Below are 110,343 nucleotides of genomic sequence, written 5' to 3' on the forward strand. Positions count from 1 at the left end.
CGAGCGGAGCCGGCGGGTCGAGCGGAGCCGGCGGGTCGAGCGGAGCCGGCGGGTCGAGCGGAGCCGGCGGGTCGAGCGGAGCCGGCGGGAACATCAGCCGGTGCGTGATCGGCCCCCGCATCCGCCGGGCCACCCCGGACGCCGCGGTGAGCAGCGCCGGTGCCGCGCGATAGTTGGTATGCAGGGTGATCGTCTCGGCCGGGCCGCCGGACACCGTGCGGAACCGCTCCGGGAAGGTGGCGATGCCGCCGGGATCGGCGCCGCGGAAGCCGAAGATCGACGAGTCCGGGTCGGCGAAGGCGACCAGCGGTTTGCCGCCGCCGGCGACCTGGGCGAGCAGGTCCAGCTGGGCCGGATCGGTCTCGGCGAGCTCGTCGACGTAGACGAACGCGAGGCGGCGACGCTCGGCGGCCAGCAGGCCCGGCTCGTCGGCGAGCAGTCCCGAGGCGGCCCGGACCAGCTCGGCCGGGTCGTAGGCGACCGAGCCCCGGGTGGTGGCGTCGCGCAGGGCGAGAACCTCCACATACTCCCGGAGGAAGCGGGCGGCCGCCGACCAGTCCCGACGGCCCAGCCGGTCGGCGTATCCGGCCAGCTCGATCGGGCCGACCCCGCGCTCGGCGGCACGCTGCATCAGGTCCCGCAACTGCTGGGCGAAGGCCCGGGTGGGCAGCGCCGGACGCAGCTCCTCCGGCCAGCCGATGGTGTCGGCGGACTCCGGATCCTCCACCACGGCCAGCAGCTCACGGATGATCAGATCCTGCTCGGGACCGGTGAGCAGCCGCGGGGCCGGCTCACCGCGATCGGCGGCGGCCCGGCGGAGCAGGCCGAACGCATAGGCGTGGAAGGTGCGGACCAGCGGCTCGTGCACGATCCGCCCGGGGTCGCCGGCGATCCGCGCCTCGATCCGGTCGCGGAGCGCGGCCGCACCCCGGCGGCCGAACGTGAGCACCAGGATCCGTTCCGGGTCGACGCCCTCGGCGATCCGGGCGGCGACCGCCTCGACCAGCACTGTCGTCTTGCCGGTGCCGGGGCCGCCGACGACCAGCAGCGGGCCGCGGGTGTGCGCGGTCACCCGGGCCTGCACCGGGTCGGCGCGCAGCTCGGGCGCGGCCGGGCGGGGACGCCGGACCAGGCGGTAGGCCGGCCGGCGCACCGGGGCGGAGGGGGCCGGCGTGCTCACGGCATCTATGAGAGCACGCCGGTACGACGATTCCGGAACGTCACCCGGCCGGTGAGCGGCCCCGGGCCGGGAAAGAGGCGGGCGTCACGCCCCGAGCGCCGCCTCGACGGCGTCCAACGCGTCCGGCACCGAGCGCGCCACCAGCACGGTGTCCATCGCCGAGGCCCGGACGAACTTCGTCTCGACCAGGCCGTTCAGCCAGGTCACCAGCCCGTCGTAGAAACCGTCCGGATCGAGCAGCACGATCGGCTTGTGGTGCACGTCCAGCGTCGCGGTGGTCCACACCTCGAACAGCTCGTCCAGCGTGCCGAGGCCGCCGGGCAGCGTGAGGAACGCGTCCGACCGCTCGATCATCACGTTCTTCCGCCCACCCATGTCGGCGGTGACGACCAGTTCGTCCGAGGCGGTGTCGGCGACCTCCAGGTCGACCAGGCACTGCGGGATGATCCCCAGGGTGTGCGCCCCGCCGGCCCGGGCCCCGGCCGCGACCGTGCCCATCATGCCGACGGAGCCGCCCCCGGAGACCAGGGTGTGCCCGCGCTGGCCGAGCGCCCGGCCGGTCTCCGCGGCCAGGTCCAGCCAGCGCTGCTCGACGGTGTTCGAGGAGGCGCAGAAAACGCAGATCGCCGCCATCAGGACGGCTCCTGCGCCGGGCTGGCCTCGACGATGATCCGGACCGCCTCGGCGACGTCGTCGGTGACCCGGATCAGGTCCAGGTCGGCCTCGCTGATCTTGCCGTCGTCGAGCATCCGCTGCTTGATCCAGTCGAGCAGGCCGCTCCAGTAGTCGACGCCCATCAGGATCACCGGGAACCGGGTCACCTTCCGCGTCTGCACCAGCGTGATGGCCTCGAACAGCTCGTCGAGCGTGCCGAAGCCGCCGGGCAGGACCACGAACGCCTGCGCGTACTTGACGAACATGGTCTTGCGGACGAAGAAATACCGGAAGTCGATGCCGACGTCGACCCAGTCGTTGAGTCCCTGCTCGAACGGGAGCTCGATGCCGAGCCCGACGGACATCCCGCCGGCCTCGGTGGCGCCCCGGTTCGCCGCCTCCATCACGCCCGGCCCGCCGCCGGTGATCACGGCGTAGCCCGCCTCGGCGAGCGCGGCGCCCAGCCGGGTGGCCAGCTCGCACTCGGCGCTCTCCGGTCTGCTGCGGGCGGAGCCGAAGACGCTGACCGCGGGCGGCAGGTCGGCCAGGGTGTCGAAGCCCTCGACGAACTCGGAAAGGATCCGCAGGGCGCGCCAGGCGTCCTTGGTCTTCCACTCGCCGCGATGGTGGGAATCGAGCAACTTCTCGTCTGCGGTACTCGGTGGAACGGCTTCCCGACGCAGGGTTACCGCGCCGCGATGACGCTCCGGTGCGGCAGGAGGTCGCCCGTTGGTGCTCTCCGTCATGCGTCCAAGGTAGTGCGGACGGCCAGTACCCGGTGAATAACCGGCTGCGTTTTGGTAAGAGGATTGCGACTCGGGAACCTTTTTGCCAGATTGAAGCAACGGACGGTAGCTCTGAGGCGTCTATACAGTTACCGGACCGCGTCCACACGGCAGGCACGGCGCCCGGGATCCGGGTGTCCCGGTGAAAGGGCGGCCACCGTGACGAACCGATACGAGCGCATCAGGATGCACCGCCGCATGCAGCGGCGGATCCAGCTGGTGGTGGAGGAACGCCGGGTCGCCTTCGCGGCGCGGCAGCCGGAGCCGGCCTTCGACCCGGAGACCACCATGGAGATCCCGCCACCGGACCTGCCGGTGGTGGTGCCGCAGCGTGCGATCGGCCGGGTCGTGATCCCGCAGGTCTGAGGAGCCGGCCCGGCCTAGGCGGCCAGCCAGCGGTGCAGCGTCGCCGCCCCGTCCCGGATCTGCCCGATCTCCACGTGCTCGTCCGGCGCGTGCGCCAGCGACGGATCGCCCGGCCCGTAGTTGAGCGCCGGGATGCCCAGCGCCGCGAACCGCGCCACGTCGGTCCAGCCCAGCTTGGCGGCCGGCTCGACGCCGACCGCGGTGAGGAACTCCCGGGCGGCCGGCGCGTCCAGGCCGGGCAGGGCGCCCGGCGCGGAGTCCAGCACCTCCAGGTCGAAGCCCTCGAAGATCTCGCGCAGGTGCTCCAGCGCCTGCTGCTCCGAGCGGTCCGGGGCGAACCGCAGGTTCACCTCGACAGCGCACTCGTCCGGGACGACGTTGCCGGCGACGCCACCGGTGACGCGTACGGCGTTCAGCCCCTCCCGGTACGTACACCCGTCGATCGTCACGGTTCGCGGGTGGTAGTCCTCCAGCCGGCGCAGCACCTCGCCCGCGGCGTGGATCGCGTTCACCCCGCGCCAGGCCCGCGCCGTGTGCGCGCGGCGCCCGTGGGTCCGGACCACGGCGGCCATCGTCCCCTGGCAGCCGGCCTCGACCACCCCGTACGTCGGTTCGAGGAGCACCGCGAAGTCGGCCCGCAGCCACTCCGGCCGGCTCCCGGCCACCAGGTTGAGCCCGTTGAACTCGGACTCGATCTCCTCCGCCTCGTAGAACAGGTAGGTCACGTCGTACGCCGGGGCGGGCAGCGTGGCCGCCAGATGCAGCGCGATCGCCACCCCGGACTTCATGTCCGAGGTCCCGCAGCCGTAGATCAGGTCGTCGACGACAGTGGACGGCCAGTTGTCGTTGATCGGCACGGTGTCCAGGTGCCCGGCCAGCACCACCCGCGACGCGCGCCCCAGATCAGTGCGCGCCATCACCGTGTTGCCCACGCGCTCCACGGTGAGGTGCCCGGCGCTCCTCAGGACGTCCTCGACGCAGTCGGCGATCACCTTCTCGTCGCGGGACACGGATTCGATGTCGACCAGGGAGCGGGTGAGCTCGACCGGATCGACGAGCACGTCCGGGGTCAGCGGGTTGGCCATGTCCGCACCCTACAAGGCCGTCCCGCGCAGCGGACGTACCCGATGGGGGGCCCACCACCGACGGTAGTGTTCACCCCGTGGATACCGCGATCTCGACTTCGCCCGCCTGGGGCATCGGCCTCGCCACCGTCACCGCCGAGGGGCAGGTGCTGGACACCTGGTACCCGTCGGGCCTGCTGGGCCTCGGCGACGAGCCCGCCGACCCGCCGCTCCTCCCGGCCGGCCTGACCGGTCCGAAGCTGCTGCACGGCCTCTCGACGGTCGAGGTCCGCACCTCGATCAAGTCGCTCGCCCAGCCGATCGCGGACACCGCCGACGCGTACCTGCGGCTGCACCTGCTCTCGCACCGCCTGGTCCGGCCGAACGAGCTGAACCTGGACGGCATCTTCGGCCTGCTGGCGAACGTGGCCTGGACCTCGGCCGGCCCGTGCCCGCCGGAGCGGGTGGACGAACTGCGTTTCCTGGAGCGCGCCGCCGGCCGGCACCTCTCCGTCCACGGCATCGACAAGTTCCCGCGGATGACCGACTACGTCGCCCCGTCCGGTGTCCGGATCGCCGACGCGGACCGGGTCCGGCTCGGCGCCCACCTGGCCCCGGGGACGACGATCATGCACGAGGGATTCGTCAACTTCAACGCCGGCACGCTGGGCGCCTCGATGGTCGAGGGCCGGATCGTGCAGGGCGTGGTGGTCGGCGACGGGTCGGACATCGGCGGGGGCTCGTCGATCATGGGCACGCTCTCCGGCGGCGGCAAGGAGAAGATTCGGATCGGCGAGCGCAGCCTGCTCGGGGCGAACGCCGGCGTGGGCATCTCGCTCGGCGACGACTGCGTGGTCGAGGCCGGGACGTACATCACCGCGTCCTCGAAGATCGCGCTGCCGGACGGCCGTGTGGTGAAGGCCATCGAGCTGTCCGGTGTGAACAATCTCCTGTTCTGGCGCAACTCGGTGAGCGGCGCCCTGGAGGCTCGTCCACGCAAGGGCACCGGCATCGAGTTGAACACCGAGTTGCACACGAACTGAGCTGCCCTTGATCGCCTCGCTCCGCTCGGCGGCATCGCGGCCTTCGGGCCGATGGCGAGGGCACCGGAAATGACCACGGCTTCGGCTCGCCGTTTTCGGTGTTCTCGCCATCGGCGGGCGCACCGCGCGTGGGTGGGGCGAGGGATCAACGCAGGGCGTGGGCGGCGGCTGTTCGTACGGCGGTGGTGAGGTCGTTGAGCAGGGTGGACTCGATGCGCCAGTACTGCCAGTGGAGTGGGACGTCGAGGTGCCGCCCCGGGAACAGCTCGACATATCCGCCCGACTCCAGCAGCGGCCGCGCGTTCTGCTCCGGCACCGTGCCCCAGCCGAGCCCGAGCCGGATCGCCTCGTTGAAGGCCGCTGCCGCCGGCACGTAGTGCGCCGCCCGCGACACCGGCATCCCGATGCTCGCGAGGAAGCGGTGCTGCAACCGGTCCTTGCGGTTGTAGACGATCATCGGCGACGACGCGAAGTCCACCCCCGGGGCGGCGACCGCGACGTACCGCATCAGCCCCAGCCGCTCCACCCGGCAGCCCTGGACGGCCACGTTCTCCGCGGTCACCGCCGCCATCGCGGTCCCCGACCGCAACAGATCGGCCGTGTAGTCCTGATCGTCGGTGTGGATCTCGAACGTCGCGCCCGGCACCCGGGTCAGCACCGGCAGGAACCAGGTGTTCAGGGAGTCCGCGTTCACCACGATCGAGATCCGGGTGCCGCCCCGGGCCTGCGCCAGCGCCTCCCGCTCCAGCAGCGCCACCTGCCCGGCGAACCGCACCAGCGCCTCCCCCGCCGTGGTCGCCGTGCACGGCTTGGAGCGGCGCACCAGCACCTGCCCGACCGCCCGTTCGAGCGCCTTGATCCGCTGGCTGACCGCCGACGGGGTGATGTGCAGCGCCCGCGCCGCCGCCTCGAAACTGCCCTGCTCCACGACGGCCTGGAAGGTCGCCAGCTGCACCTGGTCCACGATTAAGTATCGCTAATCCATCCTGAAAATCTTTAGCTGGAGTCACAGCGGGACCGGCCCTACCGTCGAATCCGTGTTCACCTCCGCCCTTGCCGGTTTCGCCGCCTCCGCCGTACTGATCATCGCCATCGGCGCCCAGAACGCCTTCGTCCTGCGCCAGGGACTGCGCCGCGAACACGTTCTCGCCGTCATCCTCACCTGCGCGCTCTCCGACCTGGCGCTGATCTCGGCAGGCATCGCCGGCCTCGGTGCGATCATCAACGCGCAGCCCGGCCTGATCACGGTGATCCGCTGGGCCGGGGCCGCCTTCCTGATCGGGTACGCGGCGCTCGCCGCCCGCCGCGCGCTGCGCCCGGCGGGCAGCCTGGACGCGACCGGCAAGGCCCCCGCCACGCTGCCGGCCACCCTGCTCACCTGCCTGGCGCTGACCTACCTCAACCCGCACGTCTACCTGGACACCGTGCTGCTGCTCGGCTCGGTCGCGCAGCAGCACGCGCACCGCTGGCTGTTCGGGTTCGGCGCGGCGGCGGCCAGCCTCACCTGGTTCGCCGCGCTCGGGTTCGGAGCGCGACGACTCGGCCCGATCTTCGCCCGGCCCGGCGCGTGGCGCGTTCTCGACGGCCTGATCGCACTGGTCATGGCGGGCCTCGCGGTGACCTTGCTGCTGGGAGACTGACCACGGCTTGACCCTCGACCAGGTCGAGACGGCAGGGTCGTCGGCTGTGAGGAGCGAGATGCGAAGCATCGGCGAGGCGGCCCGGGCCAGCGGGCTGACGGTCAGTGCGCTGCGCTGGTACGACGGCGCCGGCGTGCTGGTCCCGGCGGCGGTCGACCCGGTCAACGGTTACCGCCGGTACACCGCCGAGCAGATCCGGGCGGCCCGGTTGATCGCCGGGCTGCGCCGGGTGGGCATGCCGGTCCCCGAGATCGCGGAAACGGTGCGGGAGATCGAGCACCCGGACCGCGTACGAGCCCGGCTCGATGCCCATCTGGCCCGGCTGGAAGCCGGCCTGGCCGACGCCCGCCGCGAGCTCCTCCGCCTGCACACCATGATCGATCTGGAGGAGAACCTGATGACCCGCATCACCCTGTCCGCGACTGATCTGCTGGCGGCACTGGCCGCGGTCCGCTTCGCGGCCACCGACCCGCTCCCCGGCGCGCCGTTCCCGGGCGGCGTGCTGCTCGAGGCCTCCGACAGCACGCTGACCCTGGTCGCGACGGATCGCTACCGGCTCGCGGTGGCCTCGGCGCCGGCCACGGTCGAGGGGCCGCCGGCCCGGCGGTACCTGCCGCTGGCCTTCGCCGACGAGCTCGCACGAATCGGCGCCGGCTCGGTGACCCTCGATGTCAATTCCGATTTCGTACGTACCGAGCACGCCGGCCACGAGCTGCGGGCGGAGCCGCTGGACGTCGACTTCCCGGACTACCGCCGCCTGATCACGGCGGCCGGCGACGCCACCCGGAAGATCACTGTCGACCAGGCGGAGCTGCGCGAGCTGGTGTCCGCGGCGCCCGAGGTACGGCGCGAGCACGACGGCGCCACGTACCCGGTGGCGATCCTGGCCCTGGACCCGGACGGCGGTCTGCGGGTGGCGCAGGAGTCCGAGTGGAGCTCCGGCGACGACGCGCAGATCGCGGTGAACCGGGAGTTCCTGCTGCAGGCGGTGGACGCCGGCGGGCCCGGCCAGCTGCTGCTCGAACTGGACGGTCCGGTTCAGCCGCTGACCATCCGGATCGCCGGTGACGACTCCCGTTTCTCCCTGCTCATGCCGATCCGGGCTTGACCGTCACGACGCGCTTAGTCGCGGATTGAACACGGTTCAGCCACGACTTCCGTGAACGGTGAGACCATCGCGACTTTGGGCGCACCGGCTGGTTACCGTCGGCGTGTGCGCAGCAGTCCGCCGGATGACGACCTCAACACCGCGGCGGCCGGCGCGTCCATGACCGGGTGGGAGTTCGCCTGGCTGGACGGGCTGGCCGTCGCGTCCGAGCCGTCCTGGTCGTACCCGGAGATCGCCCGGCCGCTGGTGCGCCCGGCCGGCAGCCTGCTGGATCTGGACACCGGCGGCGGGGAGCTGCTCGCCGAGCTGGCGCCCCTCCCGCCGTACACGGTGGCGGTGGAGACCTGGTCGCGGAACACTCCGATCGCCCGGGAGCGGCTCGCCCCGTTCGGCGTCGAGGTGATCACCGAGTTGCCGGCCGGCGAGGACGAGTTCGACCTGGTGCTCAGCCGGCACGGCCGCCTGCCCGCCGCCGACGTCGCCCGGCTGCTCAAGCCGGGCGGCGTGCTGCTCACGCAGCAGGTCGGCAGCGACGACCTGGCCGAGCTGAACGACGCGCTCGGCGCCCCGCCTCCGTCGCCGCGCCGCTGGGACGCCGAGGTCGCGGCGAACGCGCTGATCGCGGCCGGCCTGCGGGTGACCGACCTCCGCGAGGAGCACCCGGCGCTCGCCTTCCGCGACATCCGGGCGGTGGTGCACCACCTGCGGACGGTTCCGTGGCAGGTGCGGGACTTCACCCCGCAGCGGTACGAGCGCGAACTGGCCCGCCTCGCCGCCATCATCCGCGCCCGCGGCGAGTTCACCGTGCGGGCGCACCGGTTCCTGCTCCAGGCCGAGCGGCCGACAGAGGCGTAATCCGGAAGCCTCTTTCAGGGGAACAGGCGGTACCCCGTTCGGGGCCGCCGGCCCGGTTTTCCCGGCGGAAACTTCACCTCTCCACCCTCGCCCGCCCGTCGCGGAGCGACGTTTCCGCCGTGTGAGACGAACTCGGGCTTGTCCCGCACGCCGATCTCTGCCCACGTGTATCGACGCAGGCCACCCCGGTTCAGGGCGAGGCCGGGGTGATCGGTCCGCCGGCCGGTTCACACCCGCGGGGTAACCGCAACGGCCCCGCGCGCCGGCCGGATCATCCGCAAGGGGTGGGCTGTAAGCCCTATCGCCCGGCCTGGGCGGGTCAGCCATCTTTGTCGCAGCGCCGGGACGCCGAACGGGCTCCGGCCACACCCGACCAACGAGGCGCTCCCGTCTCCGTCGCTCCGCAACCGCCGGAGGCGTGCGCTCACCACAGTTCCAGGAGGAACTCCCCCCATGCGCAAGATGACCAAGCGTTCCGCCGTTGTCGCCTCCGCCGTCGCCGCCGCGGTGGCCGGAGCCGGAGCGGCCTTCGCCGCTTGGACCCTCTCCGGCACCGGTTCGGCGTCCGCGAGCGCCGGCAGCGTACAGACCCTGACCGTCGGCTCGGTGTCGTCGACGGCCCTGGTGCCGAACAACAAGGCGGACGTCACCATCCACGTGGCGAACCCGAACAAGTTCCCGGTCCAGATCACCGGCATCGAGTTCAGCGACATCAGCACGACCGCCACCGGATGCGACGCCGGCAGCGTCACCTTCGTCGCCGGCGCGCCGCTGCCCGCGCCCACCACGCTCGTGCTCGGCGCCGACGGCACCGCCACCGACGAGAAGGACATCCTCTACCCCGCCTCGCTGCAGATGGACAACACGGCTACCGACGAGTGCAAGAACGCGACGTTCACCTTCCACGTCGACCTGGACGCCCTCAGCGCGGCGGCCTGACCTCCTGAGAACGGGGGGATGCCCGCCGGGCGTCCCCCCGACCGCGTTCCGGGGCATCCTTCACGAGACGGGAACGGCACCTTGCTCGGATCATCGCTGCGGGCCAGGCCCGCGATCGTCGTGGCGGCAGTCGCCGGCCTGGCCGTCAGCGGCGGCATCGCCTGGGCACAGTGGCGTCTCACCGGCTCAGGCCAGGCCACGGGCACCGCCGGCACGGTGCTCGGCCTGCGGCTCTCCGGACAGCCGTCACCTCAGGAACCGCTCTATCCCGGGAAGCTGACCGCCCTCTCGGTCACGGTCCACAACGACAACCGCTTCCCCGTCCTGGTGACGACGATCCGCGCCGGCGCCGGGGCGGTCACCGCGGACGCCGCACACCGGGCCGCCGGCTGCGTCACCACAGGCGTGTCGTTCGCCAAACCGGCCACCGCTGTGGCCTGGCCGGTTCCGTCGCGTTCCAGCGCCACCTTCCGGGTCTCCAACGCCGTCAAGATGACCAACGCCTCGGACTCCGCGTGCCGCGGCGCCACCTTCACCGTGCCCCTCGCCGCTTCCGGGCGCAGCGATGCGCGCTGACCGCCTCCCGAGCGGGCAACTGCCGGGGGAGGGCCCGCGCCGCGGCGCTGTTCGTCCGCGCCGGCGCGGCGGTGGCGGTGCAGGGACCCGCATCGGAGCCCGCGTCGCGGGGCACGGCGGTCCTCGGAGTCCGGGCGACAGCGGTGAGCGGGCTCTGCCGGCGTGCGATATCCCGGCCCGCGGTCAACGGCAGCGCACGAAAGGTGGGCGGATGAGGCGTAGGACCGCGATCGCCCTGGTGGCGGCAACGGTGGGCGGGGCGGTGGCGGCCGGTAGCCGGCTGGACGCCTGGGCCGGCTGGACGGTCCCGGCCGCGCCGGCCCAGGGCACCGTCCGGGCCGGGCAGATGCCGGCCGTGCGGAACCTGGCGGTGACGCCCGACGGCGCGGACCTGACGTTCACCTGGGACGAGGCGCGGTTCGCATCCGGGGCGGCGGTCGGCGGATATCTGGTGCTGTCCGCCGCGGGGCCCGTCTGCCAGACCGAGTCCGAGCGCTTGACCTGCAGCTACTCCGGCGGCGGGGCGGCCGGCGGGACGTTCGTGGTGCGGGCCCGCGCCGGCGCCGGGTGGATGGGGCCGGTCAGTGCCGCGGTCACGTACGTACCGGAAGATCGAAAAGACCCGGGGGTCGCCACGGCGCCTGCGGCGAGCGGCCCGAAAGCCGGCGCATCGGCGCCGCGGGCGACGCCGCCCCCGGCCGCGACCGGCGACACCCCGGCTGAGAACGCGCCGATGGCGACCACGCCCGCGCCGGAGGCCACCACAGCGACAACCACCGGGACGCCGTCCGCCCCGGCCGTCACGCCGGACGGGACCGCCTACCCCACGGAGACCTCGGCCGCCGGTCGGAGCCGTTCCGCGTCTCGACGACAGCGGATTTGAGCCGCCGCAACCAGCCCGCTAGGGGCGCTTCCGGGCAGCTCCCGCGCGTGTCACCGGGCAACGTGGACGGCACGGCAGCGAACCCGGGAGGTGTCCGGTCCCTCGGCTGGGGTAAACCGGTTGGGTAGATCGTTCCGATTTATGCGCCTACAACGGCGGACGGAAAACCGATCACATCGGACATCTCCATCAGGAAACGTTGTATGGACCCCAGCCCGGCCATGTCCACAGGCGTCCGAGGAGGAACGAGCCGCATGCCACAGTCGAGCGATCCGCCCGCGGCCGTCGCCTCGCCCGGCCGGCTCGTGATGCGGCGCGACGTGCTGACCGGCGCCGGTGCGGGAGCCACCACGCCGGGCCGGATCGAGCTGACCGAGGCGGATCACGAGGAGCCCACCTGGGAGGTGCGCGGGCCGCGGCGGCGCCGCTTCGACAGGCGATCCCGGACCATCCTCGGCGTGGCGGCCCTCACCGCGATCCTGGCCAACGCCGGGGCGGCCTGGGCGTACTGGAAGATCACCCAGCCCGGCCCCGCTGCCGGGCCGGCGCCCGTCCCGGTCGACCTGATGCTGCCCGGGCGGAACGACCCGACGCAGACGCTGCGGCCCGGCGACACCGGGAACCTGCAGGTCACCGTCACCAATGACAAGGACGTGCCGATCCGGATCACCGCGATCCGGGTCGGGCCGGGCAACGTGGTGGCCGACCCCGAGCACCGGGACGCCGGGTGCGCCGATCCGGGGGTGCGGCTCCGCCGGCCCGTGTTCCAGGTCTCCTGGGAGGTGGCGCGGAACACGGTCGGCGCCTTCACCGCCGAGAACGCGCTGACCGTGCCGCCCACCATGGCGAAGGCGTGCGACGGGGCGACCTTCACCGTGCCGCTGCGGGCCGAAGGAGTGCAGCGCTGAGGTTTCTCCGCTCCGGATCCCGGTCAATCACCACCCATGACCAGGATTTCGGTAGTGACCGGCGCGAGTGGCGGCATCGGGCGGGCGGTGGCCCGGCGGCTGGCGGCCCGGGGTGACACCGTGGCCCTGCTGGCCCGGGGCGAGGAGGGGCTGGAGGGTGCGGCTGAGGACGTCCGCAAGGCGGGCGGCACGGCGCTGCCGATCGAGGTGGACGTGGCCGACCACCAGGCGGTGGAGGCGGCCGCCGACCGGGTGGAGAAGGAGCTCGGGCCGATCGGGCTCTGGGTCAACAACGCGTTCTCCAGCGTGTTCGCCCCGTTCATGGAGATCGAAATGCCGGAGTTCGTCCGGACCACGGAGGTCACCTACCTGGGGTACGTCTACGGCACCCGGGCCGCGCTGTCCCGGATGCGCACCCGGGACCGGGGCGTGATCGTGCAGGTGGGATCGGCGCTGGCGTACCGCGGGATCCCGCTGCAGAGCGCGTACTGCGGAGCCAAGCACGCCGTCCAGGGTTTCACCGAGTCACTGCGGGTGGAGCTGCTGCACGACAAGAGCAACGTGCACGTGACGATGGTGCAGATGCCAGCGGTGAACACCCCGCAGTTCGGCTGGGTGCTGTCCCGGCTGCCGAAGAAGGCGCAGCCGGTGGCGCCGATCTACCAGCCGGAGATCGCGGCCCGGGCGGTGGAGTACGCCGCGGACCACCCGAAGCGCCGGGAGTACTGGGTGGGCGGGTCCACCGCGCTCACGCTGGCCGCCAACGCCGTGGCGCCCGGGATCCTGGACCGCTACCTGGCGAAGACCGGGTTCAAGGGGCAGCAGACCGACGAGCCCCGGCCGGCGGATCAGCCGGCGAACCTGTGGAAGCCGGCGGACGGGCCGCGCGGACAGGACGAGGGCGCGCACGGGGACTTCGACGACCAGGCCAAGACGCGCAGCCTGCAGCTCTGGGCGTCGCAGCACCACGGGTTCCTGGCCGCTGTCGGCGGGGGGCTGCTCGCGGCGGGGGCCGCGTGGGCTTACGGCCGCCGGTGACGCGCCTCCGACAGATCAAGATCTTGCGTTGGTACGCCCCGGACGCCGCCACCCTCGCGTCCCGGTGACGGGCGCCCCGCGCATGACGGCCGAGCGGCGCGCCCCCGCTCCCGGTCGGGGCTCAGGGGTGACCCGCGCAGGATGCCGACGTGGCCGCCGCCTTCGCCGGAGGCTCAGATCGGCAGGGTGGGCTCGCTGATCGTGACGGTGACCCGGACCGCGGCGTGCACGGTCTGCATCTCCGGCTCCAGCTCCAGGGACTGCGCGTCCGCGGGAGCGGCCACCGAGCGCATCATGGCACCGCCGGCGGCGAACCCGCCGTCGGACAGCGCATCGGTGATCTCGACCAGCCGGTCGACCCGTGCGCCGACGGCCGCCGCGTACTCCGCGGCCTTCTCCAAGGCGTCGGCGACAGCGGCCCGACGGACGTCGGAGCCGGCCCGGCTGCCCGGCCGCATCCGCCACCACGGGCCGGAGACGCTGGTCAGCTCCTCGGCGCCGAGCTTCAGCAGCAGATCGCCCAGTGCGGCGAAGTCGGTGACGATCACCTCGGTGCTGATGCTGCCGTGGTAGGCCAGCACCTCCTCGCCGCGGCGCTTCGTCTGCGGGCGGATCCACAGGCCCGCGGACTCCCGTCGCTCGATGGCGGCGGCGAACCGGTCGAGCACCGCCCCGATCGCGGCCGACCGCTGGGTGAGGCGTTCCAGCACCGACTCCCGGCTGCGGCCCTTCGACTCCGACCGCACGGAGACGACGGCCAGCTCGGGCAGCACCTCCCGGACAGCCTCGCCGGTGGCGACGACGACCGGGAGGCGCTCCACCTCAGAGGCCTTCCGCGAGACGGCCGGCGGCCGCGGCGACCCGCCCGCCGGTGGCGACGACGGGGAGGCGCTCCATCTCAGAGTCCTTCCGCGAGACGATCGGCGGCCGCGGCGACCCGCTCGTCGGTCGCGGTCATCGCGATCCGCACGTGCTGGGCGGCGGCCGGGCCGTAGAACGCGCCGGGCGCGGCCAGGATGCCGCGCCGGGCCAGCCGGTCCACGGTCTGCCAGCAGTCCTCGCCGCGGGTCGCCCAGAGGTAGAGCCCGGCTTCCGAGTGGCTGATCTCGAAACCGGCCTTGCTCAGGGCGGCGCGCAGGGTGTCCCGGCGAGCCGAGTAGCGGGCGCGCTGCTGTGCGACGTGCTCCTCGTCCTCCAACGCCGCGACCATGGCCGCCTGCACCGGGGCCGGGACGATCATGCCGGCGTGCTTGCGGACCGCGAGCAGCTCGGCGACCAGCGCCGGGTCGCCGCCGACCAGGCCGGCGCGGTAGCCGGCCAGGTTGGACCGCTTGGACAGCGAGTGCACGGCGAGCACGCCTGTGTAGTCGCCGCCGGTCACCTCGTCGGCGAGCACCGACACCGGCTCGGCCTCCCAGCCCAGCGTGAGGTAGCACTCGTCGCTGACCACGATCGCGCCGCGCTCCCGGGCCCAGGCGACCACCTTGCGCAGGTGCTCGGCGGGCAGGACACGGCCGGTCGGGTTGGACGGCGAGTTGATCCAGATCAGCTTCACCCGTTCGGGGCCGACAGCGGTCAGCGAGTCGGAGCGGATCACCTCGGCGCCGGCCAGGCGGACGCCCACCTCGTACGTCGGGTAGCAGACCTGGGGGATGACCACCTTGTCGCCGGGGCCCACGCCGAGCAGCGTGGGCAGCCAGGCGACCAGCTCCTTGGAGCCGATGGTGGGCAGCACCCCCAGGTCACCGGAGGCGTGACAGGACCGGGCCAGCCAGCCCGCGATCGCGGCGCGCAGTTTCGCGGTGCCCGCGGTCAGCGGATAGCCCGGCGCGTCGGCGCCGTCGATCAGGGCCTGCCGGACGACCTGGGGCACCGGGTCGACAGGCGTGCCGACCGAGAGGTCGACGATGCCGTCCGGGTGCGACGCGGCGAGGGTCTTCGCCGGCTCCAGCAGGTCCCAGGGGAAATCCGGCAGGGCCGACGACAGAGCGCTCAGTGCGCGTCCCCGCGCGGCGCCTGGGCGGCGACGAACGTGGCGTCCTTCTCCACCTTGCCGACCTTGGAGGCGCCACCGGGCGAACCGAGATCCTCGAAGAACTCGTAATTCGCGTTGGTGTAGTCCTTCCACTGCTCCGGCACGTCGTCCTCGTAGAAGATCGCCTCTACCGGGCAGACCGGCTCGCAGGCCCCGCAGTCCACGCACTCATCGGGGTGGATGTAGAGCATCCGGTTGCCTTCGTAGATGCAGTCGACCGGGCATTCCTCGATGCATGCCTTGTCGAGAACATCGACGCAGGGCTCAGCGATGATGTAGGTCACGGATCTTCCCTTCAAAGCCACGCCGCGTGGACCGCCGACGACGAATGCAGAGCCTAGTATTCCCGCCGAAGGAGGTAATACGTGCTCCGACAGCAGGATGTGGGACACCGGGTGGTGGTACGGCGAATTGTAGGCGTATCCGATGATCGCCCGCTGTACACGGATGCGCTCGGGGAGCTCGTGGACCTCTCCGAGACCGAACTCACACTCGCCACCGACAAGGGCACGCTCCGGGTGCCGCTGCGCGAGGTGCACCGGGCCAAGCGGGTTCCGCCGGCCCGCCGCCCGCACGCCGCCGCGGTGATCGCCCTCGAGCTCGCCGCGGATCAGGCCTGGCCGGCGCCGGTCCACGCCAAGCTCGGCAACTGGCTGCTGCGCGCCGCGGACAACTGGACCGGCCGGGCGAACTCGGCGCTCGCGGTCGGCGATCCGGACCGCCCGCTGGAGGCGGCTATCGACGCCGTCGAGCGGTGGTACCGGGAGCACGGCCAGCGTCCACTGATCAACGCGCCGATGCCGCTGGCCGCCCCGGTCAACGCGACGCTGGACGAGCGCGGCTGGTCGGCGCGGCCGCTCACGCTGGTGCAGACCGCGGCGCTCGCGCCGATCCTGGCCGCGCCGGCGCGCGCCGGCCTGCCGCCGGTGGACCTGGCCGACTCCCCCGGCGACGACTGGTACGCGATGGTCGCCGAGCACAAGGGGACGCTGCCGGCGGCCGCGCGCCGCATCCTCACCGGCGTGCCGGAGAAGGTCTTCGCCCACGTCCATGACGCGGACGGCGCCCTGGTGGCGATCGCCCGCGGCGCGATCACCGGACCGGAGCGGTGGCTCGGCGTGTCGCTGGTGCAGACCGCCCCGTCCGCGCGCCGCCAGGGCCTGGGCCGGCACGTCGTCCGCGGGCTCGCCCAGTGGGCCGCGCAGCGCGGCGCGACCCGGGCGTATCTGCAGGTGGAGGAACGGAACACGAGTGCGGTGGCGCTCTACGGCCAGCTGGGCTTCAGCACCCACCACACCTATCTGACGCGCGAGGCGCCGTAGAGGCCTGTCCCGCGGACCGCGCGGGGCTCCCGGCGTGCCCGGGGCCGGGGCTGGACCTCGCCTCGCGCTCGCGTGGACCGCGAGGCGGGCCCCTAGCGCCGGACGATCTTGCGAGGTTTGACCGTCCGGCGTTCGCTGAACGCCTTCAGCGAACGGGAGCGGTAGTCCTTGGCCAGCGTCACGGCGGCCCAGTAGCCGATCAGCGTGCCGGCGATGGCGCAGCCGGCGTAGAGCCAGATCTGCGCGAAGAAGTCGCCGCTCCCGTTCGCGAACGGCTCGCTGCCGCTCAGGAACGGCCCCACCAGGACGGTCGCCAGCATCCCGGCGAGGGCGCCGAAGCCCACGTCGGGCAGCCAGTCGCTGGGCCGCCGACGCTGGCACCAGACGAACGTGAGCGCGCCCAGGACGAGCGCGACCAGCGTGAACATCACGACCGAGCCACGGCTCTGTGCGGTGTCCGAGCCGTCGAATCCGAAGCGGACGACCAGCCTGGTCACCGCGTTGATCGCGAACAGGGCGACCGCCAGCACCGTGATCCGGAACCAGCGTTGCTGCCTCATCAGTCCTCCCGGGGAACGTTTCGTGGCCGGGATCGTAGCGCCGCGGCAACCCGCGGTGCTCGATCCCCGGCCATCTTCGCGGATGGCGCGCGCCAGTTCCTAGAGGCAGCCTGTGAGTCGCCTGAAAGTCAGCTGCGCTTCAGCGGTTTCATGATCATCCGGTACGCGTACACGGCGAACGCCAGGCTGCCCACCAGGATCATCACCAGAGCCACCCAGTTGTCGCCGCCGAGCAGATAGTCGCCCTCGGAGGTGCGGGTGCCGGCCGCGCCCAGGACGATCACGGTCCAGAGCGCCCACGGGACGCCGATCGCCCAGTTGCGGCCGATCGTGGTGACGGCGAACCAGGCCAGCGCCAGGTTCGCGCCCAGGGTGAGCGGGATGGCGAGGCCGACCAGCGCGCCACCGCCCTCCCAGATCGCCAGGTCACCGTGGAACAACCCGGTGACGCCGCCGGCCCGCAGGACGCTGAGCTCCAGCTCGATCAGGGAGACGACAAGGGTGGCGACCACGCTGATCAGGACGCCGGCGACGCGCAGCACGGTGTTCCCGCGGTCCTTCCCGGCCGGCGCCGCTTCGGACAGCGTCACGCGCCGCACGGTGTCCCCGCTCTCCTTCCCGGCCGGCGCCGGTTCGGACACCGTCATCGGCCCTCGACGTCCAGGCCGGCGAACAGGTCGCTCTCCCACTTGTACGGCCCCTCGCCCGGCCCGCGCTCGCCCTTGACGAGCGTGTAGTACTCCACGCCCATGAACTCGCCGCCGAAGTCGCCGGCCATCCCGTACAGCCAGGAGTTGTCCGGGATCTGGGTGGCGTGGGCACGCATCGCGGCGGTCTTCTTCGCGTAGTGCTCGGTGCCGTCGATCCGGGCGGCGATCTCCTCGTCCGGCGTGCCAAACGGCAGGTCCTCGACGGTGTCGACGTCGGCGAACGGGTTGCTCTCCGACTCCTTGAACGCCTCCATGCCGTCGCGGAGCACGCTCAGCGGCTGGGCCGTCCAGTAGATCTTCCGCGGGCCGTCCGAGCCGGCCAGCTCGGCGGCGCGCATCGCGACCCGGTGCGCCATGATGTGGTCGGGATGGCCGTAGAAGCCGTTCTCGTCATACGTGATCATGACCTGCGGGCGGATCTCCCGCATGATCTCGACCAGGTGCGCGGCGGCCTCGTCCAGGTCGGCGCCCCAGAACGCGCGCGGGTGCTTGTTGCTCTCCAGGCCCATCATGCCCGAGTCCCGGTACCGCCCGGGGCCGCCCAGCATGCGGTGATCGGTCACGCCCAGCGCGGCGCACGCCCGCTCCCACTCCACCAGACGCCAGCCGCCCAGCTGGTCGGCCTGACCGGCGGCCAGCTGCGACAGCGCGGGGACGTGGATCTCGCCCTCCTCGCCCAGCGTGCAGGTCACCAGCGTCACGTGGGCGCCGGTGGAGACGTAGTGCGCCATGGTCGCGCCGGTGCCGATGACCTCGTCGTCGGGGTGGGCGTGGACCAGCAGCAGGCGGCGGGCGGGCAGCGAATCGGGTGCGGTCACGGCCGATACTGTACGCGCGACCACCGACAGGTTCGCTCGACGAGCCCGACGGTTTACCCGGCGGGAGCACACCCCGATCGGGGATGCTGTGGGCGTGGACTACCCCGGACTCGCCGCGTGCACCGGCGGCTTCAGCCACGGCTCCCCGCACGCGGTGACGGTCGGCGCCGACGGGGCGCGGGCCACCTTCCTGCGATCCTCCGGCCCGGCCGACGGGGACGCCGCGCTCTGGGCGCTCGACCTGGACTCCTTCGACGAGCATCTGATCGCGCCGGGGCCGATCGACTCGTACGCGGTGGACCGCGACGCCCGGGTGGCCGCGTTCGCCCGCGGCGGCCGGCTGTTCCGCGCCGACCTGGCGGCCGGCGCCGTGACCGCGATCCCCACCGCCGACCCCGTGCACGATCCGCGCCCCGACCCGCCGGGAGTGCGGATCGGCTACGTCACCGACCCGGGCGGGTCCGCGTCGCTGCGGGTCACCGGGCCGGACGGGGACCGGCTGCTGGCCGGCGAGCCGGGCAACGCGTGGCGCGAGCACGGCGGCAACATCGCCTGGGGGGTGGCCGGCGCCGGCGCTGCCGAGTTCGGCCGGACCCGGGGCTGGTGGTGGTCGCCGGACGGGACCCAGGTGCTCGCGGTACGCACCGCCGGGTCGATCAGCCTGCACCTGCTCGACCTGGACGACGGCTGGGTCGACGTGCACTGGGACCGGGAGACGTACCCGCATCTGGCGCAGGTGAGCTGGTCCGGCGGCGGGCCGCTGATCACCGTGCTGCGCCGGGCGCAGCAGCACGGGCTGGTGCTCTCGGTGGATCCGCGGACCGGCGAGACGCAGGTGCACGCGGAGCTGGCCGACGCCCGCTGGGTGGAGCCGATCCCGGGCACGCCGCGGCACCTGCCGGACGGGCGGGTGCTGGTCGGCGGGGAGCTGGCGCACGACGGGTTCGACGCGCGCTGCCTGTTCGCCGACGGCAGCCTGGTCACCCCGCCCGGCCTCTACGTGCGGCGGGTGGCCGGCACGCTGCCCCGCCCGGACGGGCCACCCGGCGCGCCGGACCTGATCGTCGAGGGCAGCCTGGCAGACCCGGCGATACGCGAGGTGTTCCGGGTACGGACATCGCTGGGCGGGGGCGGCCCCGAGGTGATCCGGCTGGCCGACGCCTCGCCCGAACTGGTCACCGGCGGGGACGTGCTGATCGTGGGCGGGCGGGTGTGGCGCGGTGACCGGTGGGCGGGCACGTTGCGGTCGCTGGCGGCGCCGTTGCCGTACCGCCCGGAACCGGTGCTGGAGCGGGTCACCGACCGCCGCCTGCCGGCGGCCGTGCTCTATCCGGCCGGTTTCGTCGGCGGCGGCCTCCCGGTCCTGGTGGCCCTCGGCGACGGCCCGGGTGCCCAGCAGGTGCGGGCGGAGCCGGCGGCCTGGCAGGAGCGGCAGTGGTGGGCCGACGCCGGCTTCGCCGTGGTCAGCGTCGACTGCCGGGGTACGCCCGGAGTCGCGCCCAGCTTCGAGAAGGCGGTCCACCGCAGACTTGCCGACCTGGTCCTGGCCGACCTGGTGGATGCGCTGCGGGCGCTCCCCGGCAAGCACCCCGACCTGGACCTGACCCGGGTGGCGGCGTACGGCCGGGGGCTGGGCGGCTGGCTCGCCGCGCTGGCCGCGCTGCGCGGTCCGGAGGTGTTCCACTGCGCGGTGGCCCGGAACCCGGTGCTGAACTGGGGTGATCTTCCCCGGCCGGTCGCCGAGCGGTACCTGGGCGACCCGGCCGACTCGGCGCACGTCTACCGCAGCCACGACCTGACCGGGGAACTGGCCGAGGCGGGCCCGGACGGCCCGGTCCTGCTGACCGGCGCGGAGCCCGGCCTGCCCGGCGAGCTGGCGTGGATCAAGCAACGGTTGGCCGCCTGAGAAGGTTTTGTCGCACCGGGCCCCTAGGGTCGGGGGCATGAGCCACTTCGATGAGGCGGGCGCGGCGGTCCAGGCCGCGCTCGACGCCGGCGCCCGCTATGCGGACGCCCGTGTCATGGTCTGCCGCACCGAGTCGATGACGGCCCGCAACGGCGCCGTCGAGGACCTCGGCTCCGACGAGAGTGCCGGTCTGGGCGTGCGCGCCCTGGTCGGCTCCAGTTGGGGCTTCTACGCCGTTCCCGATCTCTCCGAGCCGGCCGCCCGCGCTGCCGGGCGCCGGGCCGCGCAGATCGCCGCGGCCAGCGCCCAGGTGGCCGGCCCGCCGGTCGAGCTGACCCGGTCCGAGCCGGTGACCGCGAGCTGGGCCAGCGACTGCGTGGTCGACCCGCTGTCGGTGCCGCTCTCCGACAAGGGCGACCTGCTGGTCCGGGCCACCACCGCGGCCAAGGAGGCGGGCGCCGACCTGGCCCAGGCCGGTTACGCGATCTGGGACACCCGCAAGTGGTTCGTCTCCAGCGAGGGCCACCGCATCGACCAGCACGTCCGGGAGTGCGGCGGCGGGGTGACCGCGAACGCGATAGGCGAAGGTGAGGTGCAGCGCCGTTCCCTCCCCGGGCAGTACGGCACCCGTGGCTGGGAGCTGGTCGAGGAGCTCGATCTGGTGGGCAACGCGCCCCGGCTCGCCGAGGAGGCGCGCGAGCTGCTCACCGCGCCGCTCTGCCCGGCCGGCGAGACCACGCTGATCCTCGGCGGCTCGCAGCTCGCCCTGCAGATCCACGAGTCCGTCGGGCACGCCATCGAGCTGGACCGGATCCTCGGCTGGGAGGCCGCGTTCGCCGGCACCAGCTGGCTGGACCTGAGCCGGCTGGGCCGGTTGCGCTACGGGTCCGAGCTGATGAACATCACCATCGACCCCACCTTCCCCGGCGCCCTGGGCAGCTTCGGCTACGACGACGAGGGCACCCCCGCGACGAAACGGCACGCGGTCCGCGACGGCGTCTGGGTCGGGGTGCTGGCCGGGCGCGACTCGGCAGCGGTAGCCGGCCTGGACTACGCGGGCAGCGTGCGCTCCGACGGCTGGTCCCGGCTGCCCATGGTGCGGATGACAAACGTCGGCCTGGAGCCCGGGCCGCACACCCTGGACGAGATCATCGCCGCCACCGACGACGGCGTGTTCATGGAGACGAACCGGTCCTGGTCGATCGACGACCGCCGGCTGAACTTCCAGTTCGGCTGCGAGATCGGCTACGAGATCAAGAACGGGAGACGAGGCCGGATGCTGCGCAACCCGACCTACACCGGGATCGGCCCGAAGTTCTGGCAGTCGATGGACATGCTCTCCTCCGAGACGATCGCCTGGGGCACGCCGAACTGCGGGAAGGGCCAGCCCGGCCAGGTCGGGCACACCGGGCACCCGGCGGCGCCGGCCCGGTTCACCAACGTCCGGGTGGGGGTGCGCGGATGAGCGGGCTCGCGAGCGAATCGACCGGCGCGGTCATCAGCTCGTCGCGGCGCCGGAGCGCAGCGGAGGTGACGCGCATGAACGAGCTCGCGAGCGAATCGACCGGCGCGGTCATCAGCTCGTCGCGGCGCCGGAGCGCAGCGGAGGTGACGCGATGAGCGCGGAGCTGCAACTCGCGGCGAAGGTCGTGGAGCTGGTCCGGGAGCTGGCCGGCCGCTCCGCCGAGGCCGAGGTGAACGTCCGGCACCACGCCCTCGCGCTGACCCGGTTCGCCAACTCGGCGATCCACCAGAACGTGGCCGAGGCGACCACCGGCGTGCGGCTGCGGCTGCACCTGGACGGGCGGACCGCCACCGGCTCCACCACGCTGACCGGGGCGGACGGGCTGCGCTCACTGGTCGGGCGGACCATCGCGGCGGCCCGGGTCACCCCGCCCGACCCGGGCTGGGCCGGCCTGACGCGGCCCGCCGCGCTGCACGTCTCGGCCGGTCACCCGGGCTCCGGCGAGCACTCCGGGCTGGCCTTCGGGTTCGACGAGGCGACCGCCCGGGCCACCCCGGCGGAACGGGCCGAGCGGGTCCGCGCGTTCGTCGCCGCGGCCGGCGGCCTGGAGACGGCCGGCTTCTGCCGCACGGAGTACGTGTCGGCCGCCTTCGCCAACACCGCGGGCCAGGCCGTCGACGGTCGCACCGCGGAGGCCGCGATGGACGGCATCGCCCGCCATGACGGCGCCGACGGCGTGGCCCGGCTGGCCGCGTCCCGGCTCGCCGACCTGGACGGGGCGGTGCTGGGCGCCCGCGCGGCGGCCAAGGCGCGGGCCGCCGCCGGCCCGATCGAGCTGCCCCCGGGGCAGTACGAGGTGGTGCTCGAGCCGACCGCGGTCGCCGACCTGCTGCAGAACTTCTCGGTCTTCGGCTTCAACGGCAAGTCGTGGACGCAGAAGCAGTCCTTCGCCGAGCTGGGCGCGGAGCAGTTCGACCCGTCGGTGACCATCGTGGACGACCCGCTGGGCAGCCGCGGCGAGCCTGCGCCCGGCCTGCCGTTCGACGACGAGGGCACTCCCGCGCGGTCGCTGGTGCTGGTCCGGGAGGGGGTCACCCGGGCGGTGGCGCACGACCGGACGTCGGCGGCCGAGGCCGGCGCCGAGTCGACCGGGCACGCCTCGCCGGCGTCGCGCTCGTGGGGCCCGTTCCCCGGGCATCCGCGCCTGGAGGCCGGCCCGCCGCCGGCCGGGGGCGCCGTGGACGGTCCGCCAGCGATCGCCGAGTCGGCCCGCCCGTTCGTCGCCCGGATGCGCCGCGGCCTGCTGGTCACCGACCTGTGGTACACGCGGGTGCTGGACCCCAAGACACTGGTGGTGACCGGTCTGACCCGCAACGGCGTGTGGCTGGTGGAGGACGGGGAGGTCACCCGTGCGGTGGGAAACCTGCGTTTCACCCAGTCCTACCCGCGGGCGCTGGGGCCGGGCCGGGTGATCGGGATCGGCGCCGAGTCGGTGCTGCTGCCGGATTCCTGGGGCGGTTCCCGGTACGCGGCGCCGGCCCTGCACCTGGCGTCCTGGAACATCACCGGCAACGCGTCCGGGTGATCCTCTAGCCCATCGGTAACCGTCTTTGCGGGCCGGGATGATGTTTTTGTGACGTACTTGGCATCCCCGGTCCGCAAAGAATCCGACCTTCGGCGTAACGTGTGCGACACATCACCGTCGCGAGGACGGCTGAGGGCGGCTACCCGTGTGTCCGCTTCCGGCCGGCCCCGCGCACCTGGCGCGGCACCGGCAGGGGGATGACATGACGACGACGGCAACAAGGCCGGGTCGCGCACGCGCGGCCATCTCGGCACGGACACTCCGGACCGACCGATGGTGGCTGGCGCCACTGATCACGGTCCTCGGGCTGAGCGCCTGGGTGATCTATGCGACCGTCCGGGTGTTCCTGCACCGGGACTTCTACGTCGCGGACTACCACTATCTGACGCCGTTCTACTCGCCGTGTCTCACCGACCGGTGCGGCGACGCCGCCGAGTTCGGCACTCCCCTGCCGAACTCCTGGCTCATTCCGGAGGCGGCCTTCACGCTGCCGTTCCTGCTGCTCTTCCGGCTCACCTGCTACTACTACCGGAAGGCGTACTACCGGGCGTTCTGGCTCTCCCCGCCGGCCTGCGCGGTGCCCGACGGCCACCGGCGGTACTCCGGCGAGACCCGGTTCCCGCTGGTGTTCCAGAACGCCCACCGGTACGCGTTCTACGCCGCCTTCCTGATCTCGATCATCAACACCTGGGACGCGGTCCGCGCGCAGACCACCGGTCTCGGGCTGGGCAACGTGATCCTCTGGGGCAACGTGATCATGCTCTGGGCGTACACCTTGTCCTGCCACTCCTGCCGGCACATCGCCGGCGGCCGGCTCAAGCACTTCTCCCGGCACCCGGTGCGCTATCGCCTCTGGACGTTCGTGTCCAAGCTCAACACCCGGCACATGCAGCTGGCCTGGATCACCCTCGGGACGCTCGCGCTGACCGATTTCTACATCATGGCGGTCTCCGCCGAGTGGTTCTCCGACCTGCGGTTGATCGGCTAGGAGGCGGACGACGATGACCACCACAACCGAACGCCATCTGTACGACGTCGTGGTGATCGGCGCGGGCGGGGCGGGCCTGCGCGCGGCGATCGAGGCCCGGCTGGCCGGCAAGCGCACCGCGATCATCTCCAAGTCGCTGTTCGGCAAGGCGCACACGGTGATGGCCGAGGGCGGCGCCGCGGCGGCCATGGGGAACGTGAACAGCCGGGACAACTGGATGGTGCACTTCCGGGACACCATGCGCGGCGGCAAGTTCCTGAACAACTTCCGGATGGCCGAGCTGCACGCCAAGGAGGCCCCGGAGCGGATCTGGGAGCTGGAGACGTACGGGGCGCTGTTCGACCGGACGAAGGACGGCAAGATCTCCCAGCGGAACTTCGGCGGCCACGAGTACCCGCGGCTCGCCCACGTCGGCGACCGCACCGGCCTGGAGCTGATCCGTACCCTGCAGCAGAAGATCGTCTCGCTGCAGCAGGAGGACTTCGCCGAGACCGGCAGCTACGAGTCGCGGATCCGGGTGTTCCAGGAGACCACGATCACCGAGCTGCTGCTCGACGGCGACCGGGTGGCCGGCGCCTTCGGGTACTACCGCGAATCCGGCGACTTCCTGCTCTTCGAGGCGCCCGCGGTGGTGCTCGCCACCGGCGGCGTCGGCCGCAGCTACAAGGTCACCTCGAACTCCTGGGAGTACACCGGCGACGGCCACGCGCTGGCCCTGCGCGCCGGCGCCACCCTGATCAACATGGAGTTCCTGCAGTTCCACCCGACCGGCATGGTGTGGCCGCCCAGCGTCAAGGGCATCCTGGTCACCGAGTCGGTCCGGGGCGACGGCGGGGTGCTGCGCAACTCCGAGGGCAAGCGGTTCATGTTCGACTACGTCCCGGACGTCTTCCGCAAGCAGTACGCGGAGACCGAGGAGGAGGCCGACCGCTGGTACACCGACCCGGACAACAACCGCCGGCCGCCCGAGCTGCTCCCCCGCGACGAGGTGGCCCGGGCGATCAACAGCGAGGTCAAGGCGGGGCGCGGCAGCCCGGCCGGTGGGGTCTTCCTGGACGTCTCCACCCGGATGCCGGCCGAGACGATCATCCGGCGGCTCCCGTCGATGCACCACCAGTTCAAGGAGCTGGCCGACGTCGACATCACCAAGGAGCCGATGGAGGTCGGGCCGACCTGTCATTACGTGATGGGCGGCGTCGAGGTGGACCCGGACACCGGCGCGGCGGCCGGCTCGGTGCGGGGGCTGTTCGCGGCCGGCGAGGTGTCCGGCGGCATGCACGGCTCCAACCGGCTGGGCGGGAACTCCCTCTCCGACCTGCTGGTCTTCGGAAAACGGGCCGGTGAGCACGCCGCGGCGTACGTGGACTCGCTGCCCAGGCGCCCCAAGCCGGACCGGGTGGACGTGGCAGCGGCCGCCGAGGTGGCGCTCGCGCCGCTGGCGCGCGAGCAGGGCGAGAACCCGTACACCCTGCAGCAGGACCTGCAGGCGGTGATGGGCGACCTGGTCGGCATCATTCGCCGGGAGGGCGAGCTCGGCGAGGCCCTCAAGCGGCTGCACGAGCTGCGGCTGCGGGTGGCGGACGTCGCGGCCGTCGGCGGCCGGCGCTACAACCCGGGCTGGCACCTAGCCCTCGACCTGCGCAACATGCTGATCGTCTCGGAGTGCACGGCGAAGGCGGCGCTGGAGCGCGAGGAGTCGCGCGGCGGGCACACCCGGGAGGACTTCCCGAAGATGAGCCCGCAGTGGCGGCGGATCAACCTGGTCTGCTCGCTCGACGAGGCCGGCGAGGTGCGCCTGGACCGCAAGCCGGTGCCGGCCATGCCACCCGAGCTGCTGGATCTGTTCGATCGCAGCGAGCTGGCGAAGTACCTGACCGACGAGGAGCTGGGGGAAGAGTGAACCGACACTTCCGCGTCTGGCGGGGCGACTCGTCCGGCGGCGACCTGAAGGACTTCGACGTCGAGGTGAACGACGGCGAGGTCGTGCTGGACATCATCCACCGCCTGCAGGCCACCCAGGCCCCCGACCTGGCCTGCCGGTGGAACTGCAAGGCCGGCAAGTGCGGCTCCTGCTCGATGGAGATCAACGGCATGCCCCGGCTCGGGTGCATGACGCGGATGTCCACGTTCACCCCTGACGAGACGATCACGATCACCCCGCTGCGGACCTTCCCGGTGATCCGGGACCTGGTCACCGACGTCTCCTTCAACTACGAGAAGGCGCGCGAGACCCCGGCCTTCGCCCCGCCGCCCGGCGTCGCCCCCGGCCAGTACCGGATGCAGCAGGTCGACGTGGAGCGCAGCCAGGAATTCCGCAAGTGCATCGAGTGCTACCTCTGCCAGAACACCTGCCACGTGGTCCGCGACCACGAGGAGAACAAGGAGTCCTTCTCCGGCCCACGCTTCTTCATCCGCGCCGCCGAGCTCGACATGCACCCGCTGGACAACCGCACCGACCGTAAGCAGTACGCCCAGCGGAGTCAGGGCCTCGGCTTCTGCAACATCACCAAGTGCTGCACCGAGGTCTGCCCGGAGCACATCAAGATCACCGACAACGCCATCATCCCGATGAAGGAGCGCGTCGTGGATCGTCGCTACGATCCTCTGGTCCGGCTCGGCCGCAAGATCTTCCGCCGCGACCAGCTGGAGAACATGGCCCCGTCCACCTCCGAGGGCGTCTCCGGCATCGGCGCCGGCATGACCTACACCAGCGCCCGCCTGCCCGAGGGGCCGCCGGTCGGCCCGGACGGCCGGCTGGAGATCGCCGAGCTGGCGGCGCCCGTCCAGGGCGGCCCGTCGCCGTTCGGCGAGGACATGACGTTCCCGCTCCCGCCGGAGCATGTCTCCTACCACCACCCGGAGACCGACCGGTCCGCCGGCCACCCCTGAAACCCGTTCCCGGGTACGTCCCTGGCCGCCCCACCGCACCTCAGCCCCTGGCACTCCCCGCGCGCGACGCCGCGGCCCACTCCCGGACGCGGCCCGCGCCGCCGGCTGCCGGCCGGCAGTCAGGGGTCTCTCCGGACCCGCGGAACACCCCTGGAGACCAGCTGGGGAGCCGGCGGCGGAACGGTGCGACGGGGGCTGTCGGGTGACGCCTAGAGTTGGCGCATGCCGTCGTTCGTGTCGCCCGCTCTTGCCGCTGGGACGTTTGCCGGGTCGGCACAGCCGGAGATCCGGGGCGATGGTGTGCTGTTGCGGCCGTGGCGGGAGACGGACCGGGCGGCGGTCGTCGCGGGGTATGCCGATCCGGCCATTCAGCAGTGGCACTGCCGGACCATGACCCCGGAGGAGGCCGCGGCCTGGATCGCGGCCTGGCCGCACCGCTGGCGGTCGGAGACCGGGGCGGGCTGGGCCGTCGTCGACACCGGGGAGCTGTCGCCGCCGGACGGCGGCGCGGCGTCCGGGCCGGAGAACTACGGTTCGGCCGGGTCGGACGGCGGCGGGTCGGCCGCGTCGGACAGTGGCCGGGCGGTCGGGCAGATCAGCTTCCGGAGGATCGACCTGGACGGCGGGTCGGCCGAGATCTCCTACTGGGTGCTGCCCGGATCCCGTGGACGCCGCATCGCTCCGCGCGCGCTTTCCGCTCTGACGAACTGGGCCTTCACCGATCTCGGCCTGCATCGGCTGGAGCTGAACCACTCCACCGCGAACACGGCCTCCTGCCGCGTCGCCACCCGGGCGGGTTTCCCGGCCGAGGGCACGAAGCGAGCCGAGGCCCGCCATGCCGACGGCTGGCACGACATGCACCAGCATGCCCGCCTCGCCACCGACTGACCTGAGCCGAGAGGTCGGCCGACGGCGGGCCGGGGTCTGCCGGCAGGCATGGGCCGGTGCCCGGGCCGCCGGTGAGGTTCGGCAGGCGCAGCGCGGAGCCCGTCGGCCGCGGTGGACCAGCGCGGGTTCCGGCGGTCGGCGGGCACCGGCCGGCGGAGCGCGGAGCACAGTCGGCCGGAGTGAGTCGGCGGGGGCCGAGGCGGTCAGCGTAAGTCGGCCGGCGGGGTGGTGGAGTCGGTCAGGAAGAGCTGGGTGATGGTGACGTCGTGCCAGGCGCCGTGCTTCCAGCCGATCCGGGAGTGGGTGCCGACAGGCTGGAAGCCCAGTGCCGCGTGCAACGCCAGGCTCGGCTCGTTCGGAAGGGTGGTCTTGGCGACCGCCACCCGGAACCCGCGGGCGGCCAACGTGGGGAGCAGCACCCCGTACAGAGCCCGGCCGGCGCCCGTGCGGCGGCGGCCCAGCTCCAGGTAGACGCTGACCTCGCAGGACCAGCGGTAGGCCGGCCGGGCCGCGAAGGGGCGGGCGTAGGCGTAGCCGATCACCCGGCCGGCGTCCTCGGCGACCAGCCAGGCGTGGGTGGCCGCGGACTCGGCGATCCGGACGGCCATCGCGGCCGGGGTCGGCGGCTCGGTCTCGAAGGTGATCGCGGTGTCTAGCACGTATGGGCGGTAGACGGCGGCGCAGGCGTGCGCGTCGGCGGCCGTGGCGTCCCGGATGGTCAGTGACATGCCGACCATCGTCGGTGATCGGCGGGCTTCACGTCGTACCGGATCAATTCGGTTCCGCGGTTCCGGTTCTTGAATTTTCGCCTAGCCGGCGGGCGAGGCCGTCGAGCAGGCGCTTGAGCCCGAAGGCGAAGGAGTCCTCCAGGACGCGGTCGGGCCCGGGGCCGGCGACCCCGTTGAGGCGGCGTGGTGCGGATAGCCGCCGTCCATCCGCTCGACCAGCGGCTCGATCTGCCCGGCCGGGCGCAGGCCGCCGCGGCGGGCGGCGGCCATCAGGGCGGACCCGGTGGTGGCGGAGCCGATGGCGTGGGAGTTGTCCACAGGGCCGGCCGAAGAGCCGAACATCAGTACTAATATTGCGGCATGAGCAGTGCTTATCAGCCTTCGATGCTCGACCTGATGACACCGGCGGGCTCGGGCCCCGCCCTCGAGCCGCTGGCCGGGGCGACCCGGCATCGGCTCACCGCCGGCGCCTGGGTCGACCTGCTACCGGGGTGGCTGCACGGGTCCGACGCGGTGTTCGAGACCCTGCTCGGGATCGACTGGCGGGCCGAGCGGCGGAAGATGTATGACGGCGTGGTGGACGTCCCCCGGCTGCTGCGGTGGTTCGGGGCGGGCGAGCCACTGCCGCATCCGGCACTGGTCGAGGCGCGATCGGCGCTGAACGCGCACTATGCCCCCGAGCTGGGCGAGGAGTTCGTGACCGCGGGAATGTGCCTGTATCGGGACGGGCGGGACAGCGTGGCCTGGCACGGCGACACGATCGGGCGGTCGGCCAGCGAGGACACCATGGTGGCGATCGTGTCGGTGGGGTCGCCGCGGAATTTGCTGCTGCGGCCCCGGGCCGGCGGGCGGGAGACGTTGCGGTTCCCGTTGGGGCACGGGGATCTGATCGTGATGGGTGGGTCCTGCCAGCGGACCTGGGAGCACGCGGTGCCCAAGACGGCTCGCGGGGTGGGGCCGCGGATCAGCGTGCAGTTCCGGCCTCGCGGGGTGGCTTAGCACGGGGCGGGCCCGGTGTTCGGCGCCGCCCGGTGACGCCGTTCGTGGCCGGATGGCCTCGTTCGCCGGTGGACCCGGCGTTGCCTTTTGGCGCCGCTGCCGGCGGAGCCGGCGCCTGATCAGCCTGTTGCCGTCCGTGGGCGGGCGCGGTCACGGTCCCGGGTCTCGTGGTGGCCGTCCGTCCACCTGGCGGCGGGCCGGCGGCTCATCCGCCCGCCGGCAACGGCGTCTGCGCTGATCACAGCTTTTCGGTGCGGTCCATGTTCGCGCCAGGTAACGGGGGCGTTGCAAGTAGTTGACGAGGCGGATCAGAAAGTTACACTCCTAGTGTAAATAGTTGACCATCACGCTCCACTGTGGACTAAAGCTGTCCGAACGAGGTGGCCATGTCGACGAAAACCCCTGTTCCTGAGCTTGTGCTCGACCAGATAACGGTTCGCTTCGGTGGGCTGGTCGCTCTTGATGACGTCTCGCTGAGGGTTCCGGCGGGGCGGATCGTGGGGGTGATCGGGCCGAACGGGGCCGGCAAGACCACGCTCTTCAACGTCATCTGCGGGTTCGTGACGCCCAGCGCCGGGCAGATCAGCCTCGGTGGACGGAGCTGGAAGCCGCGCCCGCACCGGCTGAACCGGCTCGGAATCGCCCGGACGCTGCAGGGGGTGGGGCAGTTCGGCGGGCTGACCGTGCTGGAGAACGTGCTGGTCGGCGCGCGTGGCTTCCGCTCCGGAGAGGAACCGGCCGGGCGCGGGTGGCCGGCCGGGCGGGCACGGCAGTCCGAACAGGACGCCCTTGCGGCTCTGGAGAGGTGCGGCGTCGCGGAATACGCGCACGCGTATCCGGGGACGCTGCCCTACGCGGTCCGCAAGCGGATCGAGCTGGCTCGCGCCCTCGCCGCCCGGCCCCGGATCCTGATGCTCGACGAGCCGGCCGGCGGGCTGGACACCGACGAGATCCATTGGCTGGCCGGGCTGATCAAGACGGCGGGGACCACGGTCCTGCTGGTGGAGCACCACATGGATCTGGTCATGTCGGTCTGCGACGAGATCCTGGTGCTCGACTTCGGCAAGCCGATCGCGCTCGGCACGCCCGCCGGGATCAGAGCGAACGAAAAGGTGACCGAGGCCTACCTGGGAACCGCGGCATGAACGCGAACGGGGAGGCGAGTGCGGCATGGCCGTGAACCCGGACGAGCCCTACCGGAAGCAGAGCGGCCTCCTGGAGGTCGAGGATCTCACCGCCGGCTACGGCGCGGCGCCGGTCCTGCACGACGTCCGGTTCACCGTGCGGCCCGGCCAGATCGTCGCCGTGCTGGGAGCGAACGGCGCCGGCAAGACCACCCTCCTGCGCGCCCTGTCCGGCCTGGTCGAAGCGGACCACGGCCGGATCGTGTTCGACGGCGAGGATCTGCGCGACGTCAAGGTGGAGCAGATGGTCCGCCGCGGCATCGCGCACGTGCCGGAGGGCCGCGGGGTGGTCACCGAGCTCACCGTCGACGAGAACCTGCGGCTCGGCGGGCTCTGGCGACGCGACCGCGCGGACGCGGCGCGCGCCCTGGACGAGGTCTACGACCTCTTTCCGGCGCTGGCACAACGGCGTGCCAGCGCCGGGCACCAACTCTCCGGCGGCGAGCGGCAGATGCTCGCGCTGGGCCGCGCCCTGATCGGCCGGCCCCGGCTGCTGCTGCTCGACGAGCCGTCGCTGGGCCTGGCCCCGAGGATCACCGCGCAGATCCTGGCGCTGCTGCGGGAGCTGCGGGACCGCACCGGGCTCGCGGTGCTGCTGGTCGAGCAGAACGTGCGCAGCGCGCTCTCCGTCGCCGACGAGGGCATCGTCCTGTCGCTGGGCCGCGTGGTCACCCGCAACTCCGCCGCCGACCTGCGCGACGACGCCGACCTGCGGCACGCCTACCTGGGTTTCTGACGAGGACGAGAGGAGGGGCCGAGAGGATGGACAGATTCTTCTACCTGACCTTCGACGGGCTCAGCCGGGGCGCGGTGTACGCCGCGTTCGCGCTGGCCCTGGTGTTGATCTGGCGAGCCGCCCGGATCGTCAACTTCGCTCAGGGCGCGATGGCCGTGGCCGCCGTCTACGTGGCGTACTCGGTGACCGGCGCGACCGGGTCGTACTGGCTCGGTTTCGCCGCCGCCCTGGTCTTCGGCCTGCTGCTGGGCATCGCCGTGGAGAAGGCGGTGATGCGCTTCGTGGACCACTCGTCGCCGCTCAACGGCGTGGTCGTGGCGCTCGGCCTGGTGCTGATCACACAGGGGGTGCTCGGCATGGTCTACGGCAACGAGTACCGGCCGGTGACCACCCCGTTCCGCCGGGACGCGTTCGACGTCGGCGGGATCGCGCTGCTCAGCCGGTACGACGTGTTCGTGTTCGCCGCGGTGGGCGCGGTGGTCGTCGCGCTCACGCTGCTGTTCACCCGCACGGCGGCCGGGTTGCGGATGCGTGCCGCCGCGTTCGCCCCGGACGTGTCCCGGCTGCTCGGCGTCCCGGTCGGCGGCATGTTGACGCTGGGCTGGGCGCTCGCCGCCGCGGTCGGGTCGCTGGCCGGGATGCTGGTGGTCCCGACCGAGTTGGGCCTGCACCCGACGGCGATGGACGTGGTGTTCGTGTCCGCGTTCACCGCCGCCGTGGTGGGTGGCCTGGACAGCCCGATCGGCGCGGTGACCGGCGGTCTGATCGTCGGGCTGCTGCTCTCCTACGTCAGCGGTTACCTGGGCGCGACTGTCGCCCCGATGGCGGTGCTGCTCCTGCTCGTGGTGGTGCTGCTCGGCCGGCCGGGCGGGCTGTTCTCGAGCTCGAAGGCGAGGCTGGCATGACGGACGTCCGGGAGAAGCGCGCCACGGAGGCCGTACAGAGCAAGGCTTTCAAGAGGAAGAAGACGCCCCATCCGATCTGGTACGCCGTGGCGGGCGCCGTGCTCGTCGCCGCCCTCACCCATTACCTCCCGCCGTTCCGGAACTACCAGCTGGCCACCGTCGGCGCCTACTTCACGGTGACCGCCGGCCTGACCGTCCTCACCGGACTCAACGGGCAGCTGTCGCTGGGGCACGGCGCCCTGATGGCCACCGGCGCCTACACGTTCGCGCTGGCCCAGAACCGGTGGCTGGCCCTGCCGCTCAGCTTCGCCGCCGCCTTGCTCGTCACGACGCTGGCGGGCGTGGTGATCGGGCTGGCCGCGGCCCGGTTGCGCGGCCCCTACCTGGCCGGCCTCACGCTCGCGGTGGCGGTCGTGGTGCCGTCGGTGACCAGCACGTTCGACGACACGTTCAACAGCGACATGGGCCTGTCGATCGCGCTCGACCCGCCGCCCGGCGCCGTCGCGATGGAGCAGTGGCAGGCCTGGCTCTGCTGGACGGGCGCGCTGATCACCGCGTTGCTGCTGGCCGTGCTGGTGCGCGGGCGGTTCGGGCGGGACCTGCGCGCGGTGCGGGACGACGAGACCGCGGCCCGGCTGGCGGGGGTGCACGTGGCCCGTACCCAGGTCCTCGCGTTCGTCGTCAGCGCCGCCTGCGCCGGCCTGTCCGGCGCGCTCTTCGCGGTCCTGGCGCAGAGCGTCTCCCCCGGCGCCTTCCCGCTGACCCTGTCGCTGTTCCTGGTGATGGCCATCGTGATCGGCGGCCTGGGCCGGCTGGCCGGCGCGCTCTGCGGAGCGGTGCTGCTGGTCGCGCTGCCCGCGCTGGCCCAGACCGCCGGGGAACGCTCCGGGTCGCAACGGCTGGAGGGCAACCTGGCCCTGGTGATCTTCGGCGTGGTGCTCGTGGTCGTCATGCTGGCCGCCCCGGGCGGCCTGGCTTCCCTTCGATTGTCCACGATATTCAGGAGGAAACGATGAAACGCACCACGGCGGTGTTCCTCGCCGTCCTCTTGTTCGCCGGGGCCTGCGAGGGCTCCTCCTCGAAGAGCGGTTCCGGCGGCGGCAGCGTCCCGGGGGTGACCGACAGCGAGGTCGTGGTCGGCACGCACATGCCGCTGACCGGACCGGCCGCGGCCGGATACGCCAAGATCTCACCGGCCACCAAGGCCTACTTCGACTTCGTCAACGCGGGCGGCGGGATCCACGGCCGGAAGATCACCTACCAGGTCAAGGACGACGCCTACAACCCGGCGACCACCCAGCAGGTGGTGCGTGAGCTGGTTCTACAGGACAAGGTCTTCGCGATCCTGAACGGCCTGGGCACCGCGACGCACTCCGGCGTGCTGGACTTCCTGAAGACCAACCGGGTGCCGGACCTCTTCGTGGCCAGCGGCAGCCGCACCTGGAACCAGCCGGACAAGTATCCGCAGACGTTCGGCTTCAACCCGGACTACACCGTCGAGGGCAAGATCCTCGGCAGTTACGTCAAGCAGAACCTGGCCGGCAAGAGGGCCTGCTTCCTCGGCCAGGACGACGACTTCGGCCGGGACAGCCTGGCCGGGATCGAGAAGATCCTGGGCCCGGTGGCGGCCGAGCAGAGCTACGTGACCAGCAGCCCGAACGTGGGCCCGCAGATGGGCGCGCTCAAGGCGGCCGGCTGCGAGGTGGTGCTGCTCGCCACGATCCCGGGCTTCACCGCGCTGTCGATCGGCACGGCCGCGAAGATCGGCTTCAAGCCGCAGTTCGTGGTCAGCAACGTGGGCGCCGACCCGGCCACGGTCAGCAAGGCGCTGGGGGCGGCCGCGCCGCTGCTGGAGGGCGTCGTCTCGGCGAACTACCTGCCGTTGACCACTGACGCGCCGAACCCGTGGATCCAGCTCTTCAAGAAGGTCAACGACCAGTACAACGGTGGCGCGGAGTTCGACAACAACGTGGTCTACGGGATGTCCGTGGCGTACCTGTTCGTGCAGTCGCTGCAGGCCGCGGGCAGGGACCTGACCCGCGACGGGATCACCGCCGCGGTCCGCCGGAACGGATTCCAGGGCCCGGGTCTGGTCCCGCTGCGCTTCTCCGACAAGGATCATTCCGGGTACGGCGGTCAGCAGCTCACCCGGATCGAGGGCGGCAAGGCGGTGTTCTTCGGGCAGGCCTGGACCACCGACGACGCGGACGGCGCGGTGCAGCCGTACACCGGTCAACCCGTGACGCCCCCGCAGAACGGGATCCCGGCAGCGTAATATTCGCACGCTGAGTGCATAAAGACTGAGGAGGAGTGCGATGGCGGACCAAGTGGCGATCGTGACCGGGGCAAGCCGGGGAATCGGGTTCGCCATCGCGCAACGCTTCGTCGCCCAGGGGACGAAGGTCGCGATCACCGGCCGGGACGCGGACGCGCTGGCGGCCGCGGTCACCCAGCTGGGCGGAGAGGACGTGGCGCTCGGGGTGGCCGGCAAGGGCGACGACGCGGACCACCGGAGCGCGGTGGTGGACGCGGTGAACGAGAGGTTCGGGCCGGTCACCACGCTGGTCAACAACATCGGGATCAACCCGGCGTACGGGACGCTGGCCACCCTGGACCTGAACGCCGCGCGCAAGATGGCCGAGGTCAACCTGATCGGCACGCTCGGCTGGGTGCAGGAGGCGCTGCGCGGCGGGCTGTCCGAGGGCGGCTCGGTCGTCAACATCTCGTCGGTCTCCGGGGTCCGCCCGGCGCCCGGCATCGCGTTCTACGGCACCACCAAGGCCGCGCTGATCCACCTCACCGAGGAGCTGGCCGTCGAGCTGGCGCCGCGGATCAGGGTGAACGCGGTAGCGCCGGCCGTGGTCAAGACCCGCTTCGCGACAGCGCTCTTCGAGGGCCGGGAGGAGCAGGTCACCGCGACGTACCCGCTCAAGCGCCTGGGCGTGCCGGAGGACGTGGCCGGCACGGTGGCGTTCCTCTGCTCGCCGGACGCGTCCTGGATCACCGGGCAGACCATCGTGCTCGACGGCGGCGTCACCCTGACCGGGGTGGTCGAGTGAGGCGCGTCGTCGTCACCGGCGCCGGCGGAGGGATCGGCGCCGCGCTGGCCCGGCGGTTCGCCGCCGACGGCGCCAGGGTCGTGGTCAGCGACATCAACCCCGCCGCGGCCGAGGCGGTGGCCCGGGAGATCGGCGCCGTCGCGGTGGCTGCCGACGCGGCGTCCGAGGCCGATGTACGACGGCTGGTCGCCCGCTCCTCGGAAGAGCTCGGCGGGATCGACCTGTTCTGCTCGAACGCCGGCGTGCTGAGCGCCGGTGACGAGAACACCCCGGACGAGCAGTGGGACCGCGACTTCGCGGTGAACGTGATGTCGCACGTCCACGTCACCCGCGCGCTGCTGCCCCAGTGGCTGGACTCGGGCGCCCCGAAGCGGCTGCTGATCACGGTGAGCGCGGCCGGGCTGCTGACCCTGTTGGGCAGCGCCACCTACTCGGTGACCAAGCACGCGGCGCTCGCCTACGCGGAATGGCTGCGCGCCACGTACGCCCATCGGGGTCTGATCGTCCAGGCGCTCTGCCCGCAGGGTGTCCGCACCGACATGCTGACCAGCGGGAACGCCCGCGGCAGCGGCAGCGCCGCGCTGCTCGCCGAGGGAGCGCTGGAGCCGGCCGCGGTGGCCGATCACGTCGCGGAGTCGCTGACCGGCACCGGTTTCCTGATCCTGCCCCATCCGGAGGTCGCGGAGTACTACCGCTTGCGCGCGACGGATCCGGACCGTTGGCTGGGTGGCATGAACAAGTTGCAGCGCGGCTTCGAGGGGCGGGAATGAAGGGGCTGGACCTGGAGAGGCTCCAGGACTACCTGGACAGTCCGCCGCTGACCGGGACGATGTTCGCGGGCGGGCGGTCCAATCTGACGTACGCGGTGACCGACGGGACGAACCGCTGGGTGCTGCGCCGGCCGCCGCTCGGGCATGTACTGCCGACCGCGCACGACATGGCCCGCGAGCACAGGGTCCTGGACGCGCTCGCCAAGGCGGGCTTCCCGGTGCCGGCCCCGGTGCTGCTCTGCACCGACGCCGAGGTCATCGGGGCGCCGTTCTACCTGATGGAGCACGTCGACGGAAAGATCTACCGGGACGCCGCCGACCTGGAGAAGGTCGACCTGCGCGGCCTGACGCTCAGGCTCGTCGACACGCTGGCCGACCTGCACGCCCTGGTGCCCGGCGAGATCGGGCTGGGCGACTTCGGCAGGCCGGAGGGCTTCAACGCCCGCCAGGTCCGCCGCTGGAAGCAGCAGTTGGACGCGTCGCGCAGCCGCGAGCTGTCCGGCATCGAGGAGTTGCACGCCCGGCTCGCCGCGGACATCCCGGCCGGCGGGCCCGGCGCCGTGGTGCACGGCGACTTCCGCCTGGACAACGTGCTGATCGGCGACGGTCTGACGGTCAACGCGGTGCTGGACTGGGAGATGTCGACGCTCGGCGACCCGCTCAGCGACCTGGCCCTGATGCTGGTCTACGCGGGCCGGCCGCTGCTGATCCGGGACGGTCGGCCGGTCGCCCCGATCGACCTGCCCGGCCACCCGGCGCTCGACGAGATGGCCGCGCGGTACGCCGAGCGCAGTGGCCGCGACGTCGGCGACCTGCACTGGTACGTGGGGTTCGCGGCGTTCAAGCTGGCCGTCATCCTGGAGGGCGTGCACTACCGCTTCACCAAGGGCCAGACCGTCGGCGCCGGCTTCGACACCGTCGGCGCCATGGTGCCCGAGCTGATCGAGCAGGGCCACCGAGCGCTGGAAGGACACTGATGGACTTCGAGTTCGACGCGACGACCGAGGACTACCGCAAGCGGCTGCTCGCCTTCATGGACGAGCACGTGTACCCGGCCGAGGCCGGTTACCACTCCGACGGCTGGGAGCCTCCGGCCGTACTGGAAAGTCTGAAGGTCGCGGCGAAGGCCGCCGGGCTCTGGAATCTCTTCCTGCCCGGCGAGCACGGCGCCGGCCTGACCAACCTGCAGTACGCGCCGCTCGCCGAGATCACCGGGCGCAGTCCGGCGATCGCCCCGGCGGCGCTGAACTGTGCCGCCCCGGACACCGGCAACATGGAGGTGCTCGCCGAGTTCGGCACCCCGCAGCAGCGGGAACAGTGGCTGCGGCCGCTGCTCGACGGCACCATCCGGTCCGCCTTCGCGATGACCGAGCCGCAGGTCGCGTCGTCGGACGCGACGAACATCGGCACCCGGATCGAGCGGGACGGCGACGAGTACGTCATCAACGGGCACAAGTTCTACATCACCGGCGCGATGAACCCGAACTGCCGGATCTTCATCGTGATGGGCAAGACCGACCCGGACGCGGAACGGCACGTGCAGCAGAGCCAGATCCTGGTGCCGCGGGACACCCCGGGCCTCACGGTGAAGCGCGGCATGACCGTCTTCGGCTACACCGACGGAGACCACGGCGGCCACGCCGAGTTGATCTTCGAGAACGTCCGGGTGCCGGTGAGCAACCTGATCGGGGTCGAGGGCGGCGGCTTCGCGATCTCCCAGGCGCGGCTCGGCCCGGGCCGGATCCACCACTGCATGCGGCTGATCGGCATGGCCGAGCGCGGCCTGGAACTGATGTGCCGGCGTTCGCTGGCCCGCGCCCCGTTCGGCAAACCGCTCGCCGAGCAGGGCGTGGTCCAGGACTGGATCGCCGAGTCGCGGGTCCGCATCGAGCAGGCCCGCCTGCTGGTGCTCAAGGCCGCCTGGCTGATGGACACGGTCGGCAACAAGGGCGCGCACACCGAGATCCAGGCCATCAAGATCGTGGTGCCGTCCACCGTGGAGTGGATCCTGGACAAGGCGATCCAGGCCCACGGCGCGGCCGGGACCAGCCAGGACACGCCGCTCGCCGCGCTCTGGGCGGCGGCCCGCACGCTGCGCCTCGCCGACGGCCCCGACGAGGTGCACAAGCGGTCGCTGGCCCGGCGGGAGCTGAACCGGTACCGGAGTCGCCCGTGACCACACCCCCGCGGGCGGACGGTCGCACCGCGCGGTCCGAGCGGACCCGCAACGCGATCGTCGACGCCCACCTCCGGTTGATCGCCGACGGGGACCTGCGCCCCACCGCGGACCGGATCGCCAAGCTCGCCGGTGTCTCGCTGCGCGCGCTGTGGAGCCACTTCGCCGACATGGAGGCGCTGATGGCGGCCAGCGGGCAGCGGGTGCTGGAGCAGCGCGACGCGTCGTACCGACCGATCCCGCCGGGCCTGCCACTGGCCGACCGGATCGAGCGGTTCAGCCACCAGCGGGCCCGCCTGCTGGAGGAGATCGGGCCGGCGGCGCGGGCGTCCGCGCTGAAGGAGCCGTTCTCCAGCGCGCTGCAGCGCTACCGGCGGGTGCACGTGTCCCGGGTCCGTGACGAGTTGACCAGCACGTTTCCCGAGGAGATCGGGTCCGACGAGGATCTGCTGAACGCGTTGACCGCGATCAGCCTGTGGCCCACCTGGTCGACCTGGCGGGAGGCGATGGAGCTGCCCGTCGAGGCGGCCCGGACCGCTCTGGCCCGCGGCGTGCACGCGCTGCTCACGCGAGGCTCGAACGCCGACAGCTGAGCGGGTCGCCGGCGACCGCCCGGGGACCACGTCCACGAGGGTCGCCGCGGCTCAGCTCGTGCGGCCGGGGAGCAGCCCGTCCAGATCCAGCTCGATCGCGAACGGCACGGGAATACGCAGCTTGCCACGATGAATTCCGGTCGGCACGTAGGAGCGCGTCGGTCCATCGAGCTCGTAGGTGTGGACGACAGGCGCCCCGTCGTCCTCTTCCTCGACGATCCAGTAGTTCGCGATGCCGGACTCCGCATACTTGCGCAGCTTGACTGTCCGGTCGCGGTGCGCCGACTCGGGCGAGACCACCTCGATCACCAAGAGGACCTGATCGGGCGTGAAGAAGGTGCGGCGCAGATCACGGGGCTGCTCTGTGACCAGAACATCCGGTTCGGGACGATTCTTGTCGTCCAGTCGAATCGTGATCTCCCGCACGACTTCGATGCCCGCCGGCGCCTGCGCCCGGAGGGCACCCCGCAGTTCATCGATGAGAATGGCGTGCCAGATTCGCCGCGGAGACATCATGAAGACGAGTGCTCCATCAATCAGCTCGGTGTGACGGGGCGCTTCAGGAAGATGGTCGAGGTCGTCGGCGAACCAGCCCTCCGGGCGGGGCGGGCGCATCCACTCGGGCACCGCGGTCATGGCGTCACCGTAGCATTCAGTGATGGCCGCCTCCCTGTTGCGCAGCCGGCGGCCGCGTGGCTGTGCGGGACCTCGCCGGCGCGGGACGCGACCCGGCGAGGTCCCGGCGATCACAGACGGACAACCGAGCGGGCGCCCTCGCCCCGGGCCATCCGTTCGAAGGCGGCCGGCACGCCGGCCAGCCCGATCCGGTCGGTGATCAGGTGGTCCAGGGACAGCTTGCCGTCCAGCACGTCCCGGGCCAGCGCCGGCACCGCCACGTCCGGGTCCGCCTGGCCGTAGACCGAGGCCCGCAACGTCCGCGCGGACGAGAAGATGTCCAGCGCGGCCAGCTGCACCAGGTCGTCGGCCGCGCCCATCCCGACCACGGTGACCTGGCCGCCGCGCCGGGTGGCCCGCCACGCGGCGCGGATCGTCGACGCCCGGCCGACGCACTCGATGGCGTGGTCGGCGCCGCGGCCCTCGGTGCGCGCCCGCACGTCCTTGGAGAGCGTGTCCGACGAGACCACGAAATCGGTCGCGCCGGCCGCCTCCGCCAGGCCCTTCTTCGCCTCGGTGACGTCCACCGCGATCACCTGCGCGGCACCGGCCGCCCGGGCCGCCGCGACCACCGACAGCCCGACCCCGCCGAGCCCGATCACCAGCACCGACTCGCCCGCCCGTACGCTCGCGGTGTTGCGGACCGCGCCGGATCCGGTCAGCACCGCGCACCCGAGTAGGGCCGCCACTTCGAAATCCAACTCCCGGGGTACGGCGATCACCGCGTTCTCCGGCGCCACCACCTGCTCGGCGAACGCGCCCAGCCCGAGGCACACGTGCACCGGCGCCCCGTCCAGCGTCATGCCGTTCTCCAGCGCCGCCACCCCGGACGACGTGGAGCACAGCCACGGCTGCCCGTGCTCGCAGAACCAGCAGCCGCGGCAGGGCGGCTGCCAGTTCAGCACCACGTGGTCGCCGACCGCGGCCCGGGTGACGTGCTCGCCCACCTCGACCACCTCGCCGGCCGCCTCGTGACCGAGCACGAGCGGGTGCGGCGGCCGCAGCGTACCGTTGATCATGGAAAGGTCGGAGTGGCAGACGCCTGCCGCGCGGACCCGGACCCGCACCTGCCCGGGGCCGATCTCGGGCAGTCGCAGCTCCTCGACGGCGGCCGGGCCGCCGGTCTCCCGGACGACCAGTCCGGACACGTAGCGGGTCATCGCTGGATCGCCTTCACCTGCTGGAACTCCTCCAGGCCGAACCGGCCCAGTTCCCGGCCGACGCCGGACTGCTTGTACCCGCCGAACGGGGCGAACGGATTGAACGAGCCGCCGTTCACGTCGACCGCGCCGGTGCGGATCCGCCGGGCCACCGCCAGGGCGTGCTCGTCGCCGCCCCAGACCGCGCCGGCCAGGCCGTACTTCGAATTGTTGGCGATCCGCACGGCCTCGTCGTCGGTGTCGAACGGAATGATCGACAGCACCGGCCCGAAGACCTCCTCCTGGGCCAGCTCGCTCTCCGGGTCGACGTCGGCGAAGACGGTCGGCGCCACGAAGTGCCCGGTGTCCGGCAGCGGCGCGTCCAGGCCGCCGGCCACCAGCCGGGCCTCGGCGCGCTCGATGAAGCCGCGGACCCGCTCCCGCTGGCCGGCCGAGACCAGCGGGCCGAGCCGGGTGGCCGGGTCGAACGGGTCACCGACGGGGTAGCCGGCGGCGGTCTTGGCGGCCAGCGCGACCGCCTCGTCGTAGTGGCTGCGGTGCACCAGCATCCGGGTCCACGCGGTGCACGTCTGGCCGGAGTTGAGGAATGCGTTGCCGACGCCGACCTTGACCGCCTTGACCAGGTCGGCGTCCTCCAGGATCACGTTCGCCGACTTGCCGCCGAGTTCCAGGGAGACCTTGGCGATGCGGTCCGCGGCGGCGTGCGTGATCGCCCGCCCGGTCGCGGTGGAGCCGGTGAACGAGATCATGTCGATGTCCGGGTGGCCGGCGATGGCCGCGCCGACCACCGGGCCGGTGCCGGTGACCAGGTTCAGCACGCCGGGCGGCAGGCCCGCCTCGTCCGCCGCGTCGACGAGCAGGTACGCCACCAGGGGGGTCAGCTCGCTCGGCTTGAGCACCACCGTGCAGCCGGCCGCCAGCGCCGCCCCGACCTTCGCCACCACCTGGTGCAGCGGATAGTTCCACGGGGTGATCGCGCCGACCACGCCGGCCGCCTCGCGCACGACCAGCGAGTTGCCGATCGTCTCCTCCTCGGCCGGGCGGGACGCCAGGTCCGCGTACCCCTTGAGGACCGTGAGCGGCAGGCCGGCCTGGACCGCCTGCGCCACCTTCAGCGGTGTGCCCAGCTCCCGTCCGACCGTGCGGGCGATGTCCGCGGCCCGGGCGGCCAGCGCCTCGTGCAGCCGGCCCAGGGCGGCGCCGCGCCCGGCCGCCGGCAGGCCGGCCCAGCCGTCGAAGGCCTGCCGGGCGGCGGAGACCGCGAGGTTCACGTCCTCCGGCGTGCCCGCCGGGACGTGCCCGATCACCTGCTCGGTGTACGGGTTCTCCACCTCGATCCGGGCCGCCGACTCCGGCGGCACCCACGCGCCGCCGATGTAGAGCTGTTCCCGCAATTCCGACGTCATCGGCGTACCCCTTGGTCGTAGTGGTCGGACAGGCCGGCGAGCAGCACGTCCAGCCCGAGTTCGAACGCGCCCTCGTCGATCTCGGCGCGGTGGGCCGACAGCTCGTGGGCACGGTGCAGGTGCGGATAGCGGTCGTAGAGCTCCGGGTCGCTCTCGAAGCCGAGCGCGAACGAGCCGAGCGCGGAGCCGGTGATCAGGTACCGCATCAGCGCGCCGATGTGGGTGGCCCGCGACCGCGACCAACCGGCGTCGATCAGCGCGCCGTAGACGGCCTCCGCCATGGCCAACCCGTGCGGGCGCCGGCCGGGGCCGGTGGCCAGCACCGGGACGATGTTCGGGTGGGCGGCGAGCACCGCGTGGTACGACTTCGCCCAGAGCCGCAGCGCCTCGCGCCAGTCGGAGTCGGCGAACACCTCGATGTCGACCTGCGCCACCACCGACTCGGCGACCGCGTCGACGATCTCCGCCTTGGTGGCGAAGTGGTTGTAGAGCGACGGGCCCTGCACCCCGAGCTCGGTGGCGAGCCGCCGCATCGAGAGCGCGTCCAGCCCCTCCGCGTCGATCAGCGCCGAGGCGGCCTCGACGATGCGCTCCCGGGTGAGCAGCGCCTGCCGTGGCCGAGCCATGTGGGCACTCCTTCCGAACCGGATCCCTGGAAATCGGGAATCAGCACTGGACGCGCAAAAACTTACGCCGCTAGTTTATGCGCTAGCTGCGACGTACATCACTCCGGAAGGAACCAGCATGACGACTCTGTCCCTGGCCACAGTTCTGGCGGAGAGCGCGCGCCGGTACCCGGAGAAGGTGGCGGTGGTCGACGCGGGCGCCCGGATCACGTACCACGAGTTGTGGCAGCAGGCCCGGGAGTACGCCGCAGGCCTGCGCGAGCTGGGCGTCGGCCCGGGCAGCACGGTCGCCGTGATGATCCCGAACGTCGCCGACTTCCCCCGCGTCTACTACGCCGCGCTGGCCGTCGGCGCCCGCGTCGTGCCGGTCTCGCTGCTGCTGACAGCGGAGGAGGTGGCCTACGTCCTGACCGACAGCCAGGCCGACCTGATCGTCACCCACTCCGCGTTCCTGCAGGTGGGCGCCGGCGCGGCGGGGATCGCCCGGACCCCGCTGGTGAACGTCGGCCCGCTGCCGGCCGGGCTGCCGGACGCGCCGCGGCGGCTGGAGGAGGTGTCGGCGGCCGTCCCGGCGCTGCACACCTACGTGACCCGGCAGGCCGAGGACGTCGCGGTGGTCCTCTACACCAGCGGCACCACCGGCAAGCCCAAGGGCGCCCTGCTCACCCACCTGAACCTGGTGATGAACGCCGCGGTGAACGTGTTCGACGTGCACCCTCTCACCCGCGACGACGTGGTGCTGGGCTGCCTGCCGCTGTTCCACACGTTCGGCCAGACGGTCGGGATGAACGCGACGTTCCGGTTGGGCGGGACGCTGGTGCTGCTGGCCCGCTTCTCCGGCGAGGCGGCGATCGACCTGATGCTGCGGGAGAACGTGGCGATCTTCCACGGCGTGCCGACCATGTACATCGGGCTGCTGGAGGCCGCGGCGAAGGCGGAACGGCTGCCCAGACTCAAACTGTGCGTCTCCGGCGGGGCGTCGCTGCCGGTCGCGGTGCTGGAGCGGTTTACCGAGGCGTTCGGCTCGCACATCTGGGAGGGTTACGGCCTGTCCGAGACCTCGCCTACGGCGACGACCAACCAGCCGGCGTACGGGGCCAAGCCGGGCACTGTCGGTCATCCGGTCTGGGGCGTGGAGGTGGAGATCGCGCGCCCCGAGGTGCCGGAGCGGATCGAGTTCCTGCCCGACGGCGAGCTGGGCGAGATCGTGGTCCGCGGGCACAACGTGTTCGCCGGCTACCTGAACCGGCCGGAGGCGACCGCGGAGGCCATCGTCGACGGCTGGTTCCGTACCGGCGACCTGGGTGTCAAGGACGACGAGGGCTTCATCAGCATCGTCGACCGGACCAAGGACCTGATCATCCGCGGCGGCTTCAACGTCTATCCGCGTGAGGTGGAGGAGGTGATCGCCCGGCACCCGGCGATCCAACAGGTCGCGGTGATCGGGGTGGCGCACCCGACGCACGGCGAGGAGATCTGCGCCGTCGTGGTGCCCGCCGAGCCGGGCCTGACCGAGCAGGAGCTGATCGACTGGTCGCGGGACCGGCTCGGCAAGCACAAGTACCCGCGTCAGGTCCGGTTCGCCGAGTCGCTCCCGCTCGGGCCGAGCATGAAGGTGCTCAAGCGGGAGCTGCGCAAGCAGTACTCGGGCAAGCAGTAATCAGGTCAGCAGGGCGGGCAGTTCGGCGACGATCGGGACGTCCGCGGGCAGCCACGGGACGCTGTCCAACTGGTCCACGGCCAGCCAGCGCAGAGCCGAGTGCTCCAGCGCCTCCGGCACGCCGCCGTCGAGCACCTCGACGGCGTAGACCCGGAGCACGGCACGGCCGTGGGCCAGCGGCACGTCCGGGCCGACCCGGTCGCCGACCCGTACCCTGATCCCGAGCTCCTCGGCGCACTCCCGGGCCAGCGCCCGCTGGTCGGTCTCGCCCGGCTCGACCTTGCCGCCGGGGAACTCCCATTTGCCGGCCGCCTCCGGCGGAGCGCTGCGCTGGCAGGCGAGCACCTGCCCGCCCGCGATGATCACCGCCGCGACGATCACCCTCGGTGATGGCGGGGACTTGACGTACTGTTCCGACGGCATGGCATCCAAGATCGCACAAAACTCCGCCGAACAGGTTGCCCGAGCCGCCCTGATCGTCCCCCAAACACGGATATGTGGGCGTGGACATCACTGTCCCGACGGACGACACTGTGCCTACCGACCATGACGACACGGCGACAGTTCGGCCACAAGCTGGCAACAACGCTAACGGGGGGTGCGGCCATGCGGGCTAGAAAACGCCGGGACAACTCCGGCTCGGACTATCTGAGCGACGCCCTCGCGCTATTGGGCGGCTGGACCCGGGACGGCGTGCAGCTGCGCCGCGATCTCGCGTGCGACGACAGCCAGCATGCCGCATTGACCGAGCGGATCAAGGTGGCGGCGGACACACTCGCGATCCGCCCGGTGATCCGGCGCGTCGATGGGCACACCCAGATCTGCCTGGGTGACCGGGACGGCGAGGCGATCACCCACGGTGAGGTAACCCTCGCCGCACGCATCGAGGATTTCTACCGCACCGTGCTCGATCACCCGTAGAGATCGCGGGCTACGCTGCCGCGCATGGCAGACGTGATCTACGACAACAAGAGTCAGCTGGAGCAGGTCGAAAGTGGCCTGCTGGAGGGCGAGACGATCATCGCCGTCTACGACGCGATCGGTGTGGGCACCGGTTTCCTCGGGCTGACGAACCGCCGGATCATCATCCAGGACAAGTCGTTCGTCGGTAAGAAGTTCGCGATCACCAGCATCCCGTACAACAAGGTGAGCTCGGTCAGCGTGGTCAGCAACAAGAGCTGGGCCGGCCAGTTCTTCTCCAGTGGCGAGATCGCCATCACCGTGGGACAGCACGTCTACGAGATCGAGTTCCGCGGCTCGGACAAGGCGCACCACGCTCACAACACGATCCTGCAGCACGCCTCCTGACGGCCACGGGCTCACCGCCCGCCGATCGCCCGCGTCGCAGGACGTACCGGCGGCCGGCGGGCCTCCCGCCGCGCCGGGCCACCGCCCAGCACGGGAACCTGTCGCTCCTTGCGGCTCGGCGGCCGGCCGTGCTCGCCGGCCGGGCGACCGTCGCGCTGCGCTGACCGGTCAGTTCGGATACTCCGGGAGAACCCGGGTCGGCAGGGCGGTCTCCGTCACCGATCCGTCGTCGGCACGCCTGAGCTGGTACCCCAGTGGCCCCTCGCGGTCCGCGACCACCTCCTCCAGTGACGTGCCCCGGTAGACCAGCCCCGCGCCGTCGTCGGTGGCGTAGCCGTCCGACAGGGTCCCGTCGCCGATCAGCTCGTGCATCTTCGGCCGGCGCTGTTCCTCGGCGTCGTAGTGCACCCCGTTGCTGTACGGCAGCCAGCCCAGCCCGTCGGTGAAACCGCGCAGCCGCAGGCCGAAGCTGTCCGTGCTGCCGCCCTGGTGCCAGCAGATCGAGCCGGCCGACACGCCGCTCATCACGACGCCGGCCTGCCATGCCTCGTGCAGGATCTCGTCCACCCCGTGCACCCGCCACAGCGCGCAGAGGTTCGCCACGCTGCCGCCGTCGACCCAGACGATGTCCTGCGCCAGGATGTGCGCGCGGATGTCGTCCACGTTGGGCATCGGGAACAGCTGCAGGTGCGACATGGTGAACCTGGTCCCGGCGAACGCCGAGTAGAACGCGCCGATCCGGGCGTCGGGATCACCTGTCGCCTGGGTGAGCACGCAGATCTTCGGGGCCCGCGTCGCATTGGCCAGCTCGGCCGCGAAGTGGTGGATGCGGCCCGGCCGGATGTCGAAGATGCTCCGCCGGCCGCGCTGGAAACCCGCGCTGGTGGCCAGGATGGTGGGAATGTCCGCGGTCATCGCAACATCATCGCGCACGCCTCGGTGGTCTCCAGCACGAGATCGGCGGCGATGTCGATGGCCAGCGTGAGGCGCAGCGGATCGTTGGTGATCGCGGCGAACGCGGCGTCCACCCGCTCCTGGAACTTCGCCGGCGCGCCCGGCAGCCGCCCGGCCGCGGCGACCGCGCCCTTCTCGTTGATCAGCCACTGCCCGGCCGCGCCGTGCAGCGCGTGCGCGCACACCCCGACCAACCGGAACAGGCAGCCCGCGACGTAGCTGGTGTCGAACCGGGGAACGCCCTTGCGGGCCAGCCCGACCAGGAAGTCGGCCTCCCAGAGGCCGGCCACCAGCGCCTCGGCCAGCGGCCTCGGGAAGACCAGGACGCGGCGTCGCAGCGCGGCCAGCTCGCCGGTCGGATCGGCCAGGATGCGGCCCAGGGCCAATTCGCCGGCGTACGCGAAGTCCGGCACCCCCAGCGGATGACCGCCCTGCGCGTGGAACTCGTACCGGCCGTGCTCGGCCGCGGCCCAGCAGTCGCGCACCCGGTCCAGGTCCCGGTAGATCCAGTCGACCGGGTGGTCGTCGACGCGCAACCACCCGCCGCCGTCCACCCACGGCCCCCATTCGCCGGGCGCGGTGACCCGGGCCTTGCCCCCGGCCACCGCGATCGCGAGCTCGCCGAGCCGGTCGGTGTCGAGCGGCGCCCGGTAGTACAGGCCCAGGTCGGTGTCGGACGCCGGCGTCTGGGTCTGCCGCGCCCGGCTGCCGCCCAGCACGACGCCGACCACTCCGGGGACGGTGACCAGCCGCTGGGCCATCGCGGTCAGGTCGACATCGGAGAGTGCCATGCCACCAGCCTATTCAGCACGCCGTCGCCGGTTCCAGCCGAATATCGGCCGGCAGCTCCGGGTCCAGCAACGACAGATCCTCGCCGGTGACGACGAGCGGGCCGGCCCCGGGCCGCTCGTCCGGTTCCGCGTCCTGGTCCGGCTCCGGGCAGGCGGTCCGCCCGAGTGGGACACACAACTCGCCGGAGCCCGCGCAGTCCTTCCGGACGCCGAAGACCACCACCCGCTGCTGCGGCTGCCGGACCACCGTGGTGTCCAGTTCCCGCCGCGCGGCCTGCCTGCCGTCGACGAGCGTGACCAGGTAACGCGTCATCTCCTCGCCGGCCATGCCGGGCGCCTGCACCTTGCGGTAGCCCCGCGGCAGCGAATCGTCGCGGACCACCTTGGTCTGGTACGGGATGGGCCGGGTCTCCACGTCGGTCCGGGTGGTGACGACCGGCTCGGCCGCGCCGCTCTTCCGGCCCTGGCGGTCGGGCCGGGCGGGCCGGCCCGGCCGGCTCCGCTGGCCGCGCCGGTTCTGCTCGCCCTTCGCGGCGATCCGGGTCCTCGGCGACGTGTGCGACGGGCGCGGACCGGTCCGGTCGGCCGGATCCTCGGCGCGCGCCCGCCGCAGCTCGGCCCCGGTCTCCACGGCGGTCCGCGCCGGGTCGGCAGCCACCGGCGGCGCGGGCCGCACCGGCACGCGCACGCGCCGCTTGGGCGGTGGCGCGGCGGCGGCCGCCTCCCGGCTGACGATCTCCGGATCCTGTTCCAGGTGCGCGGCGCCCGGGTCGTTGGCCAGCGTCTGCTCGGCGGTCTCGTCGCGGCCATCACCACCGGTCAGACCGGTGGCACCGGCCATACCACCGCCGATGACCACCAGCAGCGCGCTGGCGCCGGCGGCCATGCGGACACCGAACGGCAGTCGGGCCCACCAAGACTTTCGTGGCGTTTCGAGCAGATGCTGCCAAGAGTCACTAGTTGTCTGGTTTTGCACCACAGCATTGTGGCTTGTCCAGCGCGGAAGGCAAGTGTGCGACAGTCGCCCGAAATGCTGACCGGGTGCCCGTAACCAGGCCTGCGAGTTCCCCCGTCAAGGGGAGATGTCGCCGTTCGCGCACCGCGGGACGGGCGCGGGACCGCCGTACGATCAAGGCATGCCACCACCCGGACCCCTCGACCCCCTGAGCCCGGCGGAGGAAGCGGTGATGCGCGCGCTGGGCCGGTTCCTGCTGGTCGTGCCACGGGCGCTGGACGCCGATCTGGAACGCGAGCAGCGCATGTCGGCAAGCGAGTACTCGGTGCTGCGACACCTCTCGGAGACGCCGGACGGGCGGATGCGGATGAGCGAGCTGGCCGCGGCGTGCGATATGTCACTGAGCGGGATGACCCGGCTGGCGGCGAAGCTGGAGTCGCTCGGCTACCTGAAACGGATCCGGTGCGAGGAGGACGCCCGCGGGGCGAACGCCGTGCTCACCGAGGCGGGGCTGGAACGCCTGCGGGAGGCCTGGCCGACACACCTGGCCAGCGTGCGCCGGCACATCTTCGACCACCTGGGCGAGCTGGACCTCGATCGGCTGGCGGCGGCGTTCTCCGCCATGGCCACCGACACCTAGCCCCTGCCCGCGGAACAGGCCCTACGTCAGGGACCTCTCGAAGCAGCGGGAGATCGGCGAGCCCACGTACTTGCCGAACAGCGGGATCTCGCGATAGCCCTCACGCTGGTAGAAGCGGATCGCCTCGGGCTGTTCCGAGCCGGTCTCCAGGCGCATCGTCGTCCAGCCGCGCTCCCTCGCCGCGGCCTCCAGCGCGCGCAGGATCGCCGTGGACACCCCGGAGCCCCGGCTGGCGGGCGTGACGTACATCCGCTTGATCTCGGCGCTGTTCGCGTCCAGCCGGCGCAAGGCCCCGCACCCGAGCGCCTCACCGGCACGCTCCGCGACCAGGAAGATGTCGATCTCGGACGCCTGCGGCGCCCCGCCGGGCTCGTGGTCGTCCGAGCCGTAGCGGGCGTCGAGCTCGGCCCGCTGAGCCCGCCGCAGGGCCGCGCCGGCCGGGTCGTCCCACGGCCGTTCCGCAATCGTCCAGTCCATCGGCACCGGTCCTCGTCAACGCAGGGCGGGAAAGATCGTGCCGGCCACTGTCGCACCGGCCAGCGCGCCGACCACCACCTGCGCCGGGGTGTGTGCGGTCAGTCTCACCCGGGCCCAGCCGCCGAGCACCACCAGCGGCGTCGCGAGCAGCGCCACCGGCCCGTGGATCGCGGTCATCGTGGCCAGCGCCCCGGCCGCCACCCCGGCGTGGATGGACATCTTCCACCAGTGCGTGACCAGCGCGAAGACCACCAGCCCGGCCCCGCCCGCGACGAGCAGCGCGAGCACCTCCCGGGGCGCGCCGAGCAGCACCAGCAGCATCAGCCCCGCGGTCAGCGAGGCCATCCCGAACAGCAGCGGCACCCGCCGGGCGGCCCGGTCCGGGATGTGGTGGTCGGTGAGGCGGCCGGTGCGTACCCCGTGCAGCACGTAGCCCAGCGGGATGACGGCCGCGAAGATCGCCCCCGGCAGCCCCCACCAGCGCGAGACGCCGGGCGTCTCCCCGGCGTGCCAGCCCACGGCCAGCAGCAGCCCGGCCACCAGCACCGCGGGCGCGAGAACTTCGGAAACGACACGAGCTACCCGCTCCCCGCAGTTGATCACACCCCATTCTGGCAGTCATTCACAGAATGTTTCCGCAACCATTCCCGTGTCCCTTTACCGGCGCGGGAGCGTCCCGTCCTTATCACTCACGCGGAACCCTGAACATCCTTCGGGAAAGCGGCACCCTCGTACTCGCGGAATCACGCTTCATCGCTCGCCCGGATCCTGGGCGCGGGTTTCCCGGTTCGCCCTGATCCATGCCTCGACGTCCTCGACGAGCCACACCGATCCGCCCGGCAGGTCGTCGAAGGGCTCCGGGAAGCCGTGCCGGTTGGCGAGGACGTAGGCGCGCTGCCTGCTGACACCGAGCCGGTCAGCGATGTCCCCGGTGGTGTAGAGCCGACGCCTGGTGCCCACGCTTGGCCACGCTAGCGCCCAGGCGTCCGCGCCACCGCGCCGGAAGACGGCAGGGGTCGCGATTTCCCCCGTTCGCCTCTAGCGCGGTGACCATCAGGCGCTGTCCATCCTCGTGGACGTGAACACGCGTGCGGGTTGCGAGGCGGCGCGATGGGAGGTCGAGTGGACGAGTCCGCCCCGATTCCGGGGCGGACGTCGGGCCGGAATCAGACGTTGAAGCTCGCGAGGCCCGCGCCCTGGCGGCCGAGCTGGCGCGTGTGGCCGACCTGATCGACGGCGGCCAGCGGTGAAGGCGCCGCGGGTCACCTGGATCCAGGCGCAGTTTCTGCGCGTCGACACGCAGGTGAAGACCGAGGACGGCTGGCAGACCATCCGGGGCCTGGTCGTCTTCGCCGACGCCGACCAGGTGACCGTCTTCACCGACCAGTGCGACGACGAGAAGACGAACGGCTGGCGGTACCGCTTCAACCAGCTGGTGCAGTGGCGCGCCGCCGCGGTGGTTGCCCGGTGCCCGGAGTGGTGCACCGAGCACTACGACGGGGGCGAGCGGATGCAGGAGCGCAACCACTCCAGCTTCCCGCAATCGGTGATCGTGGTGGGGGCGTGCACGGGCGAGCCCCGCGAGCTCGGGTTCTGGCTGGAGCGCCGGGACTACCGGGAGACCGGCGGGAGCGAGACGGTCGGCGTCCTCGAGGTGGGGCGGATCGCGGAGGATGTCGAGTTGACCCCAGACCAGATGCGCCTGCTGGCCAAGAGACTGCGGCGCCTCGCCGACCAGACGGACGGGCGGCGATAGCTCCAAGACGTACACGGGATGATCGCCAACAGCTCCAAATCGGGCCTCCAACTACTCCAATGGAGCGGTTGGAGGCCGATTCCCTTTAGACCCCCAGCCCCCCGCGCGCGGTCCGCCAAGAGCTCCAACAGGTACACCGCGTTACCTCCGCAGCAAGATCCAGAACCCCTCCCCTCCCCCATCGGGGCCCCGGTGTCAACGGTGGCAATGTGCAGGTCAGAGCCGGTGTCATGTTCGTGCCACCGGCGGCGCGCTACCGTCGACTGTGGCGGCCGGAGTAGAGGCCGGCCGCCGCACCCTGCCCTCTACCAGGGAGTCACCATGCCGACCATTGGTGAAACCGTTGCCCGTCTCCGCAAGGCCGTTCCGCTGACCCAGGAAGGCCTGGCCGAGGCCAGTGGCATCTCCGTCGAGCTGATCCGGAAGCTGGAGCGCGGCGAACGCAACTCGCCGCGGATGACCACGCTGCACGCGCTCGCCCGCCCCTTGGGCGTCCCAACCAGCAGGCTTCTGGGCGACGCGACCGAAGCCACGGTGCGCCGGGAGCCGGACGACGACGAGCTCGGGCTCTTGGATGTGCGACGCGTCCTCACCCCGGCGCGAGGCCTCGGCGGGATCTTCGTCGGCGACGACCTCGAAGGGCCCGTGACGCCGGACGCCCTGCGAGCCTCGGTGCGCTACACGGACGAGCTCTACCACCACGACGACTACCGCGGCACCCTGCAGGCTCTGCCGCTCCTGCTGCGCGAGGCTCGGCACCTCGCCCGGGAAACCTCCGGCGAGGCCCAGGGGGACGCCTACGGGCTCCTCTCCGCCGCGTACCGGATCGCGGGCAAGACCCTGTTGCAGGTGCGCCGGCTCGACCTGGCCCACATCGCCCTGTCCGGGGCGCTGGACGCCGCGGAGCAGTCCTCGGATCCGACCGGGGCCGGCGCCACCGCGGTCGGGACGATGTGCTGGCTCCTTACCCGCGAGGGCCGTTTCGCTGACGCCGCGGAGCTGGCCGTGAGGACCGCAGACATGGTGGAGCCGCGATTCTCGCGCTCCACACCCGTCGAGCTGGCCAACTGGGGCTGGCTGCTGCTGTACGCAAGCGGCGCCGCGGCGCGGGACAACCAGCCGGACCGGGTGACCGAGATGCTCGACACCGCGACGGCAGCCGCGGCCCGGATTGGTCAGCTACCGCCTACCCGGCACGACAGCATCGAGATGGGCGGCTTCAGCGTGCCCAAGGTCCAGATGATGCGCACCGAGGCGGCGGTGGTGGCCGGCGATCCCGGCTTGGCGCTGGAGCTCGCCGCTCACGTGGACCCGTCTGCCGTGCCCACGCCGAGCTGCCGGAACCGGCACCGCCTGGACGTCGCGTGGGCGCACCTTGAGCTTGGCACCAGCGCGGGCAACGTGCGGGCCGGTGACGTGCTGCTAGACCTGGGCCGGACCGCCCCAACATGGATGAGGCAGCAGCGGTATGCGCGGGGCCTGGTCGACAAGCTCGCGGCGTCGCGCAGGCGCGCAATGTCCGATGACCTGGCGAAGCTCACCGCCCTGGTGGGAGCCGACCCCGCAGGCGGCGCTACCGAGCGACCTTCGACGGAGTAGTACGTAGCGGGTTAGAACCGGATGATCTCTGGACGAACTAACCCACGCTGTACCTTCACTCCCCGTGTGCTCTCGATCACCCTTGTGTGCAGCGACGGCGATCGAGGGTGCCGGGTTGAGGTCACATACCCGTGCATCTGATGACCGACCCGTCGCATCAGCAGCGGCGGGCGGAAGTCCCTAGCTCGGTCTTTGCCTGCCGCTGCCCAGCGCGGCGGGCCGGTTCGTCGAGCCGTCCGTGGAAGATGCAGCCGGACCCGTCGCGCTGGCCCCCCGGAGCGGTCCTGGCGGAGGTGGTCAGCCGTGGAGAAGCAGCACGCGGCGCATGGGGTCCATCGGCCGACCTGGCCCGACGCGACCTGTGGCACGTGTGATGCGGACTGGCCCTGCGACCCGGCCGTGGACGCGCTGGTCGCCGACCACGGGACCGGGCTGCCGCTCAGCGCCGCGCTCTGGCGGGCGTTCGACGAGGTCGCCCGGATGCTCCCCGGCGCCAGCTTCGCCGACCTGCGTTGGCGCTGCTTCGGCCGGCCGCTCGCCCACGTGGAAGCTCAGCTGGACGAGCCGCTGAGCTGCGACCACTGGAGCGAGGTGACGGCGTGAGGATCCCCCGGTCAGGCGACGTGCTGGCGATCACCCGCCTAGCGAGCGTGCAGTTTGCCGAGCCGTTCCAGTTCCGGGTCATCCGGGTGCACAGCGACTGGACCACCTACCAGGGCTGGATCTGGCTCGACGGGTACCAGCTCAACTCGGCCGGCGACGCAGTCGAACGACGCTCCATCTTCGTGCAGATCCACGGTCTGCGGTGGGTTGGAGATGCCACGGCTCCCCGACCTCGCAACGATCGAGGCTCGTACCGGCGGCCCGAGGTGCCCTCCCGGCGGGCCTCGTGAGGCACCCCAGGGAGACCGAAGGAGGCAGGATGACGGCCCAGCCCGAACCGTACGAGGATGACGAGCCGCCGTCGTACGTGGTCGTCTCGCCGCGGATGAGCGCCGACGGCAGACCCGGCGAAGTGCTTTGGTACGACACGGGCAGCGGGCCGGGCCGAGAAGTCTGGGTGCCTGACGCGGAACCGCAAGAGAGCTAGCTTCCGGGGATCCGTTGTAACGAAACAGGGCCGTGAACTGCAAGAACGCACGGGCACTACAGTTCGGCCCGCTGAGTGCTTCCCTGCCGGAAGGGCCACCACCGGCCCACCACCGCACCCCGCCAGGCCAGCGGCGGCCAACCCAGCGGGTCCCCCTGCTTGGCGGAAAAAGCCCGGAGAGAGATTGCGCCTAAGCCGGGACACAGCGGGAGGGGTGGGCCCGGGGGGACCCTGCCCACCCCTCGCTTGCTACGCGACTGCGCGCCGCCCGGTGAGCGCGGCGTTGTTCGCGGCCTCGGCTGCGGCTGCCGCCTGCCGCCGTTGCTCGTCGACGCGCTGGCAGCGGGCGGCGAACTCCTGCGGGCTGGCGAGGCTGAGCCTGTGCCCGGCCTCGATCACGGCCTCGGCCTTGGGTCGGTAGCCCAGCTCGGCCAGCTGCTCGGCGGTGAGGTCGGCGAGCACCAGGGGGCGCTTGTCGTGGTGGACGTTGGCGAGCCGGCCGACCTGGGCGACGACAAGCCAGCACTGGGCGACCAGCTCGGCGCGGTGCGCGTACTCACGGGCGGCGCCCCACGTGGCCATCTGGGCGGGCCGGAGCTGGGTCACGGCGTTGGGGTCGGCCAGGTCGAGGCGGTCGCCGAGCTGCTCGCGGGCCACTTCTACGCCAGCGGCCTGATCGCCGAGGGGTGCGACGTGGTGACCGTCCAGAAGGCACTCGGCCACGCGAAGCCGACCACCACGCTGACCACGTACGCGCACCTCTGGCCGACCGCCGAGGACCGCACTCGCAAGGCCGCGGATTCACTGATGACTCAGACGCTTGCGGACTCTCTGCGGACTGGCGGCCCCCGGAAGGTCGTCTGACCTGGCCTGATCCCCCGGAACTACACGTTGAAGCGGAACTCGACGACGTCGCCGTCCTTCATGATGTAGTCCTTGCCCTCCATGCGGACCTTGCCGGCGGCCTTGGCCGCGTTCATCGAGCCGGCCGCGATCAGGTCGTCGAAGCTGACGATCTCGGCCTTGATGAAGCCGCGCTGGAAGTCGGAGTGGATGACGCCGGCGGCCTCGGGCGCGGTGGCGCCGACCGGGATGACCCAGGCCCGGGCCTCCTTCGGGCCGGCGGTCAGGTAGGTCTGCAGGCCCAGGGTCTCGAAGCCGACCCGGATCAGCCGGTTCAGGCCGGGCTCGGACTGGCCGGTGGACTGCAGCAGCTCCAGGGCCTCCTCCTCGTCCAGCTCGATCAGCTCGGACTCGATCTTCGCGTCCATGAACACGGCTTCGGCCGGGGCGACCAGGGCACGGAGCTCGTCGAGGAACGCCGCGTTGCCCAGCTCGGCCTCGTCCACGTTGAAGACGTACAGGAAGGGCTTCGTGGTGAGCAGGTGCAGCTCGCCCAGCAGCGTCAGGTCGATCCCCGCCGAGGCCGCTCCCCGGTACAGCGTCACACCGTCGTTGAGCAGCTTGAACGCGGCCTCCGCGGCAGCCACGGCGGCCGCCTTCTCCTTCTTGAGCTTCGCTTCCTTCTGCAGGCGGGGCAGCGCCTTCTCGACCGTCTGCAGGTCGGCCAGGATCAGCTCGGTGTTGATCGTCTCGATGTCGTCGGCCGGCGACACCTTGCCGTCGACGTGCAGCACGTTCGGGTCCGAGAAGGCACGCACCACCTGGCAGATCGCCGACGCGTCGCGGATGTTCGCGAGGAACGCGTTGCCCCGCCCCTGGCCCTTGGACGCACCCCGGACCAGGCCCGCGATGTCGACGAAGCTCACCGGCGCGGGCAGGATCTTCTCGCTGCCGAACAGCTCGGCGAGCTTCCCCAGCCGCTCGTCGGGCAGCCCGACCACGCCGACGTTGGGCTCGATCGTCGCGAACGGGTAGTTCGCGGCGAGCACGTCGTTCTTGGTCAGGGCATTGAACAGGGTGCTCTTGCCGACGTTGGGCAGGCCGACGATTCCGATGGTGAGGCTCACGGAACGCCAGTCTACGGGTTGCGCGATCCGAAGAACCGCCGCAGTTCCGCGGCGACCAGGGCGGGCCGGCCACTGTTGTCCGCGGCGAGATGCCCGACGCCGGTCAAGGTCGTCCGGGACGCTCTCGGCAGGACCGGCTCGAGGCCGTCCAGGACCGAGGTGAGGTACGACGGGGAGCGGTCCCCGCCGAGCAACAGCGTCTCCGCCGTCACGCCCGCATACGTGCTCAGCGGCCCGGCCGCGTCCTCGACCACCGCCGCGTCCAGCCGCATGGTCGGCACCAGCGCCGCGATCTCCGGATTCCGCACGGCCAGCCCGGCGAGTGGGAGCATGGCCGCCCGGGGCACGAACCGGGCGCCGCCCGTGCCCTTCACCACCGTGGCGAACGCGGCGCCGGTGCGGCCCTGGGACAGCTCCCGCTCGTACCGGGAAAGCCAGGCGACCGGGTCGTGCCCGCCGTGCTTGAGCGGCGGCTCGTAGAGCGCGAGGCGCTCGATCGGCAACTCCAGCGCCGCGCGCAGCGCGACGACCGCCCCGGAGCTGAGCCCGAACACGTTGCGTGCCCCGGTCTCGTCGAGCACCGCGGCCAGATCGTCGATCTCGGCCCGCAACCCGTGCCCGGCGGCGGCCGGCCCGCTGAGCCCGCGGCCGCGCCGGTCCGGGACGTAGACGGTGAAGTCGCGGGCCAGCAGGCCGGCCAGTGTCGTGAAGTTCGCCGAGCTCTGCAGACCGCCGTGCAGCAGCACGACCTTGGGGCCTCCGCCACCGACGACCCGCCACCGGATGTCCGTCACAGCCAAAGTCTCCATATCGTCAACCGTAGTTGACAGCCCCTCGGCTCGTCAACCACGGTTGACAGTGGCTCGCACGGTCATGTCCGAAACCCGCCAGCCGACGGCACTGCCCGAAGAGCAGACTCGGGGCATGGAGCTGGACTTCGAGCGCTGCTACCGCGCCGTCGACAGCCGTGACCAGCGGTTCGACGGATGCTTCTACACGGCCGTACGCACCACCGGGATCTACTGCCGGCCGTCCTGCCCCGCCGTCACCCCGAAGCGCGAGAACGTCACGTTCTACATGAGCGCGGCCGCCGCCCAGCGCGGTGGCTTCCGGGCCTGCCGGCGCTGCCGCCCGGACGCCGCGCCCGGGTCGCCGGAGTGGGACGCGCGAGCCGACACGGTCGGACGGGCGATGCGGCTCATCGGGGACGGCGTCGTCGACCGGGAAGGCGTGACCGGCCTGGCCGCGCGCCTCGGATACACCGAGCGCCACCTGAACCGGATGCTCACCGCGGAACTCGGCGCGGGACCACTGGCGCTAGCCCGGGCACAGCGCGCGCAGACCGCCCGGATCCTGGTGGAGACGACGGACCTGGGGCTCGCCGAGATCGCGTTCGCGGCCGGGTTCGGCAGCGTGCGACAGTTCAACGACACGATGCTCGAGGTGTACGCGCAGTCGCCGAGCCGGTTGCGCGAACGGCGGCCGGTGGCCCGGGGCGAAGCCGGGGTGATCAACCTGCGGCTCGCGTACCGGGCGCCGCTGCACGCGTCGTCGCTACTGGAATTCCTGGCCGCGCGGACGTTGCCGGGTGTGGACGAGGTGGACGGTACGACGTACCGCCGCAGTCTGATCCTGCCCCACGGGACCGCCAGCGTCGCGCTGCGGCCCGGGGAACGCTGGGTGGCCGCGACCCTGCGGCTCAGTGATGTGCGGGATCTGGCGCCGGCGGTGGCGCGGTGCCGGCGGCTGTTCGATCTGGACGCCGATCCGGACGCGGTGGACGCGACGTTGGGCGCGGATCCGGCGCTGACCGACCGGGTCCGGGCGGAGCCCGGGGTGCGGGTACCGCGGGCGGTGGACGGGTTCGAGATGGCGGTGCGGGCCGTGGTCGGGCAGCAGGTGAGTGTTCCGGGGGCTCGGGCTACGTTGGGGCGGATCGTTCGGGGGGCGGTTGATCGTGGGTTCGGGGCGGGTGATGGTCTTGGCCCTTCGGGCCCCGCCCCCGCCCCCGCCACCACCAACCAATTGACCGGATTTCCGCCGGCCGAGATCATCGCCGAGCTGCCGGACTCCGCCTTCGGCATGCCGGCGGCACGGCGCGCCACCATCCGCGCGCTGGCCGGTACCGTCGCCGACGGCAAGCTCAACCTCGAGCCCGGCGCCGACCGCGACGACACCATCGCCCGCCTGCTGGAGATCCCCGGCATCGGGCCGTGGACCGCAGGTTATGTCGCGATGCGCGCGATCGGCGACCCGGACGTCTTCCTCGCCACCGACCTGGCCGCCCGCCGCGGCGCTGCCGTGCTCGGACTGCCCGATGCGGCGAAGGCGCTCGCCGTGCATGCCGAGCGTTGGCGTCCCTGGCGCTCGTATGCACTGATCCGTCTGTGGCGAGCGGCCTGATCCGATGGCGATCGGCTCAGGTCCGGCGCTTCCGGCTGGTGCTCATGGTGGTCATGCGCACGCCGACACCACCACCAGCCCCACTCCGACCCACCGCGCTGGCGCACACGGTGGTCACGCGCACGCCGGGGCCAGCGGGAGCGCCGGCCCGGTCCAGCCGGCCGTGAGAGGCGGCTGGGTCGGACGGCTCGGCAACGCCATGACCGGCAAAGGATCCGGCCGCAGACGTTCGCGCACCGAAGCGCCCCGCCCACGAACCTACCCCGCCCATCCCCGCCCAAAGGCGTTATCCACAGGCGGTTCCGTTGTCCACAAGCGGCGAGGAAATTCGCCCGCGCCCGAAGCGGATCCGCCAGGCTGAACCCCCGACACAAGGAGCTGAGGAACATGTTGCGTCACTCGACGATGGACACCCCGGCCGGCCCGTTCACCATGCTGGTCGCGGATTCCGGCGCGGTTCGCGCATCCGGTTTCACCACCGACGTGCCGGGGTTGGTCCGGCTCATGCACCCGTCGCTGGTGGAGCCCACCGAGCCGGCCGACGACGTCGGTCCGGCCCGCGCCGCGGTGCGGGCGTATTTCGCCGGCGATCTGCTGGCGCTGGACGCGGTGCCGGTGGAGCAGCACACCGGCGGGCCGTTCATGGCTCACGCCTGGCAGGTGATGCGCGATATCAAACCGGGCGATCCGGTCACTTACACGCACTATGCGGAGCTGGCCGGCCGCCCGGCGGCGATCCGGGCGGCGGCCATGGCCTGCGCGCGCAACGCGGTGGCCCTGATCGTGCCGTGTCACCGGGTGTTGCGGACCGACGGCTCGCTGGGCGGCTACCGGTGGGGGCTGCCGGTGAAGTCGTGGCTGCTGGAGCACGAGACGGCAGCGGGGTCGTGACGGCCGGCGCACCGGAGCACGAGGGGCGGGCTGTACGGGTTCGCGCTGCCGAGAGTGCGGATTTCGGCGGTGAGCTGTGTGGCGCACGGGCTCGTCATCGCCCGCGCGCTCCGAGCGCCGTCACAGCGTGATCACGGTTCCGGTGTGGCGGGCCCGTTCGGCCGCCCAGACCACCCGGTGGCTGTCCAGGCTGGCGGCCGCGCCGGAACCGAGATACGACTCGTCCCGGGTCAGCACCGCGGAGAGAAACGCCTCGACCAGGCCGGCGTCCCCGCCGCCGTGGCCGCCGGCCGCGGTGCCGTCGCGACCGGACGGCACCGGGATGACGCGCTGGCTGCCGTCCCGGAAGTCGGTGAGCGTCAGCGTCCGGCCGTCCCCTTCGAGGCTGCCGTGACTGCCGAAGATACGGGTCCGGCGGAATCCGTCGGACGGCGTGAACGCGGTCATCGTGAGCGTCGCCGTGGCGCCGCCGGCGAACTCGAAGTTGACCACCTGGTGGTCCACCACGTCGTTGTCGCACCGGTAGACGCAGCGGCCGTACGGTCCGGTCCGCAGCGCGTGCAGCACCCCCTCCTCGGTGGCGTCCGAGGTCACCGGACCGAGCGGCCAGCGTTCCGCGCCCGGGTCACCGAGGCAGCCGAGGTAGAGCCGCTTCGCGGAGTAGGGGCACTCCTTCTCGACCGCGCAGTCCAGGCAGCGGTCGGCTGACCCGTCCGGCGCCCGTTCGGGCCGGAAGTGGGCGAGCCCGCCGAACGACGACACCCGGGCCACCCCGTCCCCGACCACGTGCATGATCCAGTCCACGTCGTGGCAGCACTTGGTGAGCAGCATCGGTCCGGAGCCGGCTTCGGAGCGCCAGTTGCCGCGGACGAACGAGTGCGCCTGGTGCCACCATCCGACCGGCTCCAGGTGCTGCATGTTGATCACGTCGCCGAGCGCGCCGTCGCGGATCAGCTCGCGCACCATCGCTGTGTAGGGCGTGTACCGCAGCACGTGGCAGACCCCGAAGATCCGCCCGCTGGCCGCGGCCGCCTCGGCGATCCGGCGGGCCCCCTCCTCGGTGGGCGCCATCGGCTTCTCCAGCAGCACGTCGTAACCGTGCCCGAGCAGCGCCACGGCCGGCTCCACGTGCAGCCGGTCCTGGGTTGCCACGACCACCGCGTCGGCGGCGCGCGGCCCGTCCAGCAGCGCCGGCCAGTCCCGGTGCGCCCGTTCCGGGGGCAGGCCGAACTCGGCGGCGAAGCTTTCCCGCCGCTCGTCGTCCGGTTCCGCGACGGCCACCACCCGGGCCCGCCCGCTCGCCGCCGCCACCCGTGCGTACATCGTGCCGCGGCTGCCCGCGCCCACCACCGCGACGCTGACCGATCCCGTCATTCCGCCCTCCACGTTCGCTTCGGCAACGGCGGGCGCCGTCCCCGGCGGCAAAAGCCGCGATCCCGGGAGCGGAACCCGTGGTTCGGTCCACCATAGGAGGCATGCCGATCGCGCCGGAGGAGGTGGAGGCGCCCGCCGGGGATACCGTGTTGTTCCGGTCGTCGCCCGCCCGGACGTTCGTCACGGTGTTCACCGTGCTGATGCTGTCGTACCTGGTGGTCTCCCCGATCGTGGGGCGGCTCGCCCGGGACACCGGCGACCCCTGGTGGGTGACCGCCGTGCAGGCCGTCGTCGTCGGCGCCGCGGTCGCCGGGTTCTACGCGCTGTCCGCGCGCGCCGCGCTGAGCACCTGGGTACGGATCTCGGCCGGCGGCCTGGAGCTGGCCGCCCAGGGCAGCGACCCGGTGCTGCTCGCCTGGGAGGACATCGCGGCGATCACGGTGCGGCGCAGCGGCCTGCGTACGGTGCTGGAGGTGGCGCCGGTGGACATGGACACCGTGCACCCGGTGCAGGGCTCGGGCGAGGGCTGGCCGGCGCTCACCGAGACGGCGCGCGGGCCGGCGTTCGTGGCCGACCTGACGCAGATCTGGCCGAGTCCGCGGGCGCTGCGCCGGGAGCTGACCCGGCGGCTCCACCCGTACCCGAAGCTCGCCGTCGTCCGCCCACCCCAGCCCTGGTGACGCCGGCCACCGTCGCAGCCTGAGCCCAGCCGCCCAGCCGCCCAGGCGGCCGGCGGCGCCAGAGGCGCGCGCGGGGCTGGAGACACCTCCCGGCCGGCGCCAGCCAGGCACGGCGAGCCGGCCGGCAGGGACAAGTCACACGGGTCGAGGGAGCTCCCGGCGCCAGCCGCGCGCGGTGGGCCGGACGCCAGCGGTGTGCCGTGGTGGGTGGCGGATCAGAAGTCGCCTCCGCCGAAGTCCCCGCCACCGAAGTCCCCGCCACCCCAGTCGCCGCCACCCCAGCCGCCGCCGTCCCCGCCGCCACCGAGATCGTTGCCGCTGATGTCGCCGAGACCGTTGGCGTCGACGTCGTTGCCGGCGTCGAAGCCGTCCTGGTAACCGTCGGCGTAGCCGACGTCGCCGAAGGCCGGGGAGAACAGCGCGTCGAAGATCAGCATGCCGCCGAGGACACCGGCGCCCGCGCCGAGAGCGGTCTTCCAGACCGGGGTCGAATACCAACCCGCCGGCACCGGCCGGCCCTGCACCCGGCCCCCCGGGTAGAAGTACGGCGTTTCCGGCCCGGGCCGCGGTCCCGCCTTGTAGGCGTGCCCCTGCACACTGACCTCACGCTCCTGGGTGAGCTGCCCGGAACCCCGCGACGCGGCCAGCGGGGGCAGGTCGGGACCCGGGTCGAGGCCCATCGCCAGGCGGGCGGCCCGCGCATAGGCCAGGCCTTCCAGAGCCGACTCGCGGGCCAGCTCGAACTGGCGCACGGTGTTGGCCTGCTGCAACTGACCACCGGCGGCGTTGTACCGCTCGCCGGCGTCGGCCAGCGCCTGACGCGCGGCCGGCTCGTCGGCGTGCAGGTTCATCACCTGGCCGCCGAGCCGTTCGTACCAGCGCTGCGCCTCGGCGCGGGCGTCCTCCAACTGGGTCTGCCGACCTTTTCCGCCGCCGCGCTGAACGCCGACGACGATCAGGGCGACGATCGCGACGATGACCAGGATGAGCAACACGCCGTTCATGTTTTCCAAGGTACTCCCGATGGTCTTGTCGCACCGTTCTGGCAATCTGCGGTGGTGACGTACTCGACGCTGGGCGTGATCCTGATCTGTCTCGCGGCCGGCGCCGCCGTGGGCTGGCTGGCCGCCCGCGCCCGGGGCGCGGCCGACATCGCCCGGCTGGAGGCGACCGTGGCCGCGGCCCGCGACGGGGAGCAGCGGCTGGAGCAGTCGATGCGGGCGCTGTCCTATGAGGCGACCGCCCAGTCGCAGGAGGCGGTGGCCCGCGCCGTCGCCCCGCTGCAGGACATGCTGCGGCGCTACGAGCAGCGGGTCGCCGAGCTGGAGCACGAGCGCGTCGACGCCTACGCGGAGCTGCGCGAGCAGGTGCGGGCGATGGGCGTGGTCTCGACCGAGCTGCGCGGCGAGACCCGGCAGCTGGTGTCGGCGCTGCGCACGCCGCAGGTGCGCGGCCGCTGGGGCGAGCACCAGCTGCGCCGCATCGTGGAGGCGGCCGGCCTGCTGGAGCACTGCGACTTCGCCGAGCAGGTCACCGGCGAGACCGATCGTCAGGGGGTACGCCCCGACCTGGTGGTCCGGCTGCACGGCGGCCGGACCGTGGTGGTGGACGCGAAGGCGCCGCTGGAGGGTTATCTGTCCGCCATGGAGGCTCGCGACGAGCGGGACCGCGACCTGCACCTGGACCGGCACGCCCGGCACCTGCGGGCGCACGTGGACGCCCTGTCGGCGAAGGAGTACTGGTCGGCGTTCGACTCCGCCCCCGACTTCGTGGTCCTGTTCGTGCCGGCCGACCCGTTCCTGGACGCTGCGCTGCAGCGCGATCCGGTGCTGATGGAGTACGCGTTCCGCCGCGACGTCGTGCTGGCCACCCCGGCCACGCTGATCGCGATGCTGCGCACTGTCGCGTTCTCCTGGCGGCAGGAGACGCTGACCGGCAACGCGGTCGCCGTGCACAGCCTGGCGCGCGAGCTCTACGGCCGGCTGTCCACTCTGGGCGAGCACGTGAGCCGGCTCGGGGTGTCGCTGAACGGGGCGGTCACCGCGTACAACCGGGCGGTCGGCTCGCTGGAGTCCCGGGTGCTGGTCAGCGCGCGCAAGCTGGCCGAGATGGGCGTCTCGGACGAGGAGCTGGCGCAGCCACCCCAGGTCGAGGTCGCCCCGCGCCAGCCCCAGGCGCCCGAGCTGAGCTAGCGGAATCCGCCCGCGAGGCGAGCGGTGCAAAGCGGGCAGAGCCGGCGCAGCGGATCGCGCGGAGGGGCGCGGAGGCCGGCGCCGCCGCCGTGAGCGAGTGGATCAGCCGGCGCCGCCGACGTGAGCGACCGGATCAGCCGGCGGCGTTGGCGGCAGCCGCCGCCTTCATGTCCTTGCGCAGCTCCTGCGGCAGCGAGAAGGTGAGCCGCTCCTCGGCCGTGGTGAACTCGGTGACCTCGCCGAAGCCCCGCTCGGCCAGGTGCGCCAGCACCTCCATGACCAGTTCGTCGGGGACGCTGGCGCCGGAGGAGACGCCGACCGTGGTGGCGCCCTCCAGCCACGCGTCCTGGATCTCCGACGCGTAGTCGACCAGGTGCCCGGCCCGGGCGCCGGCGCCGAGCGCGACCTCGACCAGGCGCACCGAGTTCGACGAGTTCGTCGACCCGACCACGATCACCACGTCGCACTCCGGCGCGATCTCCTTGATCACGTGCTGGCGGTTGGACGTGGCGTAGCAGATGTCGTCGCTGGGCGGCGACTGCAGCAGCGGCAGCCTGGTCTTGAGCCGGGCCACCGTCTCCATCGTCTCGTCGACCGAGAGCGTGGTCTGCGACAGCCAGACGACCTTGGCCGGGTCCCGCACGACGACGTTGTCCACGTCGTCGGGGCCGTCGACGAGCTGGATGTGCGCCGGGGCCTCGCCGGACGTGCCGATGACCTCCTCGTGGCCCTCGTGACCGATCAGCAGGATGTCGTAGTCCTCGGCGGCGAACCGCTTGGCCTCGTGGTGCACCTTCGTCACCAGCGGGCAGGTGGCGTCGATCGCCTTGAGGTTGCGCTCGCGGGCCTGCTCGTGCACCTCGGGCGCGACGCCGTGCGCGGAGAAGACCACTGTCGCGCCCTCGGGCACCTCGTAGTTCTCCTCGACGAAGATCGCGCCGCGCGCTTCCAGCGTGCTGACCACGTGCTTGTTGTGCACGATCTGCTTGCGCACGTAGACCGGGGCGCCGTACAGCTTCAGCGCCTCCTCGACGGTCTGCACGGCGCGGTCGACACCGGCGCAGTAGCCACGCGGCTTGGCGAGCAACACCCGCTTACGAGGTTCAGTCACCCGGCCATGGTACGTGCCCGCCGCAGGCCCCCGCCGTCGTGCGATAAGTGCCACAGCGCTTGCGCCCGGGTGGTAGAGATCCACCCATGACGACGGCCGGAAAGCTCGCCGACCACCCCGTCCGCGTGATGATCGGCGCCGGGACGGGTGTGCTCGGCGCGCTCGCCCTGCTGCTCACCCCGGCCGGGCTGGTGCTGCTGGCCGCCGGCGGCACGCTGATCTTCTGGCATCGACTTCGGCCTCCGGCCTCGTTCGCCCTGGTGGGCGCGGTGGCCGGTGCGGTGGCGGGCCCGCTCGCGACCCTGGGGGTACGCACTGAGCAGGTCTGCTGCATGTTCGCCTGGTCCGAGGAGCGGGGCTGGCCGTACGCCTGGCTGTCCCGGTCGGCGGGCGCGGACAGCCTGGCGGAGGCGCACCGGCTGGCCGTAGCGGCCGGCTGGCACCCCGACCCGGCGACGCTGATCACGGATGCGGTGCTCTGGGCGTACACGAGTTTCCTGGTCTTCGTCGCCATCGGCCTGGTCTGGCGCATCGTCCGGGAGCGACGGCGGCGCCGGCCGTTGTGACTTGCAGCTTTTGATCCGTTTCGCCCCATAGATACGCTAAAGGGCGGGATACTCGGGTTCATGAGCGTCGAGCGGGACGACGGGTGGCCCTCGGTCCCGACCGTGCTGCGGGTGATGACCGGCTGGCTGCTCGCCGGGGTCGGCGTGCTCGGCCTGGTCACCGGCGTCGACGGCACGGCGTACGTGGTGTTCCACGTGGTGGTGACGCTCGGTGGGATGGTCCTGCTGGCCCTGCACCGGGTCCGGCCCAGCCGCGCCGGATGGATCGTCGCCGGTGTGGTGGGGCTGGCCGGGCCGGGACTCGGGCTGCTGGTCACCACGGCCCGGTGCTGCCTGGCCGGATATCCGCAGCGGCGCGGCCTGCCCTATCCGTTCCTCGGCACCGGCGCGGGGGTGCACGCCGACCCCTGGTACCTCGGCGCCGACCTGGTCTTCTGGTGCTGCGCGGGACTGGTGACCCTGGTGCCGGTGCGGGCGGTGGAGAAGCTGCTGCCGGAGCGGCGCACGCCGGTGGACCTGACCGAGTACGTCGCCCGGCACGACGGGGAGGACGGCGGGCGCGTGGCGGAGGGCGGGCCGGCCGGGGACGGCCGGCACACCCGGGACGGCGCGGGTGCCGGGGAGCCGGCCGCGCACGCCGAGTCGCGCGCCTACGTGGCGCAGCATCGCGCCGACGAAAATGTCGGTGGGCTGTCCTAGTCTGGCCGGGTGAACGAAGCCCAGGCCGCCGCCACGCCGCCCAAGAGCACCGCCGACGATCCGTGGCCGGTGCGCGTGGTCAGCCAGAAGATCGGCGCCTGGATCGCCAAGCTCGGCTGGGTCTGGGTGGACGGCCAGGTCGCGCAGATCAGCCGGCGCGCCGGCTCCGGCGGCATCGTCTTCCTGACCCTGCGTGACCCGGCGGCCAACCTGAGCCTGACCGTCACGCTGCACCGGGACGTGCTCGAGGCCGGCGCGCCGGACCTCGACGAGGGCGCCCGGGTGACGCTGCACGCCAAACCCGAGTTCTATCCGGCGCGCGGCACGCTGAGCCTGCGCGCCGACGAGATCCGCCAGGTCGGCCTCGGCGAGCTGCTGGTCCGGCTGGAGCGGCTGAAGAGACTGCTCGAGGCGGAGGGCCTGTTCGCCGCCGAGCGCAAGCGCCGGCTGCCGTTCCTGCCCACCCGGATCGGCCTGATCACCGGGCAGAACACGGCGGCCGAGCGGGACGTGCTGATGAACGCGAAACGCCGCTGGCCGGCCGCCGAGTTCCGGGTGGCGCACGTGTCGGTGCAGGGGCCGAACGCGGTGCCGCAGATTCTCGGCGCGCTCAAGGTGCTCGACGACGACGAGAGCGTCGAGGTGATCGTGATCGCCCGGGGCGGCGGCAGCGTGGAGGACCTGCTGCCGTTCTCCGACGAGGCGCTGTGCCGGGCGGTGTTCGCCGCGCGCACCCCGGTGGTCAGCGCGATCGGCCACGACCCGGACACCCCGCTGCTGGACTACGTGGCCGACTTCCGCGCGTCCACCCCGACCGACGCGGCCAAGCGGATCGTTCCCGACCTCGCCGAGGAGCTGCGGCTGATCGACCACGCCCGGCAGCGGCTGGACCGCGCGGTGCTCAGCATGATCGGCCGGGAGCAGCAGCGGATCGAGGCGTGGCGGTCCCGGCCGGTGCTGGCCCGGCCGGAGTCGCTGATCGAGCAGCGGTCCGCCGAGGTGACCGCGTTGCGCGACCGGGCCGGCCGCAGCCTGGAACACCGGGTGCGCCGCGCCGACGACGAGCTGCGGCACACGCTGGCCCGGCTGCGCGCGCTGTCGCCGCTGGCCACGCTGCAGCGCGGCTATGCGATCGTGCAGCGCGGCGACGGGCACGTGGTGCGGGCGGCCGGCGAGGTGGCCGCGGGCGACCCGCTGCGGGTGCGGCTGGCCGAGGGCTCACTGACGGCGACTGTGGTTTCGGGAGAGGGCGAATGAGCGACGAGAGTCTCAGCTACGAGCAGGCGCGGACCGAGTTGGCCGAGGTGGTCGGGCGGTTGGAGCAGGGCGGCGGCAGCCTGGAGGAGTCGCTCGCGCTGTGGGAGCGCGGTGAGCGGCTCGCCGACGTCTGCCAGCGCTGGCTGGACAACGCCCGCGACCGGATCGACGCCGCGCGGGCCGCCCGGGCGGAGTGACCCAGCCGCCCGGCCGAGGTGACCAGGCTGCCTCGGCGGAGCGACCGGCTACCGCGAAGTGAGCCGCCCGCCACGGAATGCATCGACCGGGCGCCGCGGAACGCGATGGCCGCGGGCCCCGCGGGCCGCGGCCGGGCGCGGGTCACTTCAGGGAGGCGGCCAGTTTCTCCAGGTTCGCCTGCTCGGACTTGCCGACGATCAGGATCGTGCGGTTGGCTTCGGTGGAGACCAGCGCGACCTCACCCGGCCGCCCGCTGTAGACCAGCCAGGCGCCCGCGTCGGTGCGGTAGGTGCCGGTCCGCTTGCCGTCCTTGCCGACCTCGGCCGGCAGCAGCGTGTCCGCCGGGGTGGTGCTCTCCACCAGCTGAACCGGGTCACCGTCCGGGTCGACGTAGCCGATGCGCAGCGTGGCCCCGGCCTTCTCGTGCTTGAAGGTGGCCGCAGTGACGTGCCAGTCCTGGTCCAGACCCGCCGGGGCCAGCACGGTGAACTCCTTCGAGGCCTGCTGGATCGACGGGGCCGGGTCGACGGTCAGCGGCTTGTCGCCGTCGAGCACCACCCGGTAGAAGATCAGCAGCAGCGCGATCGGCACGATCAGCACGATCAGCGACAGGGCCATGTCCCGTGGCGACCGGCCCTCCCGCTTGGAAAGGCGCGGCTGGGAGGCCGCAGAGGCGGCCGGCTGAGGAGCGACTGGCTCAGAGGCGACCGGCTGAGCGGCCGCGGGCTCAGGGGCGACCGGCTCGGCCGGCTCCGAGGCGGCCGCGGAGGCACGCCCGGACGCAGCCGGCGAGGCCGATGCGGGCCCGGACGGCTCAGGAGGCGAAGCCGCGCCGGCCTGAGGCCGGGCGGGCTCGCCCGGCTCGCCCGGCGTGGTCGAGGTAGCAGCGGGTTCCACCTGCTCATTGTTAACCATGTCGCTGAACCGGGACTTGGCACGTCCTCGGATGCCAGGATCAGGGGAACCACCAGCCCCGCAACGACGCGAGGAGGCCGACATGCCTGCCCGGTTCCCCCAGGACCTCGACCGCAACATCGCCCTCGACCTGGTCCGCGTGACCGAGGCCGCCGCCATGGCCGCCGGTCGATGGGTCGGACGCGGCGACAAGAACGGCGGTGACGGCGCGGCCGTCGACGCCATGCGCAAGCTCATCAACTCGATCCAGATGCAGGGCGTCGTGGTGATCGGCGAAGGGGAGAAGGACGAGGCCCCGATGCTGTTCAACGGCGAGCGGGTCGGTGACGGCACCGGGCCCGAGGTGGACGTCGCGGTCGACCCGATCGACGGGACCACGCTGATGAGCAAGGGCATGCCCGGCGCGGTGTCGGTGCTAGCGGTCGCCGAGCGCGGGGCGATGTTCGACCCCAGCGCGGTGTTCTACATGGACAAGATCGCGGTCGGCCCGGACTGCGCCGACGTGATCGACATCAACGCCGGCACCGCGGAGAATCTGCGCCGCATCGCGAAGGCGAAGCGGTCCAGCGTCTCGGACGTGACCGTGTGCATTCTGGACCGGCCGCGGCATGCTCGGCTGGTCGAGGAGGTCCGCCGGGCCGGGGCGAACATCAAGTTCATCTCGGACGGTGACATCGCCGGCGCGATCTCGGCGGCTCGCACGGAGTCCGACGTCGACGTGCTGATGGGCATCGGGGGCACGCCTGAGGGCATCACCGCGGCGTGCGCGATCAAGTGCCTGGGCGGGATGATCCAGGCGAAGCTGTGGCCGCGGGACGAGGCGGAGCGGCAGAAGGCGCTCGACGGCGGCCACGACCTGGACCGGGTGCTCACCACCGACGATCTGGTCACCGGCGACAACTGTTTCTTCGTGGCGACCGGGGTGACCTCCGGTGACCTGCTCAAGGGCGTGCGGTACCGCTCCGGCGGCGCACACACCCAGTCGATCGTGATGCGGTCGAAGAGCGGGACGATCCGGGTGATCGACTCCTACCACCGGCTGGAGAAGCTGGCGCTCTATTCCGCTGTGGACTTCGACGGCCATCTGCCGGCCGTGTCGCACTGACGGACGTGGGAGGCGGCCCGCGGGCCGCCTCCCACGATCTCGGCAGCGTGCCCAACAGGGGCACCACCCCTCAGCACCGCGTGCGTAACAGGAGCACCACCCCTTCAGCACCGCCGGCAGAACAAGAACACCGCGCCTCAGAACCGCCTGCGGAAGACGAACGCCGCGATGAAACCGCCGACCAGCCCGAGCGCGTGCCCCTGCCAGGAGATCGCCCGATCGGTCGGCAGGATGTTGTAGATCTGGTACCAGTAGAGGAGCCCGATGAAGGCGGCCACGGCCAGGCTCCACCAGCTGCGCTCGGTCAGGCCCCGGGCGAAGAGCAGCCCCAGGTAACCGAAGATCACGCCGCTGGCGCCGACCACGACGCTGCCCGGGTCGCCGACGAACCACACGCCCAGGCCGCTGACCAACATGATGGTCAGCGTCGACCAGATGAACCGACGCGCGCCGCCGGCCAGCGCGAACGTGCCGACCAGGATCAGCGGCACCGCGTTGCCGTAGAGGTGGTCCCAGCCCGCGTGCAGGAACGGGCTGAACAGGACGCCGTCCAGGCCGTGCGGGTCGTGCGGGATGATGCCGCCGGCCACGTCGAGCGTGCCGGAGCCGAGGGCCACGTCGAGCGCCTCGATCAGGAAGAGGACCGGGATGACCGCGCACATGGTGACGAACGCTCGCCCCATGGACGCGTAGAACGCCTCGGTGCCGAATCTGGAGGCTTCGTCGTTACGCAGTTCGGGCAGCCCGTAACTCATACCGCCAATGGTGCCGGGCAGCGGCCCGTCCGACCACCCGGGAAGAAAGCCGCGGGCGCGTGGAACAGAAGCCCAGCAGAGACGAAGGCTCAGGAGGAAAGCTTGGCGATGGCCGCCAGAATAGCCGTACGAAACCGGGAGATCTGTGTGTAAACCCCCGGATAGGCATCCCGGGCACAGCCCAGCCCCCAGCTCACGATCCCCACCTGCTCCCACCCGCTCCGTCCGCGCCGCACCATCGGCCCGCCGGAGTCGCCCTGGCAGGTGTCCACCCCGTGCCGCCCCGCGCAGATCGAGTCCTCCTTGACGAGCGTCACCTTCGCCGCCAGATACGCCTTGGCGCACGTGTCGTCCGGAATCGTGGGCACGGTCGCGTAGTGCAGCCGCCGCTCCTGGCGCAGCGCGCCCTCCCTGGTCTGCCCCCACCCCATCACGGTGACCTGGCCCTGATCGCCGGAGGCGTCCGGGACCAGGCCGATGGCGGGCAGCCGCAGCACCCGGTCGAGTTTGACCACCGCCCAGTCGTCGCCGCGGGTCTCGGTGGTGAACCCGGGCGCGCGGATCACCTCGACCGAGCGCGCGGTGAGCGCGTTGCGCGCCTTGAGGTCCGTCACCCCGGCGGTCACCAGGATCTTGGTGTTCGGCCCGGTCGGCCCGACGCAGTGGCCCGCGGTCAGCACCACCCGGGGCGCGGTCAGCGTGCCGCCGCAGCCCATCGAGAGCCGGACCGCCCACGGGAATTCGCCGGATTTGGCCACGGCGCCGCCGACCACCTCGAGGGTCGGCCGTCCGGTGGCATGGGCCGGCACGTCACCGGCGGCGAGGGCAACCACCACGGCGAGCAAGGTGACAATTCGGACCATGCGGACATTTGATCACAATAGACAGGGCCGCGCGATCAAGCCGCGCGGCCCCGTCCCACGAATGTGAACTCAGTACCAGCCGGAGCTCTCCGAGTGGTTCCACGCCCCACACGGGGTGTTGTAGCGGTCCTCGATGTACCCGAGACCCCACTTGATCTGGGTGGCCGGATTCGTCTTCCAGTCGCTGGCGACCGACGCCATCTTGCTGCCCGGCAGCGCCTGCGGAATCCCGTAGGCGCCGGAGCCGCTGTTGAGGGCCTTGTAGTTCCAGCCGCTCTCGCGCTTCCAGAGCTTGTCCAGGCAGGGGAACTGGTCGATCTTGAAGCCGGCCTCCAGCATCAGCGCGCAGCCGACTCCCCGGCTGCCCGAGTACTCGCTGCAGGACGAGGGGATGTCGCCGGCGTAGGGCACCGCCCCACCGGCCGCCTTGGCCTTCTTCGCCGCCTCGGCCTTCTTCTCGGCCTCGGCCTTCGCGATGACCTGCTTCTCCAGCGTGCGCGCCTTGCCCGCGGCAGCCTTGGCCTCGGTGGCGGCCTTGGCCGCGACGGCGTCCTCGACGGAACGCCGGTACGCGCGGGCCGCGGCGTGGTCGGCCTGACGCTGCTTGATAAGCGCGATCTCCTGGGCGTTCGCCTGCATGACCAGCTGCGGCTCGGCGCCCACCTGCTGATCGTCCCGGTCCTGTCCGAGGTACACACCGCCGCCGAGACCCGCCACCAGCAGACCGACAGACGCCGTGCGAACTCCGAGCCGGCTCCAGAGCCGATTCACGAAGATTCCCTTCGTCGGGGGCAATGACGCGGCACGCCCCCGCGCGGACGCGGTCGGTCGTGCCGCGAGCACCGCCTCACACCCGCGACGGGTTGATCTTCAACGTCACTGCCAAGGCGTGGTGCTCGCCAGACACCATGGCTCAGCATGCGATGGATGTGAAATGCCAGCGCTGATCTGTGAGCTTAGTCACCAGATTTTTCACTACAATTGGGACAAAGGCCCGTGCTGGCGTCACTTCACAGCGGAATGTCCTCCAGTAGGTCGGTGACCACTTCCGCGATCGGCGAACGCTCCGAGCGGGTGAGCGTCACGTGCGCGAAGATGGGATGCCCCTTCAGCGCCTCGATGACCGCGGTGACCCCGTCGTGCCGGCCGACGCGCAGGTTGTCCCGCTGGGCCACGTCGTGGGTCAGGATCACCCGGGAGTTCTGCCCGATTCGCGACAGGACGGTCAGCAGCACGTTGCGTTCCAGCGACTGCGCCTCGTCCACGATCACGAACGCGTCGTGCAGGCTGCGGCCCCGGATGTGGGTCAGCGGCAACACCTCGAGCATGCCCCGGGCGAGCACCTCGTCGACGACGTTGCCGTGCACCACGGCGCCGAGCGTGTCGAAGACGGCCTGCGCCCACGGCGACATCTTCTCCGTCTCGCTGCCGGGCAGATAACCGAGCTCCTGACCGCCGACCGCGTACAACGGGCGGAACACCACCACCTTCTTGTGGCGGTTGCGCTCCATGGTCGCCTCCAGGCCGGCGCAGAGCGCCAGCGCGGACTTGCCGGTGCCCGCCTTGCCGCCCAGCGACACGATCCCGATCGACTCGTCGAGCAGGATGTCCAGCGCGATCCGCTGCTCGGCGGACCGGCCGCGCAGGCCGAAGGCGTCCCGGTCGCCACGGACCAGCTTGACCGTCTTGTCCGGAGTGACCCGTCCCAGGGCCGAGCCGCGCGGTGAATGGATCACCAGACCGGTGTGGCAGGGCAGGCTGCCCGCCTCGTCGACCTCCAGCTCGTCACCCGAGTAGAGGGCGCTGACCTGGTCCTCGCCCAGCTCCAGGTCGGCCATGCCGGTCCAGGTGGGATCGCTGGCCTGGCCGTGGCGGTACTCGTCGGCGGACAGGCCCACCGAGGCCGCTTTGACGCGCAGCGGCATGTCCTTGCTGACCAGCGTGACGTCCCGGCCCTCAGCGGTCAGCCCGAGCGCCACCGAGAGGATCCGGGTGTCGTTCGAGTCGTTGCGGAAGCCCTGCGGGAGCACGCTCTGGTCGGCGTGGTTGAGCTCGACGCGCAGCGTGCCGCCCTCGTCGTTGCAGAGCACCGGCTGGTCCAGCCGGCCGTGCTTGATGCGCAGCTCGTCCAGCATCCGCAGGGACTGCCTGGCGAACCAGCCGAGCTCGGGGTGGTGACGTTTGCCCTCCAGTTCGGAGATGACCACGAGCGGGACGACCACCTCGTGATCGGTGAACCGGCGGAACGCCGCCGGGTCGGACAGCAGGACCGAGGTGTCCAGGACGAAGACCTTGCCGGCCGGGGCGGGCTCGGCTTCGGCGTGCCGGTCGCGCACCGTGCGGCGCGAGGTGGTGGCACGGCTCTTGGTCACCTTGTCGGCCGGGTCGGAAGAAGAGGCGACACCGGCATCGGTACGGCGAGATGTCACAGGCCTGCTCCAGCGGGCGTGCAACCCGCCACCCGCGGTCCGCCACCTCCGGCCGCCGGCACGTGCACAGGGGCGGATTGCGGGCCCTGTGGCGCATGTCATCGCAGGTCCGGGCCGACCGGCTGGCCCGGGATAACCCCGTGCCATGACACAAACGCTAGCGGTCAACACGCTCCCGCGGTAGTGCGCAAAATCGGGCACCGACGGGTGACGCTCGCCCCAGGAGAACTCCAGCCGGCATAAAAGGACACCCTCCCCGGGTAGTCTGGCGACGTGGCAGAGACCGAGCGTCCGACCCATCCCGTGAGCGCTGACGACGCCTGGGCGCGCACCGCCCGCGACGCGTCGGGGACCACGTTCTTCTTCGATTTCGACGGCGTTCTCTCACCGATCACCGAGGATCCGGAGAGTTCACGTCCGGTCGCCGGAATTCCGGAGGTTCTGGACCGTCTGGCCGGCCGGGTCGCCCGGGTGGCGATCGTCTCGGCCCGGCCTGTCACGTTCCTGCGCACGCACTTCGCCTCGCTGGCGCACGTCGATCTTTTCGGCCTCTACGGGCTCGAGGTGTGGCACGAGGGCCAGGTGGTCACGAAGCCGGCCGCGCTGAGCTACGAGAAGCCGATGGAGAGGCTGGCCGCCGCCGCCCGCGCCGCGCTGCAGAGGCCGGTCGAGGTGGAGTACAAGAGGCTCGCCGTCGCCCTGCACTACCGCAAGGACCCGGCGCGCGCCGCCCAGGTCGAGAAGTGGGCGCTGGAGCAGGCCGAGGAGCACGGGCTGCTGATCCAGCGCGGTCGCATGGTGGTCGAGCTGAAGCCGCCGGTCGACCAGGACAAGGGCATGGTGATCACCGAAGGGGTCCGCGACGCGGGGTGCGCGTGGTACTTCGGGGATGACATGTCGGACATCAAGGCCTTCGACGCGTTGCGGGCGCGGGAGGCGGTCGACCCGGCGTTCTTCGGCATGGCTGTCGCGGTGGCGAACAACGAGACGGGCGCCGAGGTGTCCAGCGCCGCCGACCTGACCCTCGACTCGCCCACCGCGGTCGCGAAGTTCCTCACCGCGGGCCTGGACCGCTTCTGACCCAGGATCAAAACACCATTGCGGCGGTACGCACGGTGGGCACGCCCGCGGGTCCGCCGCCGGCTCTCGCAACGGTACGGGCCGTGAGCGCGCCCGGGGTCCGCCGCCGGCTCTCGCGACGGTACGGGCCGTGAGCGCGCCGGCCGCTCTCGCGACGGCGTGGGCGCCCGTGGAGCGGCCGCCGGCTTCGCGGTGGCACGGGTGACGGGCCGCGCCGGTCACCCCGCCGCCGGGTCACTCCGGCGTCGTCACGAGCGGGCTCTCCCCGCGTACCCCCATCGATCGGATGGCGCTCGGGAAAATGCCGGTCAGGCGCCGTAGCGACGCTGGCGACTGGCATAGGAGCGCAGCGCCCGCAGGAAGTCGATGCGCCGGAAGTCGGGCCAGTTGGCGTCGTGGAAGTAGAACTCCGAGTGCGCCGACTGCCAGAGCAGGAAGCCGGACAGCCGCTGCTCGCCGCTGGTGCGGATGACCAGGTCGGGGTCGGGCTGGCCACGGGTGTAGAGGTGCTCGGCGATGTGCTCGACGTCGAGGATCTCGGCAAGCTCCTCGAGCGTGCCGCCGGACGCCGCGTGCTCCTGCAGCAGGGAGCGGACCGCGTCGGTGATCTCGCGCCGGCCGCCGTAGCCGACCGCCATGTTGACCTCGACGCCGCCGCTGCGGTCCTGCGTCTTCTCCTGCGCGGCCTTGAGCGCCGCCGCGGTGCCGGCCGGCAGCACGTCGAGCGCGCCGACCATGCGCAGCCGCCAGGGGTTGCCCTGCTCGGCCAGCTCGGTCGCGAGGTCCTCGATGATCTTCACGAGCGGGTCGAGCTCGGCGGCCGGGCGTTGCAGGTTGTCGGTCGCCAGCAGGTAGAGCGTGACGTGCTCGATACCGGCCTGGTCACACCAGGTGAGCAGGTCCTTGACCCGGACGGCGCCGACGCGGTGGCCGTCGTTCGGGTCGACGAAGCCCATCTCGCGGGCCCAGCGGCGGTTGCCGTCGCACATCACGCCGACATGGCGGGGCACCGGCTTGCCCACCAGTTTCCTGGCGAGGCGCCGTTCGTAGAAGGAGTAGACCAGCGAGCGCAGACTCATCACCGCAAAGCGTAGCCACCCCCGCCGCACACTCAAGCGGCGGCGGTGCGGCGTGGAACCATCCGGGCCTGGATAAACCTGATCGTGCAACGCGGGACCGGCCGTCCGGCCGAACGGCTGTTCGCCAAAGCGTTATACAAAACCGCCCGCGCCCGCCCGCGCCGTTGCGGGCGGGCGCGGGCGGAGCCGGGTCAGGCGTCGGCCAGCCGCGCCCGCAGCGCGTCCAGCTCGGCCCAGAGCACCGCGGGCAGCTTGTCACCGAACTTCTCGAACCACTCGGTGACCTGCGGCAGCTCCGCCAGCCACTCGTCCTTGTCGACGCGCAGCACCGCCTCCAGATCGGCCCGGGGAAGGTCGAGGCCGGTCAGGTCGAGTGAGTCCGGGGTGGCGACGTGCCCGATCGGGGTCTCCACCGCGTCGGCCCGGCCGTCCAGCCGCTCGGCGATCCACTTGAGCACCCGGCTGTTCTCACCGAAGCCGGGCCAGAGGAACCGGCCGTCGTCGCCGCGCCGGAACCAGTTCACGTAGAAGACCCTGGGCAGCTTGGACGCGTCGCCGGACGCGCCCTTGGCCATGTCGATCCAGTGCTGGAAGTAGTCGCCGGCGTGGTAGCCGATGAACGGCAGCATCGCCATCGGGTCGCGGCGCACCACGCCCACCTGGCCCACCGCGGCCGCCGTCGTCTCCGAGGAGAGCGTGGCGCCCAGGTACACCCCGTGCACCCAGTCGCGGGCCTCGGTCACCAGCGGGATCGTGGTCTTGCGGCGGCCGCCGAACAGGATCGCGTCGATCGGCACGCCGCGCGGGTCGTGGTACTCCTCCGCGAGGATCGGGCACTGCTCGATCGGGGTGCAGAAGCGGCTGTTCGGGTGGCTCGACGGCGCCGGGGACGCCGGCGTCCAGTCCTGTCCCTTCCAGTCGGTCAGGTGCGCGGGCGGCTCGCCCATGCCCTCCCACCAGATGTCGCCGTCGTCGGTCAGCGCGACGTTGGTGAAGACGGAGTTGCCCTTCGCGAGCGTGCGCATCGCGTTCGGGTTGGTGTGGAAGTCGGTGCCGGGCGCGACGCCGAACAGCCCGAACTCCGGGTTGGTGGCCCACAGCCGGCCGTCCGAGCCGAACCGCATCCAAGCGATGTCGTCGCCGACCGTCTCCACCTTCCAGCCGGGCAGGGTCGGCTCCAGCATGGCCAGGTTGGTCTTGCCGCAGGCCGACGGGAAGGCGCCGGCGATGTAGCGGACCGTCCCCTCCGGCGAGGTCAGCTTCATGATCAACATGTGCTCGGCGAGCCAGCCCTCGTCCCGGGCGGCCACGCTGGCGATGCGCAGCGCGTAGCACTTCTTGCCGAGCAGCGAGTTCCCGCCGTACCCGGAGCCGTACGACCAGATCTCCCGGGTCTCCGGGAAGTGCGAGATGTACTTGGTCTCGTTGCACGGCCAGGCGACGTCGCCGCGGCCGGGCTCCAGCGGCGCGCCGATCGAGTGCAGGCAGGGCACGAAGTCCGCGTCGTCGCCCATCGCGCTCAGGACCTCGGCCCCCATCCGGGTCATGATGCGCATGCTCGCCACGACGTACGGGCTGTCGGTGAGCTCGACCCCGAACATCGGGTTCTCAGCGTTCAGCGGGCCCATGCAGAACGGGACGACGTACATCGTCCGGCCCCGCATCGAGCCCCGGTACAGCTCGGTCATCCGGGTCTTCATCTCGGCCGGCGCCATCCAGTTGTTGGTCGGTCCGGCGTCGGCCTCGTCGGCCGAGCAGATGAACGTGCGTTCCTCGACCCGTGCCACGTCGGACGGGTCGGTACGCGCCCAGAACGAGTTGGGTCTGCGCTGCGGGTCGAGGCGGACCAGCGCGCCGGACTCGACCAGCTGGTCGGTCAGCCGGGTCCACTCGGCTTCCGAACCGTCGCACCAGACGATCCGGTCGGGCGTTGTCAGGGCGGCGACCTCGTCGATCCACGCCAGCAGGCGCGGATGCGAGGTGTGGGGGTGAGACAAAGTGAAGCTCCTTCGGTCGGCACTGACCAATGACGGGACAGCCGGTGAGCTGGCTGATGTCACGGGAGTCACATCAGGTTAAGCCTGATACCCATACGGTTCATCGGCTGAACCTGTGGACAACCGCACAATCTTTGGTTGCGGTGCGCATTTGCGATCGATTCTTCGGCGCTTGACGCAGGAGCGCGCAGTCACGCCAGCCACACCGTTAGTCTCGACAACTTTCGCAAAAAGGACAAAGCACCGTACACTTTCACCTAATCGGGCTTTCCTCGCAGTTCCTGCCACAGGAGGCGGAATGACGACCCCGGGCAACGACGTGGACTCGGACACGGATCTACTCGCGGCCGTCCGGGCCGGCGACACCGCCGCCTACGGCACGCTCTACGAGCGGCACTACCCGGCGGCTCGGCTGTTCGCCTACAGCCTGGCGCGCGACCCCGCCGACGCCGACGACCTGGTCGCCGAGACGTTCGCCAAGGTGTTCGCGTCGCTGCGGGCGGGCCGTGGCCCACTCATCGCCTTCCGCGCCTACCTGCACACCACCATGCGGCACGTCTGCTACCGGCGCGCCCGCACGGACCGGCGGCTGGAGTTCACCGACGACCTGACCCGGTACGACGCCGGCGAGCCGTTCATCGACCCGGCGCTGGACCGGCTGGAGCGCACCTTCGCCGCCGCCGCGTTCCGCCAGCTCCCGCCGCGCTGGCGGGACGTGCTCTGGCAGACCGAGGTGGAGGGCAGCACCCCGGCCGAGCTGGCCCCGCGGATGGGCCTGACCCCGAACGCGGTGGCAGTCCTGGCCCACCGGGCCCGGGAGGGGCTGCGCAGCCTCTATCTCCAGCAGCACGTCACCGCGGCCGAGCACCCCGAGTGCCGGTGGGCCGGCGAGCGGCTGGGCCCGCAGGTGCGCGGCCGGCTCGCCCCGCGCGACGCGCACCGGATGCGCACCCACCTCGGCCGCTGCGCGGAGTGCCGGGGCCGGCTGGCCGAGATCCGCGAGATCGACAGTTTTCGTCACAATACGTATCGGCAACGTGACCATGCGGGTACGGCTGGTTGAGACTGTGCAACGAGGTCAGCGCAGCGTGCCGGGCGACGGTACTGTCGGTCGCGTGCCCCCGACCTCATCGCGGCCCCGAGGCCTGCGCAGCCGGTTACGCGCCCTGGCGCGGGAGGCGGGCAAGTTCGGGACGGTCGGCGGCCTCGCCTTCGCGATCGACCTGATCGTCTTCAACGTGCTGCTCGGCGCCGGCAGCGAGACGCTGACCGCCAAGACGCTCTCCACGATCGTGGCGACCACCCTGGCGTTCTTCGGCAACCGGTTCTGGACCTGGCGCGACGGCGCACACCCCCACATGGCCCGGCAGTACACGACGTTTTTCGTGCTCAACGCCATAGGACTGGGCATCGCGTTGGCCTGCCTGGCGATCAGCCACTACGGTCTCGGCGAGATCTGGCCGGCGTTGCAGAGCCGGGCGGCGGACAACATCGCGGGTCAGCTCGTCGGCACCGCGATCGGTACCGTCTTCCGATTCTGGTCGTACCGGAAGTTCGTCTTCCGCGCCGACGCGCGGCGGACAGCAGGTGTGACACCGTCGTCACCCACCCTCCAGTGATTCGGCGCTCGCGCCCTTGCCCCCGTAAGGTTGCCCAATGCCTTCAGCTCAACCGCTGACGGAACGCCTGCGCCGTCTCGCTCCCGAAGCCGTCGCCTTCGGCATCATCGGCGCCGGGAACACGCTGCTCTACATGGCCATCACCTGGCTCGCGCTGCCGATCGGCGCGGTCAAGGCGAGCATCATCGCCACCGTCGTCACCACCACTCTGGCGTACCTGGCGAACCGCTACTGGACCTACCGGCACCACACGCGCACCGCGCTCCGCCGGGAGTACACGTTGTTCTTCGGCTTCAACCTGGTCGGGATGGTGATCCAGTCCGGCATGGTCGCGGTCGGCAAGTACGGTTTCGGCCTCACCGAGACGGACGACGAGCTGATGTTCCTCGGCGTCACGGTGATCGGCATCGCGATCGCCACGATCTTCCGCTTCTGGGCCTACCGGACGTTCGTGTTCCTCAAGCCCCCGGTCGACGGCCACGAGGGGGAGATCGCCGAGCTCGACGCGACGGCCGGCCTGGCCGAGCTCAGCGCTGTCGACGTTCCGGGGAGCGCGGCCGAGCTGGACGCCCGGCTGAAGCGCTGACCTCCTCGTCGTCCGCTTCCTCCGCGTCGTCCGCGTCGTCCGCGTCGTCCGGCGCCCGCTCGATCAGCTCGTAGAGCAGCGTCTGCACCCGCTGTGCCCGGGGCACCCCGGTCAGCCGGGCGCTCTGCTCGCCAATCGAGTCGATCACCAACGTGCCGGTGCCGAAGAGGCGGTCCAGCAGGGACTGGGTCAGCGCGTGGTCGTTCACCCGGTTCAACGGCAGGTCACGACGCTCACGGACCAGCACACCGCGCTGCATCAGGAGCCGCTCGCCGGTCAGCACGTAGTGCGTGCAACGCCACTGCGCGAGCGGATGCAGGCCGTACCGGACGCCGTGATAGAGCATGATCGCGACGACCAGGACGAAACCGATCCGGCCGCCCTCGTTGTCCGGCAGCAGCACCCAGGCCATGATCGTGCCGGTCAGGGTGAGCGCGACCACCAGGGCCGGGCCGACCACCGACTTGCCGTGCGGGCGCAGGTGGAGGACGACCTCCTCGTGCTCCGCGAGAACTTCCGCCGGGAACGCCACGCGGTCAGCGTACGTGCAGGACATCCCCCGCCGAGACACGATGCTCGGCGCCGTCCACCGTACGGATCACGAGTTGCCCGTCCCGGTCCACGGTGGCCGCCTCGCCGGTGAGCTCGCCGCCACCGGGCAGCAGCACCCGCACGTCCCGGCCGATCGTCGCGCACCGCCGCTGGTACTCCCCGAGCAGCCCGCACATCTCGGCGTCGCCGCCGGACTCGCGCCAGCCCCCGTACCACCGCTCCATCGCCCGCAGCAGCGCCCGCAGCAGCGGATCGCGGTCCAGGCTGGTCGCGCCGGCCAGGCGCAGCGAGGTGGCCGGCACCCCGGTGGTCTCCGGCAGTTCCTCGGCGCGGGTGCTGACGTTGAGTCCGATCCCGACCACTATCGCGTCGCCGGACATCTCGGCCAGGATCCCGGCGCACTTGCGGTCGCCGACCAGCAGGTCGTTCGGCCACTTCAGGGCGGCATCGACGTCGGCCACCCGGGTCACCGCCTCGGCCAGCGCCACCCCGGCCAGCAGCGGCAGCCAGCCGAACGTGCCGGGGGTCGCGGCGGGCCAGCCGCGCTCCGCGTCCGGGACGCCGGGCCGCAGCAGCATGCTCAGGGTCAGTCCGGCTCGGGCCGGGCTGCGCCACTGCCGGTCGCGCCGGCCGCGGCCCGCGACCTGCTGCTCGGCGACGACGACCAGCCCTTCCGCGACGCCGTCGCGGGCCGCCTCGGCGGCGTCCGCGTTGGTGGAGCCGGTCTCGTCGCGGATGTCGATCCGCGACCAGAGCGCGTCGGGCCGCACCAGGGCGCGGGTGAGCGCGCGCCCGGAGAGCGGCGGGCGGTCCAGATCGGTGTACCCAGAAGCGGCCATTCCGGCAGCCTATGCCCCGTCCGGCGGGCGGCCGTCGGCGGTGCTTCGCCACCGGCCCACCTCTCTTCGACGAGCCTGTCCCGGTCCGGGCGGCGCGCCTCGTTCCCGTGTACCTTCCCGAACCAGGCATCCGGCCTCGAACAGGCGGCGCGCCCGCCGGCGCCGGGCACGCGTCGTTTCTCCAGCGCGCCCCTCCGGCGTCCGTTCCGGGCGCGGGTGCACCGCCCGCCGGCGCATTGTCGCGCCGGTGGCCTGGTCAGCGCTGTGGGTGGGCGGCGTGGCGGCTCACGTAGGACGAGTCCGCCTCGACGGCGGCCGGGCGGGGGCGCGGACGAGGACGGCCACGTTCGCGCCGGGCTTCGGCGTCGGCCGCACGGCGGCCGCGCCGGGACGGGTCGTTCCATGATGGTTCCTCCCGGCCGGCCGACCCGTTGGCGGTACGTTCGAGGCTGCGCCCCCGGGCGTCCCGCATCGCCCACGAGCGCGGCAGCCGGATGCGCTGCTCGTCCTCGGGCGGGGTCCACGCCGGCATCAGTGTGGTGGGCTCGGCGGCCTGCACCGGGGTCAGATCAAAACCGGTCGCGGGCTCGTAGTCGGGAACGGCCGGGAGCCGTTCCACCGGGACCGGCCAGCCGTAGCCGCGCGCCGAGGGCTCGGGGTCGGCGTAGAGGTCGTCCGGCACCGGGGTCCAGTAGTCCCCGGACGGCGGCTGATCGTCCAGGTCGCGGTACCGCGGGCGGACCCAGTCGTCGATCCGGTCGCCGTAGCGGCGATCGGAGCGGTCGATCGGGGCGGGGCGCGTCCGGTCGTACCCCGAATCGTCGTCGGCCTCGCTCCAAGCGGCCTGGCCGGAAGCCGGTTCCGTGCCCCACCCACCCTGACCGGAGGCGTGCTCTGCATCCCAGCCGGGCGGCTCGGGGGCCGGCGCCACATCCCAGCCAGGCGGCTCGGAATCCGGCGACGCATCGCATTCGGCCTGGTCGGGAGCCGGCTCCGCGCGCCAGGCGGTGTTGTCGATGAACCGGGACGCCTCGGGCTGCTCGTCCGCCTCCCGCGGTTCGGCCGCTTCGTCCACCACGCCCCGGTCGCCCTGCCACGCCTTCCCCCCGTGCCCGGACCGCTCGCCGTGCCAGGACCGCTGCTCAGGCCAGGGGTACCGCGGCAGGACACGATCGCCCGCGTCGGCCGGGCCGGAGTCCGGCCCGATCGGCTGCACCCGGCTGTTGAAAGCGGCGGCCCGCCGGCGTCCCCGGCCCGGCGCGTTGTCCACCGGAATCTCGTCGCCCCGGGGACAGCCGCCCGCCCGGGACGCGGTCCGCGGCGGCTCCCCGGAGCGGCCACGGCGGGCCGGGTTCGCGTCGCGCGCACCATCGCCGCCCCCGCCCCCGAACAGCACGGCGCGGAAATTGATCAGTGTGGCGAGGCCTCCCGCGATGAAAGCAAGCCCGGCTGCGGTCATCCAGTTCGTCACGTGAGGCGTAACGAATGGGGCAAGGGGTGTGAAACGGACGCATACCGACACCCGCTTCGTACGCCGCGAGCGAAGCTACGATCATCGGAGTGCATCGCCGCCCGCCGAGCGTGGAGACCATCGTGACAACGCAGCCCGACATCCACACCACCGCCGGCAAGCTCGCCGACTTCGCCAACCGCTCCGAGGAGGCGGTCCACGCCGGGTCCGCGCGAGCCGTCGAGAAGCAGCACGCCCGCGGCAAGAAGACCGCGCGGGAACGGATCGAGCTGCTGCTCGACAAGGACTCGTTCGTCGAGCTCGACGAGCTGGCCCGGCACCGGTCCACCGCCTTCGGCCTGGACAGGAACCGGCCGTACGGCGACGGCGTGGTGACCGGCTACGGCACCGTCGACGGCCGGCAGGTCTGCGTGTTCTCGCAGGACTTCACGGTCTTCGGCGGCTCGCTCGGCGAGGTCTTCGGCGAGAAGATCGTCAAGGTGCTCGACCTGGCCATGAAGATCGGCTGCCCGATCATCGGGATCAACGACTCCGGTGGCGCCCGGATCCAGGAGGGCGTGGTCGCGCTCGGCCTCTACGCCGACATCTTCTTCCGCAACGTCCGGGCCAGCGGCGTGATCCCGCAGATCTCGCTGATCATGGGACCGTGCGCGGGCGGCGCGGTCTACTCCCCCGCGATCACCGACTTCACAGTGATGGTCGACCAGACCTCGCACATGTTCATCACCGGGCCGGACGTGATCAAGACGGTCACCGGCGAGGAGGTCGGGATGGAGGAGCTGGGCGGCGCGCGCACCCACAACACCCGCAGCGGCAACGCCCACTACCTGGCCTCCGACGAGGACGACGCGATCGACTACGTCCGGGCTCTGCTCTCCTACCTGCCCAGCAACAACCTGGACGAGCCGGCCGTCGACGCCGAGGACGCGGACCTCACCCCGGGCAACGCCGACCTGGCCCTGGACACGCTGGTCCCGGACTCGCCCAACCAGCCGTACGACATCAAGACGGTGGTCGAGACGGTGGTCGAGGACTTCCTCGAGGTGCAGCCGCTCTACGCGCAGAACATCGTGGTCGGGTTCGGCCGGGTGGAGGGCCGGCCGGTCGGCGTGGTGGCGAACCAGCCGATGCACCTCGCCGGCACGCTCGACATCGCGGCCAGCGAGAAGGCAGCCCGGTTCGTGCGCACCTGCGACGCGTTCAACATCCCGGTGCTGACGTTCGTCGACGTGCCCGGCTTCCTGCCCGGCACCGGACAGGAGTGGGACGGGATCATCCGGCGCGGGGCCAAGCTGATCTACGCGTACGCCGAGGCGACGGTCCCGAAGGTCACGGTGATCACCCGCAAGGCGTACGGCGGGGCGTACGACGTGATGGGCTCCAAGCACATCGGCGCGGACATGAACTTCGCCTGGCCGACCGCGCAGATCGCGGTGATGGGCGCGCAGGGCGCGGTGAACATCCTGTACCGCGGGGAGCTGGCGTCCGCCGAGGATCCGGCGGCGCGCCGGGCCGAACTGATCCAGGAGTACGAGGACACGCTGGCCAACCCGTACATCGCGGCCGAGCGGGGCTATGTGGACGCGGTGATCCGGCCGTCGGACACCCGGGCGCAGGTGACCCGGGCCCTGCGGATGCTGCGGACCAAGCGGGAGAGCCTGCCGCCGAAGAAGCACGGCAACATCCCGCTGTAGCGGCTTTCCCCGCGGTGGCGCGGGCGGCTTCCCGGGTCCGCGCACGGCCGACGGCTTCCCGGGTCCGGGCACGGCCGGGCGGTCCATTCGAGCAGCGCACGGCTTCGGGCGCCCGCGCGGTTTACCGGGCGGTCGTTCAGACGGTCGCCGGCAGCCACTGGCCGGCCAGCAGGAACGCGCCCGTGACCAGGGCGATCAGGTTGACGACGAGGAAGACGCCGACCCAGAAGAGCGCCGGCACGTGGGTGATCCGGGCCAGCTGGTCGGCGTCCGAATCGCGCATCCGGCCGCGGCTGCGCAGGCTCTGCAGCTCGAAGACCGGCCGCACGCCGCCGATCAGAAGGAACCAGACTCCCGCGTACGCGAACGCGGACTGCACCTCGGGCGACGCGTACCAGGACACGGCGAACACGATCGCGCCGGTGACCAACAGCGAGATCACCCCGAACAGGTTCCGGATGTTGATCAGCATGAGCAGCAGCAGCGCCACTGCCAGCCAGAGCAGCAGCGTGATGCGGTTGCCGCCGAGCAGCCACGCGCCGCCCAGCCCGACCAGCGACGGCGCGATGTAGCCGCCGAGCAGGGTAAGAATCATCCCGAGGCCGGTCGGCCGGCCCGCCGAGAGCGTCAGGCCGGACGTGTCGAACTCCAACCGGATGCCGCGCAGTCTGCGGCCGGTCAGCAGGGCGAACAGGGCATGACCACCCTCATGGGCGATGGTCACCGCGTTGCGGGCCACCCGCCACACCGGGCGGAAGGCCACCGCCAGGAATCCGGCGACCGCGGTGAGCAGCACCAGCATCCCGGGTGGGTCCGGTTGGGCGCCCAGCAGTTGGTCCCAGAGGTCGCTCACACCGTCGATCGACAACACGCGGGGGACTGTAGCCGATCCGGCCGTGCGGTGCGTCGCACCGGCCACGCGTCTCAGCTACGTACAACTCGTTCGGTGGTCCGGCTTCTCTGCCCGCCGGCCTCGGCCTGCCGACCTGCTCCGCTTCGCGGGCTCCCACGCCTGCTTGCTCCTCCACCTGCCGGGCGCCTACGCCTGGTGGCTCTTTCCGTTGCCCGGCTCTGTGCTCGTTCAGGCGCGACGGCGGGCCACTGCCTTCGCGGGGGCGGGGGCACGGTGGCCGAGGCTCCGGGCCGCGTAGACGCCGCCGGCCGCGACCACCAGACCGGCGAGGAGAAGCACCGCCACCGGTCCCAGGGCGGTCGCGACAATCGCGACGTCGGCCAGGGCGACCAGCATCCACAGCGCCAGCGTGGGCTTACTGCCGTACCGTCGGCAGTTCATAACGCACCTCCATCCGTGATCCTCAACAACTACCCGCGTTGCCGAGGAATCACGCATGAAGTTGGCGTCGGCTTGCCCGGTCCGGTCAGCCCGCCTTGAATCCGGCGAGCACTCCGTCCAGATCCTTCCGCGCGGAGTCCCATTCGTCCGGCGGCGTGTACCAGCAGATGTTGTACGTCTTCCCGTCGACCGAGAAGCCCCGCTTCAACACCCGCTGCCGGCTTCCGCTGTCGGTGTTGTACAGGTACTCCCAGTCCGCGGCCGGACGCCCCTGGTAGGTGACCGACTTGATGCCGATCTTCTGGTAACCGGGCGGGGGCGACGCCTGCTGGAAGGCCTTCGCCGGGTCACCCTGGTCACCGTCGAACCGGAAGACGATCAGCAGCCGGTTGTCCCACTTGATCCAGTTGCCGCCGCTGCCGCGCTTCTCCACCTCGGCGTTCGACGGGAGCGCGAGCGAGTAACCGGAGAGCGATCTGGTCTTCCAGCCCGCCGGAACCGCGCCGGTGGTCGCGGCCGCGGAGGACGGCGCGCTGGACGGCTTCGCCGGCGCGGCCGAGCCGGCGCCGCCCTTGGCCGGCGGGGCGGCCGGCTGCTCGCTGCCGGACACCGCGGCCGGCGTGGTGCCGCCGGACCCGGCCGTCCGGTCCCCGTCGTCACCCAACGCCTGCACCAGGATGATGCCGACGAGCAGCACGAACACCAGCACGATCGAGGCGCCGACGATCGCCTGACGGCGGGTCAGCGTGGTCCCGAAGATCGTGACGCCGTTGACCCGGCGAACCTCCGGGCGCACCGGCATCGGATTCCACGCCGGACGGTTCGACGGGGTGAACCCGGGGACGCCGGGCAGCTGGTTGACCACCCGGGTGGCGCCGTCCGGCTCGGCGGCCGGGGTCGGGGTCGGCGGGACGATCGCGGTGAAGTCGACCACAGAGGTCTTGTCCTGGTCGGCGGCCGGGCGCCGACCAGGGGTCAGAGCCGTGGCCGGGCGTTCCGGGGCCTCGGCCGGCTCGGGCTTCTTGGCCTGCTCGGCCTTGACCCGGGCCGCCTCCTTCCGCGCCGCTTCCGCACGCGCGGCCTCGGCCCGTGCTTTCTCGGCCCGCGCAGCTTCGGCCCGCGCTTTCTCGGCCCGCGCAGCTTCGGCCCGCGCTTGCTCAGCTCGTGCTTCTTCGGCTCGCGCCGCTTCCGCTCGCGCGGCCTGCTCGGGCTCGGGCTGTTCGGCCTCGGCCTTCTCGGTGTCGGCCTCGGCCGGCTCGGGCGTGGCCTCCGCGGACCGGTCCGGTCCCGGCTCGGCCTTGACCGCCGGCTGGGTCTTCTCCGCCGGCTCGGCCTTCTCCGCCGGCTGGGTCTTCTCCGCCGACTCGGCCTTCTCCGCCGGTTCCGCTGCTTCCGCGGGCTCCGCCTGCTCGGCAGCCGCAGGCTCTTCCGCCGACCCGGCGTTCTTCGCGGGACCGGCCTCCGCCGCGGTCACGGCTGCGACGCGTCCGGCCGCGACGTCAGAAGTTTCCGCGCTGGTTGTCGTCCCGGGCGTGTCGGACCCGGCCCGCGCGGCACTGTCCGATCCGGGCTGGTCGGTTCCGGTCGGGGACGGCTCAGCGGCGTACTCCGCAATCGTGGCCTTCCCGGCCACCGACTTCGCCGCCGCTTTCCCGACGGCGTCGGCCGTCGTCTTCCCGCTCTGTTCCGCCTCGCCCTTGACCTCCGGACCGGCCTTCGCGGGCTCGGCGGGCGGCGGCGTGACCAGGGCGGCCTCCGCGGCCGGGGTCTCCGCCCCGGCCACGATCGGCCGCGGCGCTTCCCCCGGAGCCGGCTGCTCGGCCTCTGCCCCAGCCGGCGCGGCATCCGCCCGACCCGGCCGCGCCGCTTCCGTCCGGGACTGCGCGTCTTCCCTCCGCGCCGGCTGGGCGGCTTCCGTCCGAGATCGCGTTGTTTCCGTCCGCGCCGGCTGCACTGCTTCCGCCTCGGCCTGCTGCGCGGTCTCCGCACGGGCCGGCTGCGCGGTCTCCGCACGGGCCGCGGACTTGTCGGCCTCGTCCGGGGCGGGGACCACCGGGTAGGCGCCGGTCGCGGCGGCCAGCGAAGCCTCGTGCTCGGGCGCGGCCTGCTTGCGGCGATTGGCGGCCACGTCGGCGGCGGTGAAGCCGACCCGGGCCGTGTTGACCGCTGGGTGATCCGCGGACGGATCGACAGGGGCCGCCCGCCCGGGAACCCCAGGGGCGGCGGACGCCGGACGCGCGCCGGAGAAGGTGACCGGTCCACGAGCACCGGACGGGTCACCCGGCTGACGCGGACCAGCGGGATTCGCCGGGCCGCGGCCGTCGAACGGGGTACCGGGCTGGCGCGGACGCGACGGGTCGACAGGTCCCCTCGTACCTGCCAAATTGCCCGGTTGGGCGAGGCCGGGCGGGGCGGCTGGACCGCGCGCACCGCCGAGATCGGCCGGGCCGCGCCGGCCGGGCGGCTCGTCGCGGACCGGGGGCCCGTCCACCCTGGTCGGGTCCAGCGGCGGCTTCTGACCCGGGCCTGCCGGGGGCGCCGGGGGCACGTTGCCGACCGTGGCGCGGCCCGGCGTGAAGCCCGGACGGCCCGGTGGAGTCGGACGGCCCTGACCGTTGTTGCCCACGGCGTTGGGGCCACTCTGGGAACGGTTCGGCGCGTCGCCGGGACGGGCCGTCACCGGCGGGCGCGGGGTGGGCACGACCGGCGCGGAGCCGGTGGCGGTGACGAAACCGCTGCCCGGCAGCACCGGCGGCCCGCCCGGCCCGGTCGGCAGCGACGGCCGCTCCCGGCCGGCCCCGGGGCGGCGCATGGTCGGGCTCATCGGGAAGCTGATCTTCGTGCGGCGGCCGGCGGCCCGGGCCAGCAGCCGCTCGGCCTCGTCGGCGTCGATGCGGTGTGCCGGATCTTTCCGCAACAACCCGTTGAGTACGGGCTTGAGCGGCCCCGCGTTCCGGGCCTGCGGCACGTTCTCGGTGGCCAGCGCGGCGAGCGTGGCGATCGCCGACGGGCGGGCGAACGGGGACTGGCCCTCGACCGCGGCGTACAGCGTGGCGCCGAGCGACCAGAGGTCGGCGGCGGGACCGGCGGTGCCGTCCCGGGCACGCTCCGGAGCGATGTACGCAGGGGAGCCGAGGACCAGCCCGGTGCGGGTCACATTCGGGTCGCCGGGGACTGTCGCGAGACCGAAATCGGTCAGCACGACGCGGCCGTCACCGCCGATCAGCACGTTGCCCGGCTTGATGTCGCGGTGCACGACACCGGCGCGGTGGGCCGCCTTCAACGCGTTGAGCACGCCGAGGCCGATCTCGGCGGTGCGGACCGGGTTGTACGGCCCGTCGGCGGCCAGCGTGTCCTGCAGGGAACGGGACGGCACGTACTCCATGACGATCCACGGGTCGGCGTCCGTCCGCAGCACGTCGAAGACGCGGACCACGTTGATGTTGTTGAGACGGGCGATGGCGCGGGCCTCACGCAGGGATCGCTCGCGCATCTCCTGCCGCTCGGCGGGCGTCAGTCCGGGCGGGGGCACCAGTTCCTTGATGGCCACCTCGCGGTGCAGGACGACATCGGTCGCCCGCCAGACGCGACCCATCCCGCCCTGACCGAGCGGCGCGATAAGCCGGTACCGATCAGCGACAATGAGCGGGGGAGAAGAAGACATCACGCAGAAAATACCTGGTTCTGTCGAGCGGCCGCGAATTGATCAGCCGAGTGTGGGACACGTGTCACCGGAAGCCGGGGCACCCGTCGTACGCTCGGCCAATGAATGAGGAACCGCTGGTCGGAGTCGTACGTGGAAGCCTAGACGATCATGAGCTGGCCGCTCTGGTCGCCATCCTGGCAGTTAGATCTACGTCGGTCAATTCCTCTCCCCGGCCACAACCACCCTCCGACTGGATCCGATCAGCCCGCCCAGCAGCGCCCGCACGCTCCTGGAGGACCTCCGCCCTCCCGCGCGTCCACTGATCCCGCGTTTGTCCACAGGCGGCCTCCACAGGACTCGATGTAGCGCGTGGTGATTGGTTAATCTCGCTGCGTGGCTCCGAACGACGACGTCGGACGCGATGACTGTCACATCTCCGCCGACATCACCGCGATGGAAGACTTCGCCAGAAAACTGCTGGCCGAGGTCGACAACGACTACGCCCCGCATGCGGACAATCTGGCCAACCAGATGCTGACCCGCCTGCCGGCGGTGGACGGGCAGTTCAACGAGCTGTCCGCCTTCGCCGGCGTGTTGCAGTGGGCGCAGGACAGTTGTCAGCAGAACATTTACAACTTCGCCAATGGGACGCATGGCTTCGCGAAGGCCGCCGAGGAGGTCGGTGGGCTTTACCGCGGGGCGGATGCGTTCGCCCGGGCTCGGCTTGCGGATGTGGAGTCGGCGCTGGTCACGGCTGGGCTGCTTCCTCCTGCCCCTTCGGCTCCGGCGGCTCCCCCGCCGGGCGCGCCCTCCGCCGCCTCCGCCGCTCCTCATGGGCCCGGCGCCTCTCCCACCGCCGACACGCCTTCCGCCTCGGAGGCGTCCCCGTCGGCTGACTGGCCTCCCGCCTGGGAACCGGCGCCCACGCCTGGCTCCTCTTCCGCCCAGGAGCCGGCGCCCACGCCTGGCTCCTCTTCCGCCCGGGAACCGGCGCCCACGCCTGGCTCCTCTTCCGCATCTGGCGCGCCTCCAGCTGAGACGGCGGGCCCGGGCTCACCTGCAGCGCCCCTCCCCGCGGCCCCGGCTCTCCCCGCACCGCCTCCGCCCAGCTCTTCGCCGTGGTCGACGCCTCCGCCATCGAGGGGGAATGCCTGATGTTCGCGAATTCCGACAATGGAGGCGGCACGGACTGGACCCGCAAGACCGTCCCGCAGATGTGGTCGATGCTGGCCGCCCACGACGGAACAGTCCACAAAGACCTGCTGGTCACCTGGAAGAAGTCCGCCGACCTGCTCATCGACCATTTGTCCCGGGTCCGCCGCTACCGGGACAACCTCGCCGAGGCCTGGCCCCCGGAGAAGAACCGAGCCGCCGCCAAGTACCTGGACCGCCTCGACGACCTGATCAAACACCTGACCGAAACTCACCACGCGACTGTGGAAAACCACCGCGCGCTGGGAGCCGCGACGTCCGCACTGGTCGGCGCCCGCCGGAAGCTGGAGCCCATCTATCGGACGTACCTGGCCAGCCAGCAGGAGGCAGAGGCCGTCGCCGCACGGAAGCGCAGCAACACCGAGACCCTCGGCAAGTACCGGATCATCGCCCCGCCGCCGCTGACGCCCGTGGAGTCTCGGCAGTTGCAGCTCCACCTTCAGGCGCAGGCTGTGATGTCAGCCCTGAGCACGGACCTGGCCCAAGCCCAGCTGAACATCACCACTCCCAAGCTCTATGACCCGAGCATTCCCGTCGACGACAGCAAACCCTTCATGGATAGCGGGGGTAATTCGCACCCATCGCCGCCCTCCAGGATTCAATCCTTCCCTGGTGAGCAATACGCTCGATCTGGGCATGTATCAACAGACTCTGGACTACCTCAGCCCAATAATTCAATACAGAATCAAGGCAGAGTACCATCGTTTTACTCGCCTCCGATACCGCAAGAAGTAGCACCTCCAAACTCCCGAACTTCCGAACTCGCCATAAGCGAATTAACGCCATCCAAAGGCAGGCCGACCACTTCATCAACAGCGTTAGACGTCCCAGGAGATCCCAGCACTTCAGCTGCCGGTGGACCGCGAAAGCCCCAAATCACCGGGATTACACGATCCGTCACACAGGCAAATCCCATCGCATCGGCTGGAAACAGTTCGTCACCTACTCGCGCAAATCAAGGGTCTATCCCAGGCGGGATACTTGGCACCCCTCCGGGGGTCGCCAACAGTCGCAGCGGAACGCTCCCACCCGAGATTCGACGAGTCAACCCGGTTGGTGGCATCATCGGCCAGCCCGGGATCATGGGCGGCCCGCCGGGACCCATGCAAAAACTGAGACCCTCTAGGGGCGATAGTTCAGGCAGCGATCATTGGAACCCAGAAGATCCCTGGGCAACAGAAAAGGGCGTTCCTCCGATCTTACTGCCACCCAAGAAGGAGAAAATTAATCCTGGACCAGCCCTTGGCCTGCCCCAATGAGAACGTATATAAGCCGGGGACTCCTAAGTATCATGCTTTCAATCTCAACAACCACCCCTCTAGCACCTCCCAATAAAACCGATCCCGTACGCAGTGCGGAGTGGTTCCTTGACTTCCTCAAAATCAAAGACGCGCATTCGATAAGCACTGGCGCAGGCGTGACGGTCGGCCTGCCCGATACCGGCACTTTCCCGCATCGCGACTTTGTCAAGAACCTCGCCAATGGGATCGACCTTACGAGCGGCAGGTCAACTTCCACGAACAACGACAAAGACGGCCATGGGACCGAGATGGCCGGCCTAATAGCGGGTCACGGCCACGGGAATTCAGCAGGAATTCTAGGAATAGCTCCTGATTCTCGACTGCTCTCCATCAAGGTCACTGAAGGGGTTTCGCAAGCATCCGAGCTAGAAGCGGGAATAAAGGCGGCAGCTACCCTCGGCGCCAGTGTCGTGAACATTTCAGCAGTAACGGGACCCTCTAGGGCCCTTGAGGAAGCGATTCACATAGCCGCACAGCAGGATTCGGTCATCATTGCCAGCTCAGGAAACGCTTCTAGGGTTGCCACGATCGGCTACCCCGCAGCACTACAAGGTGTTCTTGCGGTAGGAGCAATAGGCAAGAATGGAACTCCCACGCCCTCCTCAATCCCTGGACCCAATTTGGGAATATGCGCACCGGGGGAGAAAATAATTACAACAGGATTGAAATCCGAGTATAGTGAAATCCGTGGCACATCGGCGGCAACTGCAATAACTTCAGGCGCAGCTGCACTAGTCAGGGCTCGATTTCCGGAATTGTCGGCGCAGGAGGTTATTCATCGGCTTACTGCTACGGCTCGGGATGTTGGGGCTCCGGGGTGGGATGAGCAGTGCGGGTACGGGGTGCTTGACATCGTGAAGGCCCTTACCGCTGACGTGCCGCCGCTTGCGGGTGGTTCGGCGTCCGCGGCTGTGGGGGCCGGCGGATCGTCCGGTGCTGCGGCTGGTGGTGCTGACCATGGCGGCGATCGGCAGAAAACCGTGGTTCTCGGGGGGATTGCGGCTGTGCTGGCCGGCGGGGTTCTTGTCGCTTGGCTTGCTGTTCGCCGGCGAGGGCGAAAACGTCTTTAGGACTTTTGAGTCGCTGCGCGGGCCGCGGCGAAGGCAACGCGACTGGCGTCACGCCGGGGCTGGGTCCGGTCAAGCCGGGCTGGAGACGTGGATCGAGAAGAGGCTGTGTGCGTCTGCGGTCCGCTTTCAGATCGACCCGGCCGGAGGGAGCCGCTTCGAGGAGGGCCGGCAAGCTCGGACCGGCGGTCCTTGGCGGCGTACGGGGCAGGCCGTGCCGAGGTTTCCCGGCTGAAGATGGGGCTTGCGTGCACTTTTGTACGACGGAGGCTTGTAGTCTCACTTTTCGTGCAGAGTGACAACGCGTACCGGCTTATCCTCGCGTCCGCCAGCCCGGCTCGGCGGGCACTGCTGACCGGGGCGGGAATCGACGCTGAGGTGATCGTCAGCGGCGTGGACGAGAGCGTCGTCGAGGCTGAGGACGCGTACACGCTGAGCCTCGCCCTCGCGCGGATGAAAGCGCGCACCGTCGCCGCGGAGCTGCCGGCGGATCCGGGGGCGCTGGTGCTCGGGTGTGATTCCGTGCTCGCCTTCGAAGGGGAGATCTTCGGGAAGCCGGCCGACGCGCAGGAGGCCACCCGGCGGTGGACGGCGATGCGCGGCAAGTCCGGGGTGCTGCACACCGGACACCATTTGACCGGGCTGGTCAGCGGGCGGCAGGCGGAGGCGGTCGGCACGACAGTGGTGCACTTCGCCGACGTCACCGACGCCGAGATCGAGGCGTACGTCGCTTCCGGGGAGCCGTTGCAGGTCGCCGGGGCGTTCACCCTCGACGGGCGCGGCGGAGCGTTCGTCGAGCGCATCGAGGGTGACCCGGGGAACGTGATCGGGCTGTCGCTGCCGTTGCTGCGGACGCTCCTCGCCGAGATGAACGTCCCGATCACTGCATTGTGGAGGAGTTAGGGAGGAGCCAGGCGGAAGGCGAAGCCGGCGAGGCGGATACCCGCGGGAGCTAGGCGATCGTGCAGATCACGGCGCCCGCGGTGACCGTGGCCCCGACCTCCAGCGACAGGCCCGACACGGTGCCCGCCTTGTGCGCCGGCAGCGGCTGCTCCATCTTCATCGCCTCCACCACCACGATCACGTCGCCCTCGTTGACCTGGTCGCCGTCCTGCACCGCCACCTTCACGATCGTGCCCTGCATCGGCGCGGTCAGGCTGTCGCCGCTCGCCGCCGCGGTGGCCGCCCCGCCACGCGGGCGGGTGGATCCGGCACGTCTGGCCGGGGCTGACGTCGTACCGCCGATCAGGTTCTTGGGGAGGCGGACCTCGATGCGCCGGCCGCCGACCTCGACCACGACGGTCTCGCGTTCGGCGGCCTCGCCCGGCGAGGCGCCGGCGCCGAACGGCGCCACCTCGTTGTTCCACTCCGTCTCGATCCAGCGGGTGTGCACGCTGAACGGCTCACCGGTGAACGCCGCGTCCCGGACCACCGCGCGGTGGAACGGCAGGACCGTCGCGATGCCCTCGATGACCGTCTCGTCCAGCACCCGGCGGGAGCGTTCCAGCGCCTGCTCCCGGGTCGCGCCGGTCACGATGATCTTCGCGAGCATGGAGTCGAAGTTTCCGCCGATGACGCTGCCTGTCTCGACCCCTGAGTCGACCCGCACGCCCGGCCCGGACGGCCAGTTCAGCGCGGTGACCTGGCCGGGCGCCGGGAGGAACCCGCGGCCCGCGTCCTCGCCGTTGATCCGGAACTCGATGGCGTGCCCCCGCGGCACCGGGTCCTCGGTGATCGCCAGGGGTTCGCCGGCCGCGATCCGGAACTGCTCGCGGACCAGGTCGATGCCGGCGGTCTCCTCGCTGACCGGGTGCTCCACCTGCAGCCGGGTGTTGACCTCCAGGAACGAGATGGTCCCGTCCTGGCCGACGAGGTATTCCACGGTGCCGGCGCCGTGGTAGCCGGCCTCCCGGCAGATCGCCTTCGCGCTCTCATGGATCTTGGAGCGTTGCGCGTCGGTGAGGAACGGCGCGGGCGCCTCCTCGACAAGTTTCTGGTGGCGGCGCTGCAGCGAGCAGTCGCGCGTGCCGACCACCACGACGTTGCCGTGCGTGTCCGCGATGACCTGGGCCTCGACGTGGCGCGGGCGGTCCAGGTACCGCTCGACGAAGCATTCGCCGCGCCCGAACGCGGCGACCGCCTCCCGGGTGGCGCTCTCGAACAGTGCCGGGATCTCCTCGACGGTGCGGGCCACCTTGAGGCCGCGGCCGCCGCCGCCGAAGGCGGCCTTGATCGCCACCGGCAGGCCGTGCCGCTCGGCGAAGGCGACGATCTCGGAGGCGTCCGCTACCGGGTCCGGGGTGCCGGGGACGAGCGGCGCCCCCGCGCGCTGCGCGATGTGCCGCGCGGTGACCTTGTCCCCGAGGTCGCGGATCGCCTGCGGGCCCGGCCCGATCCAGGTCAGACCACTTTCCAGTACGGCCTGGGCGAACTCGGCGTTCTCCGAGAGGAACCCGTATCCGGGGTGCACGGCGTCGGCGCCCGAGCGCTTCGCGACGTCGATCAGCTTGTCGATCCGCAGGTACGTGTCGGCGGCGGTCTCGCCGTCCAGTGCGTACGCCTCGTCGGCGAGCCGGGCGTGAGGCGCGTCGCGGTCACTGTCGGCGTAGACGGCGACGCTGCCGAGGCCGGCGTCCTTGCAGGCCCGGATGACCCGGAGGGCGATCTCGCCGCGGTTGGCGATCAATATCTTCCGCACGGCTAGAAGCCTAACGGCAGTTCAGCCCGGAGTCCTTCTCGCGTTTGATCCTTTTCTTGATATGCAGCCATCTGGCTGCGTATCCTGGTCGCGATGGACGACGTGTTCAAGGCTCTGGCCGATCCCAGCCGCCGCCACCTGCTCGACAGCCTCAACCGGCGCGACGGCCAGACGCTGGGCGAGCTCTGCTCCGGCCTGGACATGGCCCGGCAGTCGGTCAGCAAACACCTGGCCGTCCTGGAATCTGCCGGCCTGGTGACGACCACCCGGCGCGGCCGGGAGAAGCTGCACCACCTCAACGCCGAGCCGGTCAACGCCATCGCCGACCGCTGGATCAGCAGATATCACCGCGGGCGCGTGCAGGCGCTCGCCGACCTCAAGACCACATTGGAGGGCACGCCCATGGGCTTCACCTACACCACCTACATCGCCACCACGCCGGAGAAGCTCTGGCAGGCGCTCACCGATCCGGAGTTCACCAGTCAGTACTGGGGTGTGGAGTTCGACACCGACTGGACGGCCGGCGCACCGATCACCTGGAAGCTGGACGGCCTGTCGATCACCGACCCGGAACAGGTGGTGCTGGAGTCGGTGCCGGGATCGCGGCTGTCGTACACCTGGCACACGTTCACCCCGGAGTTCGTGGCGAAACACCGGCTGCCCGAGTCGATGTCCACGGAGAGCCGGTCGACGGTGACGTTCAACATCGAGCAGGCCGGCAAGCTGGTCAAGCTGACCGTCACCCACGACGACTTCGACACCGGCAGCACCGCCCTGGAGATGGTCCGGGAGGGCTGGCCGTCGATCCTGTCCAGCCTCAAGACGCTTCTGGAGACGGGATCACCCCTGCGTGCAGAGTGAAGACCCGCCCGAGGATCACCCGAGCCGCCTCGACCGGATCCTCCGCGGCGCTGTCCGGAAAGGCGCCGCTCAGCCACAGCGTGGCGAACCCGTGCACCATCGACCACGCGGCGAGAGCCACCTCACGCACCTCCTCCGAGGCCACCGCCGGCGCGTCCGGCAGATCGGCCATCCCCGCGTACAGGGCGTCCGCCGCCCGCTGCCGGGCGGCCAGCAGATCCGGGTCGGCGGCGTGATAGAGGTCGGTGCGGAACATCACCTCGAACGTGCCCCGGTGGGCCAGGGCGAACCGGAGGTACGTCACCCCGAGCTCCAGCAGGCTGTTGCTGGCCAGCCGCGACGTGCCCAGGGCCTTGGCGAGTTGCTGGAAACCGTCGGTGGCCAGCGCGGTGAGCAGGCCCGCCTTGTCCGCGAAGTGGTGACCGGGCGCGGCGTGCGACACGCCGGCCCGGCGGGCCAGGTCGCGCATGCTCAGCGAATTCACCCCGGACTCGGCGATCGCCTCGGCGGCCGCCGACAGCAGGGCGCGCCGCAGGTCACCGTGGTGATACCGCTGCCTCGTCATCGATCGAGCATAACTAGACGCTGACAAGATGGCGGGCGGGCCGCCGATACGGGACCTACCGGCGGCCCGGGGCCACGGCGCGTCGGAACGGGGGATCCGGCGCCGTCGGGCCCGCGACAACCGTACGCCCCGGCCCGGCCCGCCCGGCGAGAAAATCCGGGGCGATACCCGGCCCTCCGGCCGTACCGTGGCGGGCATCACGGCCTTGTTCACAACGGGGAGGCGCATGCTGAACACAGCGCCCTCTCAGGTGCGCTCGCGGAGAATGCCGTGAGCCCTGAATCCGCGAGGTGGCCCCTGCGATGACCGATCTGCTGACGATGCTCACCTCGCCGGCCTGGGTCTACCTCGCGCTCTTCGGGTTTCTCGCGGTGGACGCCCTGATTCCGGTCATCCCGATCCAGGCCATCATGATCACCTCGGGGGCGCTGACCGTCTACGGCGATCTGCATCTGGCCGCGGTGATCCTGGTCGGCGCGCTGGGCATGTTCACCGGCGACACCGTCGCGTACGTGCTGGGCCGCTCCACCGGACGCCACCTGGGCGCCCTTCACGCCCGGTTTGCCCCGCCCAGCGAGGATAGTGAGAATTCGCGGAACAAGCAGCGAGCCCGGAAGGCGGCCGAGCGCTTCACCCGGGGCCTACGCCGCCCCGGCCCGCTCGTGGTGCTGCTCTGCCGGTTCGTCCCGGGCGGCCGGATGGCCGCCGGATACAACGCCGGCCGCACCGGCTACCCGATCCGGCACTTCGTCGGGTACGACGGCGCGGCCGCGCTCTGCTGGGCCAGTTACGGCGGGCTGGTCGGGCACCTGGGCGGCACCGCGGTCACCCAGTCCGCCTGGCGACTGTTCGCGATCGCGGCCGGCGCCGCCCTGGTGTTCGGGACGGCCGGCTGGATCCTGGCCCTCTTCGGCGGCAAGCCCGACGAGGTGGACGAGCCCGCCGAGCCGGTCACTGAATCTCGTGCAGCATCAACTGACGAGCAGCTTCCGCGATCGACCCGGACAGCGACGGATAGATCGTGATCGTGTGGGCCAACTGGTCCACTGTCAGGTTGTTCTCGATCGCCATGGTGATCGGCAGGATCAGCTCGCTCGCCTTCGGCGCCACCACCACACCGCCGACGATCTGACCGGTCGCCGGGCGGCAGAACAACTTCACGAAACCGTCCTGCAGACCGGCCATCTTGGCCCGCGCGTTGCCGGTCAGCGGCAGCATCACCTGACGCGCCGGGGTCCGGCCGGAGTCCACCTCGTTCTGCGAGACGCCGACGGTGGCCAGCTCCGGGTCGGTGAACACGTTCGCCGAGACGGTGCGCAGGCGCAGCGGGGCCACCGCCTCGCCCATCGCGTGCCAGATCGCGATCCGGCCCTGCATGGCGGCGACGCTGGCCAGCGGCAGCACCCCGGTGCAGTCGCCGGCCGCGTAGATGCCCGGCACGTTGGTGCGCGACACCCGGTCGACGGTGACGTAGCCGCCGTCGCCGACCGCCACGCCGTACTCCGCCAGGCCCAGATCTGCCGTGTTCGGCACGGCGCCGACCGCGATCAGCGCGTGCGAGGCCTCGATCACCTGGCCGCTGGAGAGGGTCACCCGCACGCCGTCGCCGGTGTTGACCACCGAGTCGCCGCGGGACTGGCTGAGAATGGTCATCCCGCGGTCGCGGAACACCCGCTCGATCGCCATCGCCGCGTCGGCGTCCTCGTGCGGCATCACCCGCTCGCGGCTGGAGACCAGGGTGACCTTGGTGCCCATCGCGAGATAGGCGCTGGCGAACTCGGCGCCGGTCACGCCGGAGCCGATCACGACCAGGTGCTCGGGGAGCTCGGTCAGGTCGTACACCTGGCGCCAGTCGAGGATGCGGTCACCGTCCGGACGGGCGGTCGGCAGCACCCGCGGGGTGGCCCCGGTGGCCAGCAGGACCGTGTCGGCCTCCACCGCGTACGGCTGGCCCTCCTCCGGGGTGATCAGCACCTGATGGGTGTGGCCGAGCCGGTCCTCGCCCAGCCGGGCCCGGCCGCGCACCACGTCCACGCCGGCCTTGACCAGCTTGGTCTGGATGTCGCCGGACTGCGCCAGCGCGAGCCTCTTCACCCGCTCGTTGACCGCCACCGCGTCGACGCTGACCCCGTCCAGCCCACTGGAGCGGATCCCGAAGCGGTCGTTGTGGCGGTGCCCGGTCATCACCTCGGAGCTGGCGATGAAAGTCTTGGACGGCACACAGTCGGTCAGCACGCAGGCGCCACCCGGCCCGTCCGCCTCGACCAGGGTCACGTCGGCATCGAGTTGCGCGGCGACCAGGGCCGCCTCGTACCCGCCCGGTCCCCCGCCGATGATCACGATCCGACTCACGATTACCTGACCTCCAACGCTTTCCCTGCGGCGTAAAAGCCCCATCGAACGTGCCGACACGCACCACTCATATTCTCACCGACCGTAGATCCGGCTATCGTCGTCGCCGTGCGTCATTACGCCGCGTATGGCTCGAACCTGGACCCAGCCCGCATGCTGGCCTACTGTCCGCACTCGCCGATGGTCGGCGTGGGGTGGATCGAGGGCTGGCGCCTGACCTTCGCCGGGGAAGGGGAAATCGGCTGGGAGGGGGCGGTGACGACGATCGTCGAGTCGCCCGGCGACCGCGTCTTCGTCTCCCTGTACGACGTGCATCCGTGGGATGCGGCGCAGCTCGACGAGGTCGAGGGGGTGCCCGCCGGGACGTACCAGAAGCTCACCGTGCGTGTATCGACGCTCGACGGTGAGGTGCCCGCCTGGGTCTACGTCTTCGCCGGTTACGAGGGCGGCCTGCCCACCACGTGGTATCTCTCCGAGATCGCCAACGCGGCCGAGAAGGCCGGCGCCCCCGACGACTACGTCAGCGACCTGCGCCGGCGCCCGACCCGGACGGCCTCCCCGGAGGCCTGACGCCGGCCGCCGCCACGGTGGTCTGATACACGTTCGCCCGGTAGAGCGGGGTCATCCCGACCTTCCGGTAGAGGCGCGCGGCCTCCGTCGGGTTCGCCATGTCCACACCGAGCCCGGCCTGCGACCGCCCCTTGGCCGCGTAGGCGGCGAACGCGTGGAACTCCAGCATCGCCGGCACGTCGCCGAGCGTGGGCCGGCGGATGCTCCAGCCGGGCCGAAGCGCGCTCATGCCGGGATCCGACCACGCCCGGCGGGCCGTTGCCAACCAATTTCACCCGGACGGCTCAGCGCGCGAACCGGTGACCCAGCGACTCCAGCAGACCGGCCAGCTCCACCCGCTCGGTCCGGTCCAGGACCGCGAAAGCCTGCCCGGCCAGCGAGTTCGCCACCGCCTCGGCCCACATCAGCCGCCGCACCAGGGGGCCGGCCGCCGGATACGGCGACTGCCACCCGAGCGCCACCGCCCCGGTCTCGCCCTCCGGCCCGGCGATGATCGCCTCCAGCGGCGTCAGCCCGCCGGCCCGGACCGCGATCACATGCACCCCCTGCCGGTGCTCGTGCAGCAGATGCAGCAGCACCGCGGCCCGCGCCCCGGGCTCCTGGCTCGGCACCGGCATCGCCCGCCAGGCCGCGAACAGCGGCAGACCCGCCGGATCCACCCCGTCCACCACCCGCTCGGCGAGCTCCAGCAGCCGGCCCAGCCGCGGGAATGCGCCCACCTGCTCCTCGCCCCAGGTGCACAGCTCGCGCAGGTGCCAGGTCGCCACCTCGGACGGCTGCGAGCTCTTCGCCGTCGACTCCCAGCCCTCGGTGACCGCCTCCGGCGCGATGAACGCGATCGCCGCCGCCACCGTCTCCGGCCGCACGTCACCGAGCGCTCCGGCCCGGGCCGAGACGTGGTACGCCCAGCCGGAGAGTCCCAACAGGCGGGCCCGGCGCAGGGTCTGCGGCGATTCGGCGAAGGCTCCGACGATGGTGGCGACGCTCGCCTTGGCGTTGGCCGCTGCCTGTTCGGGGGTCACCGCCCGATTCTGCTCTCCCTGACCGATTAAATAAAACGCTCTAGTTAGTACTCCCTATCCCGGCTTGAGATCGCATGACGCGGGACCGGGCTTGGCGGGGTCCGGGCAGGGTCGGGGCCGGGCGGATCAGGGGTTGGTCATCAGGTCGTCGAGGGCGGCTTGGACGTCGCCCACCCGGCGGCGGGCGGTGGCGGTCTCGCGTTCGGCGGTGCGGCGGGCCAGTTTGCGGCGAGCCACCTCGGCGACCGCTTCCGTACGGCGGCGCTCCAGCTCGGCCAGCTGCGCCTCCAAGTCGTCGACCAGGTCCTCGGCGTCGCGTTCGGCGGCCTCCGCTCGTACCAGTTGTTCGTCGGCACGCCGCTCGGCCGCCTCCGCCGAGGCCAGATCGCGTTCCAGCTCCCGGCGTCGCCGCTTGTTCTCCCGGCGGCGGCGTTCCCGGACGGCCCGCTCGCGTGCCTCCCGCGCCGACAGCTCCCGAGCCTCTCCCTCCCGGGCGGCCTGTTCGGCGGCTGTCCCCGGCGTATCCTCCCGGCTGTCGCCTGCGGCGATCCGCGCCGGCCGCTTCTGGGCACCGTCCGGCGCGGCACGCCCCGGCGGCTCGGCGGCGTCGGAGGAGAGGTCGTCGTCCCCGCCCGTGATCAGGCGCAGGCGGGGACGCGGGACCTCACCGAAACCGGCGTACGCCGCGGCGCGGATCAACCGGCCGGTCCGGACCTGGTCGGCGACCTCCGGGTCGGCGAGGGCCGCGGTGAACGTCGCCTCCACCTCGTCCAGCGGCAGCTTCGACGCCCCGGCGCCGGCCGCCACCGCGAGCTTGCGGGCCGCCGCGACCAGGGCCGACACGAAGACGCGGCGCTGCTGGGACAGTTCGCGCAGCTGGTCGCCCTGCAGCTCGCGCTGGGCGGCCCGGAGCGCTCCGGAGAGCTGGACCAGTTCGCTGATCAGGTCCGGCCGGCGGCGGGCCAGCAGGTTGACCACCCAGGCGGCCACGGTGGGCTTCTTCAGCGCGGCGAGCCGCTTGGCCGCCTCCCGGTCGCCCGCCGAGCGGGCCGCCGCGATCGCGGCGGCCCGGGTCGCCACGAAACCGTCCGGCGGCTCCTCGTAGAGCCGCCGGACCACGTCGTCGATCAGGTTCGGCACGTCAGTCGAGCGTGGCGCCGGGTGCCAGGTGCTGGTAGCGGGTCTCGGAGAAATTCTCCAGGTGACCGTCGGAGACGGCCGCGCCGCGTTCGTTGAGCAGGCCGTCGTGGATGGCGATGGCCCGGTCCGGCCGGACCGCGCGGGTGAACTCCAGGGCCTCGGAGATCTTCAGCCACGGCGCGTTGAGCGGGACGCACAGAGTGTCGACCGGGGTGTCGTCCGGAACCACGAACGAGTCGCCGGGGTGGTAGACGTTCGTGTTCCCGTCCGAGATCAGATACCCGAGATTGACGATCCTCGGGACGTAGGGGTGGATCACGGCGTGCTGTCCGCCATACGCCCGCAGGGCGAAGCCCGCGGCCGCGAACTCCGCGCCGGGCGCCACCGGCGTGGTCGCCTCGGCGACCTCGCCGAGCTTCTTCAGGACCTCCTCGTGCGCGAAGATCCGCAGATCGGGCCGGCGGGACACGGCCGCGGTGACCGCCGCCACGTCCAGGTGGTCGAAGTGCTCGTGGGTGATCACCACGGCATCCGCACCGTCCAGTACCGACTTCTCGGAGAATTCGCCCGGATCGACGACGAGCACCCCCGCCCCCTCGATCCGTAGACAGGAATGAGTGAACTTCGTGACACGCACGGTGCTCCTCCGTCGCTGAATCGTGACCGGTCATCTCGCAGTCTGCCGGAACCGGGAACCGGCTGCCGAACGTCCCAGCGGTCAGTCGTACCGACGATCGGAGTGATGATGCGGAAACGGGGATACATCTGGTTCGGCGCCGTGCTGATCAGCGGCGCGCTCCTGGCCGGCTGCGGCGCCGGCAGCGCCTCCGACGACGCGGCCTCGTCGACCGGCGGCGAGGCCGCCGCGCCCGCCGCGGGTCGGGCCGAGCCGGCGCCGGCGGACCAGCGCCAGGCCGGCGCCGGCAGCACCGGGCAGGGCAAGGACACCACGGCACAGGCGCCGGACCTGAGCGTGGAGCAGCGTTCGATCATCTACACCGGCACGATCACCGTCCAGGTCGAGGACGTCAACGCGGCAGCGGCCCAGGCTCTCGGAATCGCCGGCGGGACCGGCGGCTTCGTCGCCGGCGACGAGCGGCAGAGCGGCGGGGGCGGCGCCGACACGGCGACGATGAAGCTGCGCATCCCGGCCGCCAGATTCGGCGCGGCGCTGGAACAGATCGCCAAGCTGGGTACGGAGAAGAATCGGGCGATCACCACCGAGGACGTCACCGAGCAGGTGGTCGACCTGGACGCCCGGATCGCGGTCCAGCAGGCCCGGGTGGACAGCGGCCGCAAGCTGCTCGGTCAGGCCAAGTCACTGAACGACCTGGTGATGCTGGAGAAGGAAGTGGCCACCCGGGAGTCGGACCTGGCGTCCCTGCAGGCCAAGAAGCGCCGCCTCGCCGATCTGTCCGCGCTCAGCACGGTCACCGTGGTCCTGCTCGGCCCGGAGGCACCGGCCGCCGGCGACGACGATCCGGCGGGGTTCCTCGGTGGGCTCAAGGGCGGGTGGGACGCGTTGGTCGCCTCGCTGGGGGTGCTGCTCACCGTCCTCGGCGCGCTGCTGCCGTGGATCGTCGCGCTGGGGCTGCCGGCGTGGGGGACGCTGTGGTTCGCGCGCCGTTATCGCCGGGCTCGCGGGAACCGGGAGCCCGCGGCCGCGCCGCCGGCGCCGCCGGCGGAATCGCCGGCCGCTCCGTAGCCGGCCCCGGCCCGCCGTAGCGGGCTCCGCCTCACGCTCGGGCTTCTCACCCGGGGTGGCGAGAGACCGCAGGTGACGAAGGCGTCGGCGCGGCTTGCGGTATCCGGCTGGTGCTCATGGAATGGCGCAGGCCACGCCGAACAGCGCGGTTCGCACGAGACCGCGCATACCGACGCGATTCCGCAGAGGTCGCCGGAGCGGCATGTCCGCGGAAGCGGCGCACCCGCGGAAGCGGCGGATGGTGGCGAGAGCGGCCCGCGAAGGTGGCGGGTTGGAAGGCGCCGGGGCTGGAAGGTGCCGGGGTTAGAAGGTGCCGGGGTTAGAAGGTGCCGGAGGAAAGGGCGGCCAGAGCCGTATGAGCCATCACCCGGATCCCGTGCCCCATGCAACTCTCGTCCACGTCGAAGTCCCCCTGGTGCAGATCGTGCCGCACATCCGACCCGGGCACCCCGGTCCCCAGGCGGATCATCGCGCCCGGAACGTGCTCCAGGTAGAACGAGAAGTCCTCCCCACCCATGCTGATCTCCGCCTCGACCACCCGGTCGGCCCCGAGAGCGGCCCCCGCGGCGCCGGCGATGATCGCCGTAGCCATCCGGTCGTTGATCACCGGTGGGACGCCGCGCTTGTAGTCGACCTCGACCTCGGCCCCGGTGGCGGCCACCACGTCCCGGATCAGCTTGGTGATCATCTCGGGGGCCTCGCGCCAGGCCTGCCGGTTGAGGATGCGGACCGTGCCGCTGACCTCGCCGGTGCCGGGGATCGCGTTGAACGCCTGACCGGCGTGCACCGAGCCCCAGACCAGCGAGACCCCGGCGCGCGGGTCGACCCGGCGGTCCAGCAGGGCCGGCACGTCGACGATCACCCGGCCCAGCGCGTGCACCAGGTCGGCGGTCAGGTGCGGGCGCGCGGTGTGCCCGCCCGGACCGGACAGCATCACCCGGACCGTGTCGGCGGCCGCGGTGAACGGGCCGGAGCGCACCCCGACCAGGCCGGACGGCAGTTGCGGGTAGCAGTGCAGGGCGTAGATCGCGGACACGTCCTTGAGCCCGCCCGCGGCGATCACCTCGGGCGCGCCGGACGGGATGGCCTCCTCGCCGGGCTGGAACAGCAGTCGCACCCGGCCGGGCAGCTCACCCTGCTCGTCGAGCTTGGCCAGGGCCAGGCCGAGGCCGAGCAGCACGGTGGTGTGCACGTCGTGGCCGCAGGCGTGGGCCAGTTTCTCGACGGTGCTGCGGTAGGGCACGTCCTTGAGGTCGTGCAGCGGCAGCGCGTCCAGGTCGGCCCGGAACGCGATCACCCGGTCACCGGAGCCGACGTCGCAGATCACGCCGTTGCCGCGGGGCATCAGGCGCGGCGACAGGCCGGCCACGGTCAGCTCCCGGGCGATCAGCGCGGCGGTCTCGAACTCGGAGTGTGACGGCTCCGGGTGGGCGTGGATGTGCCTGCGGATTGCGACCAGCTCGGCTCCCCGGGCGGCGAGCCAGCGGTCCAGCCGGCCGGGGAGGGGGTCGGCACCGGGCTCGGGCTCGGTCCACGCCGTATCGGCACCTCCGGGTGCCGTCAGAGCAGTAGTCACGTCGGGTTCCAGATCACTCTCGGGTTTCGTCGGGTTTGGCGACGCGCGACAGCTTAGTCCGAATTTGGTCACGCTGTGTAACGGTCGGGTAAACATGGCCGGCCCCGATGGTGCGGCGCTGCGGACGGGTTCGAGGCGGGTGCGGGAGGTCGTCCCGGCCCGCCGACTCCATCAACGGGTAGCGAATCGCAGAGGTGACGCGACACACCACTAGTACGTTTCACCCTGGCACGAAGTCGCACGCGATCCCCGCCCAACGGGAGGACGTCCGTGCTTCCGGTGGCGGCATCAAACCGATCCGCCAATAAGCATTGTCCGGAAGATGTAAGGAAGATCACGTCGATACCCCCACCGTCGGCCACCCGGCAGCTACCCTGGGTCGTTTCCTGATGAACACTGCGGACGCGACTTTCGTTGCGACAGGCGACCGGGCAAGATAGCTCCGTTGGCCCAGCCCCCTAGACCCCCTCGGTGGCATCCTCAGTGACTCAGATTCCAACGTGGAGCAGCGGCGACGCGGCCTCCCTCAGCGGACGCGCGGCCCCGGGCACGCTGATCGGCGGGCGGTACACGCTGCGCGCCGCAGTGGGTCACGGCGGCATGGGCACGGTCTGGCGCGCGGCGGACACGCTGCTGCGCCGCGACGTGGCGATCAAGGAGGTCATCCTCCCACCCGGCCTGGCGCCCAGCGACCGCGACGCGATGTACGAGCGGACCATGCGCGAGGCCCGGGCCGCCGCCGCGCTGCAGCACCCCGCTGTCGTCCAGGTCTACGACGTCGTCCACGAGAACGGGCGTCCCTGGATCGTGATGGAGCTGCTGGACGCGCGCAGCCTCGCGGACATGGTGATCGAGGACGGGCCGGTCGCGCCGCGGGTGGTCGCCAAGATCGGCATCGCCCTGCTCGGCGCGCTGGAGGTGGCGCACGCGCACGGCGTGCTGCACCGCGACGTCAAGCCGGCGAACGTGCTGATCTGCCAGGACGGCCGCTGTGTGCTCACCGACTTCGGCGTCGCCCGGATGCCCACCGACGTGCAACTGACCACGCCCGGCATGGTGCTCGGCTCGCCGCACTTCATCTCCCCCGAGCGGGCCATGGGGCAGGACTTCGGCCCGCCCAGCGACCTGTTCTCGCTCGGCGTGACGCTCTACACGGCGATCGAGGGCCGCCCGCCGTTCGACAAGGGCGACCCGATCGAGACCATGCACGCGGTGGTCGAGGACCCGCCCGCCCCGGTGGTGCGGGCCGGCTCGCTCACCCCGGTGCTGATGGGCCTGTTGGAGAAGAACCCGGCGCAGCGGATGGACGTGCAGACCGCCCGCACCCTGCTGCGGCAGCAGTTGGCCGGCCCGCTGGCCAGCAAGAGCCCGCCGCACATGATGACCGACCCCTATTCGGTGGTGCCCGCGACACGGCCGGTGTCGCCGCCGCCCGCGGCCGAGACGCAGCAGATCCCGCCGCAGCCCACCGGCCAGATCGGCGGCCGCGCCATGCTCTCGCCGGGCGAGTCGCTCACCGACCATCTGAGCAAGCTGGAGCAGCAGAACTCGGGCGGCGGCCGGCGGCGGGCCCCCGAGCCGGCCGGCGCGGCGTACCCGACCGGCGTCCTGCCGGCCCACCAGGTGCCGCAGCCGACCGGTCCGACCAGCGTCATCCCGCCGCAGAGCGTCTGGCAGCAACCGGCCGGCGCGCGGCCGGGCACAGTGGTGACCAGCCCCGCCGCGAAACGCCGGATGGCGCTGCAGAACGCGACGCAGGCGGTGCAGGACAGCACCTCCCGCGCCGTCCGGACGTTCCGGGGCTGGCCGCGCAACAAGCAGCTGGCGGTCGGCGGCGGCGCCGCGGCCGCGCTGCTGGCGATCATCCTGATCTTCTCGCTGACCGGTGGCGACGACGGGGCGACCCCGCCGGCCTCGGTGGCCCAGCCGCAGGACAACGCGGCCGCCGCGGCCGCCGGTGTGCAGACCCAGGACTACTCCGGCAACAAGGCCATCTCGGTGAAGGTGCCGGCCGGCTGGAAGCGCACCGCCGGCGGGACGTATGTGGACTACATCGACCCGGACGACAAGCTGCGCAAGGTGCGTGTGCTGGCCGAGCCGGGCAAGGCCACGCCGCAGCGGTTCGTCACCGAGATCGCGCCGAACGGGTTGAAGAAGTCGGCGAACTGCCCGAGTCCGTTCAAGTCGCTGAGCACCAACTCGGACGTGCAGGTCGCCGGGCGCCCCGCCGCCGAGCTGGAGTACACGTGCGGCACCGGCGACGCGATGCGCCACGGCATCTGGCGGATGACCCAGGTCGACGGGACGATGTACTCGTTCTTCCTGACCACTCCGGCCGCCGAGTTCGACGACAGCAAGAAGTACTTCGCGGCGATGGCGGAGAGCTTCCAGCTCAACCAGTGACGGCTGGTGTGCTATCAATCCGTAATGGCACCAGAAGTTGATATTGAGCTGAGGGCGGCGGCCGAAGCCTGGCTCGCGGACGATCCGGATCCGGCGAGCCGGGCCGAGCTGCGGGAACTGATCGACGGGCTGCCGGCCACCGCCGCCGAGCTGCGCGACCGGTTCACCGGCCCCCTCACCTTCGGCACCGCCGGGTTGCGCGGGCGGCTCCGCGCCGGGCCGAACGGGATGAATCTCGCGGTGGTCACCCGCGCCGCGGCCGGCCTGGTGGCCTGGCTGGACGAGCAGGGCGGCCGGGGTCCGCTGGTGATCGGGTTCGACGCCCGGCACGGCTCACGCGAGTTCGCCGAGCGGACCGCCCGGGTGGCGACCGCCGCCGGCCGTGCGGCGCTGCTGCTGCCGCGGGTGCTGCCCACCCCGGTGCTGGCGTACCTGGTGCGCTCCCTGGACGCGGTGGCCGGTGTGATGGTCACGGCCAGTCACAACCCGCCGCAGGACAACGGCTACAAGGTCTATCTCGGCGCGCAGTTGGGCGGTCCGGCCGGCGACGGCGCGCAGATCGTGCCGCCGGCCGACGCCGGCATCGAGGCGGCCATCCGGGCGGTCGCGAGCGCCGCCTCGGTTCCGCTGGGCGACGCGGGCACGGTCCTGGACGAGACGACCGTTGCCGGGTACGTCCGGAACGCCGCCGCCGTCCTGACCGAGAACGGCCCCCGCGACCTCACCGTCGCGTACACCCCGCTGCACGGCGTCGGCGGCGGCACTCTGGCCGAGGCGTTCACGGCGGCCGGGTTCGCCGCGCCGGCCGTGGTGGCCGACCAGGCCGAGCCGGACCCGGAGTTCCCCACCGTCGCGTTTCCCAACCCGGAGGAGCCGGGCGCGATGGACCACCTGATCGCGCTGGCCGGCACGACCGGGGCGGACCTGGCGATCGCGAACGACCCGGACGCGGACCGCTGCGCGGTGGCGATCCCGGGCCCGGACGGCACGTGGCGGCCGCTGCGCGGGGACGAGCTGGGGGTGCTGCTGGCCGACCATCTGATCCGGCGGGGCGTGCCCGGCGCGTACGCCACCACGATCGTCTCGTCGGCCCTGCTGGGCCGTCTGTGCGCGGCGCGCGGCGTGCCCTACGCGGAGACCCTGACCGGCTTCAAGTGGATCGTGCGGGCCGCTGAGGACCTCGCGTTCGGCTACGAGGAGGCGCTCGGCTACTGCGTCGCCCCGGCGCTGGTGCGCGACAAGGACGGCATCACCGCCGCGCTGACCGTCGCCGAGTTGGCCGCCGGGCTCAAGGCCGAGGGGCGCACGCTCGGCGACCGGCTGGACGAGCTGGCGGTCGAGTTCGGCGTGCACGCCACCGACCAGCTGTCGGTGCGGGTGGAGGACCTGGCCGAGATCGGCGCCGCGATGGGACGGGCCCGGCGCCGCCCGCCGGCCTCGCTGCTCGGCGCCCAGGTGACAGAGGTCCTGGACCGTCTGCCGGAGAACGACGTGCTGACCTTCGCGACCGCTGCGGCCCGCGTGGTGATCCGCCCGTCCGGGACCGAGCCGAAGCTCAAGGCGTACCTCGAAGTGGTCGAACCGGTAGCGGACGGTGACGTGCCGGCGGCCCGGAGCCGCGCCTCGGCCGGGCTGCGGGCGCTGCGCGCCGAGATCGCGGCGGTTCTCGGGGTCTGATCGGGCCTCCCGGGTGTCCACGGGACACCCGGGAGACTCGTCAGGCGACCTTGGGGGCGCCGAGCGCGGCCGAGATGGCCTTGCCCAGGGTGGCGACCACCAGCGCGACGCTGGGGCGCACGATGGAGTCCTCCATGCCGGCTCCCCCGGCGAACCCGGCGCCCGCGGAGATCTCCTGCAGGCGGCGGTGGGCCTGCCCGGCCTCCTCCGGCGGCAGCTTCAGCGCCGGCTCCATGCGGGCCGCGCAGAGCAGGGTGGCCAGCGCGGCGGTGCGCTCGTCCGGCACCGTGTCGGTGGTCAGCGCGTCCTTGAGCCGGCCCCGGATCTCGGCCTCGAACGCCGGGTCGGTCGTCGGGTACCGGTGCACGTGGATGAAGTCCAGTTGGGTCTCGTCGACATCCTTCACCACGCCGCGGGCGCACAGATCCTCCAGGACCCGGGTGCGCAGCCGGTGCCGCAGGCGCTGCAGCCACTGGG

The 110,343-nt window shown here is 71.8% G+C and carries 114 protein-coding genes (1 of these 114 only partly in view); 62 read left to right on the plus strand and 52 right to left on the minus strand.

Annotation, left to right across the window (positions count from 1 at the left end; all coding sequences use genetic code 11):
- The 3 genes from Asi03nite_RS19030 to Asi03nite_RS19040 form a co-directional block, all read right to left on the minus strand.
- On the minus strand, positions 1-1,132 hold a 1,132-nt coding region (locus tag Asi03nite_RS19030), incomplete at its 3' end, for a UvrD-helicase domain-containing protein (RefSeq protein ID WP_239102789.1).
- Positions 1,133-1,264: 132 nt separating this feature from the next.
- Positions 1,265-1,813, minus strand: coding sequence for an LOG family protein (locus Asi03nite_RS19035; protein ID WP_203681476.1), 549 nt, complete (start codon positions 1,811-1,813; stop codon positions 1,265-1,267).
- Positions 1,813-2,580, minus strand: a complete 768-nt coding sequence (locus tag Asi03nite_RS19040; protein ID WP_203681478.1) for an LOG family protein — start codon at positions 2,578-2,580, stop codon at positions 1,813-1,815. The genes Asi03nite_RS19035 and Asi03nite_RS19040 overlap by 1 nt, the downstream gene beginning before the upstream one ends.
- 198 nt (positions 2,581-2,778) lie before the next feature.
- Between Asi03nite_RS19040 and Asi03nite_RS19045 the strand changes: the two genes are divergently transcribed.
- A complete protein-coding gene (locus Asi03nite_RS19045) occupies positions 2,779-2,985 on the plus strand; it encodes a hypothetical protein (RefSeq protein WP_203681479.1) in 207 nt (68 codons plus the stop codon).
- Positions 2,986-2,999: 14 nt separating this feature from the next.
- Here Asi03nite_RS19045 and dapE read toward each other — a convergent pair whose 3' ends face one another.
- Positions 3,000-4,070 carry a succinyl-diaminopimelate desuccinylase gene (dapE, locus tag Asi03nite_RS19050; RefSeq protein WP_203681481.1) on the minus strand — a complete coding sequence of 357 codons (1,071 nt, stop codon included), beginning with the start codon at positions 4,068-4,070 and terminating at the stop codon, positions 3,000-3,002.
- Positions 4,071-4,147: 77 nt separating this feature from the next.
- Here dapE and dapD point away from each other — a divergent pair, with 77 nt between their 5' ends.
- Entirely contained in the window at positions 4,148-5,092 is a 945-nt protein-coding gene (gene dapD / locus Asi03nite_RS19055) for a 2,3,4,5-tetrahydropyridine-2,6-dicarboxylate N-succinyltransferase (RefSeq protein WP_203681483.1), read from the plus strand.
- Between the two features lie 145 nt (positions 5,093-5,237).
- On the opposite strand, the gene Asi03nite_RS19060 is transcribed toward dapD, so the two are convergent.
- Positions 5,238-6,059 (minus strand): LysR family transcriptional regulator ArgP, encoded by an 822-nt coding sequence (locus tag Asi03nite_RS19060; protein WP_203681752.1) that lies wholly within the window; start codon positions 6,057-6,059, stop codon positions 5,238-5,240.
- Between the two features lie 70 nt (positions 6,060-6,129).
- Between Asi03nite_RS19060 and Asi03nite_RS19065 the strand changes: the two genes are divergently transcribed.
- From Asi03nite_RS19065 to Asi03nite_RS19100, 8 genes are all read left to right on the plus strand, one after another.
- Positions 6,130-6,732, plus strand: coding sequence for a LysE/ArgO family amino acid transporter (locus tag Asi03nite_RS19065; RefSeq protein WP_203681485.1), 603 nt, complete (start codon positions 6,130-6,132; stop codon positions 6,730-6,732).
- A 58-nt stretch (positions 6,733-6,790) separates the two neighbouring features.
- Complete coding sequence (locus Asi03nite_RS19070) at positions 6,791-7,840, plus strand: DNA polymerase III subunit beta family protein (RefSeq protein ID WP_203681487.1); 1,050 nt, start codon at positions 6,791-6,793, stop codon at positions 7,838-7,840.
- Between the two features lie 105 nt (positions 7,841-7,945).
- On the plus strand, positions 7,946-8,695 hold the full coding sequence (locus Asi03nite_RS19075) for a class I SAM-dependent methyltransferase (protein ID WP_203681489.1): 750 nt from the start codon (positions 7,946-7,948) through the stop codon (positions 8,693-8,695).
- A 462-nt stretch (positions 8,696-9,157) separates the two neighbouring features.
- Positions 9,158-9,634 (plus strand): hypothetical protein, encoded by a 477-nt coding sequence (locus tag Asi03nite_RS19080; protein ID WP_203681491.1) that lies wholly within the window; start codon positions 9,158-9,160, stop codon positions 9,632-9,634.
- 81 nt (positions 9,635-9,715) lie between these two features.
- Entirely contained in the window at positions 9,716-10,210 is a 495-nt protein-coding gene (locus Asi03nite_RS19085) for a hypothetical protein (protein WP_203681492.1), read from the plus strand.
- Between the two features lie 211 nt (positions 10,211-10,421).
- On the plus strand, positions 10,422-11,093 hold the full coding sequence (locus tag Asi03nite_RS19090) for a hypothetical protein (RefSeq protein ID WP_203681494.1): 672 nt from the start codon (positions 10,422-10,424) through the stop codon (positions 11,091-11,093).
- Positions 11,094-11,347: 254 nt separating this feature from the next.
- Positions 11,348-12,001, plus strand: a complete 654-nt coding sequence (locus Asi03nite_RS19095) for a hypothetical protein (protein WP_239102778.1) — start codon at positions 11,348-11,350, stop codon at positions 11,999-12,001.
- Between the two features lie 36 nt (positions 12,002-12,037).
- Complete coding sequence (locus Asi03nite_RS19100) at positions 12,038-13,039, plus strand: SDR family oxidoreductase (RefSeq protein WP_203681496.1); 1,002 nt, start codon at positions 12,038-12,040, stop codon at positions 13,037-13,039.
- Positions 13,040-13,212: 173 nt separating this feature from the next.
- Here the strand turns inward: Asi03nite_RS19100 and Asi03nite_RS19105 are convergent, their stop codons facing one another.
- From Asi03nite_RS19105 to fdxA, 3 genes are all read right to left on the minus strand, one after another.
- Positions 13,213-13,860 (minus strand): SIMPL domain-containing protein, encoded by a 648-nt coding sequence (locus Asi03nite_RS19105; RefSeq protein WP_203681498.1) that lies wholly within the window; start codon positions 13,858-13,860, stop codon positions 13,213-13,215.
- Positions 13,861-13,937: 77 nt separating this feature from the next.
- Positions 13,938-15,035 carry a succinyldiaminopimelate transaminase gene (dapC, locus tag Asi03nite_RS19110; RefSeq protein WP_239102790.1) on the minus strand — a complete coding sequence of 366 codons (1,098 nt, stop codon included), beginning with the start codon at positions 15,033-15,035 and terminating at the stop codon, positions 13,938-13,940.
- Positions 15,032-15,358 carry a ferredoxin gene (fdxA, locus tag Asi03nite_RS19115; RefSeq protein ID WP_015625432.1) on the minus strand — a complete coding sequence of 109 codons (327 nt, stop codon included), beginning with the start codon at positions 15,356-15,358 and terminating at the stop codon, positions 15,032-15,034. Before fdxA ends, dapC begins: the two co-directional genes overlap by 4 nt.
- 81 nt (positions 15,359-15,439) lie before the next feature.
- Here fdxA and Asi03nite_RS19120 point away from each other — a divergent pair, with 81 nt between their 5' ends.
- Positions 15,440-16,396, plus strand: a complete 957-nt coding sequence (locus Asi03nite_RS19120) for a GNAT family N-acetyltransferase (RefSeq protein ID WP_203681502.1) — start codon at positions 15,440-15,442, stop codon at positions 16,394-16,396.
- 92 nt (positions 16,397-16,488) lie between these two features.
- Here the strand turns inward: Asi03nite_RS19120 and Asi03nite_RS19125 are convergent, their stop codons facing one another.
- From Asi03nite_RS19125 to mshB, 3 genes are all read right to left on the minus strand, one after another.
- On the minus strand, positions 16,489-16,956 hold the full coding sequence (locus Asi03nite_RS19125; protein ID WP_203681504.1) for a hypothetical protein: 468 nt from the start codon (positions 16,954-16,956) through the stop codon (positions 16,489-16,491).
- A gap of 128 nt (positions 16,957-17,084) precedes the next feature.
- Positions 17,085-17,546 (minus strand): hypothetical protein, encoded by a 462-nt coding sequence (locus tag Asi03nite_RS19130; RefSeq protein ID WP_239102779.1) that lies wholly within the window; start codon positions 17,544-17,546, stop codon positions 17,085-17,087.
- 53 nt (positions 17,547-17,599) lie between these two features.
- On the minus strand, positions 17,600-18,484 hold the full coding sequence (gene mshB, locus Asi03nite_RS19135) for an N-acetyl-1-D-myo-inositol-2-amino-2-deoxy-alpha-D-glucopyranoside deacetylase (protein ID WP_203681506.1): 885 nt from the start codon (positions 18,482-18,484) through the stop codon (positions 17,600-17,602).
- A 154-nt stretch (positions 18,485-18,638) separates the two neighbouring features.
- On the opposite strand from mshB, the gene Asi03nite_RS19140 reads away from it, so the two are divergent.
- The 8 genes from Asi03nite_RS19140 to Asi03nite_RS19175 all read left to right on the plus strand — a co-directional run bounded on the left by Asi03nite_RS19140 (position 18,639) and on the right by Asi03nite_RS19175 (position 28,205).
- Positions 18,639-20,390 (plus strand): S9 family peptidase, encoded by a 1,752-nt coding sequence (locus Asi03nite_RS19140; RefSeq protein WP_373872140.1) that lies wholly within the window; start codon positions 18,639-18,641, stop codon positions 20,388-20,390.
- Positions 20,391-20,427: 37 nt separating this feature from the next.
- Complete coding sequence (locus Asi03nite_RS19145) at positions 20,428-21,855, plus strand: TldD/PmbA family protein (RefSeq protein ID WP_203681510.1); 1,428 nt, start codon at positions 20,428-20,430, stop codon at positions 21,853-21,855.
- Positions 21,852-22,010 carry a hypothetical protein gene (locus tag Asi03nite_RS19150; protein WP_203681512.1) on the plus strand — a complete coding sequence of 53 codons (159 nt, stop codon included), beginning with the start codon at positions 21,852-21,854 and terminating at the stop codon, positions 22,008-22,010. Before Asi03nite_RS19145 ends, Asi03nite_RS19150 begins: the two co-directional genes overlap by 4 nt.
- Positions 22,007-23,440 carry a TldD/PmbA family protein gene (locus Asi03nite_RS19155; RefSeq protein ID WP_203681514.1) on the plus strand — a complete coding sequence of 478 codons (1,434 nt, stop codon included), beginning with the start codon at positions 22,007-22,009 and terminating at the stop codon, positions 23,438-23,440. Before Asi03nite_RS19150 ends, Asi03nite_RS19155 begins: the two co-directional genes overlap by 4 nt.
- Positions 23,441-23,642: 202 nt before the next feature.
- On the plus strand, positions 23,643-24,428 hold the full coding sequence (gene sdhC / locus Asi03nite_RS19160) for a succinate dehydrogenase subunit SdhC (protein WP_203681516.1): 786 nt from the start codon (positions 23,643-23,645) through the stop codon (positions 24,426-24,428).
- Between the two features lie 13 nt (positions 24,429-24,441).
- Complete coding sequence (locus Asi03nite_RS19165) at positions 24,442-26,328, plus strand: fumarate reductase/succinate dehydrogenase flavoprotein subunit (RefSeq protein WP_203681518.1); 1,887 nt, start codon at positions 24,442-24,444, stop codon at positions 26,326-26,328.
- On the plus strand, positions 26,325-27,317 hold the full coding sequence (locus Asi03nite_RS19170; RefSeq protein ID WP_203681520.1) for a succinate dehydrogenase/fumarate reductase iron-sulfur subunit: 993 nt from the start codon (positions 26,325-26,327) through the stop codon (positions 27,315-27,317). The genes Asi03nite_RS19165 and Asi03nite_RS19170 overlap by 4 nt, the downstream gene beginning before the upstream one ends.
- Positions 27,318-27,539: 222 nt before the next feature.
- Positions 27,540-28,205 carry a GNAT family N-acetyltransferase gene (locus Asi03nite_RS19175; RefSeq protein ID WP_203681522.1) on the plus strand — a complete coding sequence of 222 codons (666 nt, stop codon included), beginning with the start codon at positions 27,540-27,542 and terminating at the stop codon, positions 28,203-28,205.
- 203 nt (positions 28,206-28,408) lie between these two features.
- Here the strand turns inward: Asi03nite_RS19175 and Asi03nite_RS19180 are convergent, their stop codons facing one another.
- A complete protein-coding gene (locus Asi03nite_RS19180; RefSeq protein ID WP_203681524.1) occupies positions 28,409-28,933 on the minus strand; it encodes a GNAT family N-acetyltransferase in 525 nt (174 codons plus the stop codon).
- Positions 28,934-29,014: 81 nt separating this feature from the next.
- The gene (locus Asi03nite_RS19185; RefSeq protein ID WP_203681525.1) at positions 29,015-29,275 is read right to left on the minus strand and encodes a hypothetical protein; all 261 of its coding nucleotides are present in this window, start codon (positions 29,273-29,275) and stop codon (positions 29,015-29,017) included.
- A gap of 18 nt (positions 29,276-29,293) precedes the next feature.
- Between Asi03nite_RS19185 and Asi03nite_RS19190 the strand changes: the two genes are divergently transcribed.
- The 11 genes from Asi03nite_RS19190 to Asi03nite_RS19240 all read left to right on the plus strand — a co-directional run bounded on the left by Asi03nite_RS19190 (position 29,294) and on the right by Asi03nite_RS19240 (position 39,355).
- The gene (locus Asi03nite_RS19190) at positions 29,294-29,932 is read left to right on the plus strand and encodes an alpha-ketoglutarate-dependent dioxygenase AlkB (protein ID WP_203681526.1); all 639 of its coding nucleotides are present in this window, start codon (positions 29,294-29,296) and stop codon (positions 29,930-29,932) included.
- A 386-nt stretch (positions 29,933-30,318) separates the two neighbouring features.
- Positions 30,319-31,077 (plus strand): ABC transporter ATP-binding protein, encoded by a 759-nt coding sequence (locus Asi03nite_RS19195; RefSeq protein WP_203681527.1) that lies wholly within the window; start codon positions 30,319-30,321, stop codon positions 31,075-31,077.
- Positions 31,078-31,102: 25 nt separating this feature from the next.
- Positions 31,103-31,852: an ABC transporter ATP-binding protein gene (locus Asi03nite_RS19200; RefSeq protein ID WP_203681528.1), complete on the plus strand. Its 750-nt coding sequence runs from the start codon at positions 31,103-31,105 to the stop codon at positions 31,850-31,852.
- Positions 31,853-31,878: 26 nt separating this feature from the next.
- Complete coding sequence (locus Asi03nite_RS19205) at positions 31,879-32,757, plus strand: branched-chain amino acid ABC transporter permease (protein ID WP_203681529.1); 879 nt, start codon at positions 31,879-31,881, stop codon at positions 32,755-32,757.
- Positions 32,754-33,773 (plus strand): branched-chain amino acid ABC transporter permease, encoded by a 1,020-nt coding sequence (locus tag Asi03nite_RS19210; RefSeq protein ID WP_203681531.1) that lies wholly within the window; start codon positions 32,754-32,756, stop codon positions 33,771-33,773. The genes Asi03nite_RS19205 and Asi03nite_RS19210 overlap by 4 nt, the downstream gene beginning before the upstream one ends.
- Entirely contained in the window at positions 33,770-35,032 is a 1,263-nt protein-coding gene (locus tag Asi03nite_RS19215) for an ABC transporter substrate-binding protein (RefSeq protein WP_203681533.1), read from the plus strand. The genes Asi03nite_RS19210 and Asi03nite_RS19215 overlap by 4 nt, the downstream gene beginning before the upstream one ends.
- Before the next feature lie 40 nt (positions 35,033-35,072).
- Entirely contained in the window at positions 35,073-35,816 is a 744-nt protein-coding gene (locus Asi03nite_RS19220) for an SDR family oxidoreductase (protein ID WP_203681535.1), read from the plus strand.
- Entirely contained in the window at positions 35,813-36,586 is a 774-nt protein-coding gene (locus tag Asi03nite_RS19225) for an SDR family oxidoreductase (RefSeq protein ID WP_203681537.1), read from the plus strand. The genes Asi03nite_RS19220 and Asi03nite_RS19225 overlap by 4 nt, the downstream gene beginning before the upstream one ends.
- On the plus strand, positions 36,583-37,563 hold the full coding sequence (locus tag Asi03nite_RS19230; RefSeq protein WP_203681539.1) for a phosphotransferase family protein: 981 nt from the start codon (positions 36,583-36,585) through the stop codon (positions 37,561-37,563). The genes Asi03nite_RS19225 and Asi03nite_RS19230 overlap by 4 nt, the downstream gene beginning before the upstream one ends.
- The gene (locus Asi03nite_RS19235; protein WP_203681542.1) at positions 37,563-38,762 is read left to right on the plus strand and encodes an acyl-CoA dehydrogenase family protein; all 1,200 of its coding nucleotides are present in this window, start codon (positions 37,563-37,565) and stop codon (positions 38,760-38,762) included. The genes Asi03nite_RS19230 and Asi03nite_RS19235 overlap by 1 nt, the downstream gene beginning before the upstream one ends.
- Positions 38,759-39,355, plus strand: coding sequence for a TetR/AcrR family transcriptional regulator (locus tag Asi03nite_RS19240; RefSeq protein WP_203681544.1), 597 nt, complete (start codon positions 38,759-38,761; stop codon positions 39,353-39,355). Before Asi03nite_RS19235 ends, Asi03nite_RS19240 begins: the two co-directional genes overlap by 4 nt.
- Positions 39,356-39,406: 51 nt before the next feature.
- Here the strand turns inward: Asi03nite_RS19240 and Asi03nite_RS19245 are convergent, their stop codons facing one another.
- The 4 genes from Asi03nite_RS19245 to Asi03nite_RS19260 all read right to left on the minus strand — a co-directional run bounded on the left by Asi03nite_RS19245 (position 39,407) and on the right by Asi03nite_RS19260 (position 43,222).
- Complete coding sequence (locus Asi03nite_RS19245; RefSeq protein ID WP_203681546.1) at positions 39,407-39,991, minus strand: Uma2 family endonuclease; 585 nt, start codon at positions 39,989-39,991, stop codon at positions 39,407-39,409.
- A 110-nt stretch (positions 39,992-40,101) separates the two neighbouring features.
- Entirely contained in the window at positions 40,102-41,190 is a 1,089-nt protein-coding gene (locus tag Asi03nite_RS19250; protein ID WP_203681548.1) for an alcohol dehydrogenase catalytic domain-containing protein, read from the minus strand.
- On the minus strand, positions 41,187-42,596 hold the full coding sequence (locus Asi03nite_RS19255; protein WP_203681550.1) for an aldehyde dehydrogenase family protein: 1,410 nt from the start codon (positions 42,594-42,596) through the stop codon (positions 41,187-41,189). Before Asi03nite_RS19255 ends, Asi03nite_RS19250 begins: the two co-directional genes overlap by 4 nt.
- On the minus strand, positions 42,593-43,222 hold the full coding sequence (locus tag Asi03nite_RS19260) for a TetR/AcrR family transcriptional regulator (RefSeq protein ID WP_203681552.1): 630 nt from the start codon (positions 43,220-43,222) through the stop codon (positions 42,593-42,595). Before Asi03nite_RS19260 ends, Asi03nite_RS19255 begins: the two co-directional genes overlap by 4 nt.
- A gap of 118 nt (positions 43,223-43,340) precedes the next feature.
- Here Asi03nite_RS19260 and Asi03nite_RS19265 point away from each other — a divergent pair, with 118 nt between their 5' ends.
- A complete protein-coding gene (locus tag Asi03nite_RS19265; protein WP_203681554.1) occupies positions 43,341-44,882 on the plus strand; it encodes a long-chain-fatty-acid--CoA ligase in 1,542 nt (513 codons plus the stop codon).
- Here the strand turns inward: Asi03nite_RS19265 and Asi03nite_RS19270 are convergent, their stop codons facing one another.
- On the minus strand, positions 44,883-45,305 hold the full coding sequence (locus Asi03nite_RS19270; protein WP_203681556.1) for a (deoxy)nucleoside triphosphate pyrophosphohydrolase: 423 nt from the start codon (positions 45,303-45,305) through the stop codon (positions 44,883-44,885).
- 183 nt (positions 45,306-45,488) lie between these two features.
- Here Asi03nite_RS19270 and Asi03nite_RS19275 point away from each other — a divergent pair, with 183 nt between their 5' ends.
- Positions 45,489-45,803: a pterin dehydratase gene (locus Asi03nite_RS19275; RefSeq protein WP_203681558.1), complete on the plus strand. Its 315-nt coding sequence runs from the start codon at positions 45,489-45,491 to the stop codon at positions 45,801-45,803.
- 24 nt (positions 45,804-45,827) lie between these two features.
- Positions 45,828-46,190 (plus strand): PH domain-containing protein, encoded by a 363-nt coding sequence (locus Asi03nite_RS19280; protein ID WP_203681560.1) that lies wholly within the window; start codon positions 45,828-45,830, stop codon positions 46,188-46,190.
- Positions 46,191-46,358: 168 nt separating this feature from the next.
- On the opposite strand, the gene Asi03nite_RS19285 is transcribed toward Asi03nite_RS19280, so the two are convergent.
- Genes Asi03nite_RS19285 through Asi03nite_RS19295 form a run of 3 tightly spaced genes read right to left on the minus strand, consistent with a single transcriptional unit; the run spans position 46,359 to position 48,821 of the window.
- Entirely contained in the window at positions 46,359-47,105 is a 747-nt protein-coding gene (locus Asi03nite_RS19285) for a Type 1 glutamine amidotransferase-like domain-containing protein (protein ID WP_203681562.1), read from the minus strand.
- Complete coding sequence (locus tag Asi03nite_RS19290; RefSeq protein ID WP_203681564.1) at positions 47,102-47,935, minus strand: nucleotidyltransferase domain-containing protein; 834 nt, start codon at positions 47,933-47,935, stop codon at positions 47,102-47,104. The genes Asi03nite_RS19285 and Asi03nite_RS19290 overlap by 4 nt, the downstream gene beginning before the upstream one ends.
- A gap of 13 nt (positions 47,936-47,948) precedes the next feature.
- Positions 47,949-48,821, minus strand: a complete 873-nt coding sequence (locus Asi03nite_RS19295) for a G5 domain-containing protein (protein ID WP_203681566.1) — start codon at positions 48,819-48,821, stop codon at positions 47,949-47,951.
- A gap of 250 nt (positions 48,822-49,071) precedes the next feature.
- Between Asi03nite_RS19295 and Asi03nite_RS19300 the strand changes: the two genes are divergently transcribed.
- A complete protein-coding gene (locus Asi03nite_RS19300; RefSeq protein WP_239102781.1) occupies positions 49,072-49,530 on the plus strand; it encodes a MarR family winged helix-turn-helix transcriptional regulator in 459 nt (152 codons plus the stop codon).
- Between the two features lie 21 nt (positions 49,531-49,551).
- Here the strand turns inward: Asi03nite_RS19300 and Asi03nite_RS19305 are convergent, their stop codons facing one another.
- From Asi03nite_RS19305 to Asi03nite_RS19315, 3 genes are all read right to left on the minus strand, one after another.
- A complete protein-coding gene (locus tag Asi03nite_RS19305; RefSeq protein WP_203681568.1) occupies positions 49,552-50,007 on the minus strand; it encodes a GNAT family N-acetyltransferase in 456 nt (151 codons plus the stop codon).
- A 15-nt stretch (positions 50,008-50,022) separates the two neighbouring features.
- Complete coding sequence (locus tag Asi03nite_RS19310) at positions 50,023-50,610, minus strand: phosphoesterase PA-phosphatase (RefSeq protein WP_203681570.1); 588 nt, start codon at positions 50,608-50,610, stop codon at positions 50,023-50,025.
- Between the two features lie 147 nt (positions 50,611-50,757).
- A complete protein-coding gene (locus Asi03nite_RS19315) occupies positions 50,758-50,967 on the minus strand; it encodes a helix-turn-helix transcriptional regulator (RefSeq protein WP_203681572.1) in 210 nt (69 codons plus the stop codon).
- 286 nt (positions 50,968-51,253) lie between these two features.
- On the opposite strand from Asi03nite_RS19315, the gene Asi03nite_RS19320 reads away from it, so the two are divergent.
- The 4 genes from Asi03nite_RS19320 to Asi03nite_RS19335 all read left to right on the plus strand — a co-directional run bounded on the left by Asi03nite_RS19320 (position 51,254) and on the right by Asi03nite_RS19335 (position 54,255).
- Complete coding sequence (locus Asi03nite_RS19320; RefSeq protein WP_203681574.1) at positions 51,254-51,763, plus strand: DUF6907 domain-containing protein; 510 nt, start codon at positions 51,254-51,256, stop codon at positions 51,761-51,763.
- Positions 51,764-52,084: 321 nt separating this feature from the next.
- Positions 52,085-53,362, plus strand: coding sequence for a helix-turn-helix domain-containing protein (locus Asi03nite_RS19325; protein ID WP_203681576.1), 1,278 nt, complete (start codon positions 52,085-52,087; stop codon positions 53,360-53,362).
- Positions 53,363-53,665: 303 nt separating this feature from the next.
- Positions 53,666-53,965: a hypothetical protein gene (locus Asi03nite_RS19330; RefSeq protein WP_203681578.1), complete on the plus strand. Its 300-nt coding sequence runs from the start codon at positions 53,666-53,668 to the stop codon at positions 53,963-53,965.
- Complete coding sequence (locus tag Asi03nite_RS19335; protein WP_203681580.1) at positions 53,962-54,255, plus strand: hypothetical protein; 294 nt, start codon at positions 53,962-53,964, stop codon at positions 54,253-54,255. The genes Asi03nite_RS19330 and Asi03nite_RS19335 overlap by 4 nt, the downstream gene beginning before the upstream one ends.
- A gap of 446 nt (positions 54,256-54,701) precedes the next feature.
- On the opposite strand, the gene Asi03nite_RS19340 is transcribed toward Asi03nite_RS19335, so the two are convergent.
- From Asi03nite_RS19340 to Asi03nite_RS19350, 3 genes are all read right to left on the minus strand, one after another.
- The gene (locus Asi03nite_RS19340; protein WP_203681582.1) at positions 54,702-55,175 is read right to left on the minus strand and encodes a hypothetical protein; all 474 of its coding nucleotides are present in this window, start codon (positions 55,173-55,175) and stop codon (positions 54,702-54,704) included.
- 161 nt (positions 55,176-55,336) lie between these two features.
- Positions 55,337-56,422: a redox-regulated ATPase YchF gene (gene ychF / locus Asi03nite_RS19345; RefSeq protein ID WP_203681584.1), complete on the minus strand. Its 1,086-nt coding sequence runs from the start codon at positions 56,420-56,422 to the stop codon at positions 55,337-55,339.
- 11 nt (positions 56,423-56,433) lie between these two features.
- Complete coding sequence (locus Asi03nite_RS19350; protein WP_203681586.1) at positions 56,434-57,231, minus strand: alpha/beta fold hydrolase; 798 nt, start codon at positions 57,229-57,231, stop codon at positions 56,434-56,436.
- A gap of 115 nt (positions 57,232-57,346) precedes the next feature.
- On the opposite strand from Asi03nite_RS19350, the gene Asi03nite_RS19355 reads away from it, so the two are divergent.
- Together Asi03nite_RS19355 and Asi03nite_RS19360 are read left to right on the plus strand one after the other, a co-directional pair.
- Positions 57,347-58,825 carry an AlkA N-terminal domain-containing protein gene (locus Asi03nite_RS19355; RefSeq protein WP_203681588.1) on the plus strand — a complete coding sequence of 493 codons (1,479 nt, stop codon included), beginning with the start codon at positions 57,347-57,349 and terminating at the stop codon, positions 58,823-58,825.
- 387 nt (positions 58,826-59,212) lie between these two features.
- Entirely contained in the window at positions 59,213-59,716 is a 504-nt protein-coding gene (locus tag Asi03nite_RS19360) for a methylated-DNA--[protein]-cysteine S-methyltransferase (RefSeq protein WP_203681590.1), read from the plus strand.
- 120 nt (positions 59,717-59,836) lie between these two features.
- On the opposite strand, the gene Asi03nite_RS19365 is transcribed toward Asi03nite_RS19360, so the two are convergent.
- Positions 59,837-61,090, minus strand: coding sequence for a Gfo/Idh/MocA family protein (locus tag Asi03nite_RS19365; RefSeq protein WP_203681592.1), 1,254 nt, complete (start codon positions 61,088-61,090; stop codon positions 59,837-59,839).
- A gap of 101 nt (positions 61,091-61,191) precedes the next feature.
- Here Asi03nite_RS19365 and Asi03nite_RS19370 point away from each other — a divergent pair, with 101 nt between their 5' ends.
- On the plus strand, positions 61,192-61,770 hold the full coding sequence (locus Asi03nite_RS19370; RefSeq protein ID WP_203681594.1) for a hypothetical protein: 579 nt from the start codon (positions 61,192-61,194) through the stop codon (positions 61,768-61,770).
- A gap of 215 nt (positions 61,771-61,985) precedes the next feature.
- On the opposite strand, the gene Asi03nite_RS19375 is transcribed toward Asi03nite_RS19370, so the two are convergent.
- Positions 61,986-62,774, minus strand: a complete 789-nt coding sequence (locus tag Asi03nite_RS19375) for a hypothetical protein (RefSeq protein WP_203681595.1) — start codon at positions 62,772-62,774, stop codon at positions 61,986-61,988.
- A gap of 54 nt (positions 62,775-62,828) precedes the next feature.
- Here Asi03nite_RS19375 and Asi03nite_RS19380 point away from each other — a divergent pair, with 54 nt between their 5' ends.
- Positions 62,829-63,962, plus strand: coding sequence for a DNA recombination protein RmuC (locus Asi03nite_RS19380; protein WP_203681597.1), 1,134 nt, complete (start codon positions 62,829-62,831; stop codon positions 63,960-63,962).
- 133 nt (positions 63,963-64,095) lie between these two features.
- Here the strand turns inward: Asi03nite_RS19380 and Asi03nite_RS19385 are convergent, their stop codons facing one another.
- Positions 64,096-65,118, minus strand: a complete 1,023-nt coding sequence (locus Asi03nite_RS19385) for a 4-hydroxy-3-methylbut-2-enyl diphosphate reductase (protein ID WP_307834020.1) — start codon at positions 65,116-65,118, stop codon at positions 64,096-64,098.
- A gap of 41 nt (positions 65,119-65,159) precedes the next feature.
- Here Asi03nite_RS19385 and Asi03nite_RS19390 point away from each other — a divergent pair, with 41 nt between their 5' ends.
- From Asi03nite_RS19390 to Asi03nite_RS19405, 4 genes are read left to right on the plus strand one after another with little or no spacing between them, the layout of a single operon-like run.
- The gene (locus tag Asi03nite_RS19390; protein WP_203681601.1) at positions 65,160-65,639 is read left to right on the plus strand and encodes a hypothetical protein; all 480 of its coding nucleotides are present in this window, start codon (positions 65,160-65,162) and stop codon (positions 65,637-65,639) included.
- Positions 65,640-65,699: 60 nt separating this feature from the next.
- Positions 65,700-66,338, plus strand: coding sequence for a hypothetical protein (locus Asi03nite_RS19395; protein WP_203681603.1), 639 nt, complete (start codon positions 65,700-65,702; stop codon positions 66,336-66,338).
- Positions 66,339-66,347: 9 nt separating this feature from the next.
- A complete protein-coding gene (gene xseA, locus Asi03nite_RS19400) occupies positions 66,348-67,595 on the plus strand; it encodes an exodeoxyribonuclease VII large subunit (RefSeq protein ID WP_203681605.1) in 1,248 nt (415 codons plus the stop codon).
- Complete coding sequence (locus tag Asi03nite_RS19405; RefSeq protein WP_203681607.1) at positions 67,592-67,792, plus strand: exodeoxyribonuclease VII small subunit; 201 nt, start codon at positions 67,592-67,594, stop codon at positions 67,790-67,792. Before xseA ends, Asi03nite_RS19405 begins: the two co-directional genes overlap by 4 nt.
- Before the next feature lie 142 nt (positions 67,793-67,934).
- Here the strand turns inward: Asi03nite_RS19405 and Asi03nite_RS38555 are convergent, their stop codons facing one another.
- Positions 67,935-68,867 carry a DUF4245 domain-containing protein gene (locus Asi03nite_RS38555; protein WP_307834019.1) on the minus strand — a complete coding sequence of 311 codons (933 nt, stop codon included), beginning with the start codon at positions 68,865-68,867 and terminating at the stop codon, positions 67,935-67,937.
- On the opposite strand from Asi03nite_RS38555, the gene glpX reads away from it, so the two are divergent.
- Entirely contained in the window at positions 68,791-69,813 is a 1,023-nt protein-coding gene (gene glpX, locus Asi03nite_RS19415) for a class II fructose-bisphosphatase (RefSeq protein ID WP_203681611.1), read from the plus strand. The genes Asi03nite_RS38555 and glpX overlap by 77 nt on opposite strands.
- Before the next feature lie 137 nt (positions 69,814-69,950).
- Here glpX and Asi03nite_RS19420 read toward each other — a convergent pair whose 3' ends face one another.
- The 4 genes from Asi03nite_RS19420 to phoH2 all read right to left on the minus strand — a co-directional run bounded on the left by Asi03nite_RS19420 (position 69,951) and on the right by phoH2 (position 73,860).
- Positions 69,951-70,568 (minus strand): rhomboid family intramembrane serine protease, encoded by a 618-nt coding sequence (locus Asi03nite_RS19420; RefSeq protein ID WP_203681625.1) that lies wholly within the window; start codon positions 70,566-70,568, stop codon positions 69,951-69,953.
- Positions 70,569-70,657: 89 nt separating this feature from the next.
- Entirely contained in the window at positions 70,658-71,431 is a 774-nt protein-coding gene (locus tag Asi03nite_RS19425; protein WP_203681628.1) for a S1 family serine peptidase, read from the minus strand.
- A gap of 69 nt (positions 71,432-71,500) precedes the next feature.
- The gene (locus Asi03nite_RS19430) at positions 71,501-72,202 is read right to left on the minus strand and encodes an aggregation-promoting factor C-terminal-like domain-containing protein (protein ID WP_203681631.1); all 702 of its coding nucleotides are present in this window, start codon (positions 72,200-72,202) and stop codon (positions 71,501-71,503) included.
- 239 nt (positions 72,203-72,441) lie between these two features.
- Positions 72,442-73,860, minus strand: a complete 1,419-nt coding sequence (gene phoH2 / locus Asi03nite_RS19435; RefSeq protein ID WP_203681634.1) for an RNA 5'-3' helicase PhoH2 — start codon at positions 73,858-73,860, stop codon at positions 72,442-72,444.
- A gap of 273 nt (positions 73,861-74,133) precedes the next feature.
- On the opposite strand from phoH2, the gene otsB reads away from it, so the two are divergent.
- Entirely contained in the window at positions 74,134-74,940 is an 807-nt protein-coding gene (otsB, locus tag Asi03nite_RS19440; RefSeq protein WP_203681637.1) for a trehalose-phosphatase, read from the plus strand.
- A 308-nt stretch (positions 74,941-75,248) separates the two neighbouring features.
- Here otsB and Asi03nite_RS19445 read toward each other — a convergent pair whose 3' ends face one another.
- Positions 75,249-76,019 (minus strand): isoprenyl transferase, encoded by a 771-nt coding sequence (locus tag Asi03nite_RS19445; protein ID WP_203681640.1) that lies wholly within the window; start codon positions 76,017-76,019, stop codon positions 75,249-75,251.
- A 191-nt stretch (positions 76,020-76,210) separates the two neighbouring features.
- Positions 76,211-78,016 (minus strand): phosphoenolpyruvate carboxykinase (GTP), encoded by a 1,806-nt coding sequence (locus Asi03nite_RS19450; RefSeq protein ID WP_203681643.1) that lies wholly within the window; start codon positions 78,014-78,016, stop codon positions 76,211-76,213.
- A gap of 298 nt (positions 78,017-78,314) precedes the next feature.
- On the opposite strand from Asi03nite_RS19450, the gene Asi03nite_RS19455 reads away from it, so the two are divergent.
- Genes Asi03nite_RS19455 through Asi03nite_RS19465 form a run of 3 tightly spaced genes read left to right on the plus strand, consistent with a single transcriptional unit; the run spans position 78,315 to position 80,221 of the window.
- Positions 78,315-79,079, plus strand: coding sequence for a sigma-70 family RNA polymerase sigma factor (locus Asi03nite_RS19455; RefSeq protein ID WP_203681646.1), 765 nt, complete (start codon positions 78,315-78,317; stop codon positions 79,077-79,079).
- A gap of 52 nt (positions 79,080-79,131) precedes the next feature.
- Positions 79,132-79,635: a GtrA family protein gene (locus Asi03nite_RS19460; RefSeq protein ID WP_239102782.1), complete on the plus strand. Its 504-nt coding sequence runs from the start codon at positions 79,132-79,134 to the stop codon at positions 79,633-79,635.
- Positions 79,636-79,672: 37 nt separating this feature from the next.
- Positions 79,673-80,221 (plus strand): GtrA family protein, encoded by a 549-nt coding sequence (locus tag Asi03nite_RS19465; protein ID WP_203681649.1) that lies wholly within the window; start codon positions 79,673-79,675, stop codon positions 80,219-80,221.
- Here Asi03nite_RS19465 and Asi03nite_RS19470 read toward each other — a convergent pair.
- The 3 genes from Asi03nite_RS19470 to Asi03nite_RS19480 form a co-directional block, all read right to left on the minus strand.
- Complete coding sequence (locus Asi03nite_RS19470) at positions 80,163-80,753, minus strand: PH domain-containing protein (protein ID WP_239102783.1); 591 nt, start codon at positions 80,751-80,753, stop codon at positions 80,163-80,165. The two genes, Asi03nite_RS19465 and Asi03nite_RS19470, sit on opposite strands and share 59 nt — an antisense overlap.
- A 4-nt stretch (positions 80,754-80,757) precedes the next feature.
- The gene (locus tag Asi03nite_RS19475) at positions 80,758-81,612 is read right to left on the minus strand and encodes a biotin--[acetyl-CoA-carboxylase] ligase (protein WP_203681654.1); all 855 of its coding nucleotides are present in this window, start codon (positions 81,610-81,612) and stop codon (positions 80,758-80,760) included.
- 256 nt (positions 81,613-81,868) lie between these two features.
- Complete coding sequence (locus Asi03nite_RS19480) at positions 81,869-83,071, minus strand: hypothetical protein (RefSeq protein ID WP_203681656.1); 1,203 nt, start codon at positions 83,069-83,071, stop codon at positions 81,869-81,871.
- Positions 83,072-83,205: 134 nt separating this feature from the next.
- Here Asi03nite_RS19480 and Asi03nite_RS19485 point away from each other — a divergent pair, with 134 nt between their 5' ends.
- Positions 83,206-84,777 carry an acyl-CoA carboxylase subunit beta gene (locus Asi03nite_RS19485; RefSeq protein ID WP_203681658.1) on the plus strand — a complete coding sequence of 524 codons (1,572 nt, stop codon included), beginning with the start codon at positions 83,206-83,208 and terminating at the stop codon, positions 84,775-84,777.
- A 136-nt stretch (positions 84,778-84,913) separates the two neighbouring features.
- Here Asi03nite_RS19485 and Asi03nite_RS19490 read toward each other — a convergent pair whose 3' ends face one another.
- From Asi03nite_RS19490 to Asi03nite_RS38940, 3 genes are all read right to left on the minus strand, one after another.
- Positions 84,914-85,648, minus strand: coding sequence for a M50 family metallopeptidase (locus tag Asi03nite_RS19490; protein ID WP_203681660.1), 735 nt, complete (start codon positions 85,646-85,648; stop codon positions 84,914-84,916).
- A gap of 210 nt (positions 85,649-85,858) precedes the next feature.
- Entirely contained in the window at positions 85,859-86,071 is a 213-nt protein-coding gene (locus Asi03nite_RS19495) for a hypothetical protein (RefSeq protein WP_203681661.1), read from the minus strand.
- Positions 86,072-86,156: 85 nt separating this feature from the next.
- A complete protein-coding gene (locus tag Asi03nite_RS38940; RefSeq protein WP_373872139.1) occupies positions 86,157-89,735 on the minus strand; it encodes a serine/threonine-protein kinase in 3,579 nt (1,192 codons plus the stop codon).
- 101 nt (positions 89,736-89,836) lie between these two features.
- On the opposite strand from Asi03nite_RS38940, the gene Asi03nite_RS19505 reads away from it, so the two are divergent.
- The 4 genes from Asi03nite_RS19505 to Asi03nite_RS19520 all read left to right on the plus strand — a co-directional run bounded on the left by Asi03nite_RS19505 (position 89,837) and on the right by Asi03nite_RS19520 (position 94,200).
- Entirely contained in the window at positions 89,837-90,040 is a 204-nt protein-coding gene (locus tag Asi03nite_RS19505) for an acyl-CoA carboxylase subunit epsilon (RefSeq protein WP_203681662.1), read from the plus strand.
- A 795-nt stretch (positions 90,041-90,835) separates the two neighbouring features.
- Positions 90,836-92,188, plus strand: a complete 1,353-nt coding sequence (locus Asi03nite_RS19510) for a hypothetical protein (RefSeq protein WP_203681663.1) — start codon at positions 90,836-90,838, stop codon at positions 92,186-92,188.
- A 32-nt stretch (positions 92,189-92,220) separates the two neighbouring features.
- Complete coding sequence (locus Asi03nite_RS19515; RefSeq protein WP_203681666.1) at positions 92,221-93,300, plus strand: S8 family serine peptidase; 1,080 nt, start codon at positions 92,221-92,223, stop codon at positions 93,298-93,300.
- A 285-nt stretch (positions 93,301-93,585) separates the two neighbouring features.
- The gene (locus Asi03nite_RS19520; protein WP_203681668.1) at positions 93,586-94,200 is read left to right on the plus strand and encodes a Maf family protein; all 615 of its coding nucleotides are present in this window, start codon (positions 93,586-93,588) and stop codon (positions 94,198-94,200) included.
- Between the two features lie 49 nt (positions 94,201-94,249).
- Here Asi03nite_RS19520 and Asi03nite_RS19525 read toward each other — a convergent pair whose 3' ends face one another.
- Entirely contained in the window at positions 94,250-95,995 is a 1,746-nt protein-coding gene (locus Asi03nite_RS19525; RefSeq protein ID WP_203681671.1) for an acetyl/propionyl/methylcrotonyl-CoA carboxylase subunit alpha, read from the minus strand.
- A 93-nt stretch (positions 95,996-96,088) separates the two neighbouring features.
- Between Asi03nite_RS19525 and Asi03nite_RS19530 the strand changes: the two genes are divergently transcribed.
- A complete protein-coding gene (locus Asi03nite_RS19530; protein ID WP_203681674.1) occupies positions 96,089-96,856 on the plus strand; it encodes an ArsR/SmtB family transcription factor in 768 nt (255 codons plus the stop codon).
- On the opposite strand, the gene Asi03nite_RS19535 is transcribed toward Asi03nite_RS19530, so the two are convergent.
- Positions 96,813-97,421 (minus strand): TetR/AcrR family transcriptional regulator, encoded by a 609-nt coding sequence (locus tag Asi03nite_RS19535; RefSeq protein WP_203681677.1) that lies wholly within the window; start codon positions 97,419-97,421, stop codon positions 96,813-96,815. The genes Asi03nite_RS19530 and Asi03nite_RS19535 overlap by 44 nt on opposite strands.
- A gap of 302 nt (positions 97,422-97,723) precedes the next feature.
- Between Asi03nite_RS19535 and Asi03nite_RS19540 the strand changes: the two genes are divergently transcribed.
- Positions 97,724-98,446: a DedA family protein gene (locus tag Asi03nite_RS19540; protein ID WP_203681680.1), complete on the plus strand. Its 723-nt coding sequence runs from the start codon at positions 97,724-97,726 to the stop codon at positions 98,444-98,446.
- Here the strand turns inward: Asi03nite_RS19540 and Asi03nite_RS19545 are convergent.
- The gene (locus Asi03nite_RS19545) at positions 98,373-99,773 is read right to left on the minus strand and encodes an NAD(P)H-quinone dehydrogenase (RefSeq protein ID WP_203681683.1); all 1,401 of its coding nucleotides are present in this window, start codon (positions 99,771-99,773) and stop codon (positions 98,373-98,375) included. The two genes, Asi03nite_RS19540 and Asi03nite_RS19545, sit on opposite strands and share 74 nt — an antisense overlap.
- A gap of 108 nt (positions 99,774-99,881) precedes the next feature.
- Between Asi03nite_RS19545 and Asi03nite_RS19550 the strand changes: the two genes are divergently transcribed.
- Complete coding sequence (locus Asi03nite_RS19550) at positions 99,882-100,343, plus strand: gamma-glutamylcyclotransferase (protein ID WP_203681685.1); 462 nt, start codon at positions 99,882-99,884, stop codon at positions 100,341-100,343.
- On the opposite strand, the gene Asi03nite_RS19555 is transcribed toward Asi03nite_RS19550, so the two are convergent.
- The 4 genes from Asi03nite_RS19555 to Asi03nite_RS19570 form a co-directional block, all read right to left on the minus strand.
- On the minus strand, positions 100,294-100,572 hold the full coding sequence (locus Asi03nite_RS19555; protein WP_239102784.1) for a hypothetical protein: 279 nt from the start codon (positions 100,570-100,572) through the stop codon (positions 100,294-100,296). The genes Asi03nite_RS19550 and Asi03nite_RS19555 overlap by 50 nt on opposite strands.
- A gap of 55 nt (positions 100,573-100,627) precedes the next feature.
- Positions 100,628-101,365: an SCO6745 family protein gene (locus Asi03nite_RS19560; protein ID WP_203681686.1), complete on the minus strand. Its 738-nt coding sequence runs from the start codon at positions 101,363-101,365 to the stop codon at positions 100,628-100,630.
- Positions 101,366-101,491: 126 nt separating this feature from the next.
- Positions 101,492-102,505: a hypothetical protein gene (locus Asi03nite_RS19565; RefSeq protein WP_203681688.1), complete on the minus strand. Its 1,014-nt coding sequence runs from the start codon at positions 102,503-102,505 to the stop codon at positions 101,492-101,494.
- 1 nt (position 102,506) lies between these two features.
- Positions 102,507-103,142 (minus strand): MBL fold metallo-hydrolase, encoded by a 636-nt coding sequence (locus Asi03nite_RS19570; protein ID WP_203681689.1) that lies wholly within the window; start codon positions 103,140-103,142, stop codon positions 102,507-102,509.
- 108 nt (positions 103,143-103,250) lie between these two features.
- On the opposite strand from Asi03nite_RS19570, the gene Asi03nite_RS19575 reads away from it, so the two are divergent.
- On the plus strand, positions 103,251-104,210 hold the full coding sequence (locus Asi03nite_RS19575; RefSeq protein WP_203681761.1) for a DUF4349 domain-containing protein: 960 nt from the start codon (positions 103,251-103,253) through the stop codon (positions 104,208-104,210).
- 319 nt (positions 104,211-104,529) lie between these two features.
- Here the strand turns inward: Asi03nite_RS19575 and Asi03nite_RS19580 are convergent, their stop codons facing one another.
- Entirely contained in the window at positions 104,530-105,786 is a 1,257-nt protein-coding gene (locus Asi03nite_RS19580; protein ID WP_203681691.1) for an amidohydrolase, read from the minus strand.
- Between the two features lie 483 nt (positions 105,787-106,269).
- Between Asi03nite_RS19580 and Asi03nite_RS19585 the strand changes: the two genes are divergently transcribed.
- The gene (locus Asi03nite_RS19585) at positions 106,270-108,189 is read left to right on the plus strand and encodes a serine/threonine-protein kinase (protein WP_203681694.1); all 1,920 of its coding nucleotides are present in this window, start codon (positions 106,270-106,272) and stop codon (positions 108,187-108,189) included.
- Between the two features lie 24 nt (positions 108,190-108,213).
- Positions 108,214-109,866 carry a phospho-sugar mutase gene (locus Asi03nite_RS19590; RefSeq protein WP_203681697.1) on the plus strand — a complete coding sequence of 551 codons (1,653 nt, stop codon included), beginning with the start codon at positions 108,214-108,216 and terminating at the stop codon, positions 109,864-109,866.
- A 40-nt stretch (positions 109,867-109,906) separates the two neighbouring features.
- Here the strand turns inward: Asi03nite_RS19590 and Asi03nite_RS19595 are convergent, their stop codons facing one another.
- A protein-coding gene (locus Asi03nite_RS19595; RefSeq protein WP_203681700.1) for a GOLPH3/VPS74 family protein crosses the window boundary here: on the minus strand, positions 109,907-110,343 show its 3' portion. It continues 247 nt past the right edge of the window; the window shows 437 of its 684 coding nt (coding positions 248-684); its start codon lies beyond the right edge, outside the window — the gene reads right to left on this strand; its stop codon occupies positions 109,907-109,909.

It is taken from the genome of Actinoplanes siamensis (assembly GCF_016862395.1).
Taxonomy (GTDB): Bacteria; Actinomycetota; Actinomycetes; order Mycobacteriales; family Micromonosporaceae; genus Actinoplanes; species Actinoplanes siamensis.

What these genes read in the sequence shown, in the direction of transcription:
- Asi03nite_RS19390 (WP_203681601.1), top strand. Translation starts at nt 65,160, where the DNA reads ATGACGACGGCCGGAAAGCTCGCCGACCACCCCGTCCGCGTGATGATC.
- Asi03nite_RS38555 (WP_307834019.1), bottom strand. Translation starts at nt 68,867, where the DNA reads ATGGCGGCGGCCTCGGTCACGCGGACCAGGTCGAGGGCGATGTTGCGG.
- Asi03nite_RS19040 (WP_203681478.1), bottom strand. Translation starts at nt 2,580, where the DNA reads ATGACGGAGAGCACCAACGGGCGACCTCCTGCCGCACCGGAGCGTCAT.
- dapE (WP_203681481.1), bottom strand. Translation starts at nt 4,070, where the DNA reads ATGGCCAACCCGCTGACCCCGGACGTGCTCGTCGATCCGGTCGAGCTC.
- Asi03nite_RS19445 (WP_203681640.1), bottom strand. Translation starts at nt 76,019, where the DNA reads ATGAGTCTGCGCTCGCTGGTCTACTCCTTCTACGAACGGCGCCTCGCC.
- Asi03nite_RS19355 (WP_203681588.1), top strand. Translation starts at nt 57,347, where the DNA reads ATGGAGCTGGACTTCGAGCGCTGCTACCGCGCCGTCGACAGCCGTGAC.
- Asi03nite_RS19515 (WP_203681666.1), top strand. Translation starts at nt 92,221, where the DNA reads ATGCTTTCAATCTCAACAACCACCCCTCTAGCACCTCCCAATAAAACC.
- Asi03nite_RS19195 (WP_203681527.1), top strand. Translation starts at nt 30,319, where the DNA reads ATGTCGACGAAAACCCCTGTTCCTGAGCTTGTGCTCGACCAGATAACG.
- Asi03nite_RS19480 (WP_203681656.1), bottom strand. Translation starts at nt 83,071, where the DNA reads ATGACCGCAGCCGGGCTTGCTTTCATCGCGGGAGGCCTCGCCACACTG.
- Asi03nite_RS19475 (WP_203681654.1), bottom strand. Translation starts at nt 81,612, where the DNA reads ATGGCCGCTTCTGGGTACACCGATCTGGACCGCCCGCCGCTCTCCGGG.
- Asi03nite_RS19530 (WP_203681674.1), top strand. Translation starts at nt 96,089, where the DNA reads ATGGACGACGTGTTCAAGGCTCTGGCCGATCCCAGCCGCCGCCACCTG.
- Asi03nite_RS19090 (WP_203681494.1), top strand. Translation starts at nt 10,422, where the DNA reads ATGAGGCGTAGGACCGCGATCGCCCTGGTGGCGGCAACGGTGGGCGGG.
- Asi03nite_RS19295 (WP_203681566.1), bottom strand. Translation starts at nt 48,821, where the DNA reads ATGGCCGCCGGCGCCAGCGCGCTGCTGGTGGTCATCGGCGGTGGTATG.
- Asi03nite_RS19395 (WP_203681603.1), top strand. Translation starts at nt 65,700, where the DNA reads ATGAGCGTCGAGCGGGACGACGGGTGGCCCTCGGTCCCGACCGTGCTG.
- Asi03nite_RS19035 (WP_203681476.1), bottom strand. Translation starts at nt 1,813, where the DNA reads ATGGCGGCGATCTGCGTTTTCTGCGCCTCCTCGAACACCGTCGAGCAG.
- Asi03nite_RS19080 (WP_203681491.1), top strand. Translation starts at nt 9,158, where the DNA reads ATGACCAAGCGTTCCGCCGTTGTCGCCTCCGCCGTCGCCGCCGCGGTG.
- Asi03nite_RS19125 (WP_203681504.1), bottom strand. Translation starts at nt 16,956, where the DNA reads ATGAGGCAGCAACGCTGGTTCCGGATCACGGTGCTGGCGGTCGCCCTG.
- Asi03nite_RS19365 (WP_203681592.1), bottom strand. Translation starts at nt 61,090, where the DNA reads ATGACGGGATCGGTCAGCGTCGCGGTGGTGGGCGCGGGCAGCCGCGGC.
- Asi03nite_RS19100 (WP_203681496.1), top strand. Translation starts at nt 12,038, where the DNA reads ATGACCAGGATTTCGGTAGTGACCGGCGCGAGTGGCGGCATCGGGCGG.
- Asi03nite_RS19505 (WP_203681662.1), top strand. Translation starts at nt 89,837, where the DNA reads ATGAATGAGGAACCGCTGGTCGGAGTCGTACGTGGAAGCCTAGACGAT.
- Asi03nite_RS38940 (WP_373872139.1), bottom strand. Translation starts at nt 89,735, where the DNA reads ATGTCTTCTTCTCCCCCGCTCATTGTCGCTGATCGGTACCGGCTTATC.
- Asi03nite_RS19230 (WP_203681539.1), top strand. Translation starts at nt 36,583, where the DNA reads ATGAAGGGGCTGGACCTGGAGAGGCTCCAGGACTACCTGGACAGTCCG.
- Asi03nite_RS19495 (WP_203681661.1), bottom strand. Translation starts at nt 86,071, where the DNA reads ATGAACTGCCGACGGTACGGCAGTAAGCCCACGCTGGCGCTGTGGATG.
- Asi03nite_RS19280 (WP_203681560.1), top strand. Translation starts at nt 45,828, where the DNA reads ATGGCAGACGTGATCTACGACAACAAGAGTCAGCTGGAGCAGGTCGAA.
- Asi03nite_RS19375 (WP_203681595.1), bottom strand. Translation starts at nt 62,774, where the DNA reads ATGAACGGCGTGTTGCTCATCCTGGTCATCGTCGCGATCGTCGCCCTG.
- Asi03nite_RS19275 (WP_203681558.1), top strand. Translation starts at nt 45,489, where the DNA reads ATGCGGGCTAGAAAACGCCGGGACAACTCCGGCTCGGACTATCTGAGC.
- Asi03nite_RS19465 (WP_203681649.1), top strand. Translation starts at nt 79,673, where the DNA reads ATGCCTTCAGCTCAACCGCTGACGGAACGCCTGCGCCGTCTCGCTCCC.
- Asi03nite_RS19185 (WP_203681525.1), bottom strand. Translation starts at nt 29,275, where the DNA reads ATGTTCGGCTCTTCGGCCGGCCCTGTGGACAACTCCCACGCCATCGGC.
- Asi03nite_RS19070 (WP_203681487.1), top strand. Translation starts at nt 6,791, where the DNA reads ATGCGAAGCATCGGCGAGGCGGCCCGGGCCAGCGGGCTGACGGTCAGT.
- Asi03nite_RS19155 (WP_203681514.1), top strand. Translation starts at nt 22,007, where the DNA reads ATGAGCGCGGAGCTGCAACTCGCGGCGAAGGTCGTGGAGCTGGTCCGG.
- Asi03nite_RS19190 (WP_203681526.1), top strand. Translation starts at nt 29,294, where the DNA reads ATGAGCAGTGCTTATCAGCCTTCGATGCTCGACCTGATGACACCGGCG.
- Asi03nite_RS19575 (WP_203681761.1), top strand. Translation starts at nt 103,251, where the DNA reads ATGCGGAAACGGGGATACATCTGGTTCGGCGCCGTGCTGATCAGCGGC.
- Asi03nite_RS19215 (WP_203681533.1), top strand. Translation starts at nt 33,770, where the DNA reads ATGAAACGCACCACGGCGGTGTTCCTCGCCGTCCTCTTGTTCGCCGGG.
- Asi03nite_RS19555 (WP_239102784.1), bottom strand. Translation starts at nt 100,572, where the DNA reads ATGAGCGCGCTTCGGCCCGGCTGGAGCATCCGCCGGCCCACGCTCGGC.
- Asi03nite_RS19250 (WP_203681548.1), bottom strand. Translation starts at nt 41,190, where the DNA reads ATGACCCGCTACGTGTCCGGACTGGTCGTCCGGGAGACCGGCGGCCCG.
- Asi03nite_RS19420 (WP_203681625.1), bottom strand. Translation starts at nt 70,568, where the DNA reads ATGAGTTACGGGCTGCCCGAACTGCGTAACGACGAAGCCTCCAGATTC.
- Asi03nite_RS19165 (WP_203681518.1), top strand. Translation starts at nt 24,442, where the DNA reads ATGACCACCACAACCGAACGCCATCTGTACGACGTCGTGGTGATCGGC.
- Asi03nite_RS19405 (WP_203681607.1), top strand. Translation starts at nt 67,592, where the DNA reads ATGAGCGACGAGAGTCTCAGCTACGAGCAGGCGCGGACCGAGTTGGCC.
- Asi03nite_RS19360 (WP_203681590.1), top strand. Translation starts at nt 59,213, where the DNA reads ATGTTGCGTCACTCGACGATGGACACCCCGGCCGGCCCGTTCACCATG.
- Asi03nite_RS19200 (WP_203681528.1), top strand. Translation starts at nt 31,103, where the DNA reads ATGGCCGTGAACCCGGACGAGCCCTACCGGAAGCAGAGCGGCCTCCTG.
- Asi03nite_RS19210 (WP_203681531.1), top strand. Translation starts at nt 32,754, where the DNA reads ATGACGGACGTCCGGGAGAAGCGCGCCACGGAGGCCGTACAGAGCAAG.
- Asi03nite_RS19150 (WP_203681512.1), top strand. Translation starts at nt 21,852, where the DNA reads ATGAGCGGGCTCGCGAGCGAATCGACCGGCGCGGTCATCAGCTCGTCG.
- Asi03nite_RS19095 (WP_239102778.1), top strand. Translation starts at nt 11,348, where the DNA reads ATGCCACAGTCGAGCGATCCGCCCGCGGCCGTCGCCTCGCCCGGCCGG.
- Asi03nite_RS19290 (WP_203681564.1), bottom strand. Translation starts at nt 47,935, where the DNA reads ATGGCACTCTCCGATGTCGACCTGACCGCGATGGCCCAGCGGCTGGTC.
- Asi03nite_RS19425 (WP_203681628.1), bottom strand. Translation starts at nt 71,431, where the DNA reads ATGGTCCGAATTGTCACCTTGCTCGCCGTGGTGGTTGCCCTCGCCGCC.
- Asi03nite_RS19255 (WP_203681550.1), bottom strand. Translation starts at nt 42,596, where the DNA reads ATGACGTCGGAATTGCGGGAACAGCTCTACATCGGCGGCGCGTGGGTG.
- Asi03nite_RS19325 (WP_203681576.1), top strand. Translation starts at nt 52,085, where the DNA reads ATGCCGACCATTGGTGAAACCGTTGCCCGTCTCCGCAAGGCCGTTCCG.
- Asi03nite_RS19590 (WP_203681697.1), top strand. Translation starts at nt 108,214, where the DNA reads ATGGCACCAGAAGTTGATATTGAGCTGAGGGCGGCGGCCGAAGCCTGG.
- Asi03nite_RS19145 (WP_203681510.1), top strand. Translation starts at nt 20,428, where the DNA reads ATGAGCCACTTCGATGAGGCGGGCGCGGCGGTCCAGGCCGCGCTCGAC.
- glpX (WP_203681611.1), top strand. Translation starts at nt 68,791, where the DNA reads ATGCCTGCCCGGTTCCCCCAGGACCTCGACCGCAACATCGCCCTCGAC.
- Asi03nite_RS19260 (WP_203681552.1), bottom strand. Translation starts at nt 43,222, where the DNA reads ATGGCTCGGCCACGGCAGGCGCTGCTCACCCGGGAGCGCATCGTCGAG.
- Asi03nite_RS19175 (WP_203681522.1), top strand. Translation starts at nt 27,540, where the DNA reads ATGCCGTCGTTCGTGTCGCCCGCTCTTGCCGCTGGGACGTTTGCCGGG.
- Asi03nite_RS19455 (WP_203681646.1), top strand. Translation starts at nt 78,315, where the DNA reads ATGACGACCCCGGGCAACGACGTGGACTCGGACACGGATCTACTCGCG.
- Asi03nite_RS19285 (WP_203681562.1), bottom strand. Translation starts at nt 47,105, where the DNA reads ATGACCGCGGACATTCCCACCATCCTGGCCACCAGCGCGGGTTTCCAG.
- sdhC (WP_203681516.1), top strand. Translation starts at nt 23,643, where the DNA reads ATGACGACGACGGCAACAAGGCCGGGTCGCGCACGCGCGGCCATCTCG.
- Asi03nite_RS19220 (WP_203681535.1), top strand. Translation starts at nt 35,073, where the DNA reads ATGGCGGACCAAGTGGCGATCGTGACCGGGGCAAGCCGGGGAATCGGG.
- Asi03nite_RS19205 (WP_203681529.1), top strand. Translation starts at nt 31,879, where the DNA reads ATGGACAGATTCTTCTACCTGACCTTCGACGGGCTCAGCCGGGGCGCG.
- Asi03nite_RS19245 (WP_203681546.1), bottom strand. Translation starts at nt 39,991, where the DNA reads ATGACCGCGGTGCCCGAGTGGATGCGCCCGCCCCGCCCGGAGGGCTGG.
- Asi03nite_RS19350 (WP_203681586.1), bottom strand. Translation starts at nt 57,231, where the DNA reads ATGGAGACTTTGGCTGTGACGGACATCCGGTGGCGGGTCGTCGGTGGC.
- Asi03nite_RS19540 (WP_203681680.1), top strand. Translation starts at nt 97,724, where the DNA reads ATGACCGATCTGCTGACGATGCTCACCTCGCCGGCCTGGGTCTACCTC.
- Asi03nite_RS19270 (WP_203681556.1), bottom strand. Translation starts at nt 45,305, where the DNA reads ATGCCGTCGGAACAGTACGTCAAGTCCCCGCCATCACCGAGGGTGATC.
- Asi03nite_RS19180 (WP_203681524.1), bottom strand. Translation starts at nt 28,933, where the DNA reads ATGTCACTGACCATCCGGGACGCCACGGCCGCCGACGCGCACGCCTGC.
- Asi03nite_RS19370 (WP_203681594.1), top strand. Translation starts at nt 61,192, where the DNA reads ATGCCGATCGCGCCGGAGGAGGTGGAGGCGCCCGCCGGGGATACCGTG.
- Asi03nite_RS19305 (WP_203681568.1), bottom strand. Translation starts at nt 50,007, where the DNA reads ATGGACTGGACGATTGCGGAACGGCCGTGGGACGACCCGGCCGGCGCG.
- Asi03nite_RS19235 (WP_203681542.1), top strand. Translation starts at nt 37,563, where the DNA reads ATGGACTTCGAGTTCGACGCGACGACCGAGGACTACCGCAAGCGGCTG.
- Asi03nite_RS19535 (WP_203681677.1), bottom strand. Translation starts at nt 97,421, where the DNA reads ATGACGAGGCAGCGGTATCACCACGGTGACCTGCGGCGCGCCCTGCTG.
- Asi03nite_RS19265 (WP_203681554.1), top strand. Translation starts at nt 43,341, where the DNA reads ATGACGACTCTGTCCCTGGCCACAGTTCTGGCGGAGAGCGCGCGCCGG.
- Asi03nite_RS19300 (WP_239102781.1), top strand. Translation starts at nt 49,072, where the DNA reads ATGCCACCACCCGGACCCCTCGACCCCCTGAGCCCGGCGGAGGAAGCG.